The sequence below is a fragment of the Streptomyces sp. NPDC088732 genome (assembly GCF_044751205.1).
Taxonomy (GTDB): domain Bacteria; phylum Actinomycetota; class Actinomycetes; order Streptomycetales; family Streptomycetaceae; genus Actinacidiphila.
This window is the reverse complement of the sequence record NZ_JBIVLI010000008.1, coordinates 173,014-286,756: the sequence shown is the minus strand read 5'-3', so window position 1 is coordinate 286,756 and position 113,743 is coordinate 173,014. Positions and strand designations below refer to the sequence as shown.

91 protein-coding genes and 3 pseudogenes (2 of these 94 running past the window's edge) are annotated in these 113,743 nt (G+C 72.0%); 50 read left to right on the top strand and 44 right to left on the bottom strand.

The features are described 5' to 3' along the window. A protein-coding gene (locus ACIP9H_RS16570) for a CGNR zinc finger domain-containing protein (protein WP_401583363.1) crosses the window boundary here: on the top strand, positions 1 to 220 show its 3' end. Its footprint begins 404 nt before the window's first position; only the last 220 of its 624 coding nucleotides appear in the window; the start codon falls outside the window, past its left edge; the stop codon is at positions 218 to 220. A gap of 14 nt (positions 221 to 234) precedes the next feature. Here the strand turns inward: ACIP9H_RS16570 and ACIP9H_RS16565 are convergent, their stop codons facing one another. Both ACIP9H_RS16565 and ACIP9H_RS16560 read right to left on the bottom strand, forming a co-directional pair. Next, a complete protein-coding gene (locus tag ACIP9H_RS16565; RefSeq protein WP_401583362.1) occupies positions 235 to 690 on the bottom strand; it encodes a hypothetical protein in 456 nt (151 codons plus the stop codon). 37 nt (positions 691 to 727) lie between these two features. Beyond that, on the bottom strand, positions 728 to 1,591 hold the full coding sequence (locus tag ACIP9H_RS16560) for an MBL fold metallo-hydrolase (protein WP_401959561.1): 864 nt from the start codon (positions 1,589 to 1,591) through the stop codon (positions 728 to 730). Between the two features lie 218 nt (positions 1,592 to 1,809). On the opposite strand from ACIP9H_RS16560, the gene ACIP9H_RS16555 reads away from it, so the two are divergent. Both ACIP9H_RS16555 and ACIP9H_RS16550 read left to right on the top strand, forming a co-directional pair. After that, entirely contained in the window at positions 1,810 to 2,229 is a 420-nt protein-coding gene (locus tag ACIP9H_RS16555; protein WP_401959559.1) for a hypothetical protein, read from the top strand. Between the two features lie 282 nt (positions 2,230 to 2,511). Next, entirely contained in the window at positions 2,512 to 3,525 is a 1,014-nt protein-coding gene (locus ACIP9H_RS16550; RefSeq protein ID WP_401583357.1) for an alcohol dehydrogenase, read from the top strand. A gap of 18 nt (positions 3,526 to 3,543) precedes the next feature. Here the strand turns inward: ACIP9H_RS16550 and ACIP9H_RS16545 are convergent, their stop codons facing one another. After that, the gene (locus tag ACIP9H_RS16545) at positions 3,544 to 3,882 is read right to left on the bottom strand and encodes a hypothetical protein (protein WP_401959557.1); all 339 of its coding nucleotides are present in this window, start codon (positions 3,880 to 3,882) and stop codon (positions 3,544 to 3,546) included. Between the two features lie 243 nt (positions 3,883 to 4,125). Between ACIP9H_RS16545 and ACIP9H_RS16540 the strand changes: the two genes are divergently transcribed. After that, positions 4,126 to 6,135, top strand: coding sequence for a DUF1996 domain-containing protein (locus ACIP9H_RS16540; RefSeq protein WP_401583807.1), 2,010 nt, complete (start codon positions 4,126 to 4,128; stop codon positions 6,133 to 6,135). Positions 6,136 to 6,282: 147 nt separating this feature from the next. On the opposite strand, the gene ACIP9H_RS16535 is transcribed toward ACIP9H_RS16540, so the two are convergent. Both ACIP9H_RS16535 and ACIP9H_RS16530 read right to left on the bottom strand, forming a co-directional pair. Further along, positions 6,283 to 6,690 carry a DUF5958 family protein gene (locus ACIP9H_RS16535; RefSeq protein WP_401583353.1) on the bottom strand — a complete coding sequence of 136 codons (408 nt, stop codon included), beginning with the start codon at positions 6,688 to 6,690 and terminating at the stop codon, positions 6,283 to 6,285. A 197-nt stretch (positions 6,691 to 6,887) separates the two neighbouring features. After that, complete coding sequence (locus ACIP9H_RS16530) at positions 6,888 to 7,733, bottom strand: class I SAM-dependent methyltransferase (RefSeq protein ID WP_401959555.1); 846 nt, start codon at positions 7,731 to 7,733, stop codon at positions 6,888 to 6,890. 235 nt (positions 7,734 to 7,968) lie between these two features. On the opposite strand from ACIP9H_RS16530, the gene ACIP9H_RS16525 reads away from it, so the two are divergent. Then, complete coding sequence (locus ACIP9H_RS16525) at positions 7,969 to 11,310, top strand: S8 family peptidase (RefSeq protein WP_401959553.1); 3,342 nt, start codon at positions 7,969 to 7,971, stop codon at positions 11,308 to 11,310. A gap of 66 nt (positions 11,311 to 11,376) precedes the next feature. Here the strand turns inward: ACIP9H_RS16525 and ACIP9H_RS16520 are convergent, their stop codons facing one another. Continuing rightward, positions 11,377 to 13,035, bottom strand: coding sequence for a PQQ-binding-like beta-propeller repeat protein (locus tag ACIP9H_RS16520; RefSeq protein WP_401959551.1), 1,659 nt, complete (start codon positions 13,033 to 13,035; stop codon positions 11,377 to 11,379). A 134-nt stretch (positions 13,036 to 13,169) separates the two neighbouring features. Beyond that, a complete protein-coding gene (locus ACIP9H_RS16515) occupies positions 13,170 to 14,168 on the bottom strand; it encodes a glycoside hydrolase family 26 protein (protein WP_401583347.1) in 999 nt (332 codons plus the stop codon). 220 nt (positions 14,169 to 14,388) lie between these two features. On the opposite strand from ACIP9H_RS16515, the gene ACIP9H_RS16510 reads away from it, so the two are divergent. The 4 genes from ACIP9H_RS16510 to ACIP9H_RS16495 all read left to right on the top strand — a co-directional run bounded on the left by ACIP9H_RS16510 (position 14,389) and on the right by ACIP9H_RS16495 (position 19,138). Beyond that, complete coding sequence (locus ACIP9H_RS16510) at positions 14,389 to 14,715, top strand: hypothetical protein (RefSeq protein WP_401583345.1); 327 nt, start codon at positions 14,389 to 14,391, stop codon at positions 14,713 to 14,715. Between the two features lie 44 nt (positions 14,716 to 14,759). Continuing rightward, on the top strand, positions 14,760 to 16,928 hold the full coding sequence (locus tag ACIP9H_RS16505; protein WP_401583344.1) for a bifunctional polysaccharide deacetylase/glycosyltransferase family 2 protein: 2,169 nt from the start codon (positions 14,760 to 14,762) through the stop codon (positions 16,926 to 16,928). Further along, positions 16,925 to 18,163, top strand: a complete 1,239-nt coding sequence (locus tag ACIP9H_RS16500; protein WP_401583343.1) for an acyltransferase — start codon at positions 16,925 to 16,927, stop codon at positions 18,161 to 18,163. Before ACIP9H_RS16505 ends, ACIP9H_RS16500 begins: the two co-directional genes overlap by 4 nt. A 594-nt stretch (positions 18,164 to 18,757) precedes the next feature. Continuing rightward, complete coding sequence (locus ACIP9H_RS16495; protein ID WP_401583342.1) at positions 18,758 to 19,138, top strand: hypothetical protein; 381 nt, start codon at positions 18,758 to 18,760, stop codon at positions 19,136 to 19,138. 80 nt (positions 19,139 to 19,218) lie between these two features. Here ACIP9H_RS16495 and ACIP9H_RS16490 read toward each other — a convergent pair whose 3' ends face one another. Continuing rightward, on the bottom strand, positions 19,219 to 19,407 hold the full coding sequence (locus tag ACIP9H_RS16490; protein ID WP_401959548.1) for a hypothetical protein: 189 nt from the start codon (positions 19,405 to 19,407) through the stop codon (positions 19,219 to 19,221). Positions 19,408 to 19,556: 149 nt separating this feature from the next. On the opposite strand from ACIP9H_RS16490, the gene ACIP9H_RS16485 reads away from it, so the two are divergent. Genes ACIP9H_RS16485 through ACIP9H_RS16475 form a run of 3 tightly spaced genes read left to right on the top strand, consistent with a single transcriptional unit; the run spans position 19,557 to position 23,139 of the window. Next, entirely contained in the window at positions 19,557 to 20,570 is a 1,014-nt protein-coding gene (locus ACIP9H_RS16485; protein ID WP_401583340.1) for a polyprenyl synthetase family protein, read from the top strand. Beyond that, positions 20,567 to 21,775 (top strand): glutamate dehydrogenase, encoded by a 1,209-nt coding sequence (locus tag ACIP9H_RS16480; protein WP_401583338.1) that lies wholly within the window; start codon positions 20,567 to 20,569, stop codon positions 21,773 to 21,775. Before ACIP9H_RS16485 ends, ACIP9H_RS16480 begins: the two co-directional genes overlap by 4 nt. Further along, positions 21,772 to 23,139, top strand: a complete 1,368-nt coding sequence (locus ACIP9H_RS16475) for a cytochrome P450 (RefSeq protein WP_401583336.1) — start codon at positions 21,772 to 21,774, stop codon at positions 23,137 to 23,139. Before ACIP9H_RS16480 ends, ACIP9H_RS16475 begins: the two co-directional genes overlap by 4 nt. Positions 23,140 to 23,145: 6 nt before the next feature. Here ACIP9H_RS16475 and ACIP9H_RS16470 read toward each other — a convergent pair whose 3' ends face one another. Continuing rightward, the gene (locus ACIP9H_RS16470) at positions 23,146 to 23,745 is read right to left on the bottom strand and encodes a TetR/AcrR family transcriptional regulator (RefSeq protein ID WP_401583335.1); all 600 of its coding nucleotides are present in this window, start codon (positions 23,743 to 23,745) and stop codon (positions 23,146 to 23,148) included. Positions 23,746 to 23,927: 182 nt separating this feature from the next. Between ACIP9H_RS16470 and ACIP9H_RS16465 the strand changes: the two genes are divergently transcribed. Beyond that, positions 23,928 to 24,866, top strand: coding sequence for an SDR family NAD(P)-dependent oxidoreductase (locus ACIP9H_RS16465; RefSeq protein WP_401583334.1), 939 nt, complete (start codon positions 23,928 to 23,930; stop codon positions 24,864 to 24,866). 95 nt (positions 24,867 to 24,961) lie between these two features. Continuing rightward, positions 24,962 to 25,426: a nitroreductase family deazaflavin-dependent oxidoreductase gene (locus ACIP9H_RS16460; RefSeq protein ID WP_401583332.1), complete on the top strand. Its 465-nt coding sequence runs from the start codon at positions 24,962 to 24,964 to the stop codon at positions 25,424 to 25,426. 193 nt (positions 25,427 to 25,619) lie between these two features. On the opposite strand, the gene ACIP9H_RS16455 is transcribed toward ACIP9H_RS16460, so the two are convergent. Further along, the gene (locus ACIP9H_RS16455) at positions 25,620 to 26,060 is read right to left on the bottom strand and encodes a MarR family winged helix-turn-helix transcriptional regulator (protein ID WP_360905533.1); all 441 of its coding nucleotides are present in this window, start codon (positions 26,058 to 26,060) and stop codon (positions 25,620 to 25,622) included. A 160-nt stretch (positions 26,061 to 26,220) separates the two neighbouring features. Between ACIP9H_RS16455 and ACIP9H_RS16450 the strand changes: the two genes are divergently transcribed. Beyond that, positions 26,221 to 27,672 (top strand): MFS transporter, encoded by a 1,452-nt coding sequence (locus tag ACIP9H_RS16450; protein ID WP_401583330.1) that lies wholly within the window; start codon positions 26,221 to 26,223, stop codon positions 27,670 to 27,672. A gap of 66 nt (positions 27,673 to 27,738) precedes the next feature. Here ACIP9H_RS16450 and ACIP9H_RS16445 read toward each other — a convergent pair whose 3' ends face one another. Beyond that, the gene (locus ACIP9H_RS16445) at positions 27,739 to 28,149 is read right to left on the bottom strand and encodes a hypothetical protein (protein WP_401583328.1); all 411 of its coding nucleotides are present in this window, start codon (positions 28,147 to 28,149) and stop codon (positions 27,739 to 27,741) included. A gap of 1,020 nt (positions 28,150 to 29,169) precedes the next feature. On the opposite strand from ACIP9H_RS16445, the gene ACIP9H_RS16440 reads away from it, so the two are divergent. Next, positions 29,170 to 29,343: a hypothetical protein gene (locus ACIP9H_RS16440; protein ID WP_401583327.1), complete on the top strand. Its 174-nt coding sequence runs from the start codon at positions 29,170 to 29,172 to the stop codon at positions 29,341 to 29,343. A gap of 21 nt (positions 29,344 to 29,364) precedes the next feature. Here ACIP9H_RS16440 and ACIP9H_RS16435 read toward each other — a convergent pair whose 3' ends face one another. Continuing rightward, a complete protein-coding gene (locus tag ACIP9H_RS16435; RefSeq protein WP_401583325.1) occupies positions 29,365 to 29,871 on the bottom strand; it encodes a hypothetical protein in 507 nt (168 codons plus the stop codon). 235 nt (positions 29,872 to 30,106) lie between these two features. Here ACIP9H_RS16435 and ACIP9H_RS16430 point away from each other — a divergent pair, with 235 nt between their 5' ends. From ACIP9H_RS16430 to ACIP9H_RS16410, 5 genes are all read left to right on the top strand, one after another. Beyond that, positions 30,107 to 31,378 (top strand): hypothetical protein, encoded by a 1,272-nt coding sequence (locus ACIP9H_RS16430; protein WP_401583324.1) that lies wholly within the window; start codon positions 30,107 to 30,109, stop codon positions 31,376 to 31,378. Between the two features lie 239 nt (positions 31,379 to 31,617). Further along, entirely contained in the window at positions 31,618 to 33,588 is a 1,971-nt protein-coding gene (locus ACIP9H_RS16425) for a discoidin domain-containing protein (RefSeq protein WP_401583322.1), read from the top strand. A 531-nt stretch (positions 33,589 to 34,119) separates the two neighbouring features. Continuing rightward, positions 34,120 to 35,124: a GlxA family transcriptional regulator gene (locus tag ACIP9H_RS16420; RefSeq protein ID WP_401583320.1), complete on the top strand. Its 1,005-nt coding sequence runs from the start codon at positions 34,120 to 34,122 to the stop codon at positions 35,122 to 35,124. A 294-nt stretch (positions 35,125 to 35,418) separates the two neighbouring features. Continuing rightward, positions 35,419 to 36,882: an MFS transporter gene (locus tag ACIP9H_RS16415; RefSeq protein ID WP_401583318.1), complete on the top strand. Its 1,464-nt coding sequence runs from the start codon at positions 35,419 to 35,421 to the stop codon at positions 36,880 to 36,882. Between the two features lie 41 nt (positions 36,883 to 36,923). After that, entirely contained in the window at positions 36,924 to 37,442 is a 519-nt protein-coding gene (locus tag ACIP9H_RS16410; RefSeq protein WP_401583316.1) for a hypothetical protein, read from the top strand. Between the two features lie 730 nt (positions 37,443 to 38,172). Here the strand turns inward: ACIP9H_RS16410 and ACIP9H_RS16405 are convergent. Beyond that, positions 38,173 to 40,905 carry a multifunctional oxoglutarate decarboxylase/oxoglutarate dehydrogenase thiamine pyrophosphate-binding subunit/dihydrolipoyllysine-residue succinyltransferase subunit gene (locus tag ACIP9H_RS16405; protein ID WP_401959544.1) on the bottom strand — a complete coding sequence of 911 codons (2,733 nt, stop codon included), beginning with the start codon at positions 40,903 to 40,905 and terminating at the stop codon, positions 38,173 to 38,175. Between the two features lie 609 nt (positions 40,906 to 41,514). Here ACIP9H_RS16405 and ACIP9H_RS16400 point away from each other — a divergent pair. The 4 genes and pseudogenes from ACIP9H_RS16400 (at position 41,515) to ACIP9H_RS16385 (ending at position 45,820) form a co-directional block, all read left to right on the top strand. After that, positions 41,515 to 42,522, top strand: a pseudogene (locus tag ACIP9H_RS16400) (TDT family transporter). A gap of 150 nt (positions 42,523 to 42,672) precedes the next feature. Then, positions 42,673 to 43,878 carry an NAD(P)/FAD-dependent oxidoreductase gene (locus tag ACIP9H_RS16395; RefSeq protein ID WP_401959542.1) on the top strand — a complete coding sequence of 402 codons (1,206 nt, stop codon included), beginning with the start codon at positions 42,673 to 42,675 and terminating at the stop codon, positions 43,876 to 43,878. 5 nt (positions 43,879 to 43,883) lie between these two features. After that, positions 43,884 to 44,795 (top strand): RNA polymerase sigma-70 factor, encoded by a 912-nt coding sequence (locus ACIP9H_RS16390; RefSeq protein WP_401959540.1) that lies wholly within the window; start codon positions 43,884 to 43,886, stop codon positions 44,793 to 44,795. Between the two features lie 35 nt (positions 44,796 to 44,830). Then, positions 44,831 to 45,820, top strand: coding sequence for an NAD(P)H-dependent flavin oxidoreductase (locus ACIP9H_RS16385; protein WP_401959538.1), 990 nt, complete (start codon positions 44,831 to 44,833; stop codon positions 45,818 to 45,820). 7 nt (positions 45,821 to 45,827) lie between these two features. Here ACIP9H_RS16385 and ACIP9H_RS16380 read toward each other — a convergent pair whose 3' ends face one another. Beyond that, the gene (locus tag ACIP9H_RS16380; protein ID WP_401583305.1) at positions 45,828 to 46,793 is read right to left on the bottom strand and encodes a TrmB family transcriptional regulator; all 966 of its coding nucleotides are present in this window, start codon (positions 46,791 to 46,793) and stop codon (positions 45,828 to 45,830) included. Between the two features lie 345 nt (positions 46,794 to 47,138). On the opposite strand from ACIP9H_RS16380, the gene ACIP9H_RS16375 reads away from it, so the two are divergent. Both ACIP9H_RS16375 and ACIP9H_RS16370 read left to right on the top strand, forming a co-directional pair. After that, positions 47,139 to 47,591, top strand: coding sequence for a MarR family winged helix-turn-helix transcriptional regulator (locus ACIP9H_RS16375; protein ID WP_401583304.1), 453 nt, complete (start codon positions 47,139 to 47,141; stop codon positions 47,589 to 47,591). A 259-nt stretch (positions 47,592 to 47,850) separates the two neighbouring features. Continuing rightward, complete coding sequence (locus ACIP9H_RS16370) at positions 47,851 to 48,288, top strand: hypothetical protein (RefSeq protein ID WP_401583303.1); 438 nt, start codon at positions 47,851 to 47,853, stop codon at positions 48,286 to 48,288. A 33-nt stretch (positions 48,289 to 48,321) separates the two neighbouring features. Here ACIP9H_RS16370 and ACIP9H_RS16365 read toward each other — a convergent pair whose 3' ends face one another. Together ACIP9H_RS16365 and ACIP9H_RS16360 are read right to left on the bottom strand one after the other, a co-directional pair. Then, complete coding sequence (locus tag ACIP9H_RS16365; RefSeq protein ID WP_401959536.1) at positions 48,322 to 48,951, bottom strand: hypothetical protein; 630 nt, start codon at positions 48,949 to 48,951, stop codon at positions 48,322 to 48,324. Between the two features lie 240 nt (positions 48,952 to 49,191). Then, a complete protein-coding gene (locus ACIP9H_RS16360) occupies positions 49,192 to 50,073 on the bottom strand; it encodes a hypothetical protein (protein ID WP_401959534.1) in 882 nt (293 codons plus the stop codon). Between the two features lie 340 nt (positions 50,074 to 50,413). Here ACIP9H_RS16360 and ACIP9H_RS16355 point away from each other — a divergent pair, with 340 nt between their 5' ends. After that, on the top strand, positions 50,414 to 52,843 hold the full coding sequence (locus ACIP9H_RS16355; protein WP_401959532.1) for a SpoIIE family protein phosphatase: 2,430 nt from the start codon (positions 50,414 to 50,416) through the stop codon (positions 52,841 to 52,843). Between the two features lie 117 nt (positions 52,844 to 52,960). Here the strand turns inward: ACIP9H_RS16355 and ACIP9H_RS16350 are convergent, their stop codons facing one another. From ACIP9H_RS16350 to ACIP9H_RS16340, 3 genes and pseudogenes are all read right to left on the bottom strand, one after another. Then, positions 52,961 to 53,587 (bottom strand): MFS transporter, encoded by a 627-nt coding sequence (locus tag ACIP9H_RS16350; protein ID WP_401959530.1) that lies wholly within the window; start codon positions 53,585 to 53,587, stop codon positions 52,961 to 52,963. A gap of 169 nt (positions 53,588 to 53,756) precedes the next feature. Beyond that, a pseudogene (locus ACIP9H_RS16345) lies at positions 53,757 to 54,359 on the bottom strand (MFS transporter); the annotation flags it as partial. A 149-nt stretch (positions 54,360 to 54,508) separates the two neighbouring features. Next, positions 54,509 to 55,393: a nuclear transport factor 2 family protein gene (locus ACIP9H_RS16340; protein ID WP_401959528.1), complete on the bottom strand. Its 885-nt coding sequence runs from the start codon at positions 55,391 to 55,393 to the stop codon at positions 54,509 to 54,511. A gap of 474 nt (positions 55,394 to 55,867) precedes the next feature. Here ACIP9H_RS16340 and ACIP9H_RS16335 point away from each other — a divergent pair, with 474 nt between their 5' ends. After that, entirely contained in the window at positions 55,868 to 56,527 is a 660-nt protein-coding gene (locus ACIP9H_RS16335) for a hemerythrin domain-containing protein (protein ID WP_401959588.1), read from the top strand. Positions 56,528 to 56,626: 99 nt separating this feature from the next. Here the strand turns inward: ACIP9H_RS16335 and ACIP9H_RS16330 are convergent, their stop codons facing one another. Then, complete coding sequence (locus tag ACIP9H_RS16330) at positions 56,627 to 58,879, bottom strand: LLM class flavin-dependent oxidoreductase (RefSeq protein ID WP_401959526.1); 2,253 nt, start codon at positions 58,877 to 58,879, stop codon at positions 56,627 to 56,629. Positions 58,880 to 59,534: 655 nt separating this feature from the next. Between ACIP9H_RS16330 and ACIP9H_RS16325 the strand changes: the two genes are divergently transcribed. Next, the gene (locus ACIP9H_RS16325; protein ID WP_401959524.1) at positions 59,535 to 61,289 is read left to right on the top strand and encodes a CocE/NonD family hydrolase; all 1,755 of its coding nucleotides are present in this window, start codon (positions 59,535 to 59,537) and stop codon (positions 61,287 to 61,289) included. A gap of 10 nt (positions 61,290 to 61,299) precedes the next feature. Here ACIP9H_RS16325 and ACIP9H_RS16320 read toward each other — a convergent pair whose 3' ends face one another. From ACIP9H_RS16320 to ACIP9H_RS16260, 13 genes are all read right to left on the bottom strand, one after another. After that, positions 61,300 to 61,941, bottom strand: coding sequence for a response regulator (locus ACIP9H_RS16320; RefSeq protein WP_401583288.1), 642 nt, complete (start codon positions 61,939 to 61,941; stop codon positions 61,300 to 61,302). Continuing rightward, a complete protein-coding gene (locus ACIP9H_RS16315; protein WP_401959522.1) occupies positions 61,938 to 63,089 on the bottom strand; it encodes a sensor histidine kinase in 1,152 nt (383 codons plus the stop codon). The genes ACIP9H_RS16320 and ACIP9H_RS16315 overlap by 4 nt, the downstream gene beginning before the upstream one ends. 77 nt (positions 63,090 to 63,166) lie before the next feature. Next, the gene (locus tag ACIP9H_RS16310; RefSeq protein ID WP_401583285.1) at positions 63,167 to 63,403 is read right to left on the bottom strand and encodes a hypothetical protein; all 237 of its coding nucleotides are present in this window, start codon (positions 63,401 to 63,403) and stop codon (positions 63,167 to 63,169) included. A gap of 68 nt (positions 63,404 to 63,471) precedes the next feature. Then, positions 63,472 to 64,509 (bottom strand): D-alanine--D-alanine ligase family protein, encoded by a 1,038-nt coding sequence (locus ACIP9H_RS16305; RefSeq protein WP_401959519.1) that lies wholly within the window; start codon positions 64,507 to 64,509, stop codon positions 63,472 to 63,474. Continuing rightward, positions 64,506 to 65,684, bottom strand: coding sequence for an alanine racemase (gene alr, locus ACIP9H_RS16300; protein WP_401959517.1), 1,179 nt, complete (start codon positions 65,682 to 65,684; stop codon positions 64,506 to 64,508). Before alr ends, ACIP9H_RS16305 begins: the two co-directional genes overlap by 4 nt. An 822-nt stretch (positions 65,685 to 66,506) precedes the next feature. After that, entirely contained in the window at positions 66,507 to 67,076 is a 570-nt protein-coding gene (locus ACIP9H_RS16295) for a hypothetical protein (RefSeq protein WP_401583281.1), read from the bottom strand. Positions 67,077 to 67,178: 102 nt separating this feature from the next. Next, complete coding sequence (locus ACIP9H_RS16290; RefSeq protein WP_401583280.1) at positions 67,179 to 67,670, bottom strand: hypothetical protein; 492 nt, start codon at positions 67,668 to 67,670, stop codon at positions 67,179 to 67,181. A 161-nt stretch (positions 67,671 to 67,831) separates the two neighbouring features. Further along, entirely contained in the window at positions 67,832 to 69,193 is a 1,362-nt protein-coding gene (locus ACIP9H_RS16285) for an FAD-dependent oxidoreductase (RefSeq protein WP_401959515.1), read from the bottom strand. Between the two features lie 355 nt (positions 69,194 to 69,548). Continuing rightward, complete coding sequence (locus ACIP9H_RS16280) at positions 69,549 to 71,183, bottom strand: purple acid phosphatase family protein (protein WP_401959513.1); 1,635 nt, start codon at positions 71,181 to 71,183, stop codon at positions 69,549 to 69,551. A 283-nt stretch (positions 71,184 to 71,466) separates the two neighbouring features. Then, on the bottom strand, positions 71,467 to 72,312 hold the full coding sequence (locus ACIP9H_RS16275) for an alpha/beta fold hydrolase (protein ID WP_401959511.1): 846 nt from the start codon (positions 72,310 to 72,312) through the stop codon (positions 71,467 to 71,469). A 222-nt stretch (positions 72,313 to 72,534) separates the two neighbouring features. After that, positions 72,535 to 72,945 carry a cupin domain-containing protein gene (locus ACIP9H_RS16270; protein ID WP_401959509.1) on the bottom strand — a complete coding sequence of 137 codons (411 nt, stop codon included), beginning with the start codon at positions 72,943 to 72,945 and terminating at the stop codon, positions 72,535 to 72,537. A 111-nt stretch (positions 72,946 to 73,056) separates the two neighbouring features. After that, positions 73,057 to 73,419 carry a hypothetical protein gene (locus ACIP9H_RS16265; protein WP_401959507.1) on the bottom strand — a complete coding sequence of 121 codons (363 nt, stop codon included), beginning with the start codon at positions 73,417 to 73,419 and terminating at the stop codon, positions 73,057 to 73,059. Between the two features lie 13 nt (positions 73,420 to 73,432). Beyond that, complete coding sequence (locus tag ACIP9H_RS16260) at positions 73,433 to 74,332, bottom strand: DUF2199 domain-containing protein (protein WP_401959505.1); 900 nt, start codon at positions 74,330 to 74,332, stop codon at positions 73,433 to 73,435. Positions 74,333 to 74,798: 466 nt separating this feature from the next. On the opposite strand from ACIP9H_RS16260, the gene ACIP9H_RS16255 reads away from it, so the two are divergent. Next, positions 74,799 to 75,482: a hemerythrin domain-containing protein gene (locus ACIP9H_RS16255; RefSeq protein WP_401959503.1), complete on the top strand. Its 684-nt coding sequence runs from the start codon at positions 74,799 to 74,801 to the stop codon at positions 75,480 to 75,482. Between the two features lie 79 nt (positions 75,483 to 75,561). Here the strand turns inward: ACIP9H_RS16255 and ACIP9H_RS16250 are convergent, their stop codons facing one another. Further along, entirely contained in the window at positions 75,562 to 75,933 is a 372-nt protein-coding gene (locus ACIP9H_RS16250; RefSeq protein WP_401959501.1) for an ArsC/Spx/MgsR family protein, read from the bottom strand. Positions 75,934 to 76,339: 406 nt separating this feature from the next. Between ACIP9H_RS16250 and ACIP9H_RS16245 the strand changes: the two genes are divergently transcribed. The 3 genes from ACIP9H_RS16245 to ACIP9H_RS16235 all read left to right on the top strand — a co-directional run bounded on the left by ACIP9H_RS16245 (position 76,340) and on the right by ACIP9H_RS16235 (position 81,236). Then, positions 76,340 to 80,044 carry a S8 family serine peptidase gene (locus ACIP9H_RS16245; protein ID WP_401959499.1) on the top strand — a complete coding sequence of 1,235 codons (3,705 nt, stop codon included), beginning with the start codon at positions 76,340 to 76,342 and terminating at the stop codon, positions 80,042 to 80,044. A 228-nt stretch (positions 80,045 to 80,272) separates the two neighbouring features. Further along, a complete protein-coding gene (locus tag ACIP9H_RS16240; RefSeq protein ID WP_401583264.1) occupies positions 80,273 to 80,650 on the top strand; it encodes a DUF488 domain-containing protein in 378 nt (125 codons plus the stop codon). Between the two features lie 115 nt (positions 80,651 to 80,765). After that, complete coding sequence (locus tag ACIP9H_RS16235) at positions 80,766 to 81,236, top strand: MarR family winged helix-turn-helix transcriptional regulator (protein WP_401583262.1); 471 nt, start codon at positions 80,766 to 80,768, stop codon at positions 81,234 to 81,236. Positions 81,237 to 81,261: 25 nt separating this feature from the next. On the opposite strand, the gene ACIP9H_RS16230 is transcribed toward ACIP9H_RS16235, so the two are convergent. After that, positions 81,262 to 81,891 carry an isochorismatase family protein gene (locus tag ACIP9H_RS16230; RefSeq protein WP_401583261.1) on the bottom strand — a complete coding sequence of 210 codons (630 nt, stop codon included), beginning with the start codon at positions 81,889 to 81,891 and terminating at the stop codon, positions 81,262 to 81,264. Positions 81,892 to 82,128: 237 nt separating this feature from the next. Between ACIP9H_RS16230 and ACIP9H_RS16225 the strand changes: the two genes are divergently transcribed. The 5 genes from ACIP9H_RS16225 (at position 82,129) to ACIP9H_RS16205 (ending at position 90,142) form a co-directional block, all read left to right on the top strand. Further along, a complete protein-coding gene (locus ACIP9H_RS16225; RefSeq protein WP_401583259.1) occupies positions 82,129 to 83,349 on the top strand; it encodes an alpha/beta hydrolase family protein in 1,221 nt (406 codons plus the stop codon). A gap of 71 nt (positions 83,350 to 83,420) precedes the next feature. Then, entirely contained in the window at positions 83,421 to 84,200 is a 780-nt protein-coding gene (locus ACIP9H_RS16220) for an SDR family NAD(P)-dependent oxidoreductase (protein ID WP_401583257.1), read from the top strand. A 223-nt stretch (positions 84,201 to 84,423) separates the two neighbouring features. Continuing rightward, positions 84,424 to 84,825 (top strand): tautomerase family protein, encoded by a 402-nt coding sequence (locus ACIP9H_RS16215; protein WP_401583256.1) that lies wholly within the window; start codon positions 84,424 to 84,426, stop codon positions 84,823 to 84,825. A 558-nt stretch (positions 84,826 to 85,383) separates the two neighbouring features. Beyond that, positions 85,384 to 88,992, top strand: coding sequence for a S8 family serine peptidase (locus ACIP9H_RS16210; protein WP_401959496.1), 3,609 nt, complete (start codon positions 85,384 to 85,386; stop codon positions 88,990 to 88,992). Between the two features lie 319 nt (positions 88,993 to 89,311). Further along, positions 89,312 to 90,142, top strand: a complete 831-nt coding sequence (locus tag ACIP9H_RS16205; RefSeq protein WP_401959494.1) for a GNAT family N-acetyltransferase — start codon at positions 89,312 to 89,314, stop codon at positions 90,140 to 90,142. Between the two features lie 14 nt (positions 90,143 to 90,156). Here the strand turns inward: ACIP9H_RS16205 and ACIP9H_RS16200 are convergent, their stop codons facing one another. Further along, entirely contained in the window at positions 90,157 to 90,525 is a 369-nt protein-coding gene (locus ACIP9H_RS16200) for a nuclear transport factor 2 family protein (protein ID WP_401583250.1), read from the bottom strand. Positions 90,526 to 90,595: 70 nt separating this feature from the next. Between ACIP9H_RS16200 and ACIP9H_RS16195 the strand changes: the two genes are divergently transcribed. Further along, positions 90,596 to 91,471, top strand: coding sequence for a LysR family transcriptional regulator (locus ACIP9H_RS16195; protein WP_401583248.1), 876 nt, complete (start codon positions 90,596 to 90,598; stop codon positions 91,469 to 91,471). Positions 91,472 to 91,570: 99 nt separating this feature from the next. On the opposite strand, the pseudogene ACIP9H_RS16190 reads toward ACIP9H_RS16195, so the two are convergent. The 4 genes and pseudogenes from ACIP9H_RS16190 to ACIP9H_RS16175 form a co-directional block, all read right to left on the bottom strand. Next, positions 91,571 to 93,100, bottom strand: a pseudogene (locus ACIP9H_RS16190) (FAD-dependent monooxygenase); the annotation flags it as partial. A 129-nt stretch (positions 93,101 to 93,229) separates the two neighbouring features. Beyond that, complete coding sequence (gene mmsA, locus ACIP9H_RS16185) at positions 93,230 to 94,711, bottom strand: CoA-acylating methylmalonate-semialdehyde dehydrogenase (protein ID WP_401583246.1); 1,482 nt, start codon at positions 94,709 to 94,711, stop codon at positions 93,230 to 93,232. Positions 94,712 to 94,994: 283 nt separating this feature from the next. Further along, entirely contained in the window at positions 94,995 to 95,810 is an 816-nt protein-coding gene (locus ACIP9H_RS16180; protein WP_401959491.1) for an alpha/beta fold hydrolase, read from the bottom strand. 152 nt (positions 95,811 to 95,962) lie between these two features. Next, on the bottom strand, positions 95,963 to 96,625 hold the full coding sequence (locus ACIP9H_RS16175) for a DUF4097 family beta strand repeat-containing protein (protein ID WP_401583243.1): 663 nt from the start codon (positions 96,623 to 96,625) through the stop codon (positions 95,963 to 95,965). Between the two features lie 238 nt (positions 96,626 to 96,863). Here ACIP9H_RS16175 and ACIP9H_RS16170 point away from each other — a divergent pair, with 238 nt between their 5' ends. Continuing rightward, the gene (locus ACIP9H_RS16170) at positions 96,864 to 97,619 is read left to right on the top strand and encodes a helix-turn-helix domain-containing protein (RefSeq protein ID WP_401583242.1); all 756 of its coding nucleotides are present in this window, start codon (positions 96,864 to 96,866) and stop codon (positions 97,617 to 97,619) included. Positions 97,620 to 97,643: 24 nt separating this feature from the next. Here the strand turns inward: ACIP9H_RS16170 and ACIP9H_RS16165 are convergent, their stop codons facing one another. After that, complete coding sequence (locus ACIP9H_RS16165; protein ID WP_401583241.1) at positions 97,644 to 98,660, bottom strand: LacI family DNA-binding transcriptional regulator; 1,017 nt, start codon at positions 98,658 to 98,660, stop codon at positions 97,644 to 97,646. 206 nt (positions 98,661 to 98,866) lie between these two features. Between ACIP9H_RS16165 and ACIP9H_RS16160 the strand changes: the two genes are divergently transcribed. The 5 genes from ACIP9H_RS16160 to ACIP9H_RS16140 all read left to right on the top strand — a co-directional run bounded on the left by ACIP9H_RS16160 (position 98,867) and on the right by ACIP9H_RS16140 (position 106,125). After that, the gene (locus tag ACIP9H_RS16160) at positions 98,867 to 100,144 is read left to right on the top strand and encodes an ABC transporter substrate-binding protein (protein ID WP_401583240.1); all 1,278 of its coding nucleotides are present in this window, start codon (positions 98,867 to 98,869) and stop codon (positions 100,142 to 100,144) included. A gap of 48 nt (positions 100,145 to 100,192) precedes the next feature. Continuing rightward, positions 100,193 to 101,128 (top strand): carbohydrate ABC transporter permease, encoded by a 936-nt coding sequence (locus ACIP9H_RS16155; protein WP_401583239.1) that lies wholly within the window; start codon positions 100,193 to 100,195, stop codon positions 101,126 to 101,128. Further along, positions 101,125 to 101,901 carry a carbohydrate ABC transporter permease gene (locus ACIP9H_RS16150; RefSeq protein ID WP_401959487.1) on the top strand — a complete coding sequence of 259 codons (777 nt, stop codon included), beginning with the start codon at positions 101,125 to 101,127 and terminating at the stop codon, positions 101,899 to 101,901. Before ACIP9H_RS16155 ends, ACIP9H_RS16150 begins: the two co-directional genes overlap by 4 nt. Beyond that, positions 101,894 to 103,687: a glycoside hydrolase family 127 protein gene (locus ACIP9H_RS16145; protein WP_401583236.1), complete on the top strand. Its 1,794-nt coding sequence runs from the start codon at positions 101,894 to 101,896 to the stop codon at positions 103,685 to 103,687. The genes ACIP9H_RS16150 and ACIP9H_RS16145 overlap by 8 nt, the downstream gene beginning before the upstream one ends. 92 nt (positions 103,688 to 103,779) lie before the next feature. Next, complete coding sequence (locus ACIP9H_RS16140) at positions 103,780 to 106,125, top strand: ATP-binding protein (protein ID WP_401959485.1); 2,346 nt, start codon at positions 103,780 to 103,782, stop codon at positions 106,123 to 106,125. On the opposite strand, the gene ACIP9H_RS16135 is transcribed toward ACIP9H_RS16140, so the two are convergent. Further along, the gene (locus ACIP9H_RS16135; RefSeq protein ID WP_401959483.1) at positions 106,122 to 106,784 is read right to left on the bottom strand and encodes a YitT family protein; all 663 of its coding nucleotides are present in this window, start codon (positions 106,782 to 106,784) and stop codon (positions 106,122 to 106,124) included. The genes ACIP9H_RS16140 and ACIP9H_RS16135 overlap by 4 nt on opposite strands. Before the next feature lie 220 nt (positions 106,785 to 107,004). Here ACIP9H_RS16135 and ACIP9H_RS16130 point away from each other — a divergent pair, with 220 nt between their 5' ends. Then, a complete protein-coding gene (locus ACIP9H_RS16130) occupies positions 107,005 to 108,396 on the top strand; it encodes a PLP-dependent aminotransferase family protein (protein WP_401959481.1) in 1,392 nt (463 codons plus the stop codon). A 221-nt stretch (positions 108,397 to 108,617) separates the two neighbouring features. Here ACIP9H_RS16130 and ACIP9H_RS16125 read toward each other — a convergent pair whose 3' ends face one another. Then, positions 108,618 to 110,015, bottom strand: coding sequence for an FAD-binding oxidoreductase (locus ACIP9H_RS16125; RefSeq protein ID WP_401959480.1), 1,398 nt, complete (start codon positions 110,013 to 110,015; stop codon positions 108,618 to 108,620). Between the two features lie 459 nt (positions 110,016 to 110,474). Here ACIP9H_RS16125 and ACIP9H_RS16120 point away from each other — a divergent pair, with 459 nt between their 5' ends. Together ACIP9H_RS16120 and ACIP9H_RS16115 are read left to right on the top strand one after the other, a co-directional pair. After that, complete coding sequence (locus ACIP9H_RS16120) at positions 110,475 to 111,275, top strand: L,D-transpeptidase family protein (protein WP_401959478.1); 801 nt, start codon at positions 110,475 to 110,477, stop codon at positions 111,273 to 111,275. 26 nt (positions 111,276 to 111,301) lie between these two features. Continuing rightward, positions 111,302 to 112,528: an Ig-like domain-containing protein gene (locus ACIP9H_RS16115; RefSeq protein ID WP_401592116.1), complete on the top strand. Its 1,227-nt coding sequence runs from the start codon at positions 111,302 to 111,304 to the stop codon at positions 112,526 to 112,528. Positions 112,529 to 112,758: 230 nt separating this feature from the next. Here ACIP9H_RS16115 and ACIP9H_RS16110 read toward each other — a convergent pair whose 3' ends face one another. Continuing rightward, positions 112,759 to 113,442: a nitroreductase gene (locus ACIP9H_RS16110; protein ID WP_401592118.1), complete on the bottom strand. Its 684-nt coding sequence runs from the start codon at positions 113,440 to 113,442 to the stop codon at positions 112,759 to 112,761. Positions 113,443 to 113,603: 161 nt separating this feature from the next. Here ACIP9H_RS16110 and ACIP9H_RS16105 point away from each other — a divergent pair, with 161 nt between their 5' ends. Beyond that, on the top strand, positions 113,604 to 113,743 hold the start of the coding sequence (locus ACIP9H_RS16105; RefSeq protein ID WP_401592120.1) for a TetR/AcrR family transcriptional regulator. 469 nt of this gene lie beyond the right edge of the window; the window shows 140 of its 609 coding nt (coding positions 1–140); its start codon is at positions 113,604 to 113,606; the stop codon falls past the right edge of the window.

Here is a 113,743-nt window from a genome sequence, read left to right as displayed (position 1 = left end):
GCTGCGCTCGTACGCCCTGGTCCAGTTGGTGGCGGCCTCGTACGGGGGGACGCTGCGCCGGCTGAAGGTGTGCGCGAACCCGCGCTGCTGCGGTGCGTTCTACGACCGCTCCAAGAACTGCTCACGCGTCTGGCACTCCGTCACCACCTGCGGCAACACCCAGAACGTACGGGCCTACCGGGCCCGGCTGAAGGAGCGCGGGCTGTCCTCGGCGCCGTGACGGCCGGGAAGGCCTCAGTCCTCCTCGGGCCCGACGGTGACGAAGCCATCGGTCCACGTCGTCGTGTCCACGTCGACCGGGCAGACCTCCAGCTCGCCGAGGCGCGGTCGGGGCAGGGCCGTCGCCGCGGCCGCGTCGGCCCCTTCCTCCGTGCGGAAGGCCCCGAGGATCCGCACCTCCTCGCCCCGGCCGGAGTCGGGCAGCGTGAGGAAGAGCAGGAACACCTCCGCGGGGAGGCGGTGCTCCGCTCCCGGTCCGGCGGGTCCGTCCGGTCCTGCCGGTCCGTCCGGGTCGACTTCCACCGGCTCGATGCCGAAGCCCTCGGGAAAGTCCGTGAAGCCTGGGAGTCGCCCGGCGGTGGCCCGCGCCCGCGCGGCCTTCTCCCGCGACGAGTAGATCCCGATCAGCTTGAAGTCGGAGCTCCCGTCGTCGAAGTCGTGAAGATGGATCAACGCGTGCACCGCGGCCATGGGTCCCCCGTCCGTCCCGATCCGAGTCGCCGCCACCCTATGACGACGCGCCTGCCGGGAAGAGCGTGACGGCCGCGCCCCACAGCGCGCCGGGGTTGATGCGGTCGGGGTGCAGCGCCAGCATGGCGTCGAAGAACTGCTGCGCGCCGTCGGCCTCCGGGAGCAGCCGGCGGGCATCGCGCAGGTAGGAGCGGGTCTCCGCGATCTGCCGCGGCGCGTCCGGCGACCTCGGGTCCTTGTGGCCGGCCACCACGGCACGGGGGTCGAGCCGTTCCGCGAGGTCCAGGGCGGCGAGCCAGCTGTCGATGCCGGAGATGCCGCCGGACTCCGTCAGGTAGGGGTGGACGCCGTTGTAGACGACGTCGCCGGCCACGAGCAGACCCAGGTCCGGCACGTGCAGCATGGTCGTCGCGTCCGTGTCGGTGCGGCCGGCCTCGACCGGCACCAGGCGGTGGCCCTCGATCTCGAAGCCGTCCGGGCCGACCGGCACCGCCTCCACCGTCCCCTGCGGGATCTGCCCGGGGAACACCGTCTCCCAGAACGACTCACGGAAGGACGGGGCCGCCTGCGCGGCCATGACGCCGATGGTGCCGGGCGTCGCCCGGACCTCGGCGTCCGGGAAGCGCTCCAGGAGCGGTACGGCGCCGAACCAGTGGTCCCCGTGCCCGTGCGTCACGTAGACCGCGACCAGCCGTCTGCCCGACGCCGCGATCCAGTCCCCGACCGCCGCGGCCTGATCGGCCGTCATGGGCGGGTCCACGAGCACCGCGTCACGCTCGCCGCTGATCAGGGTGGAGGAGATCGGGGACCACATGCGCGGGCTGCCGTCGGGCAGCGGCCCGCGCCCCGACTGGGGGATCTGCGGTGCCACCGACACCGCGTAGGACAGGGCCCTCTTCATGCGTGCGCTCCTCTCCAGGCGATGTCAGAAGCAATCGTACTTTGATTATGTCGCGCGCAGGGATCGCCGCTCCCTTCGTTGTCGTCACCTGTTTGACGGGTGTCGCGCACGACTGCAATGATCTCGTCACCACCTGAAAGGGTGACGATCTGCGGGCGTCTGGGGCGCCCGCATCGGAGAGTCGGCGCAGTCGTGTGCCAAGAAAGGCAGAATCCGCAATGTCAGTCGTGCGTTTCCACCTGAACTCCTCGCTCGGCCCCTCGGACGCGCTGGCGGTGCTGACCGACTTCGGCCCCTCGCGCGCCGAGAACTGGCCCACCATCGACGCCGTCACCGTCCACGCGATCGGCGACACCTGGGCCGAAGTGACCGAGGGGACCACGTCCGCCTGGGAACGCGCGCGCTACGAGTGGGACGCCGAGCGAGGGCGGGTCACCATCACCACGCACGAGTCGAAGGTCTTCGGGCCCGGCGGCGGCTGGGTCTTCCAGCTCACCCCCGAGGGTGACGGCACCCGGATCGACGTCGAACTCACCCGGGAACCCAGCACCCTCAAGGGCAAGGTGCTCGCCGGGCTGCTCCCCGTGGCCGCCTCGTCCCTGCGCAAGTCCTACCGGCAGCCGCTCAAGGCGAGGTGACCCCCGCCCCGCCCGCGGCGCTGCCCCCTCCGCGCCGCGGGCGGGGCGCGCAGCCGCCCTGTCCCCTGCTCGACCGGATGGCCGGCACCCTGCTCGCGCCCGGCGGCCCCGGCCGCACAGCACACCTGGTAGCGACGGTCGTGCCCGCTCGCCGTGCGGCGCCCAACACCCTCGGCGGGGCCCCCTGGTGACCGCCGCCCGACGCGCGAGGGCGTGTGCCCCGTGCCACGATGAGCGGGACCGACGCCTTGCGTGCCGTACCCCTCACACACCGGACGGGCGATGAACTCCATGCGGGTGGCCCAGGTCTCCGAACCGGGCGGACCATTCGAAATCGTCGAGCGGGAACTCCCCGAGCCCGGCCCCGGCCACGTCCGGATCGCCGTCGAGGCCTCGGGTGTGTGCCACTCGGACGCCGGATTCGTCCACAACGCCTACCCGAACGTCAGCTTCCCTCTGGTCGCGGGCCACGAGGTCGCCGGCCGTATCGACGCCCTCGGTGAGGGCGTGCGGTACTGGTCGGTCGGCGACCGCGTGGAGGTCGGCTGGTTCGGCGGTCACTGCGGCCACTGCGTGCCCTGCCGCGAGGGCGCCTTCATCGACTGCCGGAACCTGCAGGTGCCCGGCTGGGCGTACGAGGGCGGGTACGCCACCCATATGGTCGCACCGGTCAACGCGCTGGCCCGGATCCCCGACGGACTGTCGGCCGTCGACGCCGCGCCGCTCGGCTGCGCGGGCGTCACGACGTACAACGCCTTCAGGAAGAGCATCGCCCGGCCCGGCGACCTCGTCGCCGTCATCGGCATCGGCGGCCTCGGCCATCTGGCGGTCCAGTACGCGGCGAAGTCGGGATACGAGACGGTGGCCGTCGCACGGGGCGAGGACAAGCGGGCCCTGGCCGTGGAACTGGGCGCCCACCACTACGTCGACAGCTCCGCCGGCGACACCGCCGAGGCCCTGCAGGCCCTCGGCGGTGCGACGGTGGTCCTGGCCACCGCAGCCAACTCGCAGGCCATGGCGGCGGGCGTCGACGGACTGCGGCCCGGCGGGGAGCTGATCGCCATCGGGATCGCCCCCGAGCCGATGCCGATCACCCCGAGCCAGATCGTCCTGACGTCCCGCTCGATCGTCGGCCACCCCTCCGGCACCTCGCGCGACGTCGAGCACGCCATGAACTTCAGCGCGCTGGCCGGGATCCGCCCGATGACGGAGACGATGCCGCTGGACGGCATCAACGACGCGTTCGCCCGCATGATGTCGGGGGCGGCGCGCTTCCGCATGGTCGTCGTCCCCTGAGCCACGCGGGTGCCGGGGTCAGCCGAACGGCCGGTCCGGGGCGCCCTCCACCCGGTGGACTCCCCGGGAGTCGTCCATCCAGGCGGCGCGCGTGCGCAGGAACGACACGTCCTCGCCCGACGGGTCGGCGCTGTCCCGGAGCCGTTCGCCCTCCGCGGGCGTGAGGCGGCTGTACCAGGACGTCAGGTCGTCGCTGCCGGCGGCCCAGTCGGTGTACTCGTGGAAGCGGTGGAACCAGAACGCCCGGCAGCCGGAGCACCGCAGCAGCGATTCCTGGTCGTGGGCCGATTCATGGAGCGTCCGCACCCAGACGAGCGCGGGCTCGGCGCAGCAGTCGATGCAACTCGGGGTCGCCATGGTGCCGATCCTCCCATCGGCCTGCTGCGATGCGACCGCGCCCCCGGGTGCCTTGCGGTGTGGCCGAGGACAACTCCTGTGAATTTCCGGGGCGGTTGAACACCACAGGCGCCCCCTGCGTATGAAGCGGCGGCTTGCTGTGTCAGGCCGTCACCCATCGGGCGCAGGAGGATTTCCTTGGGACGCAACACGCGCAGACGCGCAACCGGCACGCGGAGCGGCACTTTTGTGGCCGTCGCCCTGATGCTGGGAGGCGGGGTACTGGTCACGGCGAATGTCTTCGCCTCCGCGACCGAGGGTGACGCGAGCGGCACTCCGGACGCGCAGACGGTCTCCGCGGCGCCGCAGGCCTTCACTGTCGACTGCCCGGACGTGGGCAACGCGCTGACCTCGGTGCCGGACGGCGCGAGGGAGGACGTCGACAAGGAACTCGCCGCTCTGGACGGGCAGATCGCCGAGGCCTACCAGCGGCTGAAGGACACGTCGGCCGCCCAGCAGCAGGACGCCGCCTTCACCGACAACGCGATCCTGGGCCCGCTGAAGGAGAAGCGCGCCGCGACGATCGCGCGCATCCTGGAGGCCATCGACCGCGTCGGGGACCGCCCGCAGGGCGTCGAGGACCTCGCGGCCTGCGGTCTGCGCGCGCCCGAGACCCAGAGCCCGCCCGCCGACGGGCAGCCGACCGCACCGGCCGGGGACCAGAACAGCCAGGGGGCTCCGGGCGACCAGGGCGGGGGAGACCAGGGCCAGGCCGACCAGGGGGGCCAGGGCGGGAACGGCCCGGTCGCGGCGGACTACGCCGACATCATGAGCGTCCCCTCGGACGCGCCGCGCACCCCGCGGCCGTCGGACGCCTCGCCCGGCACGTTCACCACCGCCTGCGGAGTGAACGCGGGCGGCCTGTTCAACTCGGACAACATCATCGTGGCGCCCGGCGTGACCAACGGCGCCCACCACTTCCACGACTACGTGGGCAACCAGGCCAACAACGGCCTGGCCACCATCGACGACCTGGCGAAGGCCGACACGAGCTGCCAGGACCAGGGCGACAGGTCGTCGTACTACTGGCCCGTGCTGCGGCTGCAGAACGGCACCAAGGAGCGGGATGCCGACGCACCGGGCGGCGGCACCGAGGGCAACGCGGGTCAGATCGTCACCCCCAAGGAGGTCACCCTCACCTTCGTCGGCAACCCGCTGACCAAGGTCACGCCCATGCCGCGCCTGCTGCGCATCATCACCGGCGATGCCAAGGCGTTCGTCAACGGCCCCGCGAACGCGAACGCGTCGTGGAGTTGCACGGGTCATGAGGACCGGCAGCTGAAGGACAAGTACCCGCTGTGCCCCAGCGGCAGTGACGTGGTGCGGACCTTCCGGTTCCAGAGCTGCTGGGACGGACGGAACGTCGACAGCGCCAACCACCGTACGCACGTGGCGTTCGCCGACCCTGCGGGCAACTGCCCGCAGGGATTCGAGGCCATCCCGCAGCTGGTCCAGCGCATCGTCTACGACGTCGACGCGCCGAGCCTGGCGGACGGCGGGCGCAGCGTCCCGCTGTTCGCGGTCGACTCCTTCCCGGAGAACCTGCACAAGCCGATCACCGACCACGGCGACTTCATCAACATCTTCGACGAGAAGCTGATGCAGGAGGCGGCCGACTGCATCAACGAGGGCCGCACCTGCGGCGTCGGCGGGCAGCCGACCGAGGAGCCCTCGGACCAGCCGACGGCGTCGGAGCAGCCGACGGACGAGCCCCCGGCGTCCGAGGAGCCGACGCAGGAACCGCCCGCGTCGGACGAGCCGCCGTCCGGCACGGTGGCCGGCGGTGACGGCGGTGACGGCGGCGACAACGGGCAGAACCACGGCGGTCACGGCAACCATGGCTATGGCACGCAGCCTTCGACGGGCGCCCCGCAGGACGGGCAGCCCGGGGACGACGCACCCGGCGTCCCGGCCACCGTGACGCCCAAGGCCGACGCGACGCCCCCGGCGTCCCAGGGCGCGGGCGCGACGGAGGCCCCGGCGGCCGGGGCCCCGGAGGAGCACGAGCACCACGACGACCAGGCGGGCGCGGGTTCCGCCGGGCAGACCCAGGCCGCCGTGCCGGCCCCGAGCCCCGCGGGACAGGCCGGCCGGCAGGAGATCAGCGGCGGCCTCGCCAACACGGGGGCCAACCTGTGGCCGGCGGCGCTCGGAGCGGTCCTCGCGATCGCGGGATTCGTCCTGCTCCGCAGCGTGAAGCGCGGTTCCCGCTGACGGAGTCCTGAACGCCCGCGACCCAAGTCCCCCTGGCGCGTCGGCACATCGCTGCCGGCCCGCCAGGGGGACCGCCGCGTCCGACGACCTCGTCGCGGGGTTGCAGCGCCGACGCAGTGCGTCGCGTTCACCTGAGCAATGCCGACGTCATTCCCCGGACGCCGGCGCCGGACGGGCCTGGTGCCATGCGTGGGAGCACCCGGTGGAGCAGAATCGCTCCCGGCGGCGCTTGTCGGCCACTCCCAACAGGGCGACCAGCAGCCGGAATGCCTTCACGCGCTCGTCCTGCGGCAGATTGATGATCTTCGTCAGCTGCTCGGGCAGCCGCCCGCGTGTGATCAGGACGGCCGGAGTGTGCGTCGGCCGGATGCCGGCCAGACGCACACTTTCCGCGCCGTCCTCCACCGTCGCGCGGGCCTGAAGGCAGAACCCGCTGAGGTCCCGCAGTACCTCGAACTGCTCGTCGGCGGGCAAGCCGTTGAACCATTCGACCCCGCGTGCGAGTGGACGCAGTCCCTGCGCGAGTTCGTTCAGCCCGGCTGTGCGCTCGTCCATCGGCCCACCCCGTTGATTCGACTCGGACCCGCTGCCTCTGCGCCCATCGAAGCAGATCCGCGGCATGACCGAATTCCCGGTCCGCGCGCACGGATTCCGCGGCGCCCTACGTGCGGCCTGCGGCCAGGAGGCTGCCGCCGTGCACGGTCAACTCGCCCGCGATGACGGGTGCCGCGCGGGGCGGCGGTGCGGAAGGGTCAGGCGGTCGGCGTCCGCCAGATGACGCATTCAGTGCTCGGCCGGCGTTCGCTGAAGCGGCCCGAGGCGGAGGCCTCCCGCAGCAGTGCGCGCAGCTCGCTCTCGAAGTCGCCCCGGCGCGCACCGAACAAGTGCGGCGCCGAGTACGACATCGAGAACACCCAGGCGACGACGTCGTCGCGGGTGCGTTCAAGTGCCTGCCCGCCGGGGACGATCCGGCGCCGCGGGCCGCGGAACCCCGCGCGGGCCAGAACCGCGGCCTCGCCGCCGGGTGTTCCCTGGGGCAGCGTCCCCCGGCCGGCGCGCCGGACCGGACCGAGCCGGCGCGCGACCAGTTCCCCGATGGCCGCGTAGGGCACGGGCGGATGCGGGAGGCCGTCCAGCGGCCAGGACTCGTTCTTCGCGTCGGACACGTGCGCCAGCGCCCCGCCGGGCACGAGCATGTCCCGGACGGCGGCCGCCACCAGTTCCTGGTCCATCCAGTGGAAGGACTGGCCGAAGGCCGCGACGGTGAACGTACCCAGTCCCGCGGGCAGTTCCTCGGCGCGGGCGCGGACCCAGCGGGTCCTGTCGCGCAGGCCGAGTCCGGCGGCGCCGCGCTCGGCCTCGGCGATCATCCCGCCGTCCGGGTCGAGGCCGACGGTCTCACCGAACAGGTGCGCCAAGTCCAGGGCGAGGGTGCCCGGCCCGCAGCCCATGTCGATGAGGCGGCCGTGGCCGTCGAGCGCGAGTTCCTCGGCGAGGGCGTCCACCAGCCCGGGGGCGTAGGGGAGCCGTCCGCGCCGGTAGTACGGGGCGGATCCCGAGAACAGCGTGTCGTCCCATTCCCAGTCGGTTGCCGGCATGTCCGTCCACCGCCTCGACCGGGATCCGGGGCCACTCGGCTGCCGATGATTCCACCGCTGCGCCCGGCTCCGCAATCGCGCCGGCCGACGGGGTCCTCGTTGACAGGTCTGTGTCGGACCAGCATCATCATCATTCCACTAATCAGATAGCTAAATGGTGAAGCGGGTGGGCCGCACGCGGCTCGCCCGGAGAAACCCGGCGAAACCCGAAGAAACCCGAAGAGAGAGGCATGTCTTGGAACGCAAGAGACGAGCGACAGGAGCCGCGGTCGCCCTCGCCCTGGCCACCGCCCTGCTGAGCGGTACGCCCACGGTCGTCGAGGCCGCCCCCGCCGACGCGGGACCGGGCGCGGGACCCGGGCCGCTGCCGGGCACCGGCAGGACGGTCACCCTCGTCACCGGTGACAAGGCGGTCCTGGACGCCGACGGAAAGGTCGTCGGCATGAGGCCCGCAAAGGGCCGCGAAGGCACGGGGTTCCGTATATCCCGGGCCGCCGACGGGGACACCTACGCCATACCGGGCGACGCCGAGCGGCTGGTCGCCGACGGCACCGTCGACCGGCGGCTGTTCGACGTGACACGCCTGGTGGGTCTGGGGTACGACGACGCCTCGCGGTCCGATCTGCCGCTCATCGTCACCTACCCCAAGGGGCGGTCCCTCGCGGCGCGTTCGCTGTCCGGCTCCGGCGCGACGGTCAGCAGGGACCTCCCCAGCGTCAACGGCGACGCCCTGCGGGCCCGCAAGTCCGAGGCCGCGACCCTGTGGCGGACCCTCACCGGTGCCGCCGCGCCGACCGGCCGCGCGGTCGCCGCCGGCCCGGCCAAGGCCGCGAGGATCTGGCTCGACGGCAAGGTGAAGGCGAGCCTGGACCGCAGCACGGCGCAGATCGGCGCCCCCGAGGCATGGGCCGCGGGCTACGACGGCAAGGGGGTCACCGTCGCGGTCCTCGACACCGGGGTGGACGCCACCCACCCGGACCTGAAGGACCGTATCGACGCCCAGAAGAACTTCTCCGGCACGCCGGACACCGTGGACCATGTCGGCCACGGCACCCATGTGGCCTCGATCGTGGCGGGGTCCGGGGCCCGGTCGGGCGGGAAGTACAAGGGTGTCGCGCCCGGCGCCCGCCTGATCATCGGCAAGGTGCTCGACGACACCGGCGAGGGCGACGAGTCCGGCATCATCGCCGGCATGCAGTGGGCCGTCGCCCAGGGCGCGAAGGTGGTCAACCTCAGCCTCGGCGGCCCGGACAGCCCGGAGACCGATCCGGTCGAGCAGGCCGTGGACGAGCTGTCCGCCTCGTCGGGCGCCCTCTTCGTGATCGCAGCGGGCAACAGCGGCCCCGGCGCCTCCACCATCGGCTCCCCGGGCAGTGCTGCGGCCGCGCTCACCGTCGGCGCGGTGGACCGTGACGACACTATCGCTGACTTCTCCAGCCGCGGCCCCGCCGCGGACGGGACCCTCAAGCCGGACCTCACCGCTCCCGGCGTGGACATCGTCGCCGCGCACGCGGCCGAGGGCGTCGAGGGCGACCCGGCGGCCGACGGCTACGTCTCGATGAGCGGTACGTCGATGGCCACCCCGCACGTGGCGGGTGCCGCCGCGATCATCGCCCAGGAGCACCCGGACTGGAACGGCGAGCGGATCAAGGCCGTCCTCACCGGTTCCGCCGAACCGGCCGCGGGCGTCTCCGCCTTCGTGCAGGGCACCGGCCGCACCGACCTTGGCCGCGCCGTTGTCCAGCAGGTGACCTCGGGTCCCGCGCTGGGCTTCGGCATCGCGCAGTGGCCGCACGCCGACGACCGGCCCGTCACCAAGGAGCTCACCTACCGCAACGACGGCGACCGGCCGGTCACCCTCGACCTGGCGGCGGACGCGCGCGGGGACGACGGAAAGCCCGCCCCCGACGGCATGTTCACCGTGACGCCGCAGCGGCTCACCGTCCCGGCCGGCGGCACCGCGACCGCCTCCGTGACCGCCGACACCCGCGTGGGCACGGCCGACGGCGCGTTCGGCGGCGCCGTCACCGCGACCGCCGGGGAGACCACCGTCCGGACCGCCATCGGTGTCGACCGCGAGCCCGAGTCGTACAACCTCACGGTCAAGCACCTCGATCTGCACGGCAGGCCGACCGGCCTGTCCGCGACGGGTGTGTACGCCCTCGACGGCGACCTCTGGCAGGACTACTCCGACGACGCGGACGGCGAGTTCACGGTGCGGCTGCCCGCGGGGCGCTACGCCCTCGAAGGCCGCATCTACCCCGAGTCCGACCCCGCCGGCGGCCGGCTGTCGCTGCTGGTCCAGCCGAAGTTCGCGCTGACCCGCGACACGACCCTGGTGATGGATGCCCGCAAGGCCGAGCCGGTGCGCATCACGGTGCCCGACCGCGCCGCCGTGCACACCGGCGCCGTCTTCGACTTCGGCGTCGCGAACGGCGGATCCGGCTACATGTCCACGTACGACATCGGCGACTTCGCCAAGCTGCGGGTCGGGCAGCTGGGCGCCCGGCTGCCGGCCGTGGAGGCGTTCGCGCAGTACAACGGCACTTGGAGCCACGGCGCGGTGGACTACCGGCCCGCCTGGAACCGTACCGGCGACCTGGCCGGGTTCACCGCGAACCTTCGGCCGCAGGACTTCGCCAGGATCGCGCTGACCGTCGGCGAGCCCGCCGCGGGCAAGTCCATGAGCCTGGTCGCCGCGCCCCGGATGCCGGGCGACTCCTGGTACGCCGCGTCCGTGGAGGAGGGCTCCCTGCCGCGCGCCGGCACCGAGTACGTTCTGCCGGGCGTGAAGTGGCAGTTCGCCGTCTACCAGTCGGGCGCCCCGGACGCGTCGGGGGAGCCGCAGTGGGACGGCGGGCAGACCGACACCGCGGCCAGGTCCTACAGCGCGGGCAAGACGTACACGCAGCGCTTCAACTTCGGCGTCTTCGGCCCGCACCTGATCCGTTCGGGAGACCACCCGGCGGGCGCGACCCGTCGCGGTGACATTTTCACCGCCCGTGTGCCGCTCTTCTCCGACGGCGCGGGCCACGCCGGCGACTCGGTGTACAGCAGGGCCAGGAGCGCGCTGTACGCCGACGGCAGGCCGGTGTTCACCTCGGACGCGCCCCTGGACGGTACGGCGGCCACTCTCCCCGCCGGGCGTCGCACCTATCGGCTCACCACCGATGTCTCCCGCCCCGCCGCCCTCTCCGCGGTCAGCACCCGGGTGACCGCCGAGTGGACCTTCCGCTCCGCCCATGTGGCCGGGGACACCGGGAAATGGCTGCCGCTGTCGGCGGTGCGCTTCACGCCCCGGCTGACAACGGCCAGTACCGCCAGGGCGGGCGCGGTCTTCACCGTCCCGTTCACGATCGAGGGCGCGGCCACCGCGCGCACCGTGCGCTCCCTGCGGTTCGCGGTGTCCTACGACGACGGCAGGACCTGGAGGCCGGCCAGGGCCGTCGACGGCAAGCGGCTCGAACTGCGTCACCCCGCCCGTCCCGGAACCGTCTCGCTGCGCGTGACGTTCACGGACACCGACGGCAACTCGGCCAAGGAGACGGTCTACCGCGCCTACCGCACCACCAAGTAGGCGCGCAGCCGCCCCACTTCACGTGCGGGCCCCGGGCCGCCGGCCCGGGGCCCGCACGTTCCGGGTTCACCGGAACATCCGGGCCCCGCCGTTCCTGCCCTGCGCGCCGAGTTCCAGCACTCCGCCGTCGTCCGGCAGCACGTACACGGTGCCGGTGCCGACGACGCCGGAGCCGGCGACCTCGGGCGGCAGGGCCGCGACAGGCGTGACCTCGCCGGTGCGCGGCTCCAGCCGGACCAGCTGCGGGGATCCGGCGGAGGACACCGCGTACACCGCGTCGTCCCCCGCCACCGCGGTGGCCAGCGCGGCCGAGTGCAGGGTCCAGAGCTTTGCGCCGGTGGTGACGTCGAACGCGTCGACCTCCAGGTGGTCCGCGCCCAGTGCCGGGGTGACCAGGACGTCCCCGACGAGCCGGGCGGAGTGGTCGGCGTCCGTGTCGTTCCCGGTCATGGTCTGGGAGTCGCCCACCGCCAGCTTGCGGCTGCCGCCCGAGGCGGTGAAGACCCGAGTGCTGTCCTCGTCCGGGGTGTGCAGGGAGGCGATGAGGGGCGAGCCGGAGAAGGCGTGCAGCACATCGGTGTGCGTGCGCTGCCGGTGCGCCCAGAGCAGTTTTCCGGTCCTGCCGTCGAAGGCGCGCAGCGTGAACTGGTCGGCGTGGTCGGCGCAGTAGTCGTCCACGAGCACGACGCCCGCGCTGCCCGACGCCCGGACGTTGCAGTAGTCGCCCCGGGCGCGGTAGCCCCACACGGTGCGGCCGGTGCGGATGTCGAGACCGCCGAGGAAGTTGCCGCTCACGATCGTGGCGACCTCGCCCTGGAGGTAGGTGCGGGCGGACGTCGCCGTGCGGTGCCCGCGGTCGACCAGGGGACTGGTCCACAGGATCCGGCCGGTGGCCGCGTCGACGCCCGCCAGCGACGTGCAGGAGTTGGCGTCCGTGCCGAACGCGACCGTCCCGGTCCCGTTCTTGGACAGCGTCGGGGACATGGCGCAGGGGACCCCTGCCGCCGACCGGGGAAGGGAGGCCTTCCACGCCTCGCTGCCGTCGGACAGGCGGTAGGCCCTGATGCCGCCGCGGGTGCTCGCCCGGATCAGCAGCTCGCGGGTGACCCAGCTTCCGACGAGGGTGTCGTCGGCGGCCGGCGCGGGCACCTGCCACACCTGGGCGAGCTGCCGGGACGCGAGCGGCGGGGCGTCCTTGCGGTCCAGGGCGACGGCGGTGGCCCCACCGGCCACGAGCACGGCGAGGGTGAGCGCGATGCCGGCCGCGCGCCTGCCCCTGCGGGGGGCGCGCGCAGGCCCGGTGCGTACCGGTACGGGCAGCGGCGCGGACTGCGCGGCCGCCGGGACCGCTTCGGCCGCGGGCCGCGGAACGACGACGCCGGACGAGGGCTCCGCCCACTCGGGGGGCAGTGCCCAGCCGCCCGCCTGCTGCCCGGAGTCCGTCCAGGCACCGTGCGGTTCGCCGGCACCCGGCGCGGGGTCCGGGTCGGGCCAGGGGTGCTCGGGTACGGGCGGGGCGGCGCTGCGGGCGTCCTGGTCGTAGGGGTCCTGCGGCAGCCGGCGGGAGTTGCGGTGCTGCGGTTCGCCAGGGCGTGCCGGCCAGGCCTCCCAGGGCTCCCTCGCCGCTTGGGCGGGGTCAGGTTCGCCGTGCCCGGGCGGCGGCCAGGAACCCCGGCCCGGGTACTCCCGCGGAACACCCCGTTCCGGCGGCCCTTCCGTCGTCATCCGCGTACTTCCGCTCTGCTCGGTCTGGGTCTGGGTCTGGGTCTCGGTTCTCGTGTCGTGGCCTCGGCCGCCCCGACACGTCGTCGCGGAGGCGCACCGGCCGCGCGTGCGTCCGGCCGGTCCGCCTCCCGGGCTCAGTCGTCCTTGACCGGATGGCCGAAGCCGGCCCGCTCGGACTCCACGCGGAAGGCGGCCTGCGCGCCCACCGATGTGTCGATCCGCCAGTCCATCGGCAGCGAACTGCCCGGCCAGTTCTTGCGCTGGTCGTACCAGACCAGTCCGATGACGTCCGCCTTCGCGGCCCCCACGAACAGGTCGCGGATCTGCTGCTCCTTGCGGCCGCTCTCCGCCACACCGGTCTCGGTGATCAGCACCGGGCGGTCGGCGAAGCGCGCGATCTCGCGGAGCGTCGGCGCGAACAGGCTGGCGAAGGCGGCACCGTCGACCGGCCCGTAGTAGCCGATGACACCGGCCCAGTCGACGTAGGCGTCGCCCGGGTAGTAGGGACGCAGCGGGGCCCGGGAGCCGGAGTCCACCACATGCGGGCTCCACACCCAGATCACGTTCTTCGCGCCGGCGCCCCGGACGACGTCGTGGACGTGCCGCCAGGCCGCGACGAAGTCGGCGGCGGTGGCGTGGCCCGGCCCCCAGGAGTTCCAGGGGCTGTTCATCTCACCGGCGAAGGACAGCGCGAGCGGCCCGTCGTAGGCCGCGACCTGGCGTGCGAAACGGCGGATCCAGGCGTCGTCCGCGCCCTGGGCGATGTCGGACAGCGCCGTGTCGGAAGGCGTCAGCTCCAGCATCGGGAGCTGCCCGTGCTTCCAGAGGAAGGCGTTGCCCTCCGGGTCGAAGTCCTCGCCCCAGGACCCGTAGTACTCGCGGATGTCGGGGGCGCGTCCCGCCTGCTTGGTGAAGGTGGTGACGATGCCGTACTGCCAGGGGGTCTTGTCGTCGACGACGCCCAGCATCCGGCCGGCGGGGTGCCGCAACGAGGAGACGTCGAAGGGCGTTGCCGGGGCGCTGGGGGAGGCTCCGTCGGCGGCCTCGCCGCCGCACGCGCACGCGAGGACCGCGACGCCGGCCGCGAGTGCCGCGGCGGCCGCCAGACGGCCGAAGCGGTGGGTGCTGGGCATACGAGGCGTTCCGATCCGGCAGGCGGAGAAGTGCTTGACCACCGGGAGTGTAGGAGACCCGCGAGGGGATCTACACATTTTCATTTCAGTAAGATCACATAGTTGGGCAGGGGATCCGGCAAATCGAACATATAGTCCGCTATTCGCCGCCGCGTTGGACTAAGTTCTGCATCCGACCCCTCGCGCGGCGACGCGTTCACGGAAAGCCCGAGGTCCTCCAGTGACCAGCACGCTCACCAAGGCCGAGACCTCGCCCGTCTTCGTCGACCGGACGGGGCGCCGCGGACGGCGGTTGCGCGGCCTCGGCTGGCTGCTGGGCCTCGTCCTCGTCGGTTTCGTCCTGGCCATGATCTCGGGTCTCGTCGGAACCCAGTCGCACGCGCCGGCCTTCTCGATCCCGTCCACCGCGGACACCGCGGAACCCGGACAGTACGTCAACGCACCGCTCCCGTCGGCGCCGCTGGGAGCCCGTCCCGCGACCGGCGCCCCGAGCGCCGACGGCGGCGAGGCGGCCACCCCCACCGGGGCCCCCGCCTCGGCCCCGTGACAGCCCGACGTCCCGACCGCAGCACGCGACACACCAGGAAATCCATGTCACGCCACCAGCGCCAACGGCAGTCCCTTCTGCGGCCGCGCCGACTCGCCGCACCACCGCTGCGCTTCTTCCTGCCGGTGACCGTCCTGGCGACCCTGCTGGCGCTGCTCGTGCTCCGCGGCATGGCCGGCAACGAGGTCTTCCACGACGAGCGCATCGCGGTCTCCGTCGACAAGGACGCGGTGCCCCGCAGCGTGCTCGTCGGCGGTCCGCTGGTCGACGCACGCGGCGCCAGGAACGACAAGCCGGTCAGCTACGCGATCCCCGACAAGACCGTCGTGCTCAGCTTCGACGACGGCCCGTCCACCCAGTGGACTCCCAAGATCCTCAAGGTGCTCGAGCAGCACGACGTCCGCGCGGACTTCTTCGTCACCGGCGCCATGACCACCCACAACCCGGCGCTGATCCGCAAGATCGTGGCCGGCGGCCACGAGATCGGCCTGCACACCTTCACCCACCCCGACCTCGCGCTGCACTCCGGGACCCGGCTCACCTGGGAACTCGGCGAGACCCAGCTCGCCCTCGCGGGCGTCGCGGGCATCCACTCCAGCCTCTTCCGGCCGCCCTACTCGTCCACGGCCGACGCCCTCGACGACTGGTCCTGGCCGGTGACCAAGGACGTCGGCGCGCACGGCTACCTGACCGCCTTCATCGACAAGGACACCGACGACTGGAAGCGTCCCGGTGTCGACGCCATCGTCAAGGCCGCCCTGCCCGACCTGGCCGGGCAGGGCGAGATGATCCTGCTGCACGACGCCGGCGGCGACCGGTCGCAGACGCTGGCCGCGCTCCCGATCATCATCGACAAACTCAAGGCCGAGGGCTACCAGTTCGAGACCATCAGCGAGGCGCTCGGCACAGCCCCCGCGAACACCCCGGTCACCGGCTACGACTTGTGGGCCGGCAAGGCGTTCCTGTGGTGCACCGCCTTCTCGATGAAGGTGATGCCCTTCCTGGTCGTGCTGCTCGCCGTCGTCGGGGTCCTGGTCTTCGCCCGCTTCGCGCTGATGCTCGTGCTCTCGCTCATCCACGTACGGCGGACCCGCAGGCCCGGCTTCTCCTGGGGGCCCGCGGTGACCGAACGCGTCAGCGTGATCGTGCCCGCGTACAACGAGCAGGAGTGCATCACCAACACGCTGCTCTCACTGGCCAGGAGCGACCACCCCATCGAGGTCATCGTCGTCGACGACGGGTCGACCGACGACACGGCGGCCATCGTGGAGAGCATGGACCTGCCGATCGTCCGGCTCATCCGCCAGCCCAACAGCGGCAAGCCCGCGGCCCTCAACACCGGCGTGGCCGCCGCGTCGAGCGAACTCGTCGTGATGATGGACGGCGACACCGTCTTCGAACCCGGCACCGTCCGTGAACTGGTGCAGCCCTTCGCCGATCCCCGCATCGGCGCGGTGGCCGGCAACGCCAAGGTCGGCAACCGGGACACCCTGATCGGTGCCTGGCAGCACATCGAGTACGTCATGGGCTTCAACCTCGACCGCCGCATGTACGACGTGCTCGACTGCATGCCGACCATCCCCGGAGCGGTCGGCGCGTTCCGCCGCAGCGCCCTGGACGCGGTGGGCGGCATGAGCGACGACACGCTCGCCGAGGACACCGACGTGACCATGGCGCTGCACCGCGGCGGGTGGAAGATCGTCTACGTCGAGAACGCCCGGGCCTGGACCGAGGCGCCCGGCAGTATGAGCCAGCTGTGGTCCCAGCGCTACCGCTGGAGCTACGGCACGATGCAGGCGATGTGGAAGCACCGCCACGCGGTCCTGGAACGCGGCGCCGCCGGCCGCTTCGGGCGCGTCGGCCTGCCCTTCGTCGCCCTGTTCATGGTGCTCACCCCCCTGCTCGCGCCCGCCATCGACATCGCGATGGTGTACGGGGTGTTCTTCGTCGACCCGGCCAAGAGCCTGGGCGCCTGGCTCGCGGTCCTGACCCTCCAGGGCTTCTGCGCCTGGTGGTCCTTCCACCTGGACCGCGAGAAACCCTGGCACCTGATCACGCTGCCCGTGCAGCAGGTGGTCTACCGCGTGCTGATGTACATGGTCCTGCTCCAGTCCTGGATCACCGCCCTGACCGGCGGCCGGCTGCGCTGGCAGAAGCTGCGGCGCACCGGCGAGGTCGGCCTCGACGTCACCACCTCGGAGATACCGGCATGAGCGCGGTCAACTTCGGCGCACCCGGCGTCGACGAATCCTCGAAGACGCTGACGCTCCGCGTCCCCCACCTTCCCGAACTCGCGGAATCGCCCCCGAAGCCGGGTGGCCGGGACCGCTACCTCGACCTGCTGCGCGCGCTGGCCCTGGTCCGCGTCGTGATCTACCACAACTTCAGCTGGACCTGGCTGCCCCTGGTCTTCCCCTCCATGGGCGTGATGTTCGCGCTGGCGGGATCGCTGATGGCGCGGTCGCTCAGCCGCCCGGCGCTCAGCGTCATCCGCAGCCGCGTCAGGCGCCTGCTGCCCCCGATGTGGCTGTTCGGCGCCGTCGTGGTGACCGCCATGATCATCGACGGCTGGGGCCCGCACACGACCGGCCACCCCAACCGGTGGTGGGGCGAACTCGCCTTCTGGATCCTGCCGCTGAGCACACCGCCCTTCGCGGACTCCCTGCACGGCTTCGGCGGCCACCTGCCCACGACCTGGGCCGAGCAGATCACCGTCCCGCTCTGGTACCTGCGCGCCTACCTCTGGTTCGTGCTGCTGTCCCCGCTCATGCTCAAGGCGATGCGCCGGCTGCCCTGGGTCACCCTGCTCGCCCCGCTGGCACTGTCGGCACTCCTCAACTCCGGCCTGGTCGACCAGTCCGGCCGCATCATGGAGACCGCCACCGACTTCACCACCTTCGGCGCGTGCTGGCTGCTCGGCATCGCCCACCACGAAGGCCTGCTGCGCCGCATCCCGCAGTACGTCGTCCCCTCGATTGCACCGTTCGTCCTCGTCGCCGGGTACTGGTGGCTCCAGCAGCAGCCGGTGGACAACCCCCGGATCGGCGCCGACCTCGAAGCCGTTCCCCTGGCCCAGGCCATCTGGTCCTTCGGGTGCGTGCTGCTGCTCCTCCACCTCAGCCCTTCCTGGGAGCAGTGGCCGAAGCCGCTGGAGCGGTTCAACGGGGTCATCAGCCTGCTCAACTCGCGGGCCGTCACGGTCTACCTGTGGCACTGCGTGGCCCTCGTGCTCTGCGAGCCGCTGATCGACCCGCTGTGGAGCAACGGCTTCTTCTACGCCCACATGCAGTGGCTGCTGCGGAGCCAGTGGTTCCCGCTGATCGTCGCCGTCCCGCTGATCGCTCTGGCGATCGTGCTCTTCGGCTGGATGGAGGACGTCGCCGCCCGCCGCAGCCCGCGCCTCTTCCCGTACCCCCGCAAGGCCAGGGGCCGCCGCCGCCGGGGCTAGGCACTCCTGGTCCCCGGGCAGGGCGTCCGCAATGCGCCCCGCCACACGGGCGGCTTGCAGACAGCCGTCTGTCCGGGAGCCATCAGGAACAGGAGCAGACAGCCATGGCTTCATCGTTGGCGGCGATCAGGGGAGTGGAGCAGAAGCTCGGCATCCATTTTCCCCAGGACTACAGGGACTTCGTCGCTGAAGAGCCAGTTGCGACTGGCCGATGGTCGTCCACCGGTGACTACATCGCCTTGGCCCCCATTGGACGAACTGCCCGGAATCAACGAGGCGGCCGAGTTGGCGACCCGCCTCCCGGGCGCTGTGATCATCGGCGGTGACGGGAGCCGTGAGTTGCTCGTGTACGACTTCCGGCGGCAGCCCCCGCCGTTGCTGCTCGTGGACGTCTCGGCCGGGTCCTGGGCAGACGGAACCCTGCAAGCGGAATCATTGACCGCACTGTTGGGTCGGTTCCCTGAGCAGGGGTGGATCTTGGGTCAAGACGGCGTTTGATAGCTGTCGTCGAGCCGTAGGTCCGGTGTGGACCCGAGGGGGCGGCAGGACGATCAGTTCAGGAGACCGGTGAGACGGCCGGCCGGGAGGGGCGTGGTGGTGCAGGTTCTGTACAGCGGGGAGACCAGAGAGCTCGAGATCTCTGGGACGCGTCGAGAGCTCCTGGCACTCGGGCGACTGCTACGGGGGAAGAGCGGAAGCTGTGATCTCTTGGAGAACCGGCAACCCTTTCCCTATGAGAGGTCGCTGTCGAAGATCGAGTTCCGTGAGGAGCCGGAGCGCAACACTGCTTCGCTTGTCACGGAAGACCAGGCAATGAGGATCCAGGGAGGGCGAGCAGCTCTCGACCTCCTTGCCGACAACATCGAGGGCTTCGCATCCGGGGTGGACTCGAGCGGTCATTGCCACGTCGACTTTCCGGCACACGAGTACGTAGCGCCGGAGTCGGACTCTCTTGTGATTACCTTCACGAAGTGACGCTTCATGCACTCTGGCGTGGCTGAGGCGGGTCCAGAGCGGCGGATGTCTCGCCCCTTCGCGATCCTGAACCTTCGCTGTCACGACGTGGGCGGCCAGGAACGGCCGGGGGTTTCGGTGACGCCGAACCGCTTGCGGCCCTCGAATGTGTTGCTTGCGCTGTAGCCCTTGGTGACAGCCGGGACGGTGCAGGCGGTGCGGATCGGCTGTGAGTCGATGTAGCCGGCGCGCGGCTCGATTTCGCGGCCGCAGGCCGCGCCGCCTGCCATCCGCCGCGCTCCCAATGCCCCCGTACGCCCGTGCAGTCCCGTTGGCCCGGCCGCAGGCCGGGCGGCATCGTGGGGGTGTGGTGGAAACCGCTAGCCCTTCCAGAGCACCGGCGTTGGATCTTCAAGCTGTGCGGTCGAGAGTCGATGCGGTGCTGGACGACTTCTTCAGCTCCCGTCTTCGTTGTGCCGGCACGGAAGCCGAGGGGACGTTCGACCTCGCCGAGGACGTGCGCGACTTCGTCGCCCGGGGCGGGAAGCGGCTTCGTCCCACGCTGTGCGTGGTGGGCTGGCACGCCGGCGGGAAGACGGCGATCCCCGACGTCGTGCTGCGAACGGCGGCATCGCTGGAGCTGTTTCACGCCTTCGCACTGATCCACGACGACGTCATGGACCGCAGCGACCTGCGCCGCGGGGCACCGACCGTGCACCGGGCCGTGGCGGCGCGCTACCCCGATCACCCGGCTCGCGAAGACGTGGGGACAGGGGCGGCCATACTGGCGGGGAACCTGGCGCTGGTGTGGTCCGACGAGCTTCTGCACACGGCCGGCTTGTCCCCGGCCGAGCTGGCCGCGGTGATGCCGGTGATCGACGTGATGCGCACGGAGATCGTCTACGGCCAGTACCTCGATCTGACCGCGCGCGTGGACGCGTGCGACGGGGTCGAGTCGGCACTACGGGTTGCGCGCTACAAGACGGCGAAATACACCTTCGAACGGCCCTTGCACCTTGGTGCCGCCCTGGCCGGTGCCGGGGAGGGACTGCGTGCGCCACTGAGCGCCTTCGCGCTCCCGGCCGGGGAGTCCTTTCAGCTGCGTGACGACGTGCTGGGCGTCTTCGGCGCATCCGAGCAGACCGGGAAGCCGGTGCTGGACGATCTTCGCCAGGCCAAGCCGACGGTCCTGATGGCCCTGGGCTACCAGCGGGCGGACACCCGGCAGCGGCTTGTCCTCGACACCCTGCTGGGCCGGCCGGAACTCGACGAGCACGGGGCAGAGCAGGTCCGGCGTGTCCTGCGGGAAACCGGGGCCCTGGACGCTGTCGAAGACATGATCCGGCTGCGTCGTCAGCAGGCACTCCAAGCGCTGGCCGACGCGCCCTTCCCGGCACCCGCGGCCGACGCGGCCCGGAGGCTGCTGCACAGCCTCGCGGAGCGTACGGCATGACCCTGCATCACCTCATGGACACGTCCAGGGCCGCGCGGGAACGCGCGTCAGCGGAGGAGAGCACCGTGGCCGACAGCACCGCCCCCTCCGACCCGGACATCGTGATGCGACTGCCGGCGATGTACTTCCCCATGCCCTGGCGCCGCCATCCGGAGGTCGAACTGCTCGAGGAGCAAGGCCTGGCCTTCATGGAGCGGCACGGCCTGTGCCACGGTCCCGGACGCCGCGAACGGGTCGCGGGCACCAAGTCCGCGCTGTTCTTCGCGGGCAACTGCCCCGACGGTGACACGGCGCGGCTCCAGATGGCCGTGGACTGGACGTACACGATGTTCGTGTTCGACGACTTCGCCTGCGACGAGGAATCCCCGGAGGACGCCTTCTCCTTCCTGGACCTGGCCGTGCGCATCATCCGCACACTGGAGAGCCCGACCGCGGGCCTGCTGCCGCCGAAGAATCCCTTTGCCGGGCCGGTGGTGGAGCTGGCCGAGCGGCTGCACCACCTGGCCTCCGCGACCCAGCGTCGCCGCCTGGTGGACGCACACCTCTCCTGGTACCTGGGTGTGGCGTGGGAACGCGCCGCCCGCGAGCAGCATCTGATGCCCAGCCTCAACGACTACCTCTACACCCGCCTCCTGTACGTCGCGGGCTTCCCGACCCTCGCCTGGTTCCAGGTCAGCGAAGTGGACGACATCTCCGATCAGGAGATCAACGCCCCGGCCGTGCACGCGCTCACCGAGATGGCCAGCATGGTCGCCGCTCTCGACGACGACCTGTTCTCCTATGGCAAGGAACTGTGGTACGCCGCCCGGCGGCCTGCCGAGACCGGGCCTGTCCTGAATCTGGTCGGCCTTTACGAGGCCCGGCCCGGGTGCACCCAACAGGACGCCCAGAGCCAGGCCGTCGCCTTGCGCGACCGTGTCCTGGCCCGCTTCATCGAGGTTCGCGACATCGTCCAGCCGACCGCCTCCGAGCCCCTGCGCCGCTATCTGTCCAACCTGACCTGCCTCATCCGCGGCAATTACGAATGGGGCATACGGGCAGGCCGCTACACCGATCCCGACGGCCGCCACCCCGGCGCCGTACGTGTGGCGACGAGCCCCGTCGCGGACATACCCAGCGCGACCGGAGCGCCCCCGGACATCCCTTGCATCGGCTGGTGGTGGCACGCGCTGCCCGTCAACGCCTCGCCGTCGGAGCAGAAGTGAAGGACCTGCGTGCGATCCCCGCTGCCCCCCACGCGCTTCCTCTGGCCGGTCACCTGGTGCGGTTGCTGCGGGACCCGCTGGCGTTCCTGACCTCCCTGCCCGCACACGGGGACCTGGTCCGCATCCGGTTGGGGCCGCTCACCGTCGTCGTGCTCTGCGACGCGGAACTGACCCGTCACGTCCTCACCAGTGACCGCGTTTTCGACAAAGGCGGTCCCGTCTACGATCGCGCGCGGGAAGTAGCGGGCAACGGGCTCCCCACCTGTCCGTACAGCGCGCACCGTCGGCAGCGACGACTGATCCAGCCGGCGTTCCACCCTGCCCGTCTCCACAGGTACGCGGAAACCATGACGGGCTGCATCGACGAGCGCACCGCTGCCTGGCACGCCGGACAAGTCCTTGAGGTACCCACCGAGATGATGGCGATCGCCTCCCAGGCCGCGGCCGCCGCCTTCTTCTCCCACGCGTTGCCCCCGGCCGAGCTCGGCCGGATCCTCGACGATGTCGCCACCCTCATCAACGGCATGGGCCGCCGGATGCTGATGATCCCCCCGCTGGACCGGCTCCCCACCCCGAGCAACCGTTCCTACCTGCGTGCCCGTGCCCGCCTGCGCGACACCCTCGATCAGGTCGTCGCCCAGCGCCTCGCCGAGGGCACCGACCGGGGCGACCTGCTCTCGGCCCTGATCGCGGCCCGCGATCCCGAAGAGGGCGGCGGCATGAGCACCGCGGAGATCGGCGACCAGACCACCGCCTTCTTCCTGGCCGGGACAGAGACCACGGCGGCCACCGTGGGCTGGGCGCTGGACCTGCTGGCGCAGCATCCCGAGATCGAGCGGCGGGTCCACTCCGAGGTCGACACGGTCCTGGGCGGTGCCGCGGCCACTCACGCGGACTTGCCCCATCTGCCCCTGGCCGAACGTGTCATCACCGAAACGCTGCGGCTGCGCCCGCCGGGCTGGTTCATCACCCGTGTGGTGTCGGCCGACACCGAACTGGACGGGCATCTCCTGCCGGCCGGCACCACCGTCGCCTACAGCGCCTACCTCATCCACCACAGGCCCGACCTGTACGACAACCCCGAAGCCTTCGATCCCGACCGCTGGGATCCCACGCGCCCTCAGCCGCCCCGCCACGCCCTCATTCCCTTCGCGGCAGGCGCCCGCAAATGCATCGGCGACACCTTCGCCACAACCGAGGCCACCCTCGCCCTCGCGACCATCACCGCCCGCTGGCGCCTGGAACACGTCCCCGGCCACAGCGCCCGCCCCGCCCTCGCCATGACCTTGAGGCCGCGCGACCTCCGCATGCGGGCACACCCCCGTGCCGTGCCTCCGGCTCCGGGCGCGCGTTCCGCGGGGTGAGCCGCTCTACGCCTGCCCCGGCCCGCCGGGCGCGGCAGGGGGCTCGTGCCATTGGCCCAGGCCGTCGATGAGCTGCTCGATCAGGTGCGGGGGGACGGTGCTGCCCCGCATGGCGGTGTGGTAGAGGACGGGGCCGACGAGCATGGACGAGAGGTCGTGCGGGTCGGCGGACATCTCGATCTCGTGGTCGGCCACGGCCAGCGCCAGCGCGTTCCGGAGCTTCTGGTTGATGTCCTCGTGGCACGCGTCGCGCTGTGCGGCGATCTCGGGATCGCGCAGCGCGCCCTGCATCAAGGTGAGCAGGACGCCGGCGATCTGGGGCGTGGTCAGTGAGTCGGCGAGTCGTTGGAGGTGGGTCCGGAGCCACGGGCGGACCGGTGTCCGCGGGTTGTGGAAGAACGGCATGTCGATGCCGGTCATGGCGTCGTGGAGCAGATGCCCGGGCTGCGACCAGTGCCGGTACACGGTGGCGCGGCCCACGCCGGCCTTCTGGGCCACGCGTTGGTGGGTGATCGCGGCGGGGCCCTCGTCCAGCAGCAGCGAGCGGGCCGCGATCAGGATCGCGGCTCTGCTGCGTGCGGCGCGGGGGTCCGTCGGGTTGCTCACGCACCCATTCTATGAGTGCAAAGTATGAGACAGCTTGACTCGTAGACGGAGTGCCGTAGTACCGTGTGAGATGTGCGAGACAACATGTCTCATATGATGCCGACGGATGTCGCCGTCCGGCGGACCGGCCCTCTGCAGACCCTCAAACGCAGCCCCCCGCAACGGACTTCGAGGAACGCCTCATGATCCCCCCGTCTTCCCCTGTCGATCTGACCGGCAAGGTCAGCCTGGTCACCGGTGCCGCCGGTGGGATGGGCCAGGTCGTCACCACCCGGCTCGCCCGGCTGGGCAGCACCGTGCTCGCCGTCGTACGCGACCGCGAGCGGGGTGAGCAGCTGCGCAAGCGCGTTGCCGCGGACGTCGGTGCCGACCGTGTCGAGGTGCTGACCGCGGACCTCGTCTCCCAGGACGATCTGCACCGCCTGGCCGAGGAGTTCACGGCCCGGTACGGGTCCCTGCACCTGCTGGTCAACAACGCCGGCTCCCACTTCCGGCGGCGGACGGTCAACGCCGACGGGATCGAGATGCACATCGCCGTCGACTATCTCGCCGCCTTCACGCTGACGCAGCTGCTGCTCGGACCGCTGCGGGCCGGTACCCCGTCCCGGGTGGTCAACGTCGTGTCGATGGCCCTGGAGGACACCCGGATGGTCAGGCTCGGCGGCCGGCCCCGGCCGCCCCGCATCGACCCGGACCTGGACGACCTGCGGCAGCTCAATCCGGCGGCGGGCTGGAAGCCGCTCGAAGCCTATGCCCGGGCCAAGATGCTCACCCTGATGAGCGGCTACCACCTCGCGGAACTGCTGCGCGAATCCGGTGTCACGGTCAACGCGGTCCACCCCGGCCTGGTCGACACCGGCATCATCGACGACATCGCGCCCCCGGTCCTCAAACCTCTGCTGCCGCTGACCCGCCGCAGTCTCCTCACGCCCGAGCAGGGCGCCGCCGCCACCTTGAGGGCGGCCACCGCACCGGAACTGGCCGGGACGACGGGCCGCTACTTCTTTCTGGAAACAGACACCCCCTCCCCGGACTCGTCCTACGACACCGACCTGCAACGGCGCATCTGGGACGTGAGCGCCGCCCACATCGCCCGGCACGCCGGCAGCACCAAAGACTGAACGGCCCCGGCACTTCTGGGCGGCCCGGTCGCCCCTGCACTCGTCCCACCGTCCGATCGCAACAGCGTTGCGCCCACCAGGAGATGCGAGATCCCATGAGCTTCAAGCCCACCGCCGCCGGCACCTACGGCGCTCGCCGGCCCGGCGCGATGGTGCGCATGGTGAACAAGTTCACGATGCGCACCATCGTCCGCAACGGCGGCGGCAGACTGGGGAAAGTCGACGCCCTTGTGCTGACCACCGTCGGCCGCAAGAGCGGTGAACCCCGCAAGTCGCCGGTCGCCTGGTTCCCCGGGGAGGACGGCGCCTGGCTGATCGTGGCGTCCGCCAACGGCGCGGCGCGTCACCCCGCGTGGTACCTCAACCTGGCCGCCCGTCCCGACGAGGCCACCATTGAGTCGGGCGGCCGCACGACCGAGGTCACCGCCGAACAACTCGATGGCGAGGAACGCGAGGCGGCGTGGCGGCGGATCGTCGCCGCGCAGGCGCAGTACGCCCGCTACGCGAGCAGGACCGATCGTGAGCTGCCGGTCATCCGGCTGACGCCCCGGTCCGGCTGACGGGTCGTCAGTGATTGTTGCCGGTCGCCGGAACGCGCAGGGCGTCGACGGTGAGGTCGAGGAGGCGTGACGCCCGTGCATCGGTGTACTCGGCGGGGTGGACCTTTCCGCGCCCCGTGCGCGGGATCGCCCGCCGCCGCGGGCCGCGCGGGAAGCCCCGGTGGTCCTCAGGCGCGCGGTACGGCGACCCGGCTCACGGGCGCGGCCAGGGCCGTCCGTCGAGGCGCTCGATGTCGCTGTTGAAGCGCCTCAAGTAGGAGGCGAAGGCGGCGATGTCCTCGTCCGGCCAGTCGGCCATGACCTTGCCCAGGCCGCCGATGATGCTGTCGCGCTCCTCGTCCAGCATCCGGGCGCCCTTGTCGGTGATGCGGAACTTCCGGGCCATCCCGCCCTCGGGGTCGGGGATGCGCTCCACGAGGCCCGCGCGCATCGCGGCGGCCGTCTGCCGGTTGAGGGTGGACGCGTCGAGCGCGAAGGCGTCGCTCAGCTCGCCGATCGACATGGGCCCCTGGACCCGGATGCGGCTGAGCAGGATGTAGGCGCTGCGCTCCAGGGAGCTGTCCCTGTGGCGCAGGAGTTCGTGCCGGCTGAGCAGCATCTGCTCGTACTCGACCTCGTGGGTGGGCCTGCCCATGTGCTTCAGCCTCCTGCCGTTCGCCGGGCCGCCGGTGTGCTGGTTCGGGGCCCGCTTCCATCATCTCACAGTGCATGCACCAGCCACATCATGTGCGCGATGCACTTCCTATGTACGATGCATGCTGAGAGGGTTCGAACGTCGTGCGAGGAGTGCCGTCATGAATGCCCCACAACCCACAGCCCGCGCGGGCGGCGTGGTCGCCACGCTGGCACTGGCCGGCATCACGGCCGCGATCATGCAGACCCTGGTCACCCCACTCCTTGCCGAGCTGCCGCAGATCCTGCACACCTCGGGCTCGAACGCCGCCTGGGTGATCACCGCCACCCTGCTCGTGGCGGCCGTCTGCGTCCCGGTCTTCGGCCGTCTCGGCGACCTGGTCGGCAAGCGGCGCATGCTGCTGGTGTGCTCGGTGCCGCTGGTGGCGGGCTCGGTGGTGTGCGCGCTGTCCTCGTCCGTCGTCCCGATGATCGTCGGGCGCGGCCTGCAGGGCATGGGCATGGGCATGGTGCCGCTCGGCATCGCCCTGCTCCGGGACGTCGTCCCCGCGGAGAAGCTCAGCTCGTCCATCGCCCTGGTCAGCGCCTCCATGGGCATCGGCGGTGGCCTCGGCCTGCCGATCGCCGCCGCCATCGCCCAGTACGCGGACTGGCGTGTGCTCTTCTGGGGCTCCGCGGGCCTGGCCGCCGTCGTCGCGGTGCTGATCTTCTTCTTCATCCCCGACGTCCCCGCCGGTGCCAAGGGCCAGCGCTTCGACCTCCCCGGCGCCATCGGCCTGGGCGTGGGCCTGGTCTGCCTGCTGCTGTCGGTGTCCAAGGGCGCCGACTGGGGCTGGGGCTCGGCCACCACCCTCGGCCTGCTCGCCGCCGCCGTCGTCGTGCTGCTCGGCTGGGGCTGGTGGGAGCTGCGCACCCGCGACCCGCTGGTCGATCTGCGGACCACGGCCCGCCCGCGCGTGCTGCTGACCAACGTCGCGTCGGTCTTCGTCGGCTTCGGCATGTACGCCGGCATGCTCGTCATCCCGCAGCTGCTGCAGTTCCCCAAGGCGACCGGCTACGGTCTCGGCCAGTCGATGCTCGCGGCCGGTATGTGGCTGCTGCCCGGCGGCATCATGATGATGATCGTCTCGCCGCTCGGCGGGAAGCTGACCAATGCCCGCGGGCCCAAGTTCACCCTGATCAGCGGCGCGTTGGTGCTCGCCGCGGGCTACGGGCTGTCCCTGATGCTGACGGGCACCGCGTGGGGCCTCATGATCGCCATCATGGTCATCAACAGCGGTGTGGGCCTGGCCTACGGCTCGATGCCCGCCCTGATCATGAGCTCGGTCCCGATCTCCGAGACCGCGGCCGCCAACGGCTTCAACGCCCTGATGCGCTCGCTGGGCACCTCGGTGGGTGCCGCCGTGATCGGCGTGGTCCTCTCCCAGCTGACCACGACCGCGGGCGGCTTCACCTTCACCTCCGAGAACGGCTTCCGCACCGGTCTGGTGATCGGCTGCGGCATCGCCCTCGTCTCCGCCCTCATCGCCGTCGCCATCCCGGCCGCCCGCAGCGCCTCCGCCGGGGCGGACGCCGCGCCGGCCCCGGCTCCGCAGGCCGCCCTCGAGTCCTGAACCGCAGTACGGCACGGTTCCGTCCGTCCGCCGCGCGTCCACGCCGCGGCGGGCGGCGCCGCCTGTTCATCCGACCGGGAGCAGTCCTTCTCCCGGCTCGTACCGAAGGCCCACGTGGTACACGGTGGGCGGGCACTGCGGCCCGTTGGGCTGGTACCTCTTCAACGTGACCTGGGTGCGCTCGTCAACGGTGGGCGACGACTGAGCGGACGCGCCGCCGGGCCCCCCGGTGAGCCGTACGGTCACGCTCCGGGCGCCCACGGAGTCGGGCAGCCGCACCATGAGGTCGCGGGCCCCCGGTTCGCCGGTGACGCAGGACGCGCCCACGCAGAGCCGGTACCGCAGGGCGGGGTTCGTGTCGAGCAGGACCGAGACTCCGGACAGTGCCCCCATCGCGGTGCAGGGACGTTCGTCCGCGCCCAACTGCCCGCAGCCCGCCACTGCCATGAGCGGCAGCGCGGCCGCGACCTGCACCAAGTGCCTTCTTCGCATGGCCCTTCGACGTGCACCAGGGCCCGGCGGTTCCCGGCGGTTCCCGCAGGCGGGGACGACCGACAGCCGCTGGAACCCGGCGACGGTGAGCACGGAGCGGTGCAGCACCGGGTCGAGTGGAAGACTTCGATGCAGGCCACCACACGGCTCAGCGACATGCCGACACCCTAGGGGAGTGGTCGTGCGCGAAGGGCCGGCGAACTCCCCGACGGCGTGCGGGACTACGCGGCGCAGGCCCGCTGCTCGGCCTCTTTGGCCGCCGCTTCCAGATGTGCGGTGAGCCCGCATTCGAGGCCGGCACCCAATGGGGACCCGCCACCATGTCGTGAGGGTGCCCCGCACCGTTCCTCCCGTGCAGACGGCGGAGAAGGGGGCTGTCACCTGCTCGGCCAGGAGCGCACGCAGGTAGCGGCCCCGGTCGGGAACAGCGGTGTCGTTGAGCAGCGTCACGGCGAAGTCCCTCTCCCGATCATCGATGATGAGCCGGTTCCCGACGCGGACGAAATCCTCACCGGTCTTCGCCTCCAGTGAGGCGACCGCGTCGCCGGGATCGGCCCCCGCCGCCAGTGCCCCCGCAGTCATCCTGGCCACGAGACCGCCCACCGGCCGGGTGTCGAACCGCAGCGTCGCGGATCCGTGGGCGGGAAGCTCGGCTTCCTGCGCGTCCGACACACCTGCCAGGACCTTCCGGTACGTGACCTTCGACCACGTGTACCCGTCGGCCGCACAACGGGGGGCGTTCGCGGCGGCCGGGGAGTGGCTGCGTGCCGCTGTGGAACGGTGTGACACCTGCGTCTGCGTGGTGCAGGACGCCAGCAGCGTGACGGCTGTCGCGGCAGTCGCCAACGGGACGAGTCTCAACGGATCTCCTTCTGCCGGCGCCCCCCTGGGCCGCCTGGCCTGCGCGAAGTGTCGCACCGGGACGTGCGGGGCCGTCGCCCGGTGGCGGGTTTTGCCGCCCGCCTCACGGGCAGCGGCCCAGTGAGAGTCCGCGGAGGTGCCGAGATGAGCACGGGAGAGAAAGTCAAGGCCCAGTGCGAGCAGGTCGTCGGAAGGATCGTGCGGAAGGGGGCGCACGCGATGCACAAGAACACCCTCGCGTCCAAGGGCGCGGCCCTGGAGGCACGGGGCAGGATGCGCAGCGCGAAGGAGAAGACCAAGGACACCTTGGGGCACTGACAGGGACCGGCAGCCGGCCGTTCAGGCGTCGTGTCCAGGGGTGTCCGGGTCCGGGTCACGCCGGGGCCAAGAGGTGCCGAGGTCCCGGCGCATGGCCGCCTGCGCCTCCTCGGCCGCCGCCAGGTAGTCGTGGACGTGCCGGCCGAAGCCCGGGTCCTCCGTACCGGCGCCGCCCCCCACGAGGTCGCGGAGGGAACGGACCTTCCAGAAGGCCTGATTGACCGGGTCCATCACCTCCCAGGGGGCGATGAGCGCGAGTTCGTAGCGCAGCGGGTACAACGTGCTGGACGCGAACACCTGATGGGCCGCCGCCCTTGCCTCGTCCGCCGGGCGTCCGGCGTGTGCGATCTCCCACAGTTGCGCGTACGCCTCCGCCAACGCGCCCATGAAGGCGGCGTACGCCTGCCGGCGCGTGTCCTGGTGGAGCGCCGCACGGTCGCGGCGCCAGCGCAGCCGATCGGCGAGAAGCGTGGCGCCGACGCCGATCGCCGCGCCGAGCAGCGTGTTCACGGGGGCCAGCCAGTCCATGGGGGGGACTTTAGGGTGAGGCCGCATCGCACCGGAAGCCACGCGTCGCCGGTCCGGGAGAATGCGCCGGTCATCACTGGTGCCGCGCGGCTGGTTCCGGAACGGGACGACGGTCAGCACGTTCGCCTCGAACCTCGCCGGCCCTGGGAGCGACCGGCCCACCGACGTGCCCCGGCAGGTCGTCGACGCCCAGCTGGGAGAAGGGGGTGTCGGATCAGGGCGATAGCGTGTCCGCGTGTCCCGAGACGACGATCTGACCGCGCGTTCGGCGGAGCCCGGCTTCTGGCCGCTGTATCTCTTCGACAGCCAGGCGACCGAAGCCTGGGAGGACGAGGAGCCGGAGGAGGAGACACTGCGGGCGGAGTTCCTGCTGGATCGGGGTCTCGGACTCAGGGTCGAGTTCGAACCGGGGATCGAGTACGTCGATCTGGCGGTCCTAGCCCCGGACTCCGCGGAGGCCAGGACCGTGGGCTGGGACGACACCGCGCACTTCCACCCGCACGTCATGCCCTGGCCCGAACTCGACCTGCTGTGCCGCGCGGTGGCCCTGCACGACCCGGCGTCGCGGTACCCGGGCCCGATCCTCGCGCTGCTGCTGCGCTTCGCCTTCCTGTCCGGGGGAGAGGACCTCGACACCGTCACGCCGCTGGTGGACGCGGCTTTCGACGCGGCTCGGCCCGCGGCGGAGGGCAGCGGCGCGGCATCCCGGGCGGGCGTGCGGGAGGAGACACGGGACTGGTTCGACCTGCGGGACCTGCGCGGCACGAGGATCGAGTGGACCGACGGGCCCGGCGGCTGCCGGACGGTGACACAGCACGGCCGCGACGGGACGCCGCTGTACTCCCTGCGGGAGCCCGCGTCGGACGAGTTCCCCTTCGCCGCGTGGTCCGGGCTGCTCGCGCGGGCGACGGAAATTCTGAACGCGGTACGGACGGACCCCGCCGTGCGCACCCCCGCAGTGGTGGACGCCCTCGGCCGCTGCACCGGGCCGGACGGACACCGGCATGTCGGCGCCCTTGCGACGGCCTTGTCCCGGGCGGGTTTCGGCCACCCCGTCCTGCTCCGTGCGCTGGCAGAGCCCGTCGCGGTGGCCGAAGCGGCATGGGCCGTGGAGACCTTGGCGGGGACGGAGCGGGGCACGGTCGTCGCGGCGTGGTGCGGAACGAGCCCTCTCGCCGGCAGCCGCTCGTGGCGGTTGTCCCTGACCCTGCCCGCCGCCGGCCGTCCGGCGCGGTTCGCGCAGGCGATCGCCGGGGAACTCTCCGCCGAACTGCGCACGTCCGGCCTGGGATGGGCCGAAGCGACCGGCAGTACCTCCGTAAAGGGCGCGAACGGTGGCTATGTGCTGCACTCCGACCAATTGGACCTCCTGATCCGGGACGACCTGCCGCGCGGCGTGCGGGTGATCTCGCGGTTGCTGCACGGGCATCAGGCGGCGGGGACGGCCGAACTCAAGCATCTGGAGAAGCCGTACGAGCGGATCCCGCTTCTCGACCCGTCGACCTGACGGCGGCGCGGTTCGGCTCTGCCTTCGTCCACGTGCGCGAGGGGCTGACCCCCTGTGGTTCCCCGAAACGGCGGCGTGGCGTTCTTGCGTGTTTCCAGCCGAATTTTTCGTTCGTGGAGCGATGTATTGCCGACGGCTCATCGCGTCGTTACGCTCCCCGGCGCCAGGCCTCCCGTCCGGCGTGCGGCCTCACAGCCCTGTCGGGCAACGGGAGTTGACAGCCGACCGGAGGAGTCCAGATGGGTGTCACGCGCAGGGTCTTCCTGCAGGCCGCGATCGCGGCCACCGCCGCGGGCGGGATCGGGGCCGCGCAGACGGCACTGGCCCTGCCGGCCGGAGCAGCCGGCAGTCCGCCGGGCGACGTGGTCGGCAAGATCACGGTGGGCTACCAGGGCTGGTTCGCCTGCGGCGGCGACAGCGCGCCGATCAACGGCTGGTGGCACTGGAGCCAGGACTGGGGCCGTCCGCCGTCCACGACCAACAAGGCCGTCACCTGCTGGCCCGACATGCGCGAGTACACCCGCACCTACCCGACGGCGTTCGGGAACCTGGGCAACGGGCAGCCGGCGACGCTGTTCTCCTCGTACGACCAGCAGACCGTGGACTTGCACTTCTCCTGGATGCAGCAGAACGCCATCGACACCGCGGCGCTCCAGCGCTTCAACCCCAACGGTGGCGAGGGCGCCACCCGCGACCAGATGGCAGCCAAGGTCCGCGGCGCCGCCGAGTCGCACGGGGTGAAGTTCTACGTCATGTACGACGTCTCCAACTGGTGGAACATGCAGTCCGAGATCAAGACGGACTGGACCACCAAGATGGCGGCGCACACCTCCTCACCGGCCTACGCGCGCCAGAACGGCAAGCCGGTGGTGTGCATCTGGGGCTTCGGCTTCAACGACGACAACCACCCGTTCCCGGCGGCCGCCTGCCTGGACGTGATCAACTGGTTCAAGGCGCAGGGCTGTTACGTCATCGGCGGAGTGCCGCGCGAGTGGCGGACGGGCGGCGCGGGCACCAGGACCGGCTACTCGGACGTCTACCACGCCTTCCACATGATCTCGCCGTGGATGGTCGGCGCCATCGGCAACGCCGCCGAGTCCGACAACGCCTACGCCACCTACACCGTCGGCGACGAGGCGGACTGCGTCGCGCACGGCATCGACTACCAGCCGTGCGTGCTGCCCGGCGACGTCTCGGGGCGGCAGCGGGCGCACGGCGACTTCATGTGGCGGCAGTTCTACAACATGTGCCGGGCCGGCGTGCAGGGCATCTACATCTCGATGTTCGACGAGTACAACGAAGGCAACCAGATCGCCAAGACCGCCGAGACCCAGGCCTCGGTGCCCACCGGGTCCGGATTCCTCGCCCTCGACGAGGACGGCACCTTCTGCTCCTCCGACTACTACCTCCGGCTGACCGGCGACGGCGGCCGGATGCTCAAGGGCCAGATCGCCCTGACCTCCGTCCGGCCCACCCCGCCGGTGGCCGGCGGCGACACCACCCCGCCCTCGGCGCCGGGGTCACTGCGGGTCACCGGCCACAGCGACACCACCGTCGCGCTGGCCTGGAGCGCCGCCGGCGACAACGTCGGGGTCACCGGCTACCGGATCATGCAGGTCAGCGGCTCCACACGCACCCAGGTCGGCACCGCGACCGGGACCTCCTTCACCGTCACCGGCCTGAGCCCGTCCACCGCCTGCACCTTCGACGTGGTCGCTGCCGACGCGGCCGGCAACGTCTCCCAGCCCTCGAACCAGGTCTCCGTCACCACCGACGCCGGCTCCGGCACCACCGACCTGGCGCTGGGCAAGCCCACGTCGGAGAGCAGCCACACCCAGGTGTACGGATCGGGCAACGCCACCGACGGCGACCTCGGCACCTACTGGGAGAGCGCGAACAACGCCTTCCCGCAGTGGCTCCAGGTGGACCTCCAGGCCGCCACCGCCGTCCGCCGGCTGGTCCTGCACCTGCCGCCCTCCACCGCCTGGGGCACGCGCACCCAGACCCTGTCGGTGCTGGGCAGCACCGACGGGGGCGTTTTCACCACCCTGCTGGCGTCGGCCAACTGCACCTTCGACCCGGCGACGGGCAACGCCGTGACCCTCACCCTGCCCGCCACCGTCACCACGCGCTACGTGCGGCTGAACTTCACCGCCAACACCGGCTGGCCGGCCGGCCAGTGCTCGGCGCTCCAGGTCTTCGGCGCCTGACCGCCCGCGGCCGGCCCGGGGACGCGCATCGTCCCCGGACCGGCTCCGGGTGACGGGCTACCGCGCCGGGCGCTCCGTGACCGTGTGCGTGCCGGTCGCGATGCCGTCCGGCACGCACAAAGCCGCCGTCGAGCCGGACGCCACGGGTTCTGCGCCGCCGGTCTGCGTCGTGCGGGCCGTGCGGGCCGTGCGGGGTGAAGCGAACGCTTCCATCGGGTCCGCCGGGACGGCCGGGCCCCGGGTCGGGGTGGCGCCTACAGGCGTAGACTCGCGGTGGGAAATCCGGGGAACGGCGGTCCGGCACCGACCGTGATCCGCTTCCTGACCTGCCCCGGAGCTCTCGCCGACCAGCGCTCCTGGACCGGTGACGTCCGCGGCACGGCCTCCCCGCCGGCGCGGCCGGCACCCGACAGGGAGCCGGCACCCCCGGCCCGGACCGGCGGCCCGCGGGCGGGTCCCACAGCACTTCCCCGGTGTGCACGGGCTCTGCCGGACCCGGTGTCCACACCGCGCACGGCCCGGAGGCATCGGATGAACCACAAGCGCCCTGGAGCGGGTCCGCTCACCGTGACCGTGTTCGTCTTCCCGGGCGTGCGGCTGCTCGACGTGACCGGCCCCGTCGAGGTCTTCACGACCGCGAACGACTTCGGCGGACGCTACAAGGTGCGGATCGTCTCCGAGGACGGCGCGGACGTGGTCACCGCCTCCGGCACCCGCGTCGGTGCCGACCTGTCGGTCGACGACCTGGGGGAGCCCAGCGACGTCCTGGTGATCCCGGGCGGTCCGGAGTGGGAGAAGCTGGTCAAGGACGACGGTTTCCTGGACGTCGTCCGGCGTCTGAACGAGAACAGCCGGTGCACGGCGTCGGTGTGCACGGGGGCGTTCCTGCTCGCCGCGGCCGGCCTCCTGGACGGCCGCCGCGCCGCGACGCACTGGCGCTACTCGCAGCAACTGGCCCTGCGCTTCCCGTCCGTGGAGGTCGTCCCCGACGCCATCTTCGTCCGGGACGGGCACGTGATGACCTCGGCGGGTGTCACGGCCGGGATCGACCTGGCCCTGGCCGTCGTCGAGGAGTACCACGGCGCGGACGTCGCCCGGGCGACGGCCAAGGACATGGTCGTCTTCATGCAGCGACCGGGCGGCCAGTCCCAGTTCAGCGCCCGGTGCCAGGCCCCGCACACCCAACAGGACACGCTCCGCCGTGTCCTGGACGCGGTCGCCCAGGAGCCCGGGGGCAACCACACACTGACCGCCATGGCCCGCAGGGCAGGGGTCAGCGTCCGCCACGTGACCCGGCTCTTCTACGAAGAGGTGGGCACCACGCCGGCCCGCTACGTGGAGCAGATCAGGCTGGAAGCCGCCCAGGGGCTGCTGGAACGCAGTGACGACTCCATGGCGGTCGTGGCCCGCCGCACGGGCTTCGGCTCGCCCGAGTCGCTCCGCAGAGCGTTCGCCCGGCACCTGGGTGTGACGCCCGGCGTGTACCGCGCCCGCTTCCGGACGACCGGCGAGGGCCCGGGCCCCGTGACCGGCTGAGGCCGGGCAGAGCACTGCCGCACACACCGCCCCGCACGCCGTGACGCGTGACCGGGGCCGCTGACGCATGCCCGTATGCCCGTATGCCCGCATGACGGCACGTTACGGCGGCGCGGCACTGTGAGCCGGATGTGCGCCCCTGCTGTCCTTATCTGCGGCCAGCACTCGCGGTCCCCGCTGAGTTGAAGCAAGGAGGAAACACACCCGAGGACCGGGACCGGTCCGAAGCGTCGCCCCGTACAGCGGTGTCCGAGGCGCGCGACACCGGTCCGGCCGAGCAGAAGGCGATCAGCGATGATGGCGAGCAGTCCGACTCCCGTACCCGATCCGCGCAGATGGCGCGCGCTCGCCGTCATCTGCCTGGTGCAGGTGATGCTGCTGCTCGACGTGACCGTGGTCAACGTCGCGCTCCCGCCGATCCAGCGGGACCTCGGCCTCACGACCAGCGGCCTGGCCTGGGTGGTCAACGGCTACACCGTCACCTACGGCGGACTGCTGATGCTCGGCGGCCGCCTGGGCGATCTGCTCGGCCGCAGGCGGCTGTTCCTCGTCGGCCTGGCGGTGTTCGCGCTCTCGTCGGCGGCCGCCGGACTGGCCCAGCAGGCCGGTGTGCTGGTCGGCGCCCGCTTCGTGCAGGGCATCGGCGCGGCGCTCGTGAGCCCGGCGGCCCTGTCCCTGGTGACGCTGATGTTCAGCGAGCGGCAGGAACGGGCCCGGGCCATGGCCATCTGGAGCGGCCTGGCCGGAGTCGGCGTGGCGCTGGGTGTCGTGCTGTCGGGCATCCTGACCGACATCGCCTCGTGGCGGTGGATCTTCTTCATCAACCTTCCCGTCGCCGCCTTCGCGTATCTCGTCACGCCCCGGCTCGTCTCCGAGAGCCGGGCCGCGGCGCGGCGCGGCCGACCCGACGTCCCCGGCGCCGTCCTGGTCACCCTCGGCCTGCTCCTGGTGGTGTTCGGGCTGCTGGAGAAGGCCGGCCACGCCTGGCTCTCGCCCGCCGTCCTCGGCTCCGTGGGGGTCGGAGTGCTGCTCCTGATCGGGTTCTTCCTGGTGGAGGCCCGGGCGGCCGCGCCGCTGGTACCCCTGGCGTTCCTGCGCTCGCGCAACCGGAGCATCGCCAACGTGGTGCGCATCTGCTACTACGTCGGCTTCGCCACGTTCTTCTTCTCGCTGAGCCTGTACGTGCAGCACACGCTGCGCTTCACCCCGCTGGCCACCGGATTCGCCTTCGTCCCCTTCGGGCTGGTCATCCTGTTCAGCGCGACGGTGCTCGCACCGCGCCTGCTCCGCCGTTACGGGCTGCGGGTCCTCAACGGGGGAGGACTCGCGATCTCCACGGCCGGCTACCTCCTCCTCGCCGGACTGGGCGCGCACGGCAGCTACGTGGCCGATGTGCTGCCGGGAATGGTCCTCGTACCCCTCGGCGGCGGCCTGGTCCTCGTCGGGTCCACCGTCGCCGGGGTGGACGGCGCCACGGGTGAGGACGCGGGCATCGCCACCAGCATGAACAACGCGTCCATGCAGATCGGCAGCGCCCTCGGGCTGGCCGCCCTGGTCTCGGTGGGCACCAGCCACGCCACCGCGCTGCGGCACGCGGGCCTCGACCCGGCGACCGCCACAGTACGCGGCTACGCCCTCAGTTTCGCCGTCGCCGCCTGCCTGACGGCCTTCGGCGCGGTACTGGGCTTCCTCGGCATCCGCCGCACGGCGGCCGAGGCGCCGGCGGTGCCCCGCGAGCCCCGGCAACGCGTGGCCTGAGCGGCCCCCGGCACCGCCCACCTGACTGCTGGAAGGGAATCATGGACCACATCCCCGACAACGGCGCCGACTTCACCACCCCCGTCGACTGCGAGGAATGGGACGTCGCGTACTGCCCGCCGCCCGAACCCCCGCCGGGCACGCCGTACGGCGCGGAAGTGGTGTGCGTCGTCGGCGACCGGGTCCTGCTGGTCAGTGAGGACGGGCAGCGGTGGCGCCTGCCCAGCGGCTGTGCCGCACCGCACGAAAAGTGCCGAGCCACGGTGCGCCGGAAGGTCCGTGAGGAGGCCTGCGCCGCGGTGATGGAGAGCCGGCTCCTCGGGTTCGGCCGGAGCGTGTGCGTCCGGGGGCCGCAGGAGGGGCTGGTGCTGATCCGGTCGATGTGGCGGGCGGAGGTGCGACTCGCCCCGTGGAACCCGTGCTGCGGGACGGCCCACCGCAGGCTGCTGTCCATCGGGGAGGCCTTCCGCTCCCTCGCGGTCCCCGACGGTCTGGGCCCCTTCTACCGGAGGCTGTTCGCCCAGGCCGTCGTCTCTCGCGCGACGGTCCACCACCTCTGACCGGCGGGCCCCCCGGGCGGTTCCGGGGGGCCCGCCGCTGGGGGCCGGCCAGCCGAAGGCCCATTCCACCAGGGCCTTCGGCTCGGCGGCATGGCGTCGGGCGGAGCCCACGGCGGGGGCCAGTGCCCTCCGGACTGCCGAGGCGGAGCACCTGACGCACCGTCATCCGCTGTGGCAGGCGCGGCTGGAGGCTGTCCGCTCAGGCCGTCACCCCACTGCGGCCGTCCGCCACCTCCTCGTGGAAGTGGTCCCTGATGCCGTGCGTGCCGGTCGCCCCGGCACGGTGGACGGGCACCTCCGGGACGCGGGTCCGGGGTGCCCGTGGCCAGGGGGTCGGCCAGCCGAGCCGCTTCGATCAGGGCCTTCGGCTCGGCGGTATGACGTCGGGCGGAGCCCACGGCGTCCGGCCTGCTGACGCACCAGGGGCCTGATGGCGCGTCACCCACTCCCACTCCGGGCGCGGCCGGAGGCTGTTCGCGCAGGTCGCCGTGCCGCCCCTGATGTCGTGTGCCCCTGGTCGTCCGGGACGGCCGGCGTCCGGCCTGCTGCCACAGCGCACTTGACGGTCCGTCATCCACTCCGAGGCGCGGCCGGGGCTGTTCGCGCAGGCGGTCGCCATGCGCGCGGGTGTCCACCGCCTCTGGCCGGTGCCGTGTGCGCTGGTCGCGCGGCACGGCGGACGGGCACCTCCCGGACGGGGGTCCGGGGGGTGCCCGTTTCAGGGGGTCGGTCAGGCGAAGGCAGCTTCGATCAGGGCCTTCTGCTCGGCGGCATGGCGTCGGGCGGAGCCCACGGCGGGGGCCGGGGCCTCCGGCCTGCTGACGCAACGGGCCTGACGGCCCGTCACACGCTCCAGGCGCGGCGCGACGAAGGACCACGCCCCCTGGTTCTCCGGTTCCTCCTGCACCCACCGCACCTCCGCACCGGCCGGGAAGCGCGCGAGTTCGGCCCCGAGCTCCTCCTCCGGGAAGGGGTAGAGCTGTTCCAGGCGCACGATCGCGGTGTCCGACACGCCGGCGTCCTGCCGGTGGGCGTCCAGGTCGTAGAAGACCTTGCCCGAGCACACCAGCACGCGCCTGATCCCGGCGGGGTCCGCCGTTCCGTCCGGTACGACCGCGCGGAACCCGCCCGTCGTGAACTCCGACAGCGGCGAGGTGGCCGCCTTCAGCCGCAGCATCGACTTGGGGGTGAAGACCACCAGCGGCCTCTTGCGCCCGTCGAGCGCCTGCTGCCGCAGCAGATGGAAGTAGTTGCCCGGCAGTGAGGGCATGGCGACGGTCATGTTCCCCCGCGCGCACAGCTGGAGGAACCGCTCGATCCTGGCCGAGGAGTGGTCCGGCCCCTGTCCTTCCAGGCCGTGCGGCAGCAGCAGCGTCACTCCTGAGCGCTGCCCCCACTTCTCCTCGGACGAGGCGATGTACTCGTCGACGACGGTCTGGGCGCCGTTGGCGAAGTCGCCGAACTGGGCCTCCCACAGCACCAGGGTCCCGGGCCGGGCCACCGAGTAGCCGTACTCGAAGGCCAGCGCCGCCAGTTCGGACAGCATGGAGTCGTAGGGCGTGAAGGACGCCGGCGCGCCGAGCGAGCTCAACGGGGTGTGCTCCGCGCCGGTGCGCCGGTCGGTGAGGACCGCGTGGCGCTGGCCGAAGGTCCCGCGCCGGGAATCCTGTCCCGACAGCCGCACCGGAATCCCGTCCAGCAGCAGGGAGCCGAGGGCCAGCGTCTCGGCCGTGGCCCAGTCGACCGTTCCCGCGTCCAGCGTCGCGGCGCGCCGCCGGAGCTGCGGCAGGACGCGCGGGTGCACGGTGAAGCCCTGCGGCAGGCCGGTCTGGGACGCGATGACCCGGCGGGCCGTGGCCTCCGCGATGGCCGTGACCGGCCTTGGGGCGGTCGCCTCCGCGACAGCCGGGGGGCCGGCGGGCCGCACCGCCGCGTGGGTCTCGGTGAACGCCTGCTCCAGACGCGCCCGGTAGTCCCGCAGCGCGCCCTCCGCCTGCCGTTCCCCGATGTCCCCGCGGCGGACCAGCGCCTCGGCGTAGAGCCGGCGCACCGAGGGCCTGGCGTCGATGCGGTCGTACATCCCCGGCAGGGTGATGGAGGGGTCGTCGACCTCGCTGTGCCCGTTGCGCCGGTAGCAGACCAGGTCGACGACGACGTCCTTGTGGAAGGTCCGGCGGTAGTCGAAGGCCAGGCGCGCGACCCGGACGACGGCCTCGGGGTCGTCCCCGTTCACGTGCAGGACCGGGGCCTCGACCGACCTGGCGACATCGGTCGCGTAGGTGCCGGAGCGGCCGCCGGCGGGCGAGGTCGTGAAGCCGACCTGGTTGTTGATGACGACGTGAACGGTCCCGCCGGTGCGGTACCCCGGCAGCTGCGACATGTTGAGCGTCTCGGAGACCACGCCCTGCCCGGCGAACGCGGCGTCGCCGTGGATGACGACCGGCAGCACCGACAGGCCCTCGCCCGCGTCCGCGGCCAGCTCCTGCCTGGCGCGCACGACGCCCTGCGCGACCGGCGTCACGATCTCCAGGTGCGAGGGGTTGGCCACGACGGACACGGCGATCGCGCCGCCGTCCAAGGCACGGTAGGTGCCTTCCGCGCCGAGGTGGTACTTCACGTCGCCGGAGCCCTGGACCGACCGGATGTCCCCCGCGTCCTCGAACTCGTGGAAGATCTCCCCGTAGGACTTGCCGACGATGTTGGCGAGGACGTTGAGCCGGCCCCGGTGCGCCATGCCGATGACGGCTTCTCCCACGCCGTGCTCGATCGAGCGGTGCAGCAGGGCGTCGAGGAGCACGATCGCCGACTCGCCGCCCTCCAACGAGTACCGCTTCTGGCCCACGTACTTGGTCTGCAGGAACGTCTCGAAGGCCTCCGCGGCCCCCAACCGGTAGAGGATCTGGAGCTGTTCGGCGCGGTCCGGCACCGGCTGCGGCGACTCGGCCCGCCGCTGGATCCAGCGGCGCTCCTCCGCGGCCTCGATGTGCATGTACTCGGCGCCGACGGAGCGGCAGTACGACTCCCGCAGGGCGTCCAGCACATGACGAAGGGTCATCGAGTCACGGCCGGCGAAGCCGTCGACGACGAACTCCCTGTCCAGGTCCTCGTTCCCGAGCCCGAACGCCGTGATGTCCAGCTCGGGACGGACGTCCGCGGGCTCGGCCGAGAGCGGGTCGGTGTCGGCCACCAGGTGACCGCGCACCCGGTACGCGTCGATCAGCGCGGCGACGCGAACCGCCTTGAGCGCCGCGTCGCCCGCGCTGTCCGGCACGGTGGTCGTCGCCGCGTGGCGCTCCTGCCGGCCGATCGCGGCGGCCGGAACGGAGAAGAAGTCCCGCCACGTCCGGTCGACCGAGGCCGGGTCCTCCAGGTAGCGCTTGTACTGCTCGTCCACGAGCCATTCGTTGAGCCCGAATTCCAGCCCGCGGAGCGCCGGCTCCCCGGCGTGTGACTGCGACACCATTGGGTGGTCGCCTTCTTTCCTCACTCGGAGCGTGCGATGGTGGACGCGGCCGGTCTCCTCGGCCGTTCCCCATGGCGTCCGAGGTCCTCGGTTCCGCTGCTCGTCGTTGAGGCGAACCCATCCGCCGTGTCGCGCAATCGACCGTACGGCGACACGGCGCGGGAAGAGAGAGCCGGACGTGCCACAACGGCGGCACATCAGGACATCGCCCGGGCCCCCGCCGGGAAGGAAACCGCCGGTGTCCACGACGGCCCGCCGTACGGCACCCGCCGCCGTGTCCTGAACTGAGGCTGTCGTGGCACACGCTGTTGTGCACCGTGCACGCGACACCGCCATAACCTCCTAAGGCCGGCGAGCCGACGGGCCGACGACTCGGCTCCGCCCCGTGGGCCGCTGCCGCGTGGGCCCGCGCCGCCGGCCGACCACCGACGGTGCCCCACGACGAGGAAAGAGGCGTACTGCGCTGTGCCGCCCCATTCGAGCAGCGACCGAGCCGTCCCGACCACGGACGGAGCCGGCCCGAGACGCCCCGTCCACGCCCGTGCCCGCCGGCCCAGAACGGGCAGAGGCGGGCCCTCACCGCTCGTCCCCGGCTGGTTCGCGGCCGTCATGGGCACCGGGATCGTCGCCAACGCGGCGGCCACCCTGCCGCGCGGCTTCCCCGGGCTGCGGGACGCCGCGACGGTGGTCTGGCTGGGGGCCGCGCTGCTGCTCGTCGTGCTCGCCGCCGGATACGTCCGGCAGCGGGCCCTGCGGCACCATGCCGCCGACCCGGCGCTGTCGCAGTTCTTCGGTGCGCCGCCCATGGCCCTGCTGATCGTGGGCGCGGGAACGCTGCTGCTCGGCCGGCGGATCATCGGGCCGCGGGCGGCGCTGGACGCGGACTGGGTGCTGTGGTCGGCCGGCACCGCGCTCGGCCTCGTGACGGCCTGCACCGTGCCGTACCTGATGGTCACGCGGCACCGCTACGCCCCGGACGCCGCGTTCGGGGGCTGGCTCATGCCCATCGTGCCGCCGATGGTGTCGGCCGCGACAGGGGCGCTGCTCGTCCCGCACGCCCCGGCGGGCCAGCCGCGACTGACCCTGCTGCTGGCCTGCTACGCGATGGTCGGGCTGAGCCTGGTGGCGATACTGCTCGTGCTCGCCATGGTGTACAGCCGCCTGGTGCACCACGAGGCCCCCACCGGGGCGGTGGTGCCCACGGTGTGGATCGGCGTGGGGGCGCTGGGGCAGTCGGTGACCGCGCTGGGCGCCCTGGCGACGGCGGCACCGAGCGCACTCCCGGCGCCCTCCGCGCGGGGCGCTGCCGTCCTCGCGCTGTTCGGCGGCCTCGGCGTGTGGGGCTTCGCCATGCTGTGGCTGGTGCTCGCGTCGGCGCTGACCGTACGGGAGGTCCGGGCGGGCCTGCCCTTCGCACCCACCTGGTAGTCCTTCATCTTCCCCCTGGGCGCGTGCGTCACCGGTACCGGCGCCCTCGCCGTCCGCACCGGCTCCCAGGTGTTCGTGTGGAGCGCCGTCGGCTTCTATGTGCTGCTCGTCGCCGCCTGGGCCGTGGTGGCGTGGCGCTCCCTGCACCACGCCGCGGGACATGCCTTCCGGCCGGGAGGCCCGCGGTAGGCCCTCGTTCCGGCGGGCGGCACAGGCTGTGGCGCACGTCACATCGCACTCGTGTCACGGACCGGGCGGCTGCCTCCATCTGGTGGTGGTCGGCAGCGGGCCGAGTAAGCCGAGTAAGCCGAGTAAGCCGAGGAAGAGGCAGGCGAAGCGATGAGCGCACAGCAGGAAGCCGGAAGGGCGGGCGTCCACCGTGTTGTGGTCCTGGGAGCGGGTTACGCGGGCATGGCCGCGGCCGTCCAGCTCGCGGCCAGGACCGGCCGGCACGCGGACGTGCAGGTGACCCTGGTCAACGCGCAGGAGCGGTTCACCGAGCGCATGCGGCTGCACATGACGGCCACCGGGCAGCCGGTCGCCGAGCGGAGCGTCCCGGAGCTGCTGGCCGGCACGGGTGCGAGGTTCGTGCGCGGCTGGGTGACGGCGGTGGACGCGGACGCGCGGACGGTACGGATCGACGACGCGTCGGTCCTGCACTACGACACGCTCGTCTACGCGCTGGGCAGCGTGGCCGACACGGCTTCGGTGCCGGGGGTCGCGGACCACGCGTACACCCTGAACAGCTCGATGGACGCCGAGGCGCTGGCCGGCCGGCTGTCGCGGCTCGGCCACGGCACGGTGGTGGTCGCCGGGACCGGGCTGACCGGCGTCGAATCGGCCGCGGAGATCGCCGAGCGGCACCCCGGGCTCAAGGTCGTCCTCCTGGGCCGGACCGAGCCCGGTGCCTCCCTGGGCCCGAAGGCCGGGGCGTATCTGCGGGCCGCGCTCGACCGGCTGGGCGTCGAAGTGCGCAGCGGGGTCCAGGTGGCGGAAGTGCTGCCCGGCGCCGTCGGGCTGACGGGCGGTGAGTCCGTCGCCGCCGACGCGGTCGTCTGGGCCAGTGGTACCCGCGTGTCACCGCTGGCGGCCGCCGCCGGACTGACCGTCGACGAACGCGGCCGTGTCGTCACCGACGCCGCGCTGCGCTCGCTGTCGCACCCGACCGTCTACGCGGTGGGCGACGCGGCCGCGATCCGCCAGGGCTACGGCGTCATGCACGGCACCTGCCAGGGCGGCATGCCGACCGGGGTGCACGCCGCGGTCTCGATCGTCCGCGCCCTGCGGGGCAAGCGGCCGAGGCCGTTCCGCTTCGGCTACTACCACACACCGGTGAGCCTGGGACGGCACGACGCGGTCGTGCAGTTCACCCGGCCCGACGACAGCCCGCGACGTGTTCATCTGACCGGCCGTGCAGCCACCTGGTACAAGGAGACGGTGACCGCCTCGCCCTGGCCGACCTTCGGCCGTATGAAGAAGATGCCGGCCTCGGGAGCGTTCTGGCCCCGCGGCGGACGGTTCTCCCGCATACCGAAGGTACGGTGAGCCGCATGCCCGCGGACCTCGATCAGCAGGTGTTCCACCGCCATCGCAGCCTGCTCTTCTCCGTGGCCTACCGCTTCCTCGGTACCGCGGCCGACGCCGAGGACGCCGTCCAGGACGCCTGGATCAAGTGGTCGGCCGCCGACCGCTCGCAAGTGGCCGACCCCAAGGCGTACCTGACCCGGATCGTGTCGAACCTGGCGCTGGAAAGGCTGCGCTCCTCGCGGCACAAGCGGGAGACGTATGTCGGCCCGTGGCTTCCGGAGCCCATCCTCACCAGCCGTGACACCGCCGAAGTCGTCGTGGACGCCGAGTCGGTGTCGATGGCGATGCTGGTGGTACTGGAGACCCTGAGCCCGCTCGAACGCGCGGTGTTCGTGCTGAAGGAGGTCTTCGACTTCAGCCACGCCGACATCGCGGAGGCCCTGGAGCGCTCCGAGACGGCCGTGCGGCAGGCCGCGCACCGCGCTCGTGGACATGTGCGGGCCCGGCGGCCGCGCTTCACCGCCGACCGGTCCCGGCAACGCGAGGTGACCGAGCGGTTCTTCGCCGCCGCGACCGGTGGTGACGTCAACGCGCTGATGGAACTGCTGTCCCCGGACGTCACCTTGTGGACCGACGGAGGCGGCAAGGTGCGCCAGGCCCTGAAACCGGTCGTGGGCGCGTGGACGGTCGCCTCGTGGTTCGCGGCCATGGGCACCGTCAGCTACCAGGGAATCGACCCCGCCGACATGAGGGCCGAGCTCGCCGAGATCAACGGCGGACCGGGCATGCTGTTCAGCGGACCGGACCGCGTGATCGCCACCGTCACCTTCGACTTCGACACCGAAGGCCGCGTCACCGCCATCCACAACGTGGCCAACCCGGACAAGCTCCGCGCCGTCGCGTGCGGCACCGCTCACGGGATCGGGACGCGATGAGGCCGGCGCACCGATGAGAGGACGATGATGTGCGCATGGCGCTGTCGATGGAGCTGACGGAGTTGCTGGGCCTGCGGCACCCCATCGTGCAGGCACCGATGGGCGGTTCGGCGGGAGGCGCGCTGGCCGCGGCCGTCTCCCGGGCGGGCGGACTGGGGTTGCTGGGCGGCGCGTTCGGGGACCGGGAATGGCTGGAGCGGGAGCTGCCGATCGTCGCGGCGGGCACCGACCAGCCGTGGGGCGTCGGCTTCCTGGCCTGGGCGGTGGACGCGGGAGCGGTGGAGCGGGCTCTCGAATTCCGGCCCGCGGCGGTGATGTTGTCGTTCGGCGACCCCGGCCCGTTCGCCGACCGGATCCGCCGTTCGGACGCGGTCCTGATGGTCCAGGTCACCGATCTGGACGAGGCCCGGCGGGCGGTGGACGTGGGCGCCGACGTCATCGTGGCGCAGGGGACCGAGAGCGGCGGCCACGGCGCCCGGCGCGGGCGGTCCACCCTGCCGTTCGTCCCGCTCGTGGTGGACCTCGCGGCACCCGTACCGGTCCTGGCGGCCGGCGGGATCGCGGACGGCCGGGGCGTCGCCGCGGCCCTGGCCCTGGGTGCGGCGGGGGCCCTCATCGGCACGCGCTTCCTGGCGACGACCGAGGCCCTGGCCGACCCCTCCGTCCACAAGGCCGTCGTCGAGGGACGCGGACAGGACACCGAGCGCAGCAGCGTGCTGGACCTCGCCCGCGGCGCGAGCTGGCCGACGGCGAAGTACACCGCCCGGACCCTCGGCCACCCCTATCTCGACCGCTGGCGCGGCCGGGAGGCCGAACTGGCCGGCGACCCTCGCGCCCGTCAGGAGTACCGGGACGACGTGGCACGAGGGGCGATCCCGCCCCTGCCGGTCTGGGCGGGCGAGGCCGTCGACCTCGTCACCGACCTGCCGTCCGCGTCCGACCTCGTCACCACGCTGGCCGCGCAGGCCGAGGCCGCACTGAGCAGGGCCGGACGGCTGCTGCCCGACAGCGGTCCGCAGGTGTGAACCCGCTTCACCGGAGCCACCCCCGGCGGGCCGCCTGCCATGCCAACTGCATGCGGCTCGACGCACCCGTGAGGGTCATCAGCCGCCCGATCCGGCGTTGCAGCGTGCGCAGGCTCACCCCCAGGTGCCGGGCGGCCGCCTTCTCCGTGGCGCCCTCGATGAGCAGGGTGAGTATCCGCAGATCCGCCTCGTCCGGAGCCGCGGGGGCGGCATCGGACGAGGCGCCCTCGCGGACGGCGCCCTGCCAGGGCAGCGACATCTCCCACTGGGTCTCGAAGAGGAGTCTCAGCGCGTCGAGGATCCCGCTGTCGCGGACGACGACAGCCGTCGGCGGCAGCGACTCGTCCCCCGGCGGCTCGGGAGCGAGCAGGCACAGGCCCGCGTCGCGGTCGGAGATCGCCAGGTCCACGGGTACGTGCGGGACGACGCGCGCGAGGCCGTCGAAGCGTGCCAGATGCCGTGCGACATCGCCTTCGGCGTCCCCACGGACGACGTTGCCGCCGCACAGCACGCGGTGGCGGACGTGGTGGCCGAAGCGGTGGCCGTCCGTCAGGAAGCCCTGGGACCTGACCAGCCAGACCATCTCGTGCCGGGCCCCCTCCTGGAGGAGTTCGACGCGGTGGCCGATCGCCGCGGCGCCGGTGATCCGCTCGACAGGCAGGCACGCCGTGCGGTCGGCGACGGTGTGATAGGTCGTCAACAGTGCGTCGACGGTGGCACGGGCCCGGTCCAGGGCCTCTGCCTGCTGCCGCAGCCGCGACTGGACCTCCATGACGGGCTGCGACGCGGGGCTGAACCGGGCGTCGGGCCGGCAGGTGCGGTCGGCCAGCCCTTTCGCGACCAGCGACGTCAGTGCCTCCTCCGACGCTTCGGCGGAGACGCCCGTTTCCGCTGCGACCTGGTCCACCGAGACCGTGCCGACCGTCACCAGCAGGCGGTACGCGCTCTCCTCGACCTCGAGCATGTCGTTCATCTCAGGCATCGAATCCATTTCCGGCGGAGTCGATTCGGTCGTCGCGCACGGTGGACCGATCGCTCACCACATGACGCAACGCCGCATCCGGGGGCTGACGTTGACGGGGACGGCGGCGCCGGCTCCGGTCGTGGGGAGGGTGTGGCGGGGAGCGGACGCGCAAGGCGCCACGGGTCCTTCCCGCCGCGGAGGTGCCGCAGCCGGGAATGTCGGGGACCCGCGGCCGCCGTGCGAAGTCGCGTGGCGAGTCCGCATTGGCCGTACCGGAACGTACCACTGCTTTGCGTGCGCACGCAAAACAGTGAAAGGCCGGGTGAGGAAGAGAGGGCAGGGTACTCTGCTCCGGTGACATCGGATGCGCCCCTGAACCCGGACGAGGACCGCTTCTGGCGTGCGCTGATGCGCGTCATGGTGGCACTGCCGAAGGCGTTGGACGACGACCTGCTGAAGGTCACCGGGCTGACGATGTCCGAGTACGCGGTGCTGGTGCACCTGTCCGAGGCCGCGGAGCGCGAGATGCGCATGACCGACCTGGCCGCCGCGACCGCGCTGTCCGTCAGCCGGATCTCGCGCGTGGCCGACGCGATGCAGACCCGCGGCTGGGTGGTGAAGCAGCGCGATGCCAACGACGCCCGGGGGAGCGTGGCGCGCCTGACGCCCGAAGGCCTGCGGCGGCTGCAGTCCGCGTACCCCACGAATCTGGCGAGCGCCCGCAAGCGCGTCATCGACCACCTGGAAGCGGCCACGCTCGCCGGCTTCGCCGAGCAACTCGAAACCATCGCCGCCGGACTCGACTGAACCGGCAGGGCCGTCGGCCGTCGCCGGCCGGACCGAGGGCCGCCTGTCCCACGTGGTGGGCCGGGTCGTGTGCCCGCTCGGTCCCACCGGGGCGCATGTGCACATGCACGGTGTTTCCCAGGACCCGGTTGTAGTCAACGGTGGAGTTGACGCACAGCCGCACGCCCGCACACGCGCACTGCGGGCCCGGCCCCAGTTCCGCATGCCCCCGGGGGAACGCGGTATCGCTGCAGGGGGCCTGGCTCCTAGCCTGTGGTCCATGCATCAGCCCAGAAGGCGCGACCGCCGCATTGCTCGCCGCGTGCCGCCGGAGCGGGCCCGGCGTCAGTCCTCGCAGTTCACGGCCGCGGGGGCTGATGTGGTCCTGGTCGGCTACTTCTCGGCGAAGCAGAAGGACTTCGAAGCGCTCATGGCGTCGGCAGCGGCAGAACTGACAGCGCGGGGCGCTCGGGTCGTCGTGCGGATTGTGCAGCGACGAGGCGTCTCGGCCGGCGGGGTCCAGAAGATGGGTCTGCCCTACTCGTCGCGGACTTTGCTGAGTTGCGGAAAGGTCCGCGAGGTGGCCCAGGCCTGTGATCAGGTCAATGCCGACGCAGTGGTCTTCGTCGCCTCTTTGACCGAGCGCCAGCAGCGCGTGCTGACAGCGATGCTCGGCCGCCCCGCCGTGAGCCTTTCCGGCATCCTCACCGCCGACTGACCGCTCACTCGAAGCAAGCTGTTGAAACAGACCTTAGTTCGTTGCCGAGTCGAAAGTCCGGTACAGAGCTCGATGGGCGAGCTGCTGGAACTCGTCGCCGTCGCTCAGGGCCCGGATCATCTCGGTGCAGTAATGGACGTGCTCCCCGCAGGACGTCCGGCCCTCTAACGAGCGCGCGATCAGTCCTTGGGGGGCCGGGAGTCTCAGGACCTGGAGCACGCGGGAGAAGGTGTCCGCGAGGTCGATCCCCTCACCCAGTTCGTCGAGGATCTCGCCGAGCGGGTTCGTGGGGCCCTCCCGGTGCGCCGTGCGCAGCATCCGGCAGCAGCGGTCGAGGGAATCGAGGTCCGACTGCCGGATCACGACGGGATGGAGGCGGGGCAACGGCGGGTCGCCGGATTCGCCGGATTCGCCGGGGGAGTCGTGGTCGCTCTGCCCGGAAGTGCATTCCCAGACGAGCCGGCGAAGCCGTGCCGGGAACGAGCGCAGCACTTCCCCGTAACTGGAGTACGCGGTGTCCACCACGTCGCTCTGGTGGGCGGGAATCTCGCCCCGGTACCAGAAATGCAAGGAATACAGCAGCGGTTCTTCGACGGTACGGAACTTGGACGCGAAGACGGGGTCTTCCGGTACCAGGATGTGTGACGGAATCTCCGGCTCCATTCGAACGGTGGGCCCAAGAGGTCGGGGTGAGACTGTACCGTCGCGCGGCGGAGGGTTTTCGCCCGCACCCGGTTGATTGGCGAGGCGGACCCCGCAGGCGCGATCCTGTCCCCAATGAACCTACCAATGTGTGCGTTCGCAAGCAAGTAATATGGTGAGGCGCGGGTGCAACTTGTGCCACCGTCCTGGAGAACGTTGTGACGCAGGCGCGTGCCCGTGCGCGGGGCGCACAGAGCGGGGTCACGCCCCGGCGGCGCCCGGCGGCAGCAGTTCCGTGGCGAACCTCGCGAACTGGAGCAGCGGCGCGCCCGCGAGGAGCAGTGGTGCCGGCGCGGTCAGTCCGTCCGCCCCGGCCGCGCCCGCCGCGTACACGTCGCGCACGAGGTCGGCGCCCGCTCGCACCCGCTCCGCCAGGGGCTCGTCGCCGCCCGGCGCGACGGGCAGGCGCCGCAGGTGGCTCCGTACCGCCTCGCGCTCGCGGGTCAGCAGCGCCCCGAAGTGGGAGGCGGCCGTTCCCTCCGGACGACCGGGCACGCCGTCGGGCTCCGTCAGGAGGAGCCGCCCGAAGCCGAATGCCATCCCCAGGGCGGCGGACCACGCGTAAGCCGTGTGCCGGTTGCCCAGAGCCGTGCCCTCGGCGGAACTCGTCATGCCGGTCGGTACGAACAGATCACGGACCCGGAACGCGTCGCCGGCGACGTCGTGCGTGCCCTGCGAGCGGCGCACGGCGAAGACCGGCGTGCCGCCTTTCGCCCGGACCGGCAGCGCGATCCAGCGTGCCTCCCGCGCCGCGGCCACCGGACGCCACGTTCCCGTGACCACATGACCGCCGTCGGCCGGACGGGCCGTGGGGGCGCCCTGCGGGTCGTCCCCGGCCGGCTCGGCGGCAGGCAGCGGCGCCGTCCACTGGAAACCCTCCGTGAACGCGGCCCATGCCTCGGCCGGTCCGGTGCTGCCCAGTGCCTCGTAGGCGTCGAAGACCTCGCGGAGGGCGGCATCGGGCCGCGGAAGAGGAGTCGCCCCCTCTTCTCGATCGCCGGGACGCGGGCCGGGCAGGACGGCCAAAGGGCTGTCCGCCCCGTGCACTTCGGCGGGGGCGGACTCGAGGGAGTGGCAACTCATGCCACTTATGATCACATGTGCCGGTGACCGATCAGTGGAGACAGTGTGTTCCGCTGGTCCCCGATCTGGCCAATTCCCTGAAAAATCCAGGTCAAGCGGCACGATGTGGCTGTCGTCACGTGTACCCACGCGCATCGCAGTGCGACCGGCATGTAGCACACAGTGTGCCCCGGAGATACGGGGGAGCTGTGAGGAGGCCGACAGCCGGGCGGGAGCCAGGCGGTCTGCTTAGGCTGAACGTGAGAGCCACCCGTCGGTGGTCCCGGCCGCGGAACCACCGGCGCCGGCCGTCCGCGGTCGACGCCGGCCCGCGGGCGTCCCCCGCGTGACAGGACCGAGCATGGGCAATCGCGCCGCGAGCCGTCCCCCGCCCGGCGACCAGAAGGTCGCCGGCTTCGTACTCGACCGCCACGGCCTCGTCTCCGCATGGAGCGCCGCCGCCGAGGAACTCTTCGGCTACCGCCCCTCCGAGGTCGTCGGGCGCTCGGTGGAGACTCTGTGGCCGGAGGCCTTCGCGCACCACTCGGGACGGGCCGCGGGACCGGCGGAGGGGGGCCTGTCGGGGCATCGTGTCGTGCTCGCCCGCCGGGACGGCCCGCCCGCCGATGTCGTCCTCCACACCTCGCGCATGCAGGACCCGGGAGGCCGGCGGGGAGAGGGCTGCGTGGTCGTCGCCGTCCCCGTCGGCCCGCACACGATGGTCGAGGGGCAGGCGCTCCTGGAGGCGCTGTTCACCCAGGCGCCCATCGGCGTCGCGGTCTACGACCGGGATCTGCGTGTCGCGCGGGTCAACAGCGCGCTGGAACGCATCCACGGCTTCCCGGAGGAGGAGGCGCTCGGCCGCTCCATCGGCGAGCTCCTGCCGGGGCTGGACGCCGAGGCGATCGAGTGCAGGATCAGGAAGGTCCTGGAGACCGGGCAGCCGATCGTCCACGCCGTCCATCAGGGGCGCACCCCCGCGGATCCGGACCGAGACCATGTGTGGGACGTGTCGTCCGTGGTCCTGACCGGACCGGACGGCGGCGTCCTCGGAGTGGCCGACCTGATCATCGACATCACCGACCAGTACCGGACGCGGGAGCGCCTGGCCCTCATCGGCGAGGCCGCGGTCCGCATCGGTACGACGCTCGACGTGCGGCGCACGTGCGAGGAGCTCGTGGACATGCTGGTGCCGCGATTCGCCGACGTCGCGGTGGTCGACCTCCTGGACCGCGTCATGGCGGGCACGGAGCCGGACCCCGAGCCGGCGTGCACCGGCCGGGTCGCGGTGCGCCTGGTCGCCCGGAAGGCCGCCGACCCCGGCGTCTTCGAGGGGCTCTCCGAGCTCGGGGAGCTGCGGAGCTACACCATCGACTCGCCCCACGTGCAAAGCCTCGTCGATGGGCAGCCGCGGCTCATCCCGCACCTCGACCTCGACGGCGCGTGGCTGCGCAACTCCGCCGACCGGCGCGTCCGGGCCATGCACAAGTACGACATCGGCTCCCTGATCCTCGTGCCCGTGCGGGCCAGGGGCGTGACCCTGGGTTTCGTGCATCTGTACCGCAAGCGCGCGCGGCCCTTCGAGGCGGACGACCTCGTGCTCGCCAACGACGTCGTCGCGCGCGCCGCGGTCTGCGTGGACAACGCCCGCCGTTACACCAACGAGCACGCGGCGGCCCTCACCCTCCACGAGAGCATGCTGCCGCGCAGCGTCGCGGACCAGAGCGCGGTCGAGGTGGCCCACCACTACCGGCCGTCCCGCCGGCACGCGGGGGTCGGCGGCGACTGGTTCGACGTGATCCCCCTGTCGGGTGCGCGGGTGGCCCTGGTCGTGGGCGCGGTGCCGGGCGAGGGGTTCCAGGCGGCCGCGTGCATGGGCCACCTGAGCTCCGCGATCCGTACGCTGGCCCAACTGGATCTCACACCGGACGAGTTGCTCGGCCAGATCGACGAGATGGTGCCACGCCTGCTGGAGCGCGAACACGCCTCCGGCTCCGCACCCGTGGTGGAGGCCCTGAAGGGCGCCACCTGCCTGTACGCCGTCTACGACCCCATTTCGCGGCGCTGCGTGATGGCCAGTGCCGGCCACCACCCGCCGGCCGTCGTCAGCCGGGAGGGGGAGGTGACGTTTCCCGATCTGCCGGTCAACAACCCGCTCGGCCTGGGGGACCCGGTGTTCGAGCCGCTGGACGTGGAACTCGGCGAAGGAAGCACCTTGGTGCTCTGCAGCCACGCCCTCCTGCACCCCGACAAGGCGCATGCCCTGGCCGCCCGGCTCGGCACGGTCATCGCAGGCCGGAGCCGTCCGCTCGACGACACGTGCACCGTCGTCGCCGACCTCGTCGCCCCCCACCTCCCGACGGACAACGGTCTGGCCGTCCTCCTCGCCCGGACACGCACCCTCGACCCCGAGAAGGTGGCCACGTGGACCGTGCCCCCCGTTCCCGGCGCCGTGGGCAGCATGCGGGCCCTGGCGCGACGGCAGTTGGAGCAGTGGGGCCTGGAGCGCCTGGCCTTCGACATGGAACTCGTCGTCAGCGAGCTGATCACCAACGCCATCCGCCACGGCCATGATCCGATACGGCTCCGGCTGGTGCTCGACCGGACGCTGATCTGCGAAGTCAGCGACGCGTCGAGCACCTTCCCGCACATTCGCCGTGCGGCCACCACCGACGAGGGAGGGCGCGGGCTCTTCCTGGTCGCCCAGTGCTCGCACCGCTGGGGAACCCGGTACCTGCCCGTGGGCAAGACCATTTGGGCCGAGCAGGTGCTTGACCCCGAGGCGCCCTGAACCGCGGTGCCCGCGCATGCCGATGTGCGGCCCGGGATCGCCGGGCCGCACATCGTGGCACACGGGCGGTGCCGGACGCCGGGGTCACCGGGCCCGCACCGCGCACTGGGGGGCGGGTCAGCGTCCGCGGTCGCCGGACAGTTCTGCGGCGGTCCCGGCTGCGGCCGTGTTCGTGGCACGGATGGCGGAGGGTGGCCGCCGCAGGTTCAGGACGGCCAGTGCGGTCAGGCCGATGCCGGCGGTGATGGCCCAGACGGCGGCCCTGATGCCGTCGACGACCCGGGCCGGATCGGCCTCGGCATGCGACCCGGTGACCGCGCCGGCCAACGCGATCAGCAGGGCCAGGCCGACGGCGCCGCCGATCTGCTGGCCGGTCGTGGCGATGCCGCTGCCGATGCCCTGGTCCTCGGGGGGAACGCCCGTCGAGGCGGCGGCGAACATCGTCACGAACACCATGCCCTGCCCCAGCGACAGCACGGCCAGCGGGACGGCGATCACGGCATAGGGCCGGTCGGCGCTGATGGTGACGGCGAGCCCGGCGGCGCCGGCGGTGCTGATCGCCAGGGCGAGGAGCAGCGTCGTGCGCGTACCGGCCCGGGTGGCGGCCCGTCCCCCGGCGAAGGTGCCGACGAGGGCCAGGCCGGAGGGGACGACGAAGGCGAAGCCGGTGGTGAGAGCGCTGTACCCCTGGACCGACTGCCAGAGCAGGGTGAGGAAGTAGGCCAGCGCACCGAAGGTGGCCATGAACAGGCAGGAAGGTGACGACCGTGCCGGTCGACAGGTCCCGGTTGCGGAGCAGCCTCAAGGGCACGAGGGGTGAGGCCGACCTGCCCTCGACCACCACGAACAGCGCGAACAGCACGACCGCGAGGACCAGGGACCACACGACGAACGGAGCGGCCCAGCCCCGGTCCGGCCCCTGCACGAGGCCGATGACCAGCAGGGAGGAGGACGCGGTGCCGAGCACCGCGCCGGGCAGGTCGAAGCCGCCGCGGGCGGCCCGGGCGGTCCCGGGCAGCAGGACGAACGCCGCTATCAGTCCGGCGCCGGCCATGGCCACGTTGACGTAGAACACGGCGGACCAGGCGAAGGCGTCCGTCAGCACCCCGCCGAGGATGGAGCCGAGCACCATGCCGGCGCCGCCGGCGCCGCCCCACACCGACAGGGCCCGGATCCGCTCCCGTCCTTCGGGGAACAGGGTCGTCACCAGGGACAGGGTCGCGGGGGCCAGGAACGCGCCCCCCAGACCCTGCACCGCCCGTGCGGCGACGAGGACCCAGGGCGCCGTGGCCAGCGCTCCCACCAGGGAGGAGGCGGCGTAGAGGAACATGCCCAGCAGGAACATGTCCTTGCGGCCGAACAGGTCGGTGGCGCGGCCCCCGAGCAGCAGGAACCCCCCGAAGGCGACGGCGTAGGCGGAGACCACCCACTGGAGGTTGTGCGCGGTGAAACCGAGATCGGCGCCGATCTCGGGCAGTGCGACGAACACGATGTTGTAGTCGATGGCGACGATCATCTGGGCGAATGCCAGCAGGGCGAGCACCGCCCCGAGGTGGCGCGGTTTGGTGCCGGACACGTCGAAACTTCCTTTGGATCAGGGATGGTGAGGTCGGCGGGCGGGCATCGCCGGGGCACGGCCCCGGCGGTGCGGCGCCCGGATGCTGGTCACGGCACGATGGCCGCGTTCTGGATCCGGTGCAGGACGGTCTCCGGGGTCAAGGAGGCGTCCCACGTGGACGTCACGCGGGTGATCGTGCCGTCCCCGTCCAGTTCGAGTGCGGTGACGCCCGCCGGAACCCGGCCGCCGGTGCTCCACTCGTACGCGCCGCCCTGAGCGCTGCCGACGACGTGCCGCAGCGCCGAGCCCGGGCCGTAGGCCAGGTCGGCCAGGGTGCGGTCGAGGAAGTCCCGTGTCCGGGACCGCCCTTCGAGCAGGAGGTGCAGGGACGTGTCCTCGAAGGCGACGTCCTCGTGGAGCAGGGACGAGGCCCGGGCGGCATCCCCGGCCACCAGCGCCGCGGCGAACTCGCGGGCGGTGCGCCGCAGGACGGGGGCGGCCTTCTCCCCGAGCTTCTGCTCGCCGAAGTCCGCGGGGTAGACGTCGTGCGGAACACGCATCGAGGCGGCGGTCTCGGCGGTCAGCGAGCGCCCGTCCCAGGTGTCGACCCAGCGGACGATCTTCCCCTCGCGGAAGTCGACCGTGCCGGCGGCGCGCAGCTCGCGGCCGAACATCTCCGGCGAGTCGGTGAAGAACACCACGGCGCTGTCGAAGTCGCCGACGATGCGGGTGGGCCAGGCGACGGCCTCCGCGGGCCAGGCCGCCAGCAGCTCGGCGAACTTGTCGTACAGGGTCTGCCAGTCGCGGAAGATCCACCCGAGCGTGGCGTCGGTGTACGTGACCGACTCGGGCAGGAAGTGGCCCATCAGGACGTCCACGTCGTCCGCCGACTTCGCCTCGAAGTAGGAGGCGAGGAATCGCACCAGATCGGGTGCGGCCCGGGAGACGTCGACGTCGCGCCCCATGATGCGGGCCGTGCGGGCAGTGCTCATTTTTGTCCCGTTCTCGAGAATTTGAGGAATTCACCCTCCGCCGGCGGAAGTTCCGTCGCCGCGGCAAACAGGGCGCCGGCACCACCAGTTAAAAAGTCGGCTTATCCCTCGTCAAGTGAGGGGAGAGCGGATGTGAATGGGACATTGGGTCTACGGCTCCGGGTGTAGGACCGATCCGGCCGGTGTGCCGGTGCCCTCGGGGAGGGAGCGCCGCCCGGACGGGCACCTGGCGATGGGAAATACCAGTTCAGGGGCGCGCGATGATGGCGTTCGCGCATATTTGCTTGCGTACGCACACATCTTGTAGGGTGGCATCGCGGGTGGAGAGCTGCCCGCAGTGCGCCGACCCGTGAATTCCCGGACCGGCGAAATTCCGCGCGCCCGTCGAGTTGGCTGCCATGGGGTACCGGGCGGCCACACGTACTGCGTTACCACAGCAATAGAGGTGTTGAAATGACCCGGGTGAACGAGCCCATGGCGGACGTGAGAGACATGTATATGGCGCACACCATGCTGCGCCGGGAGTTCCGCCTGCTCCCGCAATTGGTGCGGGACGTGACGCCGGGTGATGCCGAGCGCGCGGACGTCGTCGGGGCCCATGCCGAACAGGTCTGCCTCATCCTGCATCTGCACCACGAGGGGGAGGACCTGCTGCTGTGGCCGCGCCTGCTCGAGCGGGCCGGCGACAAGGCGACCGCGATCGTGCCCGCGATGGAGGAGCAGCACCACGCCATCGAGCGCGGCCACGCGGAGGTGGCCGGGCTGCTGCCGCAGTGGCGGGCCACGGGCCGGAACGGTGAGCAACTCGCGGAAGCCGTCGAGCGGTTGCTGGCCGCCCTCGTGGAGCACCTGGCGCTGGAGGAGAAGGAGATCCTTCCCCTCACCGAGCAGTACGTCACCGCGGCCGAGTGGAAGCAGCTCGGCGAGCACGGCATGGCCCGCACCCCGCAGGAGGCGCTGCCGCTGTCTCTCGGGATGGCGATGTACGAGGCCGACCCGGAGGTCGTCGAGGCACTCCTCGCCGACGTGCCGGAGCCCGACCGCACTGCTCTGACGGACGCCGCCCGGGCGGTGTACGCGGCTCACGCCGAGCGCGTGCACGGCACCGGCACGCCGCCCCGCGTGGGCGCCTGACGACGTATCCGGGCCGCCTCCCGCACGGACCCGGCCGCCCCGCATCAGGGGCGGCCGGGTCCGTTGCGCCGTGCCGCGCGGGGACATCGGCAGCCGGGGTCACACCCCCGTCGCCGGCAGGATGGTGAAGTTGCCGCGGAAGACGTTCTCCGGGTCGTACGCCGCCTTGATGCGGCGCAGCCGCTCCAGAGTGGCGGGCGGGAAGGCCTTGGACAGCGCGGAATCCTGGGCGTGGCTCTCGAAACTGGGGTACAGGCCGCGGAAGTCGATGTCGTCCCAGCTCTTGAGGTCGGCGGCGCTGCCGCGGGGAACCACGGCCAGGGCGAAGTTCTGGGTCCGGTGGGCGTAGGCCGTGGCGTCGGCGGGGGTGTCGTTGACCGCCCCGCCCACGGTTCGGATCTGGAAGTAGCCCGTCTCGCCCTTGTCGAACATCCCGCTGATGACGCCGGTGGTCCGCTCGTCGAGGTGATCGACGAGCGCGGAGCGGAAGTTCGGGCCGCTGTGACCGTCCTGCGGGTTGTTCTGCGGCGCCATGAAAGCGGCGTACGGGGTGATGGCGGCCTGCTGGTCGAGGACCGGCGCCAGGTTGAGGAATGCCTCGAGCGCCTTGGTCGCGCGCTCGGTGTCGTCGTTCGCCCACAGGACGGTGGTGTGCGCGATCCTCCGGCCGCCCTGGGCCGCCACGACGAGGAACGGCGTCAGTTCGCGGGGACTGCTCTCGGTGAGACGCCCCCACGCCTGGAGGAAGGCGCCGAGATCCTTGACCTCGTGGGCGAAGCGCCCGTAGATCACGTCGCCGAGTTCGGTGGCCTCGATGTCGAAGGACGTGACGATGCCCATGCCGGCGCCGGCTCCCCGCAGTGCCCAGAACAGGTCGGGGTGGTTCTCCGCGTCGGCGCGTACGACGCGCCCGTCGGCCAGCACCACCTCGGCGCCCCTGACGTGGTCGATGGTCAGCCCGTACGAACGGGACAGGAACCCCACGCCGCCGGCCGTCGCCAGCCCGCCGACGCCCACGTCGCCGAAGTCGCCCGAGCTGATGGCCAGTCGGGCCGGCGCGAGCTTCTGCGCGACCTCGCCCCAGCGGGCGCCGGCCCCCACCCGGACCAGGCGCCGTTCCCGGTCGATCACCTCGACGCCGTTCATCGCCCCGAGGTGGATGACGATGCCGCCGTTGTTGGTGGACCGTCCGCTGATGCCGTGGCCGCCACTGCGGACGGCGAACGGAACGCCCTGCGCGCGGGCGTAGGAGAGGGCGGCCGCCGTCTCCTCCGCGTTCGAGGGCCGCAGCACCAGACCGGGCGTGCCCGCGGTGAAGTAGGTGGAGCGCAGGGCCGCGTAGCCGCGGTCGCCCGGTTCCACGGCCCGTGCGGCCAGCGGGGCGGGCAGTGCCTCGTAGTCGATGCCCGGTGCCCGCTTGGCGAGGGCGGCGGCGGACCGCACCCGGCCGGTGGGGGTGCCGGCGGCGGCCCGCTCGGCGGCGACGGCCTCGCGCACGGCGGGGGCGATCTCCTCGGCGAAGGCGACGATGTCGGACGGGTTGTCGGAGCCCAGGATGATCGTGTCGAAGCCGTGCTCCAGGATCAGCGGCAGCATGCGCTCGATCCAGTCGTCCGCCGGGCCCTGCCAGGGCTCCGTACCGCGCCCGACACCGCCGAAGATGTTGAGCACCCGGCGGATCTCGCGCGGGTCGCGGCCGTTCTCCGCCGCCGCTTCGTCGATGATCCTGCTGCTCTCGGCCATGTCCGGCGAGTTCACGTAGTTGATGGTGGGGATCCAGCCGTCGGCCTTGGCGCCGGTCAGGCGGAGCATGCGCGGCTTGTACGCGCCGAGCCAGATGCCCAGTTCGTGGGCCGGGGCGGGGCCCCGCTTGGCGCCGTCGACCGTGTAGTACCTCCCCTTGACGCGCAGCGGCGAGCGGTTGCCCTCGTCCCAGATGCCGCGTATGACGTCGATCGCCTCGCCGAGCGCGCTGACGCTCTCGCCGACGGTGCGGTCCGGGCCGCCCATCGCGGCGATGGCGTCGCGGAAACCACCGGCCCCCAGGCCGAGTTCGACGCGTCCCCCGGAGAGCAGGTCGAGACTGGCGGCGGCGCGCGCCAGGACCGCCGGCGGACGCAGCGGCAGATTGGCCACATTGGTGGCCAGCCGGATCGAGGTCGTCCGGGCGGCGACCCAGGACATCAGCGTCCAGGTGTCCAGGAAGCCGTTCTGGTAGGGGTGGTCCTGGTACGAGACGAGGTCGAGGCCGACCCGCTCGGCGAGCAGGGCGAGGTCGACCACCGCTTCCGGGTCGCGGTTGAGCGGGGTGACGAAGGATCCGAACTGCAGGTCGCGGCCGTAGTCGGGCATGGAGGTCTCCAGGTGTGGGCCGTTGGCTGATGGCATGGCCGCCCGGCGGGCACAGAGCGGGGCCGGATCGCATGCCGGCCGCTCGCGGCACAGCACAAGGCCGGTGGTCGTGGCGGACGGGCGAGCCGTCCTCGGCAGGATCGCGGCGGCCTCGGCGGCCGTCGGTCCGCGCCCCGCGCCGCGGGCGGGAACACGGGTGGGAACACGGATGGGCAGGAAAGGGAAACCCTGGCGCAAAGGCAGGGCGCGGTGAGTCGCGATCCGATCGGATTTCTAGCACGAAAACCGGCGAGGGTCTATTTTCCGTTCCCGTCAAGACCGCGCTGACCAGGCCTAAGTCCGGGGGAGTAGGTCCTTTTGCCGATGCGTCACATTGCTCTGGACTGCCGTCGCCGGAAATTCGCGGGCAAGGCCGGTCATGCGTTTTCGCGGGACGGGAACGACGGCCCGTCGCAGCCATTGCGGCCCGCTCGGTCCCGCGCGACGGGCCCGCAGGGCACGGGTGGGCACACCCCTGCGTGCCGTCTGGCGGACACGCGTCCGAACCTGTTTGCTTGCGCACGAACTCATGTTACCGTCGCGCTCATCGCCCGTTGACCAGGGCCACCGGCACGGCCCGTCCCGTCAGCGCACGGCTCGATGAACGGAGTGGACCATGGAGACCCGCGACGACGCGGTGCCCGGCGGAATGCGCATCGACTGGGACGTCCCGATCCGCATGGACGACGGAGCGGTGCTGCGGGCGGACGTGTTCCGGCCTGCGGCCGACGGCCGCCACCCGGTGATCATGACCCATGGCCCGTACGCGAAGGGGCTCGCCTTCCAGGAGGGCTATCCGGGCATGTGGGCGCCGCTCGCCGCCAAGTACCCGGACGCGACGGCTGGCTCGTCCAACCGCTACCAGAACTGGGAGACCGTCGACCCCGAGAAATGGGTGCCGGAGGGATACGTGTGCGTCCGCGTGGACTCGCGCGGCGCCGGCCGCTCACCGGGTCTGCTCGACCTCCTCTCCCCGCGCGAGACCCAGGACTACTACGCATGCGTCGAGTGGGCCGGCACCCAGCCGTGGAGCAACGGGAAGGTGGGCCTGCTCGGCATCTCGTACTACGCGATGAACCAGTGGCAGGTCGCCGCTCTGCGGCCGCCGCACCTCGCGGCCATCTGCCCGTGGGAAGGCGCCGCCGACCTCTACCGCGAGTTCGCCCGGCACGGAGGGATCCTCAACACGTTCACCTCGGTGTGGTTCCCGGTGCAGGTCGCGTCGGTGCAGCACGGTGTCGGCGAACGCGGCGCCCGCAGCCCCCGCACCGGGGAACCCGTCGCGGGGCCCGGCACCCTCTCCGACGCCGAACGCGCCGCGCGCCGCACCGACACCCCCGCCGAAATGCTCTCCCGGCCCCTCGACGACGACTGGTACCGGGACCGCTCGCCCGAGCTGGAGAAGATCGACGTCCCCGTCCTCTCCGCCGTCAACTGGGCCCACCACCTCCACACCCGCGGCGGTTTCGAGGGGTACGCCCGCGCCGGATCGGCCGCAAAATGGCTCGAGGTGCACGGCAACGAGCACTTCGCGGAGTTCTACACCGACTACGGAGTGGCGCTGCAGAAGCGCTTCTTCGGGCACTTCCTCAAGGGGGAGGACACCGGCTGGCACCGGCAGCCGCCGGTCCTGCTCAACGTCCGCCACGTGGACGGGACGTTCGAGGGACGCCCGGAACAGGAGTGGCCGCTCGCCCGGACCAGGTGGACCGAGCTCGACCTCCACCTGGACAGCCGGTCCCTGAGCGAGAAGGCGCTCACACGTGAGGAGCGGGCGGACTTCGCCGCCACCGGTGAGGGGCTGACCCTCACCACCGAGCCGTTCCCCGAGGAGACCGAGATCACCGGGCCCGCCGCCGCCCGGCTGCACGTCGCGTCCACCACCACCGACGCGGACCTGTTCCTGACCCTGCGCGTCCTCGACCCGGAGGGCGTGGACGTGACCTTCGTCAGCGGCCTCGATCCGGCCGGCGTGATCGGCATGGGCTGGCTGAGGGCCTCGCACCGCGCCACCGACCCGGGACGCAGCCTGCCGTACCGGCCCTGGCACCCCCATGACCGCGTCGAACCGCTCACGCCGGGCACCGCCGTCCCGCTGGACATCGAGATCTGGCCCACCTCCGTCGTGGTGCCCGCCGGCCACCGGCTCGCCCTGACCGTGACCGGCCGCGACTTCGAACTGCCCGGAAGCGGCCCCTGGCCGCAGGTCCACGGCGTGCCGATGAAGGGGCACGGCATCTTCCTGCACAACGACCCCGTGGACCGTCCGACCGAGGTCTTCGGCGGTACGACCACCCTGCTGTCCGGGCCCGACCACCCCTCCCACCTGCTGCTGCCCTACGTGCCCAGGGTCCCGCGGCCCCCGGTGTGAACCGCCCGTGCTACCCGTCCACGAGACCGGAGCGCCACGCCCACAGCGCGATCTCCACCCGGTTGCGCGCGGAGAGCTTGGTCTGGATGTTCCCCAGGTGGGTCTTGACCGTGCCGAGGGAGACGAAGAGCGCGGCGGCGATCTCCGCGTTCGTCAGCCCGTCGGCCACCAGCCGCACCACCTCGGTCTCGCGGGAGGACAGGTCCGACGCGGCCGGGGACACCGTCCGCGGCGGCTGGATGCCCCGCAGCAGCCGGACCGTGATCGCCGGGCTCACCAGGGCCTCGCCGGAATGGGCCGCGCGCACCGCCTCGGTGAGCAGCACCGGACCCGAGTCCTTGAGGAGGAAGCCGCAGGCGCCGCTGTTGAGCGCCTCGTAGACATAGGCGTCGTCGTCGAAGGTCGTGACGACCACGACCTTCGGCGCGGCGTTGGAGCGGTTCAGCTCGCGCAGTGCCTGGAGGCCGTCCATCCGCGGCATGCGGATGTCCATGAGGACGACGTCGGGGTTGAGGAGCCGGTTCATCTCCAGGGCCTGGACGCCGTCCTTCGCCTCGCCCACCACCTCGATGTCGTCCTCGGCACCGAGGATCAGGGAGAAGCCGGTGCGGACCATGGCCTGGTCGTCCGCGAGCAGCACACGGATGGTCATCGGGCGCCTCCCGCCGGGATACGGGCTTGGACGGTCCAGCCCTCCGGGTCCCTCGGACCGGCGGTGAAGGAGCCGCCGAGCGCCACGGCCCGGTCGCGCAGACCGCTCAGCCCGTAGCCGCCCCCCGCGGAGTGGCCGTCGCGGCCGCGGCCGTCGTTGGAGACCTCGACCGTCACCGCGTCGGGCCATGCGTCGCGGCTCACCAGGATCTCCAGGGTCCGCACCTCCTCGGCGTGCCTGCGGACGTTGGTCAGCGCCTCCATCACCACCCGGTGCGCCGCCGACTGCACGTCGATCGGCACGTCGTCGAAGTCCCCGGTGATCGTCAGCCGCACCTTCACGTCGTCCCCGGAGGTGAAGTGGTCGGCGAGGGACGCGATGTCGGCGATCGTGCCCATGGGGGTGAGCCGGGCCTGCGAGCCGGGCTCGTGCAGCAGGGCGACCATGCGGCGGATGGCGGTCATCGCCTCGTCACCCGCCGCCTCGATGCGCTCCAGCGCGGGCAGCACCGCCTGCGGCTGCTTGGCCGCGACGCTCTGGGCGGCCTGGGCGAGCACGACGATGCCGGTGACGTGGTGGGCCACGTAGTCGTGGAGGTCGGACGCGATGCTCGTGCGCTGCGCCAGCTGCTCGGCGGTCGCCTGACGCTGCCGGCTGGTGCGGAGCATGCGCGCCCACAGGCCGGTGGCGCCGGCGATGACACCCGCCAGCGCCAGGGCCAGGGAGACCACGGGTGTGGCCCGCGAGACGGAGAGCATGGTCAAGGGCTGGAGCACCAGGCTCGCCAGCAGCAGCGGCACCGCGAGCGCGGCACGGACGGGCTCCGCCCGCCAGGCGGCCAGACCGATGACCAGGAGGATGACCGTCGTCATGGTGAGCCCGAACGGCAGCGCGTCGATGGCGCCGGGATTGACCTCCCGCGTCGCCGCCACCATGATCACGCCAAGGCCCACGGCGACGGTGCCCAGTGCCCGGCCGGACAGCCGCCACGTCACCATGGCCACGGCGGCGGCCAGCAGAACGATGGGCGCGAGGACCGTTCCCATGGTCAGGTCCACGATGCCCAGACCGAGCAGGACCCCGAGGCCCGCCAGCCCGACCACACCGCGCACCAGCCGCTCCAAGAAGCGGTCCGTGCTGCTGTCCACGCCTTCGTCTTCCTTACTGTCGTGCCGTGCTCCGGCTCGCCGGACGGGCGGCAGGCCCTCCGCGGTCCCCTCCAGTGTCACCGAAGCGCCTCGGATGCCTCTGAGACACCGCTCACCCCGGGGACCGCGGTGCGATGGCGCCCCGTGCCGGCGGACCCCGGGGCGGCCGGCGCTTCCGCGTCGCGGCTCGCGCTCCGGGCCGTGTCTGCGTCGGCCGACATCAGGTCGGTGCTGCCGCCGAGGACGGCCACTTCGAGGGCGGTCACGGTGTAGACCCGGGCCGAGTGCAGCAGCCGTTGCAGGGAAAGGGACATGGGAAACCTCCTGTGGCGGTGGACGGGGGCCCGGCGGGGGCCGGGAAGGACGGCGTTCAGCGGCGCGGTCACGCGAGGCTCCGCTCGGCGGCCGACGCGCCGCGGGTGCGGGGCCCGGGGGGCAGCGCGCCGCGCACGAGTTCGTCCAGCAGCTCGGGATAGCTCAGCCCCTGGCGCGCGAACATCTTCGGGACCTGCGACTGCGCGGTCATGCCCGGCATGGTGTTGACCTCGTTCAAAACGGGTCCGGCGGCGGTGAGGAAGAAGTCGCACCGGGCGACTCCGCGGCAGCCCAGCGCGGTGAAGACGGCGAGGGACGCCTCGACCAACTGGTCGTGCTCGTCGGTGGTCAGCGGCGCGGGTATCAGGAACCGCGCCCCTCCGTCGTACTTCTGCTCGGTGTCGAAGAGGCGCCCTTCGTCCAGGACGATCTCCAGCGGCGGCCCCACCGTCAGACCGCCGTCCGCCCGCCGCAGCACGGCCAGGTCCACCTCGCGCCCGACGACCAGCTGCTCGACCAGGACCCGTTCGTCGAGCCGCAGTGCCTCGGCGAGCGCCGGGGCCAGCTCGGAGGCCCGCGTCACGAGGGAGACCCCGTGGCTGGATCCGGCGGCGACCGGCTTCACCACGACGGGGCCGTCGAAGACCACCTGGTCGGCGTCGTCCGCCGTGACCAGCAGGCCCGGCGCCACGGCCACACCGACCGCCTCGGCCACCAGCTTCGTCGCCCACTTGTCCATGGCCAGCGCGCCGCCCCGGACCCCCGATCCGACATACGGCACGTCCGCCAGGTCCAGCAGCGCGGCCAGCGTGCCGTCCTCGCCGTACGGGCCGTGGACCGCGGGAAGGGCCACGTCGCAGCCGGCCAGCAGCGTCAGCGCGGCCGACACGCTCTCCGCGGCGGTGGCCGCCAGCGGCCGCCCGGAGGCGTCCTGCCACCGTCCGTCCCGGCCGATGGTGAGGGCGAGGACGTCGTAGACGGCGGGGTCGAGCGCCGAACGCACGGACGCCGCGGTCGCCAGGGAGACCTCGTGCTCGCAGTTGCGGCCGCCGCCGATCACCGCGACGCGGACGCGGCCGTCCCGCGATGCCGTCGTGCCGGTCATGCCGCCACCGCCCGGCTGCGCACGGTACGGCGCAGGCGGGCGCCCAGCCCCGTCACGACCTCGTGCTCCAGGGCCCCGGACCACCGGGCCCATTCCCTGACCGTCGGCTCGCCGCGGTCGCCGGGACCGAAGACGGTGGCGAGCTCGCCGGGCACCGCCGGGCGGTCACCGGTGTCGACGATGACCTGGTCCATCGAGATGCGGCCCGCGACAGCGCACCGGCGCCCGCCGAGGAGGACCTCCGCCCGACCGGACGCGGCGCGGGGGAGACCGTCCGCGTACCCCACGGGCAGCAGGGCCAGATGCGTGCGCCGTCCCGCGCTCCAGGCGTGGCCGTAGCCCGCAGCCGCGCCTGCCGGCACGGCGCGGACCGACACCACGGGTGCGGTCAGGGTGAGCGCGGGGCGCAGCCGGGTCGTCCCGGTCGGGTCGATGCCGAAGAGGCCGGCGCCGACGCGGGCCAGGTCGAACCGGGTCCGCGAGTCGGTGAGGGTCGCCGACGTCGCCGCCAGATGCCGGCGGCGCGGACGCAGCCCGGCCTCCGCCGCGGTGGACACCGCGGACCGGAACAGGGCCAGCGCGCGGTCGGTGCACGGGTCGCCGGGGGTGTCCGCGCAGCCGAGGTGGCTCATCACGCCCACGACCTCGACCAGGCCCTCCGCCTCCGCCGCCCGCGCCCGCCGGCACAGCTCCGGCCACGCCCCGGGCTCTGCGCCCTCGCGGCCCATCCCTGTGTCCAGCTGCAGATGGATCCGCGCCCGGCGGCGCGTCCGGGAGGCGGCACGCACCACGGCGGCCAGGTGCGCGCAGCCGGGGACGGCGAGGGAGACACCGGCACGCAGCGCCTCGTCGAAGGCGGCGTCCACGGGATTGAGCCAGCTCAGGATCGGCACCCGGAAGCCGGCCTCCCGGAGGGACAGCGCCTCCTCCACCGACGTGACACCGAGCGACGTCGCGCCCGCGCCGAGCGAGGCGGCGGCGGCCTCGGCGGCCCCGTGCCCAAAACCGTCGGCCTTCACCACCGCCATCAGGCGGGTCGCCCGCGCGGCGAGGAACCGGGTGTTGGCCGCGATCGCCGCCGGGTCGAGCGTCAGCTCCGCCCGGTCCCCGCGGCCGGTCCGCCGGGGCGGCTCGCCGACGCGGACGCCGGAAGCGACCGATGGTACGCAGTGCATGCGGCGCCTTTCCTGAGATGTGACGACCGGGCCCGTGCCCGAGGGGGCGACCTGGGTCGCCGGCCGTACGAAGTGCCGAGTCCACGACGTGGAGCTCATGACCAGCAGGCTATGAAGGCGGCCCACGCCCCGGCTTCGGGCAGAAGTCGGACCTGCCACAGGGCACTACGACTTTCGGCCGACCGCGGACGTCGCCCTTCGGCGCGTGCCGGTGCGACGCCGCGGCCCCCCCCGCCGCCGTTGCGTGGGGTGCCTGTAGGGGCCGCGTTGCCGGGGTGGGACGGTGCCCGTGGTGATCGCCTGTGCGCCGATCGCCAGGCCGCTGCCGATGCCCTGGGGGGTGCGGAAGGTGTGGCTCGCGGCGCGGAGAGCCCGATCGCGGGCACCTCGCGGAAGCCCCGGCGGCAGGGCGAAGTTCCGCGTGGCCGTCCGGGCTCGGGCTCCCGGCGGGCACGGCCACCGCACCTGCGTGCCGCGCGCACGGCTTCCTTGCGTCCGACCGGATCGCCCCGGCACCAGCGGGTCGCCCGCGAGCCGAAGTGGGAAAGGTGGCAAGGGCGGCACGGGTTGTCCGTCCCGGGGACGGTGATCGCGGTCTCGTGAGCACGCGCCTGGCCGCGGACGCGGCGGTCTGATCGGGAGGGGCCCGTGCGGCGGGACGCCCCGGGACGTCGGCCCGGGAGACGTCCCCACATCCGCGGAGTGCCGGAGGCCCTTGGCCGGCCGGGCCCGGCTCCCGCGGCAACCGCAAGGTGCGGGCCTGGAGATCTGGACGCGCGCCCCCACTCGGTGATCCGGCCGAGAGCCCGCCAGCGTGGCCGGTCAGGCCGGCAGGATGCGCACCGTGCTCTCGCCGCCCACGGCCTCCGCCTCCCGGGTGCTGCGGGCACGGCGGGGGACGACGACGTTGCCCAGGGCGCGGGACACCTGGGTGACGAGGGCGGCGAGGCGGTCGTCCCAGTCCGCCGGGGCGGCGGTGGGCGGGACGACGATCAGCTCCAGCACGTCCGCGGGATGCGTCGCGGTCCCCTCGATGACGGGGCCGCTCAGCGCGAGGTATTCCGGTGCCGGGTGGAGGTGGGCCCGCGTCCGCTCGCGGACCGTGTCCACGACGCGACCGCGCAGATCGGTCAGTTGACGCAGGGCGTCCCAGGCGATGTGGCCGGGGACGAGGCACACGGCTTCGCCGCCGCGCCGGGGCGCGATGAGGCCGAGCAGGCCGAGGCGGAAGAGCGCGGTCTCCAACTGGGCCGGTGTCACCGCGGCGACGCGGGACAGTTCGTCCAGCGCCAGCGGGCGGTTCGCGTCGGCGGTGTGGTGCGCCACGAGCGCGGTGAGCAGCCGGCCGGAGGTTCCCGGGACCAGGGCGGACAGAGGGGTCTGGAAATTCACGGCGCGTGACTCCCGCACGAGAAGCGGCAAGGGGGTCTCGCCGGCTTCGTGAACTCGTGGCATCGACGACGACGAAGCCGGCGAGAGTCTGATGTCCGGCCGCTACGGCCGGATGGTGGGAATTGCGGAGTCCGGGTCGTTCATGAGCGCGGTGGCGGACTCGTCGAGCCGGTTCACCACGTCGAGGAAGCCGGCCCTGCCCCACAGCGCCAGACCCAGAACGGCGACGAACACACCCGTGATGTGCACGGCCGCCGGGAGGTCCCCGTCGGCGAAGGTGCGCAGCGGCGACACGTTGCCGAGGGCCCATGCCCGCGTCGCTTCGGCAACGGCGAACTCGTAGTGGAGCGGGGCCGCGGCGGCGACTTCGTCGGCGTGCCGGACCAATTGGCCGGTATTCCACTCCGTGCCGGTCAATTCCACGATGCCGATGGTGGAGCGCAGCAGGCCGTTCAGGACCCCGAATACGTCCGTCCAGCCGCCGGGATCCAGATCGGCCAGGGCATTGCGCACCGCGACGGCGTCGTGGTTCGCGTAACCCCGGACAACGTCGATCGCGCGCTCGTGGGAGGGCTTCCCCGGGTGCTCGCTCATACGGCCGACACTATTGCTTCCCGGCGCGGGGGAAATCGGTCTCGCGGCGCATCGCGCATCGGCAAAAAGCACTAGGTCCGAAGCTCATGCCGGGTGCCGGAATGCCGCCCCACGGCCGGGCCGTGGGGCGGCATTTGGTCCGTACCGGGCCACGGACGGTGTCAGGCCCCGGAGTTGTCCAGCATCGCCTCGCGGTCCACGACCTTGACGCGCTTGCGCCCCTCGGGCCGGCCGAGGGCCCGCTCGTGGGCGTCGAGCCGGTACCAGCCCTCGCGCGTCGTGTACCGGATGCCGCGCTGTTCCAGGAGCTTCACGACGGCGTCGGGGTCCGGTACGGCCGGGGCGGGCAGCGCGCCCGCCGCGTGGTCCGCCAGGAGGCAGGCGACCGTCTCGTTGGCGTCGCCCTTGGTGTGGCCGATCAGGCCCACCGGGCCCCGCTTGATCCACCCCGTCACGTAGACCGAGGTCATGTGCTCGCCGCCGTCGAGCACGCGGCCGGCCGCGTTCGGGACCGTGCCCGAGACGATGTCGAACGGCAGCTTGGGCAGCTCGTCCGAGTAGTACCCCACGGCGCGGTACACGCTCTGCACGTCCCAGTCCGTGAAGCGGCCGGTGCCGCGGACGTTCCCGGTGCCGTCGAGTTCGGTCCGCTCGGTGCGCAGCCCGGCGACGCGGCCCTCCTCGCCGAGGACCTCGACCGGGGACTCGAAGAAGTGCAGGAACAGCTTGTGCGGCCGGTCGCCGGCGTCGCGGATCGCCCAGTTCTCCAGGGTCTTGGCGACCATGTCGGTCTGCTTGCTCGCGCGGCGGGCGGCGATGGAGCCGTCGTCGTAGTCGATGTCCTCGGGGGCGACGACGACCTCGATGTTCGGGGAGTGGTCCAGCTCCCGCAGCTCCATGGGGGTGAACTTGGCCTGCGCGGGGCCGCGGCGGCCGAACACGTGGATCTCCAGCGCCTTGTTGGCCTTGAGGCCGTCGTGCACATTCGGCGGGATCTCGGTCGGCAGCAGCTCGTCGGCGGTCTTGGCGAGGATGCGGGCCACGTCCAGGGCGACATTGCCGACGCCGAGGACGGCCACCTTCTCCGCGGTCAGCGGCCACGTGCGCGGTACGTCGGGGTGGCCGTCGTACCAGGAGACGAAGTCCGCGGCGCCGTACGACGCGTCCAGGCCGACACCGGGAATGTCCAGGGCCCGGTCGGTGCGCGCCCCGGTCGAGAAGATCACCGCGTCGTAAAGGGCGCGCAGATCGTCGAGGTCGATGTCCCCGGGATAGTCGACATTGCCGAACAGCCGCAATTGCGGCTTGTCGAGAACCTGGTGCAGGGCATCCACGATGCCTTTGATCCGGGGGTGGTCGGGTGCCACGCCGTAGCGTATGAGACCGAAGGGCGCAGGCATGCGCTCGAACAGGTCGATGGACACGCCCGGTTCCTGCGCGGAATCGGATTTCAGCAGCGCGTCCGCCGCATAGATTCCAGCGGGACCTGCACCAACGATGGCTATACGGATCGGACGTGACATAAAAGCGGCTCCTCCCGAATTGCGGTACCGCGGAACGGGCTCAATAGCAGCCCTTCCGCGGTGACAGCGACCCTATCCGATCGCTCTTCGCGTCCCGGAACCGGCTCATGGTCCTACGACTTTGTGCCCGGCCGATTGGCCCTTTCGGCGCACGGCCCGTGTGCCTGGCCGCCCCGGGGAAAACGGACTTCGCACCGCCCGGCACGGGAGCCGCGTGGCCGGACCGCCCGGTGGCGAGATGCATCTGGCTCGTCACCGAAGGTGACGGACCGGGGGTGGCGGAAAACGCCGGGGGCCGGGACGACGTCCCGGCCCCCGGCGTTTCCGGCTACTGCTGCCGTTGACCCGCGACGGGTCAGTGGTGGCCGTGGCCGCCGTGGTCGCCGTTGCCGCCGTCGCTACGACGGCGCTGCAGCGTGAACTTCTCGAAGACCGAGAGCTCACCGGTGGGCGTGATGATGTTGTAGTAGGTGACGTGGATGCGGGTCATGTCACCGGCGTGTCGGCCCGGGTCGACACTGAACTCGGCGAAGCCGTAAGGGTGCTCCGAGTCGCGGACGCCGATCCAGACCGCCGTCTCCTGCTCCTTGACGGAGTTGAACTTGCCGACGTGCTCCATCTGGACGTACGCCGAGTGGTGCCCGTGACCGTCGGCGTCGTCGTTGGTGAAGCTGTTGTTGGTGATGCCGGACACGCCGCCGCCGCCGAGAATCATGTGCGTCGTGCCGTGCTCGCTCTCGATCACGTCGAGTGCGGTCTGGCTCGGGTTGGGCGTGAGGGTGACGCTGCCGGGGACGACGCCACGCACGGCCAGCGAGCGCTCGTAGTCGTGCTCGTGGCCACAGACCACCAGGTCGACGCCGTACTTGTCGAACAGCGGGCCGTACGCCGCGCGCAGCGCGACATCGGCGCCGTTCGCGGCGGTCGCCGAGCTGATCATCACCTGGTGCATGCAGATGACGATCCAGTCGACGTCCTTGGACGCCCGTGCCGCCTTGAGCTCCTTCTCCAGCCAGGCGAGCTGCCGGCCGCCGGAGTAGCCCTTGATGTAGATGTCGCCGCCCTCCTGCAGGGCGATGTCGTCGTTCTGCAGGACGATCACCTTCACCGAGCCGACCGTGAAGGAGTACCAGAGGTTGTCGAGCTCGGGCTGGGTCTCGGTCGAGGGCAGCTCGAAGTAGGTCTGGTACGCGTCGAGCCCGAGCTTGCCGTTGGCCAGCTCGATCTCGTGGTTGCCCGCGGCCGGCATCCACGGACGGAACCGCGCCGAGCGGCTGTTGTTGGTGAGGAAGTCCTTCCAGACGCGGACGCGGTCCGGCCCGGTGTTGGCGTAGCAGAGGTCGCCGTTGAGGAGGTTGAACAGCGGGCCGACCTTCTCGATGCCGGTGACGATGTCGGCGGCGGCGGGCGTGGCGTTGGGCTCGAAGTCGCGGCCCGAGGCGTCGGCCGGGTTCGCACCGGTCTTCCACGTCACGCTGGGCGTGCCCTGGTCACCGAAGCTGGTGAAGGTGAACGGCGCCCTGCCGGACGGGGCCGTGTGGAAGGTGCCGGCGTCGGGGGTGGCACCGTCGTGCTGGGCCGCGTACAGGTAGTCGGTGTCGGCCCTCAGCTTGCTGAGCAGCGCGTGATGGGCCCAGACGGTCCGCCCGGAGGTGCCGTCCACGTAGGACTTCGACTTCGCGTGCACGGTGGAGCCGAAACCGCCGCTCAGCGTGCCGTAGACGACCCGCGGGTTCTTGACGGCCGCGTCGGTGATCCACGAGACGACCATCTGGCTGCGCGGGTCGGCGCCGAAGGTCAGGTGCAGGCCCTGGACGGGGGTGGTGGGCGAGCCGGTGGTGAGACCGGTGACCTCCGACTGCGCCGGGGCCGCCTCGGCGGTTCCGGCGCCGAGGACCAGCGGCCCGGCGGCGGCGCCGGACACTGTCGCGCCGAACAGGCCGAGCGCGTTGCGACGAGAGATTCTGGTTTGCTTGGGTGCTTCCGACATGCCAGGGGCCTTTCGCGTCGTCGGGTGCAGTCGCACACCGACCGGACAGCAGCGCCCCGAACCTGACAGCGGGCTGCGGCAGGTCAGCGGTGCGCGCCCTCACGGACGCTAGGAAGCACGATCGACCGGAGCAGTGAGACAGGTGTGAACGGCAGATGGCGGTCACCGCAACGGACGGCCGTTTTCGGCGGCCTGGCCATGTTTTGACCAATACTTGGGAGTGATAGGGGTGTTCGGACGGGCTCTCGTCACTCGTGATGAGCCCGGCGCCGCGAGGGGCCGGTCAGCGGACCGCCCGCGCCGCCTTGTCGATGATGTCGGCGACGTCGTCCGGGTGCGACACGCCCACGGCGTGCGAGGAGTGGATCTCCACCACGTGGGCCCGGGCGCGCTCGGCCATGAACAGCTGGGCCGCACGGGGGATGTTGAGGTCCTCCCCGGTCACCAGGGCCCAGGACGGAATCGACTTCCAGGCCGGCTCGCCGGAGGCCTCCTCCAGCGCGGCCGCGGTCACGGGGCGCTGGGTGGCCGCCATGAGACTCGTGGTGTACGGGTGTACGTCCGCGGCGAACTGGTGGTGGAACCTGTCCTGCTCGATGAGGAGGTCGACGCCCTGGGAGCCGTCGGGCAGCGTGAACGGCACACGGCGCAGCGCACTGCCCAGCGAGCTGCCCGGGAACCTGGCCGACAGTTCGACGGCGCTCTCGCCGCGGTCCGGCATGAACGCGGCGATGTAGACGAGGGCCTTGACGTTGTCGGAGCCTTGCGCGGCATTGGTGATCACCGACCCGCCGTACGAGTGCCCGACGAGGACCACCGGTCCGTCGATGCTTGCCAGGAGGCTTCTGATGTACGCGGCGTCGGAGGCCAGTCCGCGCAGCGGGTTGGCGGCGGCCACCACCGGATAGTCGTGCCGCTTCAGGGTCTTGACGACCTCGTTCCAGCTGGAGGACTCGGCGAACGCGCCGTGCACGAGGACCACGGTGGGCTTGCGGTCGCCCGAGGAGTTCCTGCCCCTGGCGGCCCCCGCCGGGGCCACGGCCACTGCCAGGAGGCCGGCGGCGGCGGTCACCGTGGCCACCAGGGAGAGCGGTGTCAGGAGGTTCCGGAACGGGGAATGGCGCTGCATGAAAGGCCCTTTCGAGGCGGGTGGTGAGTGTTTCGGTGTGCGGGGAGGCCGCCTGCTCCGCCGGGGCCGGAAGGGGGCCCGCACGGCAGTGGAGCGGCGGGCCGTCGCCGGGCCGGGCGGAGGTATCGGGGCCGTCCGCACCCCACCCCCGCCCGGCGGAAATCGGCGCCGGGGCAGCCCGGCCCGCCGCGGGCCGGACGCCGCCCGGCCCGCGGGTGGTGCTCAGGACTGCGCGTACCGCAGGTGCCGTCGTTCGGCCAGCTCCTCAGCGCCGACCACGGTCAGCACCGGGGTGCCCGGCAGCGCGAACATGGTGACCACCAGCTGCGACTCCGCGTCCTGGAGGTTGTTGGCGCCCTGGTAGTGGATGACGTCGCCGCCGGGCTCGAACAGGGCGTCGCCCGCCTTCAGTACCCGCGGCGGCTGCCCCTCCAGCTCGAAGAGGATCTCGCCCCGCGTCACATAACCGAAGACCGGCCCGGGGTGCCGGTGCGGAGGCGCGCCGGGGTCACCGGGCGACAGGGTGACGCGGACGGTCCTGGCCTCGGCGCCGTCCGGGATGCGGGCCGCCGCCTCCGGCAGGGTCGAGATCACCTCGACGCCAGGGGGCATGTGCGTGTGCTCAGCGCTCATCTATTCCTCCAAACGGGGACTGTCCGCACTGACGACAAGGCGACCCCCGTGTTTGTGACAGCCCCGGGCAGCGGGGGACTTGGGGACGCACCGATCCGGTGGGCCGTCGCCTCAGCGGTCGGCGATCCAGCGCGCGTCCGCGGGCCAGGATCCCGTGCGGACAAGGTGCTCCACGAGCCGGAAGGCCTCCTCGACGGGCACGGTGTCCCGGTCCGGGTACGCGTCCTGCTGCCCGTTGGACAGGACGAACCCGTCGCTCGCCCCCTCGGCTCCCGGGTCGACGGCATGCCCGCCGGGATCGCCGTCCCCGTCGAGCAGCATCACCATCGCCCGCTCGGTGTTCGTCACGAAGGACAGCGAGCGCCCGGACGAACTGGTCAGCCACGTCTCGAGCACCCCTCGGCGCACCCGCGCCCGAAGTGCGTCCGGAACCGGTGCCGCGTTGTCGCCGTCGATCACCCAGGACTCGGTCACCGGTTCGACGGGGTCACCCGACGCCGCGCACCGACCGCCAGACGTGCAGTGCCCAGGCGAGGTCGTCCGGCTTGTCCCACATGCAGACGACACCTGCCGCGTTGCCGTCGCGGTCCACCGTGAAGCCGTACAACTCGTGCTGGGTGCGGCCGTTCGGTGTGGCGACGGTCCAGAAGGCGTGCCGGATCCCGTTCCCGGTGTCCTCCGTGATCTGCCGCTCCGGCGGCACGGTGGGTGCGCCGTTCAGCAGGGCGGTCAGGAACTCCTCTGGGCCGCGGCGGATCCGGTCGGTGAACACGTCGCAGTGCACGGTGCGGCCGGGTGTCAGGAAGCGGTGCGTGCCGTCGACGACGCGCGCGGTGAAGCCGCGGCTGCGTTCGACGGACCAGTGCTCGTCCAGCGGGGTACGGACCGGCACGGGCAGGGGGTGGGTGAAGCGGCTGAGGACGTCGTCGCGGTCCCAGGTCGTGGTGAGGACACTGCGGAGCAGTTCGTCGTCGCTGCCGTCGACGTACGGGATCTCGTCCGGGTCGCGCACGACCAGGGTGGCCGGGGCGTCCAGGAGGCCGGCGCCCCAGGGCATGATCGCGTTGGCCATGGCGCCCCGGAGGGTGAGTCCCCGGTAGGCCGGGTCGTCCCAGATCCGGTGGGCGTGGTCGAGGTCGTCGTCGCTGATCCGCATCCAAGTGCCGAGGACGAGTTCCGTTCCGCCGGTGAGCCGGACCGGCAGCAGGCAGCGGATGAAGCTGCCCGCGCCGTCGACGCGGAGCAGCGCGGCGACCCCGACCTCGTGCCGGGCGTCCTCTGGGACGTCGAGCGCGGCGTCGGGCAGGCCGAAGCGGACGTCGATCCGCTCCTCGTCGGGCACGGGGGTGCCGCAGCACGAGCACACGGGGGTGGGGTTTCCGATCACGGTGTGCAGCGTAGGGGACGCCGACCGCTCCCCGTCCCAGGGAGCGGGGGCGGCCGCTCGTGGCCCGGACGCGTCAAGCGTCACGTGTGCGACGGACCTTGTCCGTCGTGCGACCGCGTCCGCCTGAAGTCCTTGTCCCCGGATGCGGTCCTCGGGCGATCGGGTCCGCGGGCGCGGCCAACGCCCGCGCGGCGAGAGGCGGCAGAGTCGGACGACCCATGCGGAGGCCGCGAGGCAGGGGCATTTGACGCATGCGGCGGGCGTGGCGCCCTGGCACAGTGACCTGAGCAGCGGGCGAGGCCACCGACCTGTGCCTTCCCCTGCCCTGATCACCCTGCGCCCTCTGTGGCACCCGGCGGCCGACGCCCGGTGCGGCGGGCGGTTCCGCAACGCCACCGCGCAGGGTCCTGCCCGACCGGGCCGCGCCATCCTCCGGGATGCCAGGCGGCCGTAAGAGGAAGAGACAATGGCTCCACTCCTTGACGAACCCATGGCCGACACGCGCGAGATGTACATGGCCCACACCGCGCTGCGCCGGGAGTTCAGGCTGCTTCCCGCCCTCATCCGGTCCGTCGCGCCGGGCGACACCCGCCGCGCGGAGGTCGTCGGCGCGCACGCGGCGCTGGTGTGCCGGGTGCTGCACACGCACCACGAGGGCGAGGACCTCCTGCTGTGGCCCAAGCTCGTCGAGCGGGCCGGCGAGCAGGCGGAGGCCATCGTGCCGACGATGGAGCAGCAGCACCACGCGATCGACGCACTGCACACCGAGGTGACCGGACTCATCGCGGGCTGGCGCTCCACGGGACGGGACGGCGAGCGGCTCGCCGATGCCTTCGAGCGGCTGCTGACCGTGCTCATCGAGCACATGGCGCTGGAGGAGAAGGAGATCCTGCCGCTGGCGGCTCAGCACGTCACCGCGGCGGAATGGCACCAGCTCGGCGAGCACGGCATGGCGCACACGCCGAAGAAGGACCTGCCGCTCGTCTTCGGCATGGCGATGTACGAGGGCGACCCGGAGGTCGTCAAGGCGGTCCTGGCGACGGCCCCGCTGCCCGTGCGGCTGATCGTCCCGACCCTGGGGCGCCGCCGCTACGCGGCCCACGCCCGCTCGGTCCACGGAACGGCCAGCCCCGCGCGCGTCGGTTCCTGAGGGTTCCGCCGGCCGGGCCGCGGTCACGGGCGGTGTGTATCGACCACAGGGGAGCCGATACACACCGCCCGTGCCCGGTTCACGTCGATGACGACGGAGGCAGGACGGAGCGGACGGCGTCCTCGCTGCGGGCCACGACGGCTGTTCCGTCGTCCGCGGTGATGATCGGCCGCTGGATGAGCGCCGGGTGCCGGGTCAGGGCTTCGATCCACTGCTCGCGGGTCGAGCCGTCCCGGCCCCACGCCGTCAGGCCGAGCTCCTCCGCGACCGGTTCGCCGAGGCGCGTGATGTCCCACGGCTCCAGGGCGAGCCGGTCCAGCAGCGCGGTGAGCTCGGCCGCGGTGGGCGGGTCGTCCAGGTAGCGCCGAACGGTGTACTGCGCTCCCTCCGCGTCGAGGACGGTGAGGGCCGAACGGCACTTCGAGCAGGCCGGGTTGATCCAGATCTCCAAGGCTTCGCCTTTCTGTCGGTGCCGGGCCGCCGGTCAGGCGGTGACGCCGGTCGGCGCGAGGGTCGTGGCGCGGAAGTCCCGGCAGAGCGGGCGAGCCCGGACAGCCCGAGGATAGGCCGCCCGGGGCGCGGCTCTGCCCGGACCGGTGCTGTGGGGAGCTGCGCGAACCGGCCGGCGCCACAGGGCCGTCGCCCCATGCCCGAACACCCCGAACACCCCGAACACGGCGAATTCACGTGGAGATCCACCGCCGTCCCCCCGGACGCGCGACGGCCGACGAACGCGTCTGATCGCGGCGCACCTGTGCCATGGCGCAAGAGTGACGCGTGCGACCCCTTGAACAACGGCGAGGGCGGCCGGAGGATCCAGTGATCTTTCGCTCATTGCCGCGCCTCAGGAGTCCTCCTTGCCCAAGGTTCCCATTCCCCGGCCCGGGCCGATCGCCCTCGCCGTGGCTGCCGCGCTGACACTCGGCGTCATACCGGCGACCGCCGCCGTGTCCGCGTACTCCGCCGGTGAGGTGTCGCACAACGACGCCGCCCATCAGACCCCCGGCACCCACACCGTCACGCTGATCACGGGTGACAAGGTCACCCTCGGGACCGCGGCCGACGGCACCGTCGTGCGCTCGTTCCAGGCCGCGAGCGGAGCCACCACCGGCTTCCACCGTGCCGTCGTGGACGGCGCCACCTACGTCTACCCCGACGCCGCCCTGCCGTACGTGAGCACGGGGAAGCTCGACAAGCAGCTGTTCAATGTGACACGGCTGATCGCCGAGGGCTACGACGACGCGCACAGCTCCGGACTGCCGCTGATCGTGCGCTACACCGGCGCCGCCGCCACGTCCCGCACCCGGGCGAAGATGGCCGGCTCGACCGGCGTCCGCCGCCTGGACAGCATCCAGGGCGCGGCCCTCGCACAGAACCACCGGCAGGCACCGGCGTTCTGGTCCTCGCTGACCGGTGGTTCCGCCGCGGCGGCCCGCTCCGCCGAGCCGTCGTTCGCGGGCGGCGTCGCCAAGGTCTGGCTCGACGGCAAGGTGAAGGCCGATCTGGCCGACTCCACCGCCCAGATCGGCGCGGACAAGGTCTGGGCGGAGGGCGACACCGGCCAGGGCGTGAAGGTCGCGATGCTGGACAGCGGCGCGGACACCGAACACCCCGACCTGGTCGGACAGGTGTCCGACAGCGCCAGCTTCGTCCCTGGCGAGGACGACATCGCCGACTACAACGGCCACGGCACGCACGTCGCCTCGACCATCGTGGGCACGGGCAGCGCCTCCGACGGCAAGGAGCGCGGTGTCGCCTCCGGCGCCCGGCTGGCCGTCGGCAAGGTGCTCAACTCCGAGGGCAGCGGCCAGGAGTCCTGGATCATCGCGGGCATGGAGTGGGCCGCCCGCGACCAGAAGGCCAGGATCATCAGCATGAGCCTGGGCGGCAGCGGCGACAAGTCCGACCCGATGAGCCAGGCCGTCGACGAACTCAGCCGCGACACAGGCGCGTTGTTCGTGATCGCGGCGGGCAACGGCGGCCCGCACTCCATCAGCAGCCCCGGTGCCGCGGACTCCGCGCTGACCGTCGGCGCCGTCGACTCCACCGACACGCTCGCCGACTTCTCCAGCCAGGGCCCGCGCGACGGCGACGGCGGCCTCAAGCCGGAGATCACCGCGCCCGGTGTCGACATCGTCGCGGCGCGCTCGCACTACAAGCGGGGTTCCGGCTACTACACCACGATGAGCGGCACGTCGATGGCGACGCCGCACGTCGCCGGCGCCGCCGCGCTCCTCGCCTCCGCGCACCCCGACTGGACGGGCGCCCAGCTGAAGGAGGCGCTGGTCAGCAGCGCCAAGGCGACCCCGGCGTACACCCCGTACCAGGCGGGCGCCGGCCGGCTCGACGCGGCGGCGGCCGTGCACACCACGGTCTTCGCCACCACGAGCGCCTACTCCGGCTTCTACACCTGGCCCCCGAAGCCGGGGGAGACCAACGTCCAGACCGTGACGTACACCAACGTCGGCGACGCCCCGGTCAGCCTCGCCCTCGCGGTGAACGGCACCGTCCCGGCGGGGTTGTTCAGCCTCTCCGCGGACCACGTCACCGTGCCCGCGCACGGCACCGCCGCGGTCACGCTCACCGCGTCCCTGGACAAGCTGGCCGGTGACCAGTCGGTCAGCGCCATGATCACCGGTACCGACGGCGCCGGAGCGGTCCGCGCCCGGACCCTGATCGGCGCGGCCCGCGAGGGCCAGCGGCAGAACCTGACGGTCGTCGCGAAGGACCGTTCCGGCAAGCCGCTGGCCGGCCGGGTCGTCCTCAGCGCCGAGCACCTCTTCTCGGTGCTGGACCTCGACGCGTCCGGCACCGGTACGGCACGGCTGCCCGTCGGCTCCTACAGCGGCTGGCTCACCGGCGACGTGCAGGGCGCGGAAGGGGAGCACTCGCGCGGCATGGTGCTGCTCGCCTTCAACGACGTGAAGCTGGACCAGGACCGCACCGTCACCCTGGACGGCCGCAAGGCACGCCGGATCCTGGCGCACGTGCCGCAGGACACCACCGCCGTCGCGCCGCGTCTGGACGCCCACCGGTCGTACAGCGACAGCCTGGTGGAGACCTCGATGCTGCCCGACCCCTCGTACGACAGCATCTGGGCCCTGCCCACCGGGAAGAAGGTCACCGACGGCGAGTTCGAGGCCGGCGCGCGCTTCCGTCTCGAGCAGCCCGCGTTGACCCTGGGCACGAAGTCCACGACCTTCGACGACCCGCTGGTCAAGCGCGCGGCCACGCCGCTGCCCGCCGGGACCCGGAACCTGACCACGGTCTTCGCCGGTGACGGCACCGCCGAGGAACTCGCGCGGCAGAATGTGCGCGGCAAGGCCGTCGTGGTGCGGAGCGCCGGAACCGACGCCATCGAGGCGCAGGCCGACGCCGCCGCGGCTGCCGGGGCCCGGCTGCTGCTGGTCGTCAACGACGGCACCGGCCGCCTGGAGCCCTGGGACGAGAACCCCTGGAGCCCGCTGAGCCCCGCCCCGGTGACGGTGGCGACGCTCAACGCCGACCAGGGCGCCCAGCTGATCGGCTCGCTCCGGCACGGATCGGTCCCGCTGAAGGTCACCTCGCACCCCACGACCGACTATGTCTACGACGTCGTGCACCACTGGACCGGCGCCGTCCCGGAGGATCCCACCTGGCGTGAGGAGACCAAGGACCTCGGCCGGGTGAACGTCTCCTTCCGGAACTTCCGGCAGGGCAAGGCCATGGAGTTCCGTCCGGACGTCTGGCGCGGCTGGGCCGTGGGCAACCAGCTCACCGCGCCCGCGCAGGGCGAGCGCACCGACTGGGTCACCGCCGGGACCACGTGGCTGGACGACGCCTTCATCCAGGGCGAGACGGGGCAGCACGCGATGGGGCCGCTGACCTACCCGGCGCGCAAGACCGCCGAGGTGAAGTGGTTCGGCCCGATCCAGCGGCCCCGCATGGGCCCGGTCAACTACCAGCCGGTGCGCTACCTCGACACGATGTACATCACCGCGCCCGGCTGGGGCGACTCGGGCTCCGGCCATGTCGGCGAGGCCGGGGCGAACTTCGACGTCAAGGACTGGATGTCGCTGTACCAGGGCGACCAGCAGCTCGACTGGGGCAACGCCGAGTACCTGCAGGTTCCCGGGCTCGGCGCGGAGCGCCTGCCGTACCGGCTGGTCCTCGACAACGACCGCGGCACCTGGGCCAGTCCGTACTCGACGCACACCCTGACGGAGTGGGACTTCACCTCCGCGGTCACCGGCAGCGACGCGGCGGTGTCCCTGCCGCTGATCCAGCTCGACTACGGCGTGGACACCGACGCCTCGGGCCGTGCCGACCGGCGCGCCCCGCTGACGGTGACCGCCTCGCACCTGCCGGGCACTACCGCCGCCATCGGCAAGCCGTCCGTCGAGGTGTCGTACGACGACGGCAAGACCTGGCAGCGGTCCGACCTGAGCCGGTGCGACGACGGATGGCGGACGAACCTGCGCGCGCCGCGGTCGGCCGGTTTCGTCACCCTCCGGGTCGGCGCACGGGACAACGCGGGCAACGCCGTCTCGCAGACGATCACCCGGGCCTTCGGCCTGCGCTGACGTCACCCCCCGGGGCACCCGGGTCAGTACCGCGTGGGCGGGGCCGCAGCCGGCGGCCCCGCCCACGCGGCGTCCACGGGCGTCCACGGGCACCGCCGGGCGCCGTCGCCGCGCTCGCCGGGCCACGGCGCCGTACCGCCGATAGAGTGATCACCAGAGGTTCCCGCCCCGGCACGGCCGGCTTCGGACCGGACGCCGGGCAGTCCCACCGGGAAGGTGACGACGGCCATGGCCGGACGATTCAGCTGCCAGAGGATCTACGAGGAGACCTCGCCGCGCGACGGCAAGCGCGTGCTCGTGGACCGCCTGTGGCCCCGCGGGATGAGCAAGGAGCGGGCCCGTCTCGACGAATGGCTCCGCGACGTGGCGCCCTCCGCGGATCTGCGCACGTGGTACCACCACGACCCCGAGCGCTTCGCGGAGTTCCGCGACCGCTACATCGGCGAGCTGGAGGACGCCGATCACCGGCCCGCCGTCCGGCACCTGCGCGACCTCGCCGCCCACGGCAGGGTCACGTTGCTCACCGCCACCAAGGACCTCGACCGCAGCGAGGCCGCCGTCCTCGCCCAATGGCTGGGCGCCGCCGGCACGGCGAGCCGCCGCTGACACGACGGGGGCGGACCCTCGTCATGCCGCCCGTACGGCCGCCCGCCGCGCCGTTACAATCACCGGATCGGGATACGGGGCGTCAGCTCCCGGGGTGAGGCAGTGGAGAAGGGGCGTGAGCCGCACGGTGCGCAACGTTGCTGACCCGGATCTCGGGGTGCTGGCCGGGCGCCTGCTGTTCGCCGTCCAGGCCGAACTCTTCTCCCGTCTGCACGACCTCGGGTTCGACGACCTGAAGCCCCGTCACGGTGCCGTCCTCGCCTACCTCCAGGCGGAGGGCATCCGCGCGACCGACCTGGCCCGGGTGTCCGGTCAGCACAAGCAGGTGATCGGGACGCTCGTCGACGAACTCACCGAGCTGGGCTACGTCGAGCGGCACAACGATCCCGCGGACCGGAGGGCCAAGCTCGTGTGCCCCACCGAGCGCGGTCGCGCCCAGATGGCCGCCGCGGACAAGATCATGACGGAGATGCAGGCACGCCACGCGCAGCGCCTCGGGGTCGGTGTCTACGCCGAGTTCAAGCGCCTGTTCGTGGATGTCGTCGAGCAGCAGCGCCGCGACGCGAGCACGGTCGCTGCCGACTGACGCCGCCGGCGCACCGCCGTGCCCGTCATGCGTGTTTGGTGTACGCCGCCGAGAGCTGGCCGACGATGACCGAGAAGGGCATGTCGAGTGCTCCGTACACGTCCCCGGCGAGGGGCGAGGCGTTGTCGGCGAGGATCTCGACCATCAGCGTGGCGTAGTCGCTGACGACGGCCCCTGCCTGCTGGAGCCGGATGAGCCCGGCCTCGCGCTTGGCGTCGGAGAAGGTACCGGAGGCGTCGAGGGCGACGTACGTGGCGAAGCCCTCGGCAGCCGCGGCGATGGCCGGCAGGGTGGCGCACACTTCGAGCGAGATGCCGGTGAAGATCAGCCGCTGCCGACCGGTCGCCCTGATCCGGTCCCGTACCCGGCTGTCGTGCCAGGCGTTCACCGTGCCGCGGTCGATGACGTCGACATCGTCCGGCAGGACCTCGGCGAGTTCGGGGACGAGCGGTCCCCACATGCTGTCCGCGGCCGTGGTGGTGACCACGATCGGCAGGTTGAGCACCTGCGCCGCCTTCGCCAGGGCGACCACATTGTGCTTCAGCTCCAGCAGGTCGGTGTCCCGGACCCCGCTGTAGAGGCCCACTTGGTGGTCGACCAGGACCAGTGCCGCGTTGTCGGTGGTCAGAAACTCGCGGAACGTCGTGTCGGGCATGACGTGCTCACCTTTTCCGATGGACGCATGGTGACTCATCGCGACAGTCAAAATTCATGACCAATGCGAACGTAACGCTCCTTTTCCACCCGTGCAAGCAGCCCTGGAGGGGTGGGCGGAGCGGTGGGTTGCCATCGCGCGGACGACTCCTTAGGCTCATTGGTAAGTAATCTTGATAGTCATGAAAACTTACTGTCAGCCTCTGTTCCGAGATGCCGCACCGCCGGGAGCTCCTCCATGTCTGTGATCGAGTTGACCACCTTCACTGTCACGCCCGAGCGGACGTCGGCGATGCTGGCCGCCCGGAGCGGGATGCTCGCCGACTTCCGCAAGGACCGGCGGGGATTCATCGCCGCACGACTGGTCCGCGTGGCGGACGACACCTGGCTCGACATCGTCGAGTGGACCGACGCGCAGGCGTACGACGAATCGAGCGCGAAGGGCGGCAACCTCCCCGGCATCGCCGCCTTCTTCGCCACGATCGACACGCTGGTGAGCGCCGAGAGCGCCGTGCGGTACGACGACGCGGAGGACGGCCCGCGCGCGGTCCGCACCATCGCGTACGGCCCGGAACCGTCGCAGGTCGGAGAGCTGTACCTGCCGCAGGGCGACGGCCCGTTCCCCACCGTCGTGCTGATCCACGGCGGTTGGTGGGCGGCGATGTTCGACCGCAGGCAGTCGACCGCCCTCGCGGAGGACCTGGTCTCGCGGGGGTTCGCGGTCTGGAACATCGAGTACCGGCGCATCGGCGAGCCCGGCGGCGGCTGGCCCGGCACCTTCGACGACGTGGCGGCCGCCGTGGACGCGGTACCGGACCTCGACCCCTCGATCGACGCGGACCGGATCCTGGTCGTGGGCCACTCCGCCGGGGGCCAGCTCGCCACGTGGACCGCGCACCGGTCCGTGCTGCCCGACGGTGTCCCGGGTGCCCGTCCGAAGGTGCGGCCGCTCGGCGTCGTGACCCTGGCCGGCGTGCTCGACCTGGTCGCGGCCGACGAGGCCCGGCTCGGAGCGGAGCTCGCGGAGGCGGACGCTCAGCCGCCGGCCGGTGCGCCGTCGCCGTCCCTGCCGGACCCCTGGAACGCCGTCGCCTCGCGTGCGCACGACGGGATCGTGCCGCTCCTGCTCGGCGGGCGCGTCACCGAGTACGGCGAGCGGTACGCGGCGGCGTCTCCCGTTCTGCTGGAGAATGGAGGCGTGCCGGTACTCGTGATCCACGGCACGGCCGACGACGTCATTCCGCCCGCATACGGCCGGACGTACGCGGAGGCGGCGGCCGCCAGGGGCGCGGACGTCACCTTCGTGGCCTCGCCCGGCGCCGGCCACTTCGACGTCGTGGACCCGGCGGGACACGCGTGGAACGTGGCCCGGACCTGGGTCGAGGAGCGGGCGGCGGCAGCGGACCGCGAGCGGGCCCCCCTGGCAACCACTGCCGCGCCGGCCCACGGCGGGATGTGAACCACCTGCCCGCAGGGCCCCGCCGGAGGCTCGTGCCCGGCCTCCGGCCCGACTGAGCACGGGAGGGTCGCGTGTCCGCCCGATTCACAGACAAGGTCGTCCTGATCACCGGGGCCACGTCCGGCGTGGGCCGGGCGACCGCGGAGCGGATCGCGGGCGAGGGCGCGAAGGTCGTCCTGGCGGCGCGCGGCGAGGAGGTCGGCCACGCGGTGGTGGCCGGCATCCGCGCGGCCGGTGGCGAGGCGGTCTTCGTCCCCACCGACGTGACCGCGGAGGCCGAGGTGGCCGAACTCGTCCAGTGGACGGTGAGCCGGTACGGCCGGCTCGACGGCGCGTTCAACAACGTCGGCGCCCCCACGGCCATGGGCCCGATCACCGGGATCGACGGCGCGGCCTGGCGCGCGGAGCTGGAGCTGAACCTCAGCAGTGTCTTCTACGGCCTGAAGCACCAGATCCCCGCGCTCCGGGCCGCCGGGGGCGGCGCCATCCTCAACAACGCCTCCGCCTGCGGCGTCGCCGCCTACCCGAACATGGCGTCCTACAACGCCGCCAAGCACGGCGTGATCGGGCTGACGCGCTCGGCGGCGCTGGACGCGGCCCCGGCGGGGATCAGGATCAACGCCCTGATCACCGGCGGCGTGGACACCCCCTTGTCGCGGGGGCTGGCCGGTGGCCTGCCGGGCGTGACGTGGGAGGAGTCCTGGCGCGCGGCCGAGGCGATGCACCCGCTCGGGCGGATGGGGCGGCCGGAGGAGGTCGCCGCCTTCGCGGCGTTCCTGCTGAGCGACGAGACGGGCTTCATCACGGGGGCCGCGCTCGCGATCGACGGCGGGATGACGGCACGCCTGTAGGGCGTGTTCGGCCCGGGGAAGTCGGCGCATCGTACGTGCGGCCGCCTCGCGGGGGAGTGCACCCTCGATGAGAATGCCCTCGTGAGCCCTTTCGGGGCGGACGCGCGTGCCGTGCCCGGACGGCCGGGTCTCCGGAGGGCGCCGCACACTCGCCTCCGCACACGGTCCACGCCCGGCCGGACCGCGTCGCGGACCCCGGGCCTCCCTGCCGAAGGAGCATGCCATGCCCGTCTTCAACGCCTACGTCCCCGCGGGCCGCTTCTCGCCGGAGCAGAAGGGCGCACTCGCCGACGCGCTCAACCAGTCGCTCGTTCAGGGGCTCGGCATTCCCGAGGGCGACCGCTTCATCGTGATCAGTGAGCACAGCGACAGCGAACTGTTCCTGGACCCGACCTTCATGGGGATGCAGCGCAGCAGCGACGCGATGATCATCACGGTCCTCCTCGGGGCGCACCGGCCCCTCGAGGACAAGCGGGCGGTCGCGGCCGCCATCAACAGGCTGGTGGCCGAGGCTGTCGGCGTCTCGCCGGACGACATCTTCATCGCGCTGATCCCCGTTCCGAACGAGAGCTTCTCCTTCGGCAGGGGCGAACTCCAACTCGCGGACACCGCTCCGCGCTGGTGACCGCGGGGCCCGGACCCCGGCGCCGGTGGTGCGGCGCCGGGGTTCCGCGCGTTCGGTTCTCATCGGCGGTACCGAGGCGGGATTTCCGCGTTGTTCCGTATGTGTGAAAACTTCGAAAACCACCGGATGTCGAATTGCGTGCGGGGTGAAAGGGGTATTTCGCGGGCGTTTCCTGATGCCCGTTCCCGGGCTGTTCTGTCTGGTCAAGTGCCGTTGTGGCGGGGGTTGTCCAGCCGTCGGCCGATCTGACGACGGCCCAGGAAAGTTATTAGTTCAAGGCCTTTACATTTCCCCTGCGGGGATGGTCGGATGCCGTCCATCGTCGACTCTGGAGGAAATGTGCGCGTTCCATTCGCCCGAAGATCTGCGGCATCGGTTGCCGCGGTTCTTGCCGTCACCCTGAGCACTCCCGGGGCGGCCCACGGCGCCGCCCCACTCCTCCCCGCTGCCACGTCCCCGGCCGGAACCGGCGGGTCCCAGCACGCGCCGGTCACCGTGACGTTGATCACCGGCGACAAGGTGACGATGACTCAGGAGGCGGGCGGCCAGGCTCCTTTGATGGATGTCGAGCGCGCGCCGGGGGCCAAGGGGTCCGTGCGTGTGGTCGCCGAAGGCGGGGACACGTTTGTGTACCCCGACGAGGCCATGGCGTACCTCGCGACAGGCCGACTCGACAAGCAACTCTTCAACGTCACACGGCTGGTGGCCCAGGGCTATGACGACGCCCACGCCGGCGCGCTCCCCTTGATCATCACCCGCTCCAATGCCGCGTCCGCTCGCACGAACGGCGCCTCCGAGAAGGCACTGCCGGGGACGGCCACCACCGTGGACCTGCCCTCCGTCCACGGAGCGGCCGTTCGCGCCCAGCGGTCGAAGGCCACCGCGTTCTGGTCGACCCTGACTGGTGCAGGGGACGGCGACCTGCCGGCGGCGAGGACCGCCGAGGCCTCCCCGGGCCCGTCCGCGCCGTCCTTCGCCGCCGGTGTGGACGGGGTGTGGCTGGACGCCAAGGCGCAGGCCACGCTGGCCGATTCGACCGCGCAGATCGGCGCACCCGCGGCGTGGGCCGCGGGCGGTACGGGCGCCGGGGTGCGGGTCGCGGTGCTGGACTCGGGCGTGGACGCCACCCACCCGGACCTGGCCGACCGCATTGTGGCGTCGCGCAGTTTCGTCCCCGGCCAGGAGGTCGTGGACCGCTACGGCCACGGCACCCACACCGCCTCCACGGTCGCCGGGACGGGCGCCGCTTCCGACGGCAAGGAGCGCGGTGTCGCCCCCGGCGCCGACCTCGTGGTCGGCAAGGTCCTCGGCGACAACGGCTCGGGCGCGATATCGGGGATCATCGCGGGCATGGAGTGGGCGGTGCGGACCGAACACGCCAAGGTCGTCAACATGAGCCTGGGCACGCCGGCCTGGCACACCCAGGACGACCCGCTGAGCCAGGCGGTGAACGAGCTGAGCGCCGAGACGGGCGCGCTGTTCGTCATCGCCGCGGGCAACAGCGGCAACAGCCCCTACAGCGTGAGCGCGCCGGGAACCGCGGACGCCGCGCTCACCGTCGGCGCGGTGGACGGCTCCGACCACCTCGCCGACTTCTCCAGCGCCGGACCCCGGCTGAACGACGACGGCCTCAAGCCAGATCTGACGGCCCCCGGTGTCGACGTGACGGCGGCGCGCTCCCAGTACATGACCGACGGCGGCGAGGGCTGGTACCGCTCCGACAGCGGCACGTCCATGGCGGCGCCCCATGTCGCGGGCGCGGCCGTCCTGCTGGCCCAGAAGCACCCGTCGTGGACCGGGGGGCAGATCAAGGACGCGCTGATGGGCACCAGCGTCCTGACGCCCGACTACAGCCCGTACCAGGCCGGCACCGGGCGGCTGGACGTGGCCGCGGCCTACCTGAAGGACCAGGTCGTCGCGACCGGTTCGGTGGACGCCGGACTCGTGCGCTGGGCCAAGGACCGGAAGCACGATCCGGTCACGCGGAAGATCACGTACACCAACACCACGGACCGCGCGGTGTCGTTGCGGCTCTCGACCGATCGCGGGGCCTCGCCCGCCGGGGTGTTCACCCTGGCCGCCGACCGCGTCACCGTACCGGCGCGCGGATCCGCGACCGTCGGCATCACGGCGAACCCGGGAGGACTGGCTCCCGGCCAGTACGCCGCCCAGGTCACCGCGGTCTCGCAGGCCGGTTCCGTGCACACGGCCGTGGGCCTGTCCGTCGAGTCCGAGAAGCACACCCTGACGGTGCATCTGAAGGACCGCTCCGGCAAGCCGGTCAGCGGTGAGGTCGAGATCACCGGAGCCGACGGGAGGACCACCGTCATGTGGGCCCCGGACGGCACGCTCAGCAGCCGCTGGGCGCCCGGCTCCTACACCGTGGTGTCCACGCTGGACGTGGAGGGCCGCCACGGCCCGCACTCCCTCGGGTTCGCGGTGCTGACCGCCCCCGAAGTCGACCTGACGGCCGACCGGACCGTCGACCTCGACGCCTCGCGCATCCGCCAGGTCAAGGTGGCGACGCCCAAGCCCACGTCCGTGACCACCAGCAGGATCGACCTCTTCCGCTCCTTCACCTCGGCCGAGCCCACGCCCAGCGACACGCAGGCCCTGCACGAGATCCTGCTGCCCTCGCCCGCGTACGACAGCCTCTGGGCCCTCCCGACCAACGGCAAGGTGAAGAAGGGCAGTTTCGTCTTCACCACCCGGATCCGGGCCGAGCAGACCCCGCTGAGGATCAGCTACGCCGGACGCTCTCTCGACGACACACTGCTGGTGCAGCCGGGATCCCCTCAGTTCCGCGACGGCACCGCGCACGTGGACGCCGTCTTCGCCGGCGACGGAACGGCTGCCGGCTACGCGGGCCTGTCCGCACGCGGCAAGGCCGCGGTCGTCCGCCGCAGTGCCGACGTGGCCCCCGCGGACCAGGCGGCCGCGGCGCGCGCCGCGGGTGCGGCGATGCTCCTGGTGGTCAACGACGGGGACGGCCGGGGGACCGACTGGTACGGCACCCCGGACGGCACGGGCACCGGTCCGGTCCCGGTCGCCTCGCTCACCACGGACGAGGGTGAGGCGCTGATCCGGCGGATCACCTCCGCGGGCAGGGCCGCGACGAAGCTGGCGGTCGAGGCCCACCCCTCGCCCGCGTACCTGTACGACCTGGCCGACTACCACCAGGGAGGCATCCCGCAGGACCCGTCGGCGGCCACCGACCCCGGCAGCCTCGCGCGCATCGACAACGTCTTCGCACCGCCCGCCGGCGTGCAGGTCGTGGAGAGCCGGGAGGACAGCCCGCCGTACGAGTTCTGGCCGGCCGGCTACCCGTACGCCGTCTACGGATCGGTGCGGGTCCCGCCGTTTCCGAGGGAACCGGTCGCCCGTGGGCAGCGGACCGACTGGGTGTCCGCCGGGAAGGGCGTCAAGTGGCAGCAGTACGCGTCCACCGACGGCTGGGGGACCTTCACCGACGTCGTGGGCTACCAGCCGGGCAGCGTGCACAGCGAGCACTGGTTCGGCCCGATCACCCGGCCGCGCATCCTGGGCTTCGAGGTCCCGCACCGGGTCGGCAACGCCATGGGCGGCATGATCGCGGGATTCGGCGACGGGGGATCCGCCCACAGCGGTGACACGTCGTCCCTGTGGTCGCGCAGCTTCGCGCTCTACCAGGGGGACCGGCTGCTGGTGCAGAGCGGGCCGCGGCCCGATTTCGGGGTGGGCGACCTGGCACCCCAGAAGCTCCCGTACCGGCTGGTCGTCGACACCAGGGCCAACGCCGAATTCACCCCCTACTCCGCCACCACGCACACCGAGTGGACGTTCCTGTCCGGCACCGCCGACGACCAGGCCCTGCCGCTCGCCCAACTCGACTACACCACCGACGTGGACCTCGACGGACGGGCCAAGCGCACGTCGGCCTTCTCCGTCACACCCGCCGTCGTCGGCAGTGACGCCGCGAAGGACGCGGTCTCCTCAGTCCGGCTCGACGTGTCCTACGACGACGGTAAATCCTGGCAGCCGCAGAACATGAAGGAGAACAAGGGCACCTGGCAGACCCAGCTCCACGCACCGGCCGGGGCGCACTACGTCTCGATCCGGGTCACCGCCGCGCAGCGCAACGGCGGCGGCATCACCCAGACGGTCACCCGGGCCTTCGGCCTGAAGTGACCTCCGCAGAGCGGCCGGTGCCCGCCACCGGCCGCTCCGCGGCACCCCGGGCCGGGGAGTCCGATGTGAGCGCGGCCCTTGCTGTGTCGCAGACCTCAGTGGGACGACTTCGGATCCTGCGCTGATTCGGCACCGTGATCACCCATGGGCCACGGGACCGGCAGCGACGCGCGCAGTTGCGCCTCCGGATCCCAGTCGGCCGGTCTTTCCCCAACGTCGCCCTTCCAGGGGTACCCCTGGGCGACCCAGTCGTTACGGGCCTTGATCACGCCCGCGTCTGACGCGTCCTCGTATCCGAACTCGATGCCGCAGCACGGTTGTGGCCTCCGCCGTGTCCGGTGCCTCAGATGCCCTGCCCAGCGGTGGCCCTCCCGAGGAGATGCCTCCCGAGGTGGCCGCCATGCTGCGCCGGCGCAACCGGTGGGTCGCGCGCACCGACCCCGGGGGCTGCTGGCTCGCCGTGGACGAGACCTCCGGCATGCCGCTCGGGGTCGCCCTGTCGACCCGCCGCGAGGGGACCTGGGGGCTGGCGCTCCTTGCCGTGCTGCCCTCCGCGCAGCGGCAGGGGGTCGGCCGCGAACTGCTCGCCGCCGCCATGGCCTACGGGCGTGGCTGCCTGCGCGGCATCATCTGCAGTTCCCCCGATCCGCGGGCGGCGGCGACCTACCGTCGGGCGGGCTTCGTGCTGCATCCGGCGATGCGCTTGGAGGGCGCCGTCCGCAAGGACGACCTGCCGACGCCCGACGGGGCGGTGCACGAGGGCTCGGCCAAGCACCGCGACCTGGTGGACTCCGTCGACCGGCGTACCCGGGGCAGCGCCCACGGCCCCGACCACGAACAACTGCTCACCGAGAGCGACCTGCTGATCGTCGACGACCTGGCCGGCAGCGGCTACTGCTACATCGACCCGTACGGGAACATACGCCTGCTCGCCGCCACCTCACGCCGCCTGGCGTCCCGGCTGCTCACGGCCGCACTACTGAGCCTGCCCGAGGGTGCCCCGGCACAGATCGCCAATGTGACGGCCGAGCAGCAGTGGGCCGTGGACGTGGGGCTGACCGCCGGACTGGAACTCAGCACGTCCGCCTGGGTCTGCCTGCGCGGAATGCGGCCACCGGAGCCATACATCCCCTCGGGGTTCTTCGGGTGACGTTGGAGTCGTCGTCAGTGGTGTTTCTCGAATCCCGCCAGCAGTGCGCGGGGGTCGAAGGTCACCCGGATCCGGGTGAGCTTCCCGTTCTCCGCGTGCATCCAGTTCGCCGTCGGGGTGGGCGGCGCAACGCTTGTGTGCAGGTCGAACCAGGTGATCGCGTCATCATTTTCCGCCACCCGTACCTTCACGTCGATCTTCTCCAGCACTTGACCGAGCCCCTTCAGTCCTGCGAGCGCCTCCTCCACCCCGGACGCTGTTCCCAGTGCCCCGACGAAGTCGACATCCTCGGCCAGCAGCCCCCGCAGGGTCTGGAAGTCGCCTGCTTCCCAGGCGGTGAAGTAGGTCTCGGCAAGCTCTCGCACCGTCTTCGTTGTCGTCATGCCCTCATCCTTGAGCAGCTCCCTCCATCCGTCCAACAGATGGATCCGATGGCCTCTATCATCATTGGATATGGAGATTCATCAGCTTCGCTACTTCGCCGCGATCATGGACGAGGGCACCTTCACCGCTGCCGCTCATCGCCTGCACGTCAGCCAGTCCGGCATCAGCACCCAAGTGGCCAAGCTGGAGTTGGAACTGGGCCAGCAGTTGCTCGACCGCTCCGGCCGACGAATTCGCCTCACGCCGGCCGGCGAGGCGGTCCTCCCTCTGGCGAAGAGCGCCCTTGCCATCCTTGAGGCCATCGAGCACACCGTCGCCGAGTTCACCGATGCCGTCCGGGGCCGGGTCCGTCTCGGCATGATCATGGGCTGCTCGATCCCGGCCTTCCTCGATACCGTCGCGGATCTCGGCCGTACCCACCCCGGCGTCGAGCTCAGCCTTCACGAGGGCTACTCCGGTGACCTCCAGACCCACGCTCTCTCCGGCACTCTCGACCTGGCCCTGATCGGTTATGCGGGCGATGTCGCCCCGGGCCTGGAGGTGAGCGTCGTCCTCGACGAGCCGGTTGCCGTCGCCGTCCCGGCCGGGCACCCTCTCGACCGGAAGGAATTGAGTCTCGCCGACCTGGAGGGTGAGAAGATCCTCTGCCTTTCCCGAGGCACCGGCATCCGCGCCGCCTACGAGGACTCCTGCCGCAGGATCGGTCTCGACCCACGCGTGGACATCGACGCCAGTTCCCCGGTCACCCTGCTCCGCCTCGTTGAGCGCGGCGCCGGGGTTGCCGTCCTGAGCGCGTCCTCCGTGCAGGGCGCCGACGTGCGGACTGTCTCGCTCACCGACGCCGCCACGCACGCCCGGCTCGGACTCGTCACCCGCCATGGCCAGTCTTCTCCAGCCGTACAACTCCTGCGGGCCAGGCTCCTTGCCGCCCTGCACACCGGCTAGACCTGCGCGTCGATCACGGCGATGCACGGCCTGGTCGAGCCGAAGGGGAGCACCCAGGCAGGATTCGTACCTGCGGCACCCGCTTGAGGAGAGCGGTTCTCAGGCCCCCGGCCGCCGGACCGCGGCGATCGCGTCCGCCGCCTCGGCGGTGAGCGCCGTTCCGTCGCGGGTCGACGCGGCCCAGGCGACATGGCCGTCCGGGCGGATCAGTGCGGCGCGGAGCCGGTCCCATTCCGGGCGGACGCGGTCGGGCGCGTCCGTGACCACGGTCAGGACGTGCGGCGGACGCCCGCCGTCCGTGCGCGGCGACGCGGTCTCCGCGTCCGCCTTCGAGGCCATGAGCAGCACGTACCGATCGGCGGCGAGGACGGAGAAGAGCCCCCTGCCGTCGGCGAGTCGGAGGTCCGGGGCCCGGTGGCCGACGAGCGGATGGGCGTCGCCGCCCGGCGGATGGGCGACGGCGAGCCCGGACAGCTCCTTGGCCAGCGAAGCGGAGAACTCGGGCACCTCGCTGATGGCCCGGTTCAGCACCGAGCGCAGGGCGAGAAGATCCGGCCGGAAGTCGGTCATGAGCGACGTCTGCGCGCGGACGAGTTCCATCAGCGCGACACCGGCCGCATGGCGTTCGTCGTGGTAGCTGTCCAGCAGCCCGCCGGGCGCCCAGCCCCGCACGGTGGCCGCGAGCTTCCATCCCAGGTTCCACGCGTCCTGGAGGCCGACGTTGAGGCCCAGGCCGCCGACGGGGAAGATGCGATGGGCGGCGTCCCCGGCCAGCAGGACCCTTCCGGACCGGTAGCGCTCCGCGAGCCGGTTGGCGGATCCGGTCCGTGACACCCACAGGGGATCGCGGAGGCCGAAGTCCGAGCCGGCCACGGCCGCCAGCCGGACGCGGAGCTCCTCCGCGCCCGCATGGCGCGTCCAGTCGTCGTCGCCGTCGCCGGTGGCGTTGACCCCGCCGACGCGGTGGACGCCGTTGCCCATGGGGACGACGAGCGCCTGGCCCGCGGCGCTGTTCCGCTGGAAGTACGGCACGTCCGGCGGGTCGTCGAGGGTGACGTCGGCGATCCAGGTGTACGCGGTGGAGTCCGTTCCCGGGAACGCGATGCCGACGGCCTTGCGGACCTCGCTCGCGGCGCCGTCGCAACCGACCAGGTAGTCGGCCTCCAGCGTGTACCGCCCGCCTGCGGTCTCCACCTGGGCCACCACCGAATCGGCGTCCTGCGTCAGGCCGGCGAAGGCGTGTCCGCGCCTGATGTCCGCACCCAGGTCGAGGGCGTACTGCTCCAGCAGTTCCTCGACCCTCGGCTGGCCCAGCACGAGGATGTGCGGGAAGGGGGTGTCCAGCGTGCTGAAGTCGACGCGCTGGTCGAGCAGGCCGAAATGGGAGTTCGGGATCTTCCTGCCCTCGTCGAGGAAGAGGTGGTCGATCCCGCGCGATGCCCAGATCTCCATGGTCCGCGGATGGATCGTGAAGCCCTTCGAGTGCGGGAAGCGCTCCTCGCGGCGTTCGACGACGGTCACATCGACGCCCGCCAGGCGCAGTTCCGCCGCCAGCCACAGACCGGTCGGCCCGGCACCGACGACAACGGTCTCTCCCATGCGTTCCTCCGCCGATGAGTCGCCCGCACTGGCCTGTCGGCGGGGACAGTAACAGAGAACGGGTGCCGGGCCGACCGTCTGTGGGACATCAACGCGACGACGGGACAGCGGAGTTGGGCGGAATCGTCGGCGGTGGCGCACCGCCTCCCGGCGCGGGGTTCAGCGGGAGGCCCGAGCTGCGGCTTCCGGCCACACGCTCGTGACCACCTTGCCCTGCGTGTAGAAGTGCACGGCCTCGCTCCCGTACATACGGTGGTCGCCGAAGGCCGAGTCCTTCCAGCCGCCGAAGGAGTGGTAGCCCACCGGCACGGGCATCGGCACGTTCACGCCGACCATCCCGGCTTCGACCTCCAACTGGAACCGCCGGGCCGCGCCGCCGTCGCGGGTGAAGACGGAGCTCGCGTTGCCGTACCGGGAGCCGTTGACGACGGCCAGGCCCTCCTCGAAGGTCTCCACGCGGACCACGCACAGGACGGGACCGAAGATCTCGTTGCGGTAGGCGTCCGATTCCGTGCTGACCCTGTCGAGCAGGGTGACGCCCATCCAGTGGCCATTCTCCCGACCCTCGACGGTGAAATCCCTGCCGTCGAGCACCACGTCGGCGCCTTGGGCGGCAGCGCCCGCGACGTGGGCCGCGACCTCGTCGCGGTGTTCCCGGGTGACGAGCGGGCCCATCTCGGACGCCGGGTCGTTCCCGGGTCCTATCGTGATCCGGGCGGCCCGTTCGGCGATCCGCGGGACGAGTGCGTCGCCCGCCGAGCCGACCGCGACCACCACGGAGACGGCCATGCAGCGCTGGCCGGCGGATCCGTAGGCGGCGGTCACGGCGGCGTCGGCCGCCGCGTCGAGGTCGGCGTCGGGGAGCACCAGCATGTGGTTCTTCGCCCCGCCGAGGGCCTGGACGCGCTTGCCGCTCGCGGCGGCCCGGCTGTAGACGTGGCGGGCGACCGGCGTGGAGCCGACGAACGACACCGCGGCCACGTCGGGGTGGTCGAGCAGCGCGTCCACCGCGACCTTGTCGCCGTGCAGGATGTTGAGCACACCGTCGGGCACGCCGGCCTCGGCCGCCAGTTCCGCGAGGAGCATGGAGGCCGACGGGGCCTTTCCGCTCGGCTTGTGCACGAAGGTGTTCCCGCAGGCGATCGCCATGGGGAACATCCACATGCCGATCATGGCGGGGAAGTTGAACGGTGAGATGCCGACGACCACACCGAGCGGCTGCCGGAACGACGCCACGTCGACACGGCCCGACACCTCCGTGGACGTGTCACCCTTGAGCGCCGTGCCGATCCCGCAGGCCAGCTCGACGATCTCCAGGCCCCGCGCGACTTCCGCGAGGGCGTCCGCGTGGATCTTGCCCTGCTCGGCGGTGATCAGCGCGGCGATGTCGTCGCGGCGCGCGTCCAGCAGGGCGCGGTAGCGGAAGAGGATCGCGATCCGATCGGCGAGCGAGGTCGTGCGCCAGGTGGCATAGGCCTGCTTGGCCGCGGCGACCGCCGCGTCGGCCTCCTCGGCGCCGGCCATTGCCACCTGCGCGGTGACCTCTCCGGTCGCGGGGTCGGTCACGGTGCCCCAGGTGCCGGGGGCACCCGGGGCGCCCGTGAACGGCTTGCCGGCGATCCAGTGGGTGACGGTCTTCATCGGTCGGAACTCCTCCAGGGATGACGGCGGCGGGCCGCGGGCTTCCTGGCGCCGCACCTCGCACGCCGTGAGCCCGGCCGGACGGGCCGTGGTCCGGGCCGCGTGCATGTGCCACGCGTCCGCGGGCCCGCACTGCTGAACTGGAATCTACGACCGGGATCCCGGCGGTGAGGCGGTTCGGACGCCCGGGGCCCGATGTGCGCGCATCCGGTCTCGTTGTGTGGTGGCCCGCGTCACTCGCCGCCCGCCCGCCCGCCGCGCCTCCGCGTCCGCCGGTCGGTGCTCAGTGACTCGTGCCCTCCTGCGGGGCGATGTCGCGCAGGGCCCGGGCGACGGCAGGGTAGTCCTTCTTGAGGATCGCACCGTGGTTGCTGGCGACCTTCGCGGCGATCCGTATGTTCGGGTTCCGGGAGGTCACCGCGTCGAGGCCGGCGCGGATGCGCTCCTGTTCGTCGCCGCGGCTGCCGAGGGACGTGCCGGAGGCGACGACATAGCGGACGGGGACGGTGATGCGGTCCAGCACGGGGCCCAGTTCGCGTTCGCGGGAGAGCACGCCCAGCTCGATGTTGCTCTCGGCCTGCTGTGCGGCGGTCATCCGCGGGGCCAGGCCGGTCGGGCGCAGCAGGGGCAGGAACCAGCTCATGCGCCGGAAGAGCTTGCGGATGCGTACTTCCATGGCCTCGTCGAGCCAGTCGTGCGGGAACGCGCCGTCGACCAGGACCGCGCCCAGGGCGCGCTGCGGGTTGCGGTCGGCCCAGTGCGCCGCGACGACCGCGCCGTAGGACCAGCCCATGACCAGGGCCCGGTCCACGTTCCTGGCGGCGAGGACGGCGTCGACGTCCCGGACGGCCGCCTCGAAGGAGTAGTCCGACGAGCGCCCCGACTTGCCGCGGGCACGCTCGTCGAAGGTGATGTGCCGCCACTGCGGGCCGAGTTCGGCGAGGACGCGGCGCCAGTACCCCTGGGTGGCGAACTGGCCGTTGAGGTAGACCACGGGGATGCCGGGGCCACCGGAGTCGGTGACGGCCAGGGCCGTGTCCTCGACCGGCACCATGCCGGACCACTGCGCACCGGCCCTGGACGTGCTGTTGTTCGTCATGGGATTCCCCTTGCTCGCGTGAGATGTCCTGTACGTGGTGTGCGGGGCCCGGCGCGGAATCGTGGGCCCCTGCCCAGGCCTGCCGCGCCCGCCGCGGCCGAAGGGATCTCGGCCGCGGCGGGTCCGGCGGGGCGGTGGTGGCGCCGCGCTGTTCAGAGGCTGCGGGCGGTGATGTCGCCCTGCGGGGTGGTGGCGCGGATGTCGAGTTCGACGGTGCCGTCGTTCTTGAGGGCGTTGACGATGCGGCCGTGGCCCGTTCCGGCGTCCAGGGCTGCCGAGACGCCGGCGGCCGCGCCGACCGAGATGTCACCGGACTGGGTGCTGAGCACGACCGTGCCGCGCACTGCCTCGGTGATCCGGATGTCGCCCCGCGCGGTGCTGATCTCCGCGGGACCGCCCAGCCGGCCGATCTCGACGTCGCCGTCGACCGCGGTGAGGCGGACGCCCGCCGCCTCGTCGATCTTGATGTGGCGGTACGCGCCGTCGAAGACCACGTCGCCGAGGCGTCCCACCCCGCGCAGCTCGGCGCTGCCGGTCTTGGCCTCGATGCGGGAGCCGGCGGGCAGTTGGACGGTGACCTCCACGGAACCGGAAGGACCGATGAGCCGGTTGGCGTCGGGCGCCGTGATCCGCAGGATGCCGCCGGCGTAGGTGACGGTGACCTGCTCGGCGGTCTTGGTGTCGCGGCCCTTGGCGGGATCGGCGGCCACGACCTCGACGGTGGTGTCGGCGCGGTCGGCGGCGATCACCTGGACGCGGCCGGCCGGGATGCTCAGGATCGCGGTCACCGGGGCCGGGGTGTCGAACTTCTGCATCGTTCTCTCCTGTGCTCGTTCCTTGTTTCCGACATGAGAAACGCTACGTTGCTTTCCATCTCACGACAACATGCTTGTTGCATCGCATCCATAAATGCGCAGCTCAAGGACTAGAAAGTGTTGCAACGGACCTGAAAGTAACGCAACGACAGATCTCTCGTGCATTGCAATGGGTAAGGAGTGAACGCTATGGTGGGGGAGTCAGGGACCGCCGTGAGGAACCACCGAGGAGATCGCGATGCCGGGAGGCAGGCTCACCCAGTCCGAACGCCAGCAGATCGCGCTGGGGCTGGCCGACAGCCTCCCCTACGCCGAGATCGCCCGGCGCCTGGACCGTCCGACCTCGACGGTCACGCGCGAGGTGATGCGCAACGGCGGCCCCACCGCCTACCGCGCCGACCTGGCGCACCGCGCCACCGAACACCGCGCGCACCGGCGCCGGCCCGCGTCCCCCCGGGCTCCGCAGACGGATCCCCAGTCGCACGGACGCGACGCCGCGGCCGTCGCGGCGTACGAGGAGACCTTTACGACCGTGCTGATGGGCTCCGGCCTGGGCAAGACGCCGGCCCGCGTGCTGACCTGCCTGTTCACCACGGACGCGGGCAGCCTCACGGCGTCCGAGCTCGCCTCGCGCCTCCAGGTCAGCCCGGCGTCCGTCTCCAAGGCGATCTCGTTCCTGGAGAGTCAGAGCCTGGTGCGCCGGGAACGCGACGAACGCCGCCGCGACCGCTACGTCGTCGACGACGAGCTCTTCTTCCAGGCGACGATCGCCAGCGCCCGGGCCAACGACCATCTCGTCGCGACGGCCCGTCAGGGTGTCGCCGTCCTCGGCCCCGACACCCCGGCCGCCGCCCGCCTGGAGAACATCGCCCGCTTCCTCGACTTCATCAGCGAGAGCATCACCCGCGCCGCCGAACAGGCCCGCGAAGTCCTCCACACCAGGCCCGCGACAGCGCCGGAGGACAGCGCACCGCCGCGTCCCGGCGGCGCGTAGGCGGCAGCCCGTCGGCGGGTCGCGCTACTGCGGCAGGGTCGAGTCACGGATCGTCAGGCTGCACGGCATGCGGTGCACTCCCGAGCCGGCCTGGCCGTCGATGGCGGCGAACAGGTGCTGGGCGGCCGTGCGGCCCAGCACTTCGAGGTTCATGTCGATGGTGGTCAGCGGGGGCCTGGTCTCGGTGGACAGCACCTCCCAGTTGTCGTACCCGACGACCGCGATGTCCTCGGGCACACGACGGCCCCGCTCGCGGGCGGCCTCGACGAAGCCCGCGGCGATCTGGTCGCTCCCGCACACCACGGCGTCGATCCCGGGGTCGGAGCCGAGCACGATCTCGGCCGCCTGCCGCCCCCACCGCTGCGACCAGGCCCCGAAGAGCACTTGGCCGCCGGAGAGGGCGAGCCCCGCTTCCTCCAGCGCGCCGAGGGTGCCGGCGGCACGGTCCTGCGCGGCCTGGTAGTCGGTCGGCCCGGTGATGTGGGCGATGCGCCGTCTGCCGACGGTCACCAGGTGCTGGACGGCGAGGCGGGCCCCTCCGACGTCGTCGGGCACGAATGAGACGTCCCGCGGATCGTCCGAGGGCGCATAGGCGTAGACGACGGGCACCGGCAGGTCGCGGCTGATCGACGGCCGCCGGTCGGTGCTCTCGCCCACCACGATGATCCCGTCGACGCGACGGGCCAGCAGGGTGCGTACGTAGTGCTGTTCGCGGATGGAGTCGCCGCGCGCGTCGCACAGCAGGACGGCCATCTCCCCCGTGCCGAAGGCGTCCTCCGCGCCGAGCATCACGGGGATGCCGAAACGGCCGACGCTGTCACTGGTGAGCAGCCCCACGGTGCGGGTCTGACCGGAGATCAGGCTCCGGGCGAGCGCGTTGGGCTGGTACGCGAGTTCCTCGGCCGCCCGCAGCACCCGCTGCACGGTCTCGGCGCGGACCTGGTTACCGCCGTTGAGCGCCTTGGACGCGGTCGCGATCGACACCCCCGCGAGCGAGGCCACATCGGTGATCGTGGTCGCCCGTCGCCGCTGAGAACTCATCGTTCCGAGAACCTTTTCGTGAGGAGGGAGGACGCTGCGTCCCAGGCTGCCTGCTCCAATTTGCCTGAATATAGAGGGGACATGCGTGGTGGACAAGTGACGTACCTCACTCCGAACCCTTGACAGCCCCGGCCGCCGATCCTACGTTTCCAAAAACCTTTCAGGTCAGTTTTCGGTGCTTCTCTGGGGATGCAGAGGGGGAAGACATGGAATCGCGATCGTCCGGACGCAAGGTCGCCGCCGCGCTCGCCGTGGCGTGTGCGGCGGTGCTGGCCAGTTCCTGCAGCGACTCAGGAGGGTCGGCGGACAAGCCCGGCACGTCCTCGGCGGCGTCCACCATCACGGTGTGGACCAGAGCCGCGACGGAGGCTCAGACCAAGGCACTGGCGCAGTCCTACAACGCCTCCCACAGCAACAAGGTGGAGGTGACCGCGTTCCCGAACGAGGAGTACCCGGCGAAGATCGCCACGGCGGCGGGCGGCAGGAACCTGCCGGACCTGTTCGCCTCGGACGTGGTGTTCGCGCCGAACTACATCTCCCAGGGCCTGTGGCAGGACGTCACCGACCGGTTCGAGTCGCTCCCGTTCAAGGACAAGGTGGCCCCGGCCCACATCAAGGAGGCGACCCAGGACGGCAGGCTCTTCGCGGTCCCGCACACCGTCGACATCTCGGTGATGTTCATCAACAAGGACCTGTACAAGAAGGCCGGTCTCGACCCGGACAAGGCCCCGGCGACGCTTCAGGAGTTCGCCGACCAGGCCACGACGATCCGCAAGAAGCTCGGCGGCAAGACCTACGGCACCTACTTCGGCGGGAACTGCGGCGGCTGCGACGTCTTCACGTTCTGGCCGTCCGTCTGGGCCGACGGCGGCGAGGTCATGAACGCCGAAGGGACCGCGAGCACCGTCGACGACCCGCAGATGGCCGCCGTGTTCGACGTCTACCGCACGCTCTACGCCGAGGGCGTGGCCGCGCCCGGTTCCAAGGACGAGAACGGGACGACCTGGCTCGGCGCCCTCCAGGCCGGCGACATCGGCATCGCCCCGGGACCGTCCACCTGGCTCGGCCTGCTGGAGGACAAGGGCATCGACGTGGGCGTGGCCCCGATCCCGGGCGTGAAGGGAGGCAAGTCCACCTTCGTCGGCGGCGACGTCATCGGCGTGAGCGCCACCAGCAAGAACGCCGACGCGGCCTGGGACTTCCTGGCCTACACCCTCTCGGACACGGTGCAGGCGGACCTGCAGGCCAAGGGCATGTCCACCGTGGCCCGCACCGACATCACCGCGGACGATCCCCGGGTGCAGGCGATGAACGAGATCATGGCCGACGGCCGGACGCCCTACGCGCTGAAGTTCAACGAGTCCTACAACGACCCGCAGAGCCCGTGGGTGAAGACCCTGCGGGACGCGCTGTTCGGCTCCGACCCCGCCAAGGCGCTGAAGGACGGCGCCGGCACCATCTCCGCCTCACTGAACCAGCAATAGGACAGGTCCGGCACACCGGCGGTGTGCCGGACCGCAGCTGGAGAGAACATGACGGATTCAGCAGAACCCCGCACGGCCGCGCGCGGTACGGCCGCTCGTGCCCGCCGCCGGCGGCGGCGTTCCGAGGGCCTGACCGGGCTCGCCTACGCGGCTCCCGCCGCCGTCGTGGTCGGCCTGTTCTTCCTGGTGCCGCTCGGCCTCGTCGTCTGGATGTCCCTCAACAAGTGGCCGCTGCTGGCGTCCCCGTCCTTCAACGCACCCGACAACTACCAGCGCATCGCCGACAACTCCCTCGTGGTGGACGCGGTGGTGTTCACCCTGAAGTACACCGCGATCGTCACCGTCCTGCTCTTCGCCGTCTCTTTCGCCCTGGCCCTGATGATCCAGAACGGAGGGCGGGGGACCGGCCTGTTCCGGGGCGCGTTCTTCCTGCCGGCCGCCGTCGGCTGGGCCACCGCGACCCTGCTCTTCTTCGGCCTGCTGAGCGAGCAGATCGGCCCCCTGAACGGGATGCTCGAGGCGATCGGCCTCATCGACGAGCCGGTGTCCTGGACCGCGGGCGACCCGAACGTCGCGTTCGGGTCCACGGTGACCCTGGTGATCTGGCGGTGGGCCGGGTTCAACATGGTCATCCTGCTCACCGGCCTGCAGTCCATCCCGACCGAACTCTACGAGGCGGCACGGGTGGACGGCGCCTCGGCGGTGCAGGCGTTCCGGCGGATCACGCTGCCGCTGATGCGGCCCACCATCGCCCTGGTGCTCTGCCTGATGGTCACCGGCTCGCTGCTCGGCTTCGAGCAGTTCTACATCCTCACCAGGGGCGGGCCCGGCAACAGCACGACCTCGGTCGTCATGGTCATCGTCCGTGAGGCGTTCGTCCGGTTCGACCTGGGCTCGGCCGCCGCGATGTCGGTGCTCGTGCTGGTCGCGCTGGTCGTCCTCAACGCCGTGCAGCTCGTCTCCATCAGGAGGAGGACCCTGTGAGACGTCTCGCCCTCGCGGCGCTCGCCGTGGTGTTCGTCTACCCGATCGGATGGAGCGCGTGGTCGTCGGTGCGGGCCGGCGACTCCTTCACCCTCGGCAACTACCGGAAGCTGGCCACGTACGGCGAGGGCGTGGGCACCTATCTGACCAACACCGTGGTGCTCGTGGCGCTCACCGTCGCCGGAACCCTCCTCGTCGCCACCCTCGCCGGCTACGCCTTCTCGCGCTTCGCCTTCCCCGGCCGCGGCCTGCTGTTCGCCCTCGTCCTCGCCATCCTGATGGTGCCCTACCCGACGATCCTCATCCCGCTGTACGTGCTCCTCGGCGAACTGGGCCTGCAGGACTCGCTCGTCGGCCTGGCCCTGGTGATGGTCATGTTCCAGCTGCCGTTCGCGGTGTTCATGATGCGCAACGCCTTCGAGGCCGTGCCCCGCACCCTCGACGACGCCGCGAGGGTCGACGGCTGCGGAAGCCTCCGCACCCTGGTCAGGGTGCTGCTGCCGCTGGTGGCCCCGGGCCTGGTGACGGTCGGTCTGTTCGCCTTCCTCGCCTCCTGGAACGACTACGTCGCCCCGCTGATTCTGATCAGTTCGGGCGACAAACTGCCGCTGCCCGTCGCGGTGGTCAACATGCGGGTGCACAACTTCGGTGCCGTGGACTACCCGGTCATGCAGGCGGGCGTGATGTTCATGGCCGTCCCCTGCCTGATCCTCTTCCTCGCCCTCCAGCGCTTCTACGTGCGCGGATTCATGACAGGAGCACTACGTGGCTGACCCCGTCGTTCCGTCCGCAGGCGTACTGACCCCGCTGGGGCTGGACACCGTCCGGCTGGCCCCGGGCTTCTGGGGCGACCGGCAGACCCTCAACCAGGACGTGATCATCGGGCACTGCCTCGAATGGATGGACAGGAGCGGATGGATCGGCAACTTCCGCGGCGAGCCGGCCCGCGGCAGGGAGTTCGCCGACTCGGAGGTCTACAAACTGCTGGAGGCCATGGCCTGGGCCGGCGACCCGCGGTTCGAGGCGCTGGAATCGGTGGTCGCCCGGGCCCAGGAGGCCGACGGCTACCTCAACACCCGATGGAGCGGCGACCGTTACCGCGACTTCGAGTGGGGCCACGAGCTCTACTGCTTCGGCCACCTCATCCAGGCGGGCGTCGCCCGCCTGCGCCGGACCGGGCCGGGCCCGCTCACCGAGACCGCCCGCCGGGCGGCCGACCACATCTGCCGGCGTTTCATGGAGTCCCCGGAGGTCTGCGGCCACCCCGAGATCGAGATGGCCCTGGTCGAGCTCTACCGGGCCACCGGGGCCGACCGCTATCTGGAGATGGCCCGGCGCTTCGTCGAGAGGCGCGGCACCCCCGCGCTCGCCGACATCGAGCTGGGCCGCGCCTACTTCCAGGACGACGTGCCGGTACGGGACGCGAAGGTGTTCCGGGGCCACGCCGTACGGGCGATGTACCTCGCGTGCGGCACGGTCGACGTCGCTGTCGAGACCGGGGACGCGTCCCTGCTGACCGCCGTGCGGGAGCAGTGGGAGCGCACCGTCGAGCGGCGCGTCCACCTCACCGGCGGCATGGGGTCCCGCCACGCCGGGGAGTCGTTCGGCGACGACTACGAACTGCCGCCCGACCGGGCCTACTCCGAGACGTGCGCCGCGGTCGGGTCGTTCATGCTGTGCCACCGGCTCCTGCTGGCCACGGGCGACTCCCGCTACGCGGACCTCGCCGAACGCACCCTCTACAACGTCATCGCCACCTCGCCGGCCCTGGACGGGCGTTCGTTCTACTACGCCAACCCCCTCCAGGTCCGCGTCCCCGGCGAACCCTCCGACGGCGTCAGCCCGCGGGCGGGGACCGGGCTGCGCGCCCCCTGGTTCTCCGTGTCGTGCTGCCCGAACAACCTCGCCCGCACCCTCGCCTCCCTTCCCGCCTACCTCGCCACCGCGACCGGCGACGGCGTGCAGATCCACCACCTGACCCCCTCCGAGATCCGGCACGACGGCCTCGCCCTGCGGGTGGAGACCGGCTACCCGGTGTCGGGCGGGGCCGAGGTGGAGGTACTCGCCGCCCCTGCCGCCCCGCGCACGGTCTCCCTCCGCCTGCCGCCCTGGGCGTCCGGGGCCGAGGTCGCGGCCGGTGCCGCCGCGGTGCGCCGCGAGGGCGCCCAGGTCCACGTCGAGAAGACCTGGCGGCCCGGCGACCGCTTCCGGCTCGAACTGCCGCTCCGGCCGCGCTGGGTCTGGCCGGACCCCCGCATCGACGCGGTGCGCGGCTGCGTCGCGGTCGAACGCGGGCCGATCGTCTACTGCGCGGAGAACCCCCGGGAGCAGCTCGTCCAGGTGGACACGGCGGGCCCCCTCGTCGAGCACGAGGAAGCAGGCCTGGTCGAGCTGGAGGCCCCGGCGACCACGGTGCTGCCCGGGCACCGGGGCTGGCCGTACGGCGAGCCGCCGGAGGCGCCGGGGGAGCGGACGCGGGTCCGGCTGGTGCCCTACCACCGCTGGGGCAACCGGGGCCCGGCCACCATGCGCGTCTGGCTCCCCGCCCCCCGCGCCTGACCCCCGTGCGGCGGTCACACCGCGTACCGGTGTGCATCCGGTGCGTTGTCACCGGGGACACCCGCCGAGGCCGTGGTGGTTGAATGGCAGGTATGGCCGGCGACGACGCCGGGCGCACCACGCGTGAGGGCCGCCGTCCCACCGGGAGGCAGCCGGGGCGCCCCGGAGCCGAAGGCAACCTGCCCACCGAGGTGACGAGCTTCGTGGGCCGGCGCAACGAGCTGACCGAGACCGTACGAGCGCTTCGCGGCGCCCGCCTGGTGACCCTGACCGGACCCGGCGGGGTCGGGAAGACCCGGCTGGCGCTGCGCGCCGCGGAGCGGTCCCGCCGGAGCTTCCCCGGCGGGGTGTGGCTCGTCGACCTGGGGGAGCTGTCCGACGCGGCGCTCCTCGCCGACGTCGTCGCCGGAACCCTCGGCGTCCGGGCGCCGGCCGGGAGGTCCACCGAGGACGCGCTCGTGGACTTCCTCGCCGACGGCTGCCGCCTGCTGGTCCTCGACAACTGCGAGCAGATCGTCGAAGGCGTCGCGGCCCTGTGCGGTCGCCTGCTCCGCTCCTGCCCGCCGGTCCACCTCGTGTGCACCAGCCGCGAGGAACTGCGGATCGGGGGCGAGACGGTCCTGCGGGTTCCCCCGCTGACGCTTCCCGGCGACGACACCTCCGCGCGGCCCGGGGAGTCGGACGCCGTCACCCTCTTCGTCGAGCGGGCGGCCGCCGCCGCCCCCGGGTTCGCACTCACCGCGGACACCGCGGGCGTCGTGGCGGCCGTCTGCCGGCGGCTGGACGGGCTGCCGCTCGCCATCGAACTCGCGGCGGCGCGCCTGCGCACCCTGTCGCCCGCCCAGATCCTGGACCGGCTGAGCGACCGGTTCGCGCTGCTGACCCGCAGCGGCCGCGGGATCCCGACCCGCCAGCAGACACTCCGGCTGTCCGTGGAGTGGAGCCACGAACTCTGCAGCCCCGCCGAGCGACGGGTCTGGTCGTGCCTGGCGTTCTTCGCCGGCAGCATCGACATGACGGCCGCCACCGCCGTCTGCGGATCCGATCACGTGCTCGACGTCATGACCTCACTCCACGAGAAGTCCGTGCTGGTACGGGAGGAGACCGACGGCACGGCGGTGCGCTTCCGGATGCTGGAGACACTGCGCGAGTACGGCCGGTCGAAGGCACGGGAGGCCGGATGCGCCGACGAGGCGATCGACCGCCTGTGCCACTGGTACACCGGTCTCGCCGCGCGCGCCCGCGCGGAGTTCGTCGGGCCGCGCCAGCTGGAGTGGATCGCCCGCGTCGACCGCGAGATGCCCAACTTCCGCGACGTCCTGGACCGCCAGGTGCTCCGGGACCCCCGGGCCGGCCTGCGGACGGCGGGCGACCTCTTCCCGTACTGGAACGCCCGGGGCCTGTTCCGCGAGGGACGCCGCTGGCTGGACCGGCTGCTCGGCCAGGAGGCGGAAGCGGACGGTGACGCTTTGGCGGGAGTGGTCTACGCCGACTGCGCGCTGACGGCCCCTCAGGGCGACCGCGCGGCCGTGGACGCCCTGCTGACCAGGGCGCGCGCGATCGACGCGGCCTCCACCGACCCGTCGGTGCACGGGATCACCGCCCTGTCCGAGGGCACCGCCGCACTCTTCCGCGACGACTTCGTCCGGGCCCAGGCGCATTTGGAGGACGCCGTCGCCGCGCTCGACGCGCCGGACACCTGCGAGTTGCTGCACCTGTCCGCCCTGACGATGCTCGCCCTCACCCACGAACTGCGGTCCGACGGGGAGTCGGCGCGGCGGCGCTTCGAGGAGGCGCTGGCCTTCACCACCGCACGCGGCGAGTCGGTGTTCCGGTCCTACCTGCTGTGGGGCACCGGCCTCTCGCTGTGGCGCGGCGGGCACGCCGAGGACGCCGCGGCCCGGCTGCGGGAGAGCCTGCGGATGGCCGACGACATCGGCCATCCGCTGCTGACCGCGGCCTGCCTGGAGGTCCTCGCGTGGATCGCCGACGGGGAGGGCGACGCCCGGCGCGCCGCCGCCCTCCTCGGGGCCGCCGACACGCTCAGCCACCGCACCGACAGCCCGCCGACCTTCTTCCCCTCGCTGCTGGTCCACCACGGGCACTGCGACCGGAACCTCCGGGACGCCCTGGGGAAGAGCGCCTTCGCCGTGGCGTACCGCACGGGCGCGGAGCTTGCCGCCTCGGGCGACGTGCGGGGGCTGCTGGAGTCCGCGCCGCCGCCGTCCCCCTCGGCGACGGCGCCCTCCGGCAGCCCGCTGAGCGTCAGGGAGCGGGAGGTCGCCGTCCTCATCGGCCGCGGCCTCACGAACCGGTCGATCGCCCGCAGGCTGGTCATCTCCGAGCGGACCGTGCACGGTCACGTGCAGCGCATCCTGGCGAAACTCAACATGAGCTCGCGGGTGCAGGTCGCGGCCTGGATGGCCGGCCACCGCTAGGGCTTGCCTCGAACGATTCTGCCTGGTGGACAGAGTTCCGCCGAGGGGGAGTTCGCGCGGTCGCCGCTGCCCCGTGCCGAGTCGGGGCGGAAACGGCCGGTGCCATCGACTGGATGGTGTCCGTCGTCTGCGGCAACGGCGGGGAGACGAACCGCCACGCGCGGCAGGAAGTAGCCGACCAGGGGCCCCATGCACAGTGCGATGAGCACGGTTCCGACCCCGACGGTTCCGCCCAGAAGCCAGCCGGCGCCGGCGACGGTGACCTCGATGCCGGTGCGTACGGCCGCGATGTGCAGGCGGGTGCGCCGGACAAGTCCGGTCATGATGCCGTCGCGGGGGCCCGATCCGAATTGTGCGCCGAGGTAGAGCGCGTCGAAGAAGGCCAGTGCGACGAGGCCGACCATCAGGTATCCCATCTCGGCGAGTGTCCCCTGGGGGTGGGGGAGCACGGTGGCGGTGGCATCTGCGGCGAATCCCACGATGGCCACGTTGAGGAGCGTGCCGAGGCCGGGCAGCTCTCGCAGGGGAATCCATGCGAGGAGCACCAGCAGGGAGATCAGGTTGGTCGTCCAGCCGAACGAGATGCCCAGAACCTGGGCGGCGCCCTCCGTGAGCACGTTCCAGCTGGCCGCACCCAGCCCGGACTGGACGAGCGTCATCACGGCGACTCCGTATCCCACCAGGCCGACCAGAAGCTGAGGGATGCGACGCGCCTTTCGGCCAGCGCGAAGTTGGGCAAGTGCGTTCATATGGGTGGTGATGGGCTGGTCGTGACGCGACCGTGCGGGGGTGCGTGCAAGGGAAGCGGGAGGTGCCATGGGGTAAGCCTGCGGCCCATCTGGACCTGGATTCCATAGCCAGATTGGTTAGGCTGGTCGGGTGAAAGTCTCTTCGCACGTGGTGGCAGGCATGCTGGGCCCCTGGCAGGAAGGTCCCGGGCCGACGCATCAGCGCCTGTCCGACCGGCTGCGGCTGCTGGTGCTGGACGGCCGTCTCCCCCTCGGGTCGGTCCTGCCCAGTGAGCGTGGCCTGGCCACTGCGCTGTCCACCAGCAGAACCACGGTCGGCACCGCGTACCGCACTCTGGTCGAGCACGGATACCTCGCCACACGGGCGCGCGCCAGGGCGGCGGTGCGGCTGCCTCATGACATGCCACCCGAGCGCCGCGCCGGCACGGACCCGGCGATCATCGACTTGTCCTTCGCCGCGCCCGCCGCGCCCGGCGAAATCCTGCACGCCGCCTTCGCGGCCGCTCTCGAGCAGTTGCCGCGGCACTTCGAGCGGAACGGCTACGACCGGAACGGCACCGCGGAGCTGCGCGAGGCGGTGGCCCACTGGTGCGAACGGCGGGGACTGCCCACGGCGCCCGACCACATCCTGATCACCAACGGGGCGCAGCACGCGCTGGCCCTTCTTTCGCGAACGCTCCTGTCGCCACGGGACCAGGTGCTGATCGACCATCCGACCTACCCGCACGCGATCAGCACCTTCACCCAGGTGCGGGCTCGTCTCCTACCCGTCGCCGTGTCCGCTTCGGGCTGGGACACCGCGCAACTCCACGCGGCGGGCCGAAGCGCGAAGCTCGCCTATCTGATCCCCGACTTCCACAATCCGACAGGGCTGTGCATGCCCACGAGCGTCCGTCGGGGCCTCGGACTCGCGTGTCCCACGGTCATCGACGAAACCATGACCGACCTGGCCCTGGACGGCGCGAGCCCGGAGCCCTTTGCGCTCCACATGCCGACCGCCATCAGCATCGGCTCGGTCTCCAAGAGCATCTGGGGCGGCCTGCGCATCGGCTGGATCCGCGCAACTCCCTCTCTGCTGGAACGGGTTCAGCAGACTCGTCACGCCACGGATCTGGGCACCCCCCTCGTCGAGCAGCTCGCCACAGCCGTTCTCCTGAACGAGGGCAGGACCCGGCGGCCCGGCACGCTCGAGCAACTGCGGGCGCAACGCGACGCACTGCGCCAAGCGCTCACCGAGCACCTGCCCGGCCTCCATGCCCCGCGACCAACTGGCGGCCTGACGCTGTGGGCGACCTTCCCCCGGCCCATCAGCTCCCGGCTCGCCGCGATCGCCCCCGACTACGGAGTGAACATCGCGGCTGGACCGCGCTTCGGGATCGGAGGTGCCTTCGAACGCAACATCCGGCTGCCGTACGTGCTTCCACCGGACCGACTCACCCAGGCGATCCGCGGACTCGCACAGGCGGAACAGGCACTCACCCGAGGCGTCACCGGAGCTCACAGCCCCGCACCCGTCGCATGAGCGTCGACCGGTCGGGCGGTTTCGTCCATCCGAGCCCGTACTGCCGTCCCGCAGACGGAAGGGCGAAGGTCCGAGGACCGGTGTTCTGAAGCCGCACCGCTGCCCGGGCCGCGCATCGGGCCGGGCAGCGGCTCCTCGCGACCCGCGCGACGTTCCGGCGGAAGTCCTCGCGGCGCCGATACCTGCCCAGGTGCACGCACGCGCCGAGGCGGCCCCGGGCGTCAGCCGGCCGGGGTGATGTTGTGGTTGGTGCGGAAGGTGTTCCCGGGGTCGTACTCGGCCTTCAGCCGGCGCAGCCAGTGCAGCGTCGCCGCGTCGTAGGCCTGGGCCGGGCCGCCCTCCCCGGCGTCCGCGGGGGACAGGAAGCTCGGATGCTTGCCGGGCCTGAGCCAGGGGGCGAGGCGTTCGAGCACCTCCCGCCCGGCGTTCGCGTACGACTCCACCGGCAGGCCCGGAGGGACGACGGTCAGTGCGAACATCGCGAACTCGGTGTCCCTGGCCCCGACCGCGTTCCTCGTCCGGGGCGGGTTCGCGAAGGCGCCTCCCAGGTGACGGATGTCGACGATGTTGACCGAGGTGCCGCTGTCGATGCCGACGACGTCGAGCAGCGAATCGATCGTGGCCGGTTCGAAGTGCCGCAGCAGCGCGAAGTGCTCCACGGCGGCGGCGGGCTCCACGGGGTCGTTGCTGATCGAGGCGAAGTCCTCCGGGCCGATCTGGCCCACCGTGTCGGCGAGGACCGGGGCCGCGGCACGCAGCGGTGCGAGCAGGGCGTCGGCCGCGGCGGGGTCCCCGAGATAGGAGAGCCTGACCGAAACCGTCATGCCGTGCATGAATTCAGGAATGTTCGGCAAGGGGGGGAAATTGAAGATCGCGAGTGCGGAGGTGAGCTCGTCCGGAGCGTTTGCGGTGAGCTCCCGGTACGCTTCGAGAACCGCGTGGGCATCGGCGCCGGAGAAGAAGAGGGAGCCCGCGTGCAAACGCGTGGCCGGGAACAGGGACATGGTCATGGAGGTCACGACGCCGAAATTGCTCTTTCCGCCCAGGAGGGCGCCGAAGAGCTCGGGCTCATGGCTGCCGGAAACCTGGTGGAGTTCGCCGTCCGCCGTGACGACGCCCATGGAGAGCACGTGGTCGCAGGCCCATCCGTGCATCCGGCCCAGGGTCAGGCTGGCGCCACCGCTCAGGGTGTAGCCGACGATGCCGACCCCCGGTGACGATCCGACCAGTGCCGCCAGACCGTACTCCGCCGCCGCCTCCGCCAGATCCCCGGAGAGGACTCCCGCCTCGACGCACGCGGTCCGAGCGGCGGCGTCGATCGCGATGCCGGACATCCGGGAGGTGTTGACGACCAGCGTGTCCTGACCGGCGGGCAGTGTGGGGCCGTGGCCCGTGCGCAGCACGGCCACGCCGAGGCCGGCCCGGCGTGCCATGAGGACGGCCTGCGCGACGTCCGCGGGACAGGTCGCGCCGACCACCACGGCGGGGTGGTGCGTGACCGAGAGATTGAAGACACTGATCTCCCTCTCGTACCCGGCGGAATCGGGCGTGAACACCGGACCCTCCATCGTGTCCGCGAATTCATCGAGCACGTCTTTCAGGTTGTTGTTCGTCTGCATTTTTTTCGTCGACCTTCGGGCGTGGCGAAATGTGTGCGGTGTCGCACATGGAGAACGCGGGAGATGAGTCGCGTCGATTCCCCCCGGGGGGTGCCTGCGACGTCTCACGCCATACACCTACACCTCGTGCGGGCGCGGAGAAAGGGATACCTCGGTCCCGCGCGCCGAATCAGGTATTCGGCCGCATGGGGAACAGGTAGTTCTGCCTGTTGACGCGAGAGCCCGCCGCGGACCGTCCCACGCGTCCGGTGCGGACCCGGTCCGGGCAGGCAACCCGAACTGGAGTCCGGCCGGTTGAAGGGGTGTGCAACCGCCTCCGCGGCCCAGGACCGCCCCCACGACGTGGGCGGCGACGCCGGACATGCCGCACCGCTCCCGGACCCCTGCGGGTCCTTCGGGCCTGCGAGCCCCGCCACGGGGCCATGTCCCCGTGCCCTCCTCCCCAGAAAGCCCGCACCGATGCGCTTCCACCGGCCCTACATATCCACGACCGCCGCGGTCATCGTCTCCTCGCTGGGAGTCGCCGCGTACCAGCACGCACCCGAGAAGCCCCCCGCCCCTGCCCCAGGGACGGCATCGGCCGTCCAGGACGCCGCCGGTCCCGCGGTCCAGCAGCAGCCGGCGGCCGCCACCGCTGAGCCGCGGACCTCGGTCCCGCCGCCACCGCAGTACCCCGCCCGGCTGCCGGGGCTCGGGCCCCGGACCCTGGCGCGCATCCCGGCCGGAGCCCGGCAGGTCGTCCTGGTCACGGGAACGGGCAAGAAGTCGGCGGTCTCCCGGGTCGTGCTCTACCAGCGCGTCGACGGCGGCTGGCGTCCCGGCGAGGTGTGGGCCGCGCACAACGGCTACCGGGGCTGGACCGACGAGCACTACGCGGGCGACCTGCACAGCCCCATCGGGGTGTTCGGCCTCACCGACGCCGGCGGACGGCTGGCCGACCCCGGCACCAAGCTGCCGTACCACCGCTCGGGCGCCTTCAGCATCAGCGGTGCCGGGATCGAGGGCGAGCCGCTCGCGGGCGCCTTCGACTACGTCATCGCCATCAACTACAACCGGCAGCCCGGCACGTCGCCGATGGACGGCACCCAGCCCATGGGCGCGAACCGCGGCGGCGGCATATGGATCCACGTCGACCACGGCGGCCCCACCCACGCCTGCGTCAGCCTCTCCAAGGCCCACATGCGGCAGTTGCTGCGGGCCCTCGACCCCGCAGACCACCCCGTCGTCGTCATGGGCGACGCGGCCTCTCTCGCCCGATGACCATTCCGCGGTCCACAGGAGCAAGCGTGTCCTCCCTTCCCCGTCTCACCGTGATCGCCCTCGCCGTCGCCGGCGCGTCGGTCCTCACCGCCTGCGCGGGTTCGCACACCGGCGACGCGCCCACCGCGCAAGGGGCGGCGCCCTCCCGCGCCTCCTCGACCGTGCCGCGCGCCGCCACCGCCTTCCGCCTCACCACGGGCGCCGCAGACGGCGAACGCCACGCGTCCGTCGGCGGCGCGGGCGATGTCGAGGTCTCCGGAGGGCGGATCTCGTCCGTCACCCTCACCACGGCCGACGGCCGGCCGGTGCGGGGCACCGTGGCCGGCGACCACCGCAGCTGGTCCCCGGAAGGCACCCTGGCGTACGCCACCTCCTACCGCATGGAGGTCGAGGCCTCCGACGACGCGGGTCGGTCGCAGACCCGCCGGCTGTCCTTCACCACACTCGCCAAGGACGACCGCCTGATCGGCACCTTCACCCCCGAGGACGGCTCGACCGTCGGCGTCGGCATGCCCGTGTCGCTGACCTTCAACAAGCCGGTCACCGACAAGAAGGCCGTGGAACGCGGCATACGTGTCACCAGCGACAGCGGCCAGGAGGTCGTGGGCCATTGGTTCGGCGACCAGCGACTGGACCTGCGGCCGGAGACGTACTGGAAGGCGCACGCCCACGTCACGCTGAGCCTGCGCCTGGACGGGGTGAAGGGTGCCGCGGACGCGTACGGAACCCAGGACAAGACGGTCCGCTTCACGGTCGGCCGCAGCCAGGTCTCGACGGTCGACGCCGCCGCCCACACCATGCGCGTCGTCCGCGACGGCCGCACGGTCCGTACGATCCCGATCACCTCCGGCGCGCCGGGCAGCACCACCTACAACGGGCAGATGGTGATCTCGCAGAAGCTCATCTCCACCCGCATGGACGGCGCCACTGTGGGATACGCCGGCCAGTACGACATCCCCGACGTCCCGCACGCGATGCGCCTCTCCACGTCCGGCACCTTCGTCCACGGCAACTACTGGGCACCGGACTCCGTCTTCGGGCACTCCAACGTGAGCCACGGCTGCGTGGGCCTCAACGACGTCCGCGGCGGCGGCGACCCGGGGCAGAACGCGGCGTGGTTCTACGACCACTCCCTGATCGGCGACGTGGTCGTCGTCGAGCACTCCCACGACCACACCGTCGCCCCCGACAACGGCCTCAACGGCTGGAACATGTCCTGGCAGCAATGGAAGGCGGGCTCCGCCCTCACATAGGGCTCCGCCGTCACGTGGGGCTACGCCGTCACCGACCGCCCGCGACACGTCCCGGGCGGTCGGCGGACTGTGCCGTCCCGGCTTCACAGGCGGTGAGCGTCAGGGATCGGTCGGCCCACCACTCGAGTGACGCGGGGCCTTCCCAACTGTCCGTGGCCCCAATGTGGGACGACGAAGGCGACGAAGCGATCCGCCCGACAGGGCCGTTCCGGGTCAGCAGCGTGGGGACCTCACGCTGAGGGGCCGCGGTGGTCGTCGACGAAGGTGACCGTCTCGTGGAGCGGCGCGCGGCCCGTACGGGTGCAGTCCACCGTGCCGTCCTCGAAGCCGATCGACATGCCGCAGAAGAGGATGAGGTCCTGCGGCGGTGAAAGGGTCTCCGCGACGGTCGTGCGGTACTTCGCCCATGCCATCTGCGTGCAGCTGTGCAGCCCCTCGGCGCGGAGCAGCAGCATGACGGTCTGCAGATACATGCCGAGGTCGGACCACTGGGCCAGGCCCAGGTCACGGTCGATGTAGCAGAACAGGGCGGCGGGTGCGCCGAAGAAGTCCCAGTTCGCCGCGGCGGCCCTCTGGCGGGCTTCGAGGTCCCCGCGGGCGATGCCCAGCGCGCCGTAGCGCTGCTCGCCGAACGCGGACCGGCGTTCGCGGTAGGGGGACTTCAGGGCGGGCGGATACTGCTCGTACTCCGGTTCGTCCCAGGCGCCGCCCGCGTCCACCCGCTCACCGGCGCGCTTCCTCAGCTCGGCCAGCGGGCCGCCGGTGACCACGTAGATGTGCCACGGCTGCAGGTTCGATGCGGAGGGCGCCCATGCCGCGGCGGACATCACGCGCTCCAGCACCTCCCTCTGGACGCAGCGGTCGGTGAATCCGCGTACCGCGCGCCGGGTCGTGACCGCTTCGTAGACGTCCACAGTCGCCCACCTCCCGTATGAGTGGTGTTCTGCCCTGTTGACAGCTCAAGCGCGCGAAATGTGACGAGGGGCGGTATCTCAGGGCGCTCGCCCAGGGTGTTTCGGCAGTTCAGCGCGGTAAGTCAACACGAAGATTCGTTTTTTTCGCTTAGGATGGATCCATGCCCAAGGTCACGCAGGAGTACATGGACGCCCGCCGTAAGCAGATCCTGGAGGCGGCCCGCCGCTGTTTCCTGCGCGACGGATTCCACTCGACATCCATGCAGGACCTGTTCGCGGAATCGGGCCTGTCGGCGGGCGC

What these genes read in the sequence shown, in the direction of transcription:
- ACIP9H_RS16450 (WP_401583330.1), top strand. Translation starts at nt 26,221, where the DNA reads ATGAATGCCCCACAACCCACAGCCCGCGCGGGCGGCGTGGTCGCCACG.
- ACIP9H_RS16125 (WP_401959480.1), bottom strand. Translation starts at nt 110,015, where the DNA reads ATGCAGACGAACAACAACCTGAAAGACGTGCTCGATGAATTCGCGGAC.
- ACIP9H_RS16515 (WP_401583347.1), bottom strand. Translation starts at nt 14,168, where the DNA reads ATGCCCAGCACCCACCGCTTCGGCCGTCTGGCGGCCGCCGCGGCACTC.
- ACIP9H_RS16255 (WP_401959503.1), top strand. Translation starts at nt 74,799, where the DNA reads ATGGCTCCACTCCTTGACGAACCCATGGCCGACACGCGCGAGATGTAC.
- ACIP9H_RS16330 (WP_401959526.1), bottom strand. Translation starts at nt 58,879, where the DNA reads ATGCCCGACTACGGCCGCGACCTGCAGTTCGGATCCTTCGTCACCCCG.
- ACIP9H_RS16405 (WP_401959544.1), bottom strand. Translation starts at nt 40,905, where the DNA reads ATGGTGTCGCAGTCACACGCCGGGGAGCCGGCGCTCCGCGGGCTGGAA.
- ACIP9H_RS16440 (WP_401583327.1), top strand. Translation starts at nt 29,170, where the DNA reads ATGAGCACGGGAGAGAAAGTCAAGGCCCAGTGCGAGCAGGTCGTCGGA.
- ACIP9H_RS16280 (WP_401959513.1), bottom strand. Translation starts at nt 71,183, where the DNA reads ATGTCGGAAGCACCCAAGCAAACCAGAATCTCTCGTCGCAACGCGCTC.
- ACIP9H_RS16350 (WP_401959530.1), bottom strand. Translation starts at nt 53,587, where the DNA reads ATGGCCACCTTCGGTGCGCTGGCCTACTTCCTCACCCTGCTCTGGCAG.
- ACIP9H_RS16380 (WP_401583305.1), bottom strand. Translation starts at nt 46,793, where the DNA reads ATGAACGACATGCTCGAGGTCGAGGAGAGCGCGTACCGCCTGCTGGTG.
- ACIP9H_RS16540 (WP_401583807.1), top strand. Translation starts at nt 4,126, where the DNA reads ATGCTGGGAGGCGGGGTACTGGTCACGGCGAATGTCTTCGCCTCCGCG.
- ACIP9H_RS16180 (WP_401959491.1), bottom strand. Translation starts at nt 95,810, where the DNA reads ATGACGAACAACAGCACGTCCAGGGCCGGTGCGCAGTGGTCCGGCATG.
- ACIP9H_RS16175 (WP_401583243.1), bottom strand. Translation starts at nt 96,625, where the DNA reads ATGCAGAAGTTCGACACCCCGGCCCCGGTGACCGCGATCCTGAGCATC.
- ACIP9H_RS16560 (WP_401959561.1), bottom strand. Translation starts at nt 1,591, where the DNA reads ATGAAGAGGGCCCTGTCCTACGCGGTGTCGGTGGCACCGCAGATCCCC.
- ACIP9H_RS16565 (WP_401583362.1), bottom strand. Translation starts at nt 690, where the DNA reads ATGGCCGCGGTGCACGCGTTGATCCATCTTCACGACTTCGACGACGGG.
- ACIP9H_RS16305 (WP_401959519.1), bottom strand. Translation starts at nt 64,509, where the DNA reads ATGACCGGCACGACGGCATCGCGGGACGGCCGCGTCCGCGTCGCGGTG.
- ACIP9H_RS16490 (WP_401959548.1), bottom strand. Translation starts at nt 19,407, where the DNA reads ATGGCAGGCGGCGCGGCCTGCGGCCGCGAAATCGAGCCGCGCGCCGGC.
- ACIP9H_RS16215 (WP_401583256.1), top strand. Translation starts at nt 84,424, where the DNA reads ATGCCCGTCTTCAACGCCTACGTCCCCGCGGGCCGCTTCTCGCCGGAG.
- ACIP9H_RS16395 (WP_401959542.1), top strand. Translation starts at nt 42,673, where the DNA reads ATGAGCGCACAGCAGGAAGCCGGAAGGGCGGGCGTCCACCGTGTTGTG.
- ACIP9H_RS16520 (WP_401959551.1), bottom strand. Translation starts at nt 13,035, where the DNA reads ATGACGACGGAAGGGCCGCCGGAACGGGGTGTTCCGCGGGAGTACCCG.
- mmsA (WP_401583246.1), bottom strand. Translation starts at nt 94,711, where the DNA reads ATGAAGACCGTCACCCACTGGATCGCCGGCAAGCCGTTCACGGGCGCC.
- ACIP9H_RS16355 (WP_401959532.1), top strand. Translation starts at nt 50,414, where the DNA reads ATGGGCAATCGCGCCGCGAGCCGTCCCCCGCCCGGCGACCAGAAGGTC.
- ACIP9H_RS16160 (WP_401583240.1), top strand. Translation starts at nt 98,867, where the DNA reads ATGGAATCGCGATCGTCCGGACGCAAGGTCGCCGCCGCGCTCGCCGTG.
- ACIP9H_RS16425 (WP_401583322.1), top strand. Translation starts at nt 31,618, where the DNA reads ATGGGTGTCACGCGCAGGGTCTTCCTGCAGGCCGCGATCGCGGCCACC.
- ACIP9H_RS16335 (WP_401959588.1), top strand. Translation starts at nt 55,868, where the DNA reads ATGGCGGACGTGAGAGACATGTATATGGCGCACACCATGCTGCGCCGG.
- ACIP9H_RS16435 (WP_401583325.1), bottom strand. Translation starts at nt 29,871, where the DNA reads ATGGACTGGCTGGCCCCCGTGAACACGCTGCTCGGCGCGGCGATCGGC.
- ACIP9H_RS16275 (WP_401959511.1), bottom strand. Translation starts at nt 72,312, where the DNA reads ATGCAGCGCCATTCCCCGTTCCGGAACCTCCTGACACCGCTCTCCCTG.
- ACIP9H_RS16340 (WP_401959528.1), bottom strand. Translation starts at nt 55,393, where the DNA reads ATGAGCACTGCCCGCACGGCCCGCATCATGGGGCGCGACGTCGACGTC.
- ACIP9H_RS16390 (WP_401959540.1), top strand. Translation starts at nt 43,884, where the DNA reads ATGCCCGCGGACCTCGATCAGCAGGTGTTCCACCGCCATCGCAGCCTG.
- ACIP9H_RS16360 (WP_401959534.1), bottom strand. Translation starts at nt 50,073, where the DNA reads ATGAGTTGCCACTCCCTCGAGTCCGCCCCCGCCGAAGTGCACGGGGCG.
- ACIP9H_RS16320 (WP_401583288.1), bottom strand. Translation starts at nt 61,941, where the DNA reads ATGACCATCCGTGTGCTGCTCGCGGACGACCAGGCCATGGTCCGCACC.
- ACIP9H_RS16465 (WP_401583334.1), top strand. Translation starts at nt 23,928, where the DNA reads ATGATCCCCCCGTCTTCCCCTGTCGATCTGACCGGCAAGGTCAGCCTG.
- ACIP9H_RS16415 (WP_401583318.1), top strand. Translation starts at nt 35,419, where the DNA reads ATGATGGCGAGCAGTCCGACTCCCGTACCCGATCCGCGCAGATGGCGC.
- ACIP9H_RS16325 (WP_401959524.1), top strand. Translation starts at nt 59,535, where the DNA reads ATGGAGACCCGCGACGACGCGGTGCCCGGCGGAATGCGCATCGACTGG.
- ACIP9H_RS16225 (WP_401583259.1), top strand. Translation starts at nt 82,129, where the DNA reads ATGTCTGTGATCGAGTTGACCACCTTCACTGTCACGCCCGAGCGGACG.
- ACIP9H_RS16200 (WP_401583250.1), bottom strand. Translation starts at nt 90,525, where the DNA reads ATGACGACAACGAAGACGGTGCGAGAGCTTGCCGAGACCTACTTCACC.
- ACIP9H_RS16385 (WP_401959538.1), top strand. Translation starts at nt 44,831, where the DNA reads ATGGCGCTGTCGATGGAGCTGACGGAGTTGCTGGGCCTGCGGCACCCC.
- ACIP9H_RS16135 (WP_401959483.1), bottom strand. Translation starts at nt 106,784, where the DNA reads ATGACGCTCGTCCAGTCCGGGCTGGGTGCGGCCAGCTGGAACGTGCTC.
- ACIP9H_RS16455 (WP_360905533.1), bottom strand. Translation starts at nt 26,060, where the DNA reads ATGGGCAGGCCCACCCACGAGGTCGAGTACGAGCAGATGCTGCTCAGC.
- ACIP9H_RS16550 (WP_401583357.1), top strand. Translation starts at nt 2,512, where the DNA reads ATGAACTCCATGCGGGTGGCCCAGGTCTCCGAACCGGGCGGACCATTC.
- ACIP9H_RS16120 (WP_401959478.1), top strand. Translation starts at nt 110,475, where the DNA reads ATGCGCTTCCACCGGCCCTACATATCCACGACCGCCGCGGTCATCGTC.
- ACIP9H_RS16240 (WP_401583264.1), top strand. Translation starts at nt 80,273, where the DNA reads ATGGCCGGACGATTCAGCTGCCAGAGGATCTACGAGGAGACCTCGCCG.
- ACIP9H_RS16365 (WP_401959536.1), bottom strand. Translation starts at nt 48,951, where the DNA reads ATGGAGCCGGAGATTCCGTCACACATCCTGGTACCGGAAGACCCCGTC.
- ACIP9H_RS16270 (WP_401959509.1), bottom strand. Translation starts at nt 72,945, where the DNA reads ATGAGCGCTGAGCACACGCACATGCCCCCTGGCGTCGAGGTGATCTCG.
- ACIP9H_RS16555 (WP_401959559.1), top strand. Translation starts at nt 1,810, where the DNA reads ATGTCAGTCGTGCGTTTCCACCTGAACTCCTCGCTCGGCCCCTCGGAC.
- alr (WP_401959517.1), bottom strand. Translation starts at nt 65,684, where the DNA reads ATGCACTGCGTACCATCGGTCGCTTCCGGCGTCCGCGTCGGCGAGCCG.
- ACIP9H_RS16170 (WP_401583242.1), top strand. Translation starts at nt 96,864, where the DNA reads ATGCCGGGAGGCAGGCTCACCCAGTCCGAACGCCAGCAGATCGCGCTG.
- ACIP9H_RS16165 (WP_401583241.1), bottom strand. Translation starts at nt 98,660, where the DNA reads ATGAGTTCTCAGCGGCGACGGGCGACCACGATCACCGATGTGGCCTCG.
- ACIP9H_RS16500 (WP_401583343.1), top strand. Translation starts at nt 16,925, where the DNA reads ATGAGCGCGGTCAACTTCGGCGCACCCGGCGTCGACGAATCCTCGAAG.
- ACIP9H_RS16230 (WP_401583261.1), bottom strand. Translation starts at nt 81,891, where the DNA reads ATGCCCGACACGACGTTCCGCGAGTTTCTGACCACCGACAACGCGGCA.
- ACIP9H_RS16285 (WP_401959515.1), bottom strand. Translation starts at nt 69,193, where the DNA reads ATGTCACGTCCGATCCGTATAGCCATCGTTGGTGCAGGTCCCGCTGGA.
- ACIP9H_RS16535 (WP_401583353.1), bottom strand. Translation starts at nt 6,690, where the DNA reads ATGGACGAGCGCACAGCCGGGCTGAACGAACTCGCGCAGGGACTGCGT.
- ACIP9H_RS16210 (WP_401959496.1), top strand. Translation starts at nt 85,384, where the DNA reads ATGGATGTCGAGCGCGCGCCGGGGGCCAAGGGGTCCGTGCGTGTGGTC.
- ACIP9H_RS16155 (WP_401583239.1), top strand. Translation starts at nt 100,193, where the DNA reads ATGACGGATTCAGCAGAACCCCGCACGGCCGCGCGCGGTACGGCCGCT.
- ACIP9H_RS16505 (WP_401583344.1), top strand. Translation starts at nt 14,760, where the DNA reads ATGTCACGCCACCAGCGCCAACGGCAGTCCCTTCTGCGGCCGCGCCGA.
- ACIP9H_RS16310 (WP_401583285.1), bottom strand. Translation starts at nt 63,403, where the DNA reads ATGTCCCTTTCCCTGCAACGGCTGCTGCACTCGGCCCGGGTCTACACC.
- ACIP9H_RS16530 (WP_401959555.1), bottom strand. Translation starts at nt 7,733, where the DNA reads ATGCCGGCAACCGACTGGGAATGGGACGACACGCTGTTCTCGGGATCC.
- ACIP9H_RS16370 (WP_401583303.1), top strand. Translation starts at nt 47,851, where the DNA reads ATGCATCAGCCCAGAAGGCGCGACCGCCGCATTGCTCGCCGCGTGCCG.
- ACIP9H_RS16195 (WP_401583248.1), top strand. Translation starts at nt 90,596, where the DNA reads ATGGAGATTCATCAGCTTCGCTACTTCGCCGCGATCATGGACGAGGGC.
- ACIP9H_RS16140 (WP_401959485.1), top strand. Translation starts at nt 103,780, where the DNA reads ATGGCCGGCGACGACGCCGGGCGCACCACGCGTGAGGGCCGCCGTCCC.
- ACIP9H_RS16420 (WP_401583320.1), top strand. Translation starts at nt 34,120, where the DNA reads ATGAACCACAAGCGCCCTGGAGCGGGTCCGCTCACCGTGACCGTGTTC.
- ACIP9H_RS16480 (WP_401583338.1), top strand. Translation starts at nt 20,567, where the DNA reads ATGACCCTGCATCACCTCATGGACACGTCCAGGGCCGCGCGGGAACGC.
- ACIP9H_RS16290 (WP_401583280.1), bottom strand. Translation starts at nt 67,670, where the DNA reads ATGAGCGAGCACCCGGGGAAGCCCTCCCACGAGCGCGCGATCGACGTT.
- ACIP9H_RS16410 (WP_401583316.1), top strand. Translation starts at nt 36,924, where the DNA reads ATGGACCACATCCCCGACAACGGCGCCGACTTCACCACCCCCGTCGAC.
- ACIP9H_RS16460 (WP_401583332.1), top strand. Translation starts at nt 24,962, where the DNA reads ATGAGCTTCAAGCCCACCGCCGCCGGCACCTACGGCGCTCGCCGGCCC.
- ACIP9H_RS16545 (WP_401959557.1), bottom strand. Translation starts at nt 3,882, where the DNA reads ATGGCGACCCCGAGTTGCATCGACTGCTGCGCCGAGCCCGCGCTCGTC.